Here is a 115,343-nt window from a genome sequence, read left to right as displayed (position 1 = left end):
GCATGCACCCCGGCGACCTGGTCGTCGCCGAGGAGACCCGGGACCCGCGCTCCACCGTCCCCTGCGTCGCGACCGACCGGCTCGTCAAGGAACTCGCGCGAGCCGTCCCCGGGCGCACCGTCCACACCGGGCCGCTGACCGGCTCGGACCACGTCGTCCGCGGCCCCGAGCGCGCCGACCTGCTCGCGACCGGCGCGATCGCCGTGGACATGGAGTCCGCGGCCACGCTCCTGAGCGCCGTCCGCACGGGCCCGCGCCCGGTTGCGGCCGTCCGGGTGGTCGTGGACGCTCCAGAACACGAACTCGTCCGGATCGGCACCGTGCGCGGTGGAATATCGGCTTTCCGCGTGCTCCGATCCGTTCTTCCCGCGTTTTTCGAATGGCACCGTTCTTTGTTGCTTCCCCGGAGGTGAGCCCAGATGGCCATGCCGCTGCGCCAGTCCATCAAGGTCGCTACATACCTGGCCGAACAGAAGATTCGCCGACGGGACAAGTTCCCGCTCATCGTGGAGCTGGAACCGCTCTTCGCCTGCAACCTGGCGTGCGAGGGATGCGGCAAGATCCAGCACCCCGCCGGTGTGCTCAAGCAGCGCATGCCGGTCGCGCAGGCCGTCGGGGCGGTGCTGGAATCGGGCGCGCCGATGGTCTCCATCGCCGGCGGCGAGCCCCTGATGCACCCGCAGATCGACGAGATCGTGCGGCAGTTGGTGGCCAAGCGGAAGTACGTCTTCCTCTGCACCAACGCCATGCTCATGCGCAAGAAGATGGACAAGTTCAAGCCCTCGCCGTACTTCGCCTTCGCGGTGCACATCGACGGGCTGCGCGAGCGGCACGACGAGTCCGTCGCGAAGGAGGGCGTGTTCGACGAGGCCGTGGAGGCCATCAAGGAGGCCAAGCGGCGCGGCTTCCGGGTGACCACCAACTCGACCTTCTTCAACACCGACACCCCGCAGACCATCGTCGAGGTGCTCAACTACCTCAACGACGACCTCAAGGTCGACGAGATGATGATCTCGCCCGCCTACGCCTACGAGAAGGCGCCCGACCAGGAGCACTTCCTGGGCGTGGAGCAGACCCGCGAGCTGTTCAAGAAGGCCTTCGCGGGCGGCAACCGGGCCCGCTGGCGGCTCAACCACTCCCCGCTGTTCCTCGACTTCCTCGAGGGCAAGGTCGACTTCCCGTGCACCGCCTGGGCGATCCCGAACTACTCCCTCTTCGGCTGGCAGCGCCCCTGCTACCTGATGAGCGACGGCTACGTCCCGACGTACCGGGAGCTGATCGAGGACACCGACTGGGACAAGTACGGCCGCGGCAAGGACCCGCGCTGCGACAACTGCATGGCGCACTGCGGCTACGAGCCCACCGCCGTCCTGGCCACCATGGGCTCGCTCAAGGAGTCCCTGCGCGCCATGCGCGAGACCGTCTCCTCGAACCGGGAGTGAGGTCATGACCGCCATCCCCTTGGGACTCCCCGAGGTACCGGTCCGGCCGATCGCCGAGCGGCGCGTGTCGCGGCGCATCCAGGTCGGGCCGGTGGCGGTCGGGGGCGGGGCCCCGGTGTCGGTGCAGTCGATGACGACCACCCGTACGTCCGACATCGGGGCGACGCTCCAGCAGATCGCCGAGCTGACGGCGTCGGGCTGTCAGATCGTCCGGGTGGCCTGCCCCACCCAGGACGACGCCGACGCGCTGCCCGTCATCGCCAGGAAGTCGCAGATCCCGGTGATCGCGGACATCCACTTCCAGCCCAAGTACGTCTTCGCCGCGATCGAGGCCGGCTGCGCGGCGGTACGCGTGAACCCGGGCAACATCAAGAAGTTCGACGACCAGGTCAGGGAGATCGCGAAGGCGGCCCGCGACCACGGCACCCCGATCCGCATCGGGGTCAACGCGGGTTCCCTGGACCGGCGGCTGCTCCAGAAGTACGGCAGGGCGACGCCCGAGGCCCTCGCCGAGTCCGCCCTGTGGGAGGCGTCGCTCTTCGAGGAGCACGACTTCCGCGACATCAAGATCTCGGTCAAGCACAACGACCCGGTCGTCATGGTCGAGGCCTACCGTCAGCTCGCCGCCCAGTGCGACTACCCGCTGCACCTGGGCGTGACGGAGGCCGGCCCGGCGTTCCAGGGCACGATCAAGTCGGCCGTCGCCTTCGGCGCGCTGCTCTCGCAGGGCATCGGCGACACCATCCGGGTGTCGCTCAGCGCGCCACCGGTCGAGGAGATCAAGGTCGGCATCCAGATCCTCCAGTCGCTGGGGCTGAGGGAACGCCGGCTGGAGATCGTCTCCTGCCCGTCGTGCGGCCGTGCCCAGGTCGACGTGTACAAGCTGGCGGAGGAGGTCACCGCCGGTCTGGAGGGCATGGAGGTGCCGCTGCGCGTCGCCGTCATGGGCTGCGTCGTCAACGGTCCCGGCGAGGCCCGCGAGGCGGACCTCGGTGTCGCCTCCGGCAACGGCAAGGGGCAGATCTTCGTCAAGGGCGAGGTCGTCAAGACCGTCCCCGAGTCGAAGATCGTGGAGACCCTCATCGAGGAGGCGATGAGGATCGCGGAGCAGATGGAGAAGGACGGCGCCTCGGGGGCGCCGGCCGTCACCGTGAGCTGAAACGCGGACCGAAGGGGGCCCGAGCGTGACGATTCTGGAGGACATCCGGGGACCACGCGACCTGAAGGCGCTGACCGGGGCGGAACTCGGTGAACTGTCCGACGAGATACGTGACTTCCTGGTGCACGCGGTCGCCCGCACCGGCGGTCACCTCGGACCCAACCTCGGCGTGGTGGAACTCACCGTCGCCCTGCACCGGGTCTTCGAGTCACCGGACGACCGAATCCTGTGGGACACCGGCCACCAGAGCTATGTGCACAAACTCCTGACCGGACGTCAGGACTTCTCCAAGCTGCGGAGCAAGGGCGGCCTGTCCGGCTATCCCTCGCGCGAGGAGTCCGAGCACGACGTCATCGAGAACAGCCACGCCTCCACCGTCCTCGGCTGGGCCGACGGCCTCGCCAAGGCCCGCCAGGTGCGGGGGGAGCGCGGCCACGTCGTCGCCGTCATCGGTGACGGCGCGCTCACCGGCGGCATGGCCTGGGAGGCGCTGAACAACATCGCGGCGGCCAGGGACCGGCCGCTGATCATCGTCGTCAACGACAACGAACGCTCGTACGCCCCGACCATCGGCGGCCTCGCCAACCACCTCGCGACCCTGCGCACCACCGACGGCTACGAGCGTGCCCTGGCCTGGGGCAAGGACGTGCTCCAGCGCACGCCCGTGGTGGGGCACACCGTCTACGAGGCCCTGCACGGCGCCAAGAAGGGCTTCAAGGACGCCTTCGCCCCGCAGGGCCTCTTCGAGGACCTCGGGCTGAAGTACCTCGGCCCGATCGACGGGCACGACATCCGCGCAGTCGAGTCGGCGCTGCGCCGCGCCAAACGCTTCCACGGCCCGGTGCTCGTGCACTGCCTCACCGAGAAGGGCCGCGGCTACGAACCCGCCCTGCGCGACGAGGAGGACCACTTCCACACCGTCGGCGTGATGGACCCCCTCACCTGCGAGCCGCTGAGCCCGGCGGGCGGCCCGTCCTGGACCTCGGTGTTCGGTCAGGAGATCGTCCGGATCGGCGAGGAACGCGAGGACGTGGTGGCGGTCACCGCGGCCATGCTCCACCCGGTCGGCCTCGCCCCCTTCGCCGAACGGTTCCCGGACCGCGTCTGGGACGTCGGCATCGCCGAGCAGCACGCCGTCGTGTCCGCCGCGGGCCTCGCCACCGGCGGACTGCACCCGGTCGTCGCCGTCTACGCCACCTTCCTCAACCGCGCCTTCGACCAGCTCCTGATGGACGTGGCCCTGCACCGCTGTGGGGTCACCTTCGTCCTGGACCGGGCCGGCGTCACCGGCGTCGACGGGGCCTCGCACAACGGCATGTGGGACATGTCCGTCCTCCAGGTCGTCCCCGGGCTGCGCATCGCCGCCCCGCGCGACGCCGACCAGCTGCGCGCCCAGCTGCGCGAGGCGGTCGCCGTGGACGACGCGCCGACGCTGCTGCGCTTCCCGAAGGAGTCCGTCGGCCCCGCCGTACCCGCCGTCGACCGGATCGGCGGCCTGGACGTCCTGCACGCCGCGGACCGGCCCGAGGTGCTGCTCGTGGCGGTGGGCGTGATGGCACCCGTCTGCCTCGGGGCAGCCGAACTCCTCGAGGCCCGCGGCATCGGCTGCACCGTCGTCGACCCGCGCTGGGTCAAGCCCGTCGACCCGGCGCTCGCACCCCTCGCGGCGGGGCACCGGCTGGTGGCCGTCGTCGAGGACAACAGCCGCGCCGCCGGGGTCGGCTCCGCGGTGGCCCTGGCGCTCGGCGACGCCGAGGTCGACGTCCCCGTACGCCGCTTCGGCATCCCCGAGCAGTTCCTCGCCCACGCCAAGCGCGCCGAGGTGCTCGCGGACATCGGCCTCACCCCGGTCGACGTCGCCGGGCGGATCGCCGCGAGCCTGGCCCTCGCCGGACAGGTGGAGGAGGGGGCCGGGGGATCCGCAGTGGAACAGTCCGGCGACGGACGGATCGTCATGCCAGCGCAAGGAGAGAACTGAATGACCAAGGAGTTCGACCTCACCGCGCTCTTGGCCGAGCGCGGGGCCGAGCGGTACGAGCTGCACGCCAAGCACCTCAACCACCAGCAGCCGCGCATGCTGCGCACCATCGGCTTCGACAAGGTCTACGAGCGGGCCGAGGGCGCGCACTTCTGGGACGCGGACGGCAACGACTACCTGGACATGCTCGCCGGGTTCGCGGTGATGGGCCTGGGCCGCCACCACCCGGTCGTCCGCAAGGCGCTGCACGACGTCCTCGACGCCTCGCTCGCCGACCTGACCCGCTTCGACTGCCCGCCGCTGCCCGGCCTGCTGGCGGAGAAGCTGCTCTCCTACAGTCCCCACCTGGACCGTGTCTTCTTCGGCAACAGCGGCACCGAGGCCGTCGAGACCGCCCTGAAGTTCGCCCGCTACGCCACCGGAAGACGGCGGATCCTGTACTGCTCACACGCCTTCCACGGGCTGACCACCGGCTCCCTCTCCGTCAACGGCGAGGACTCGTTCCGCAAGGGCTTCGCGCCGCTGCTGCCCGACACCGCCGTCCCGCTCGGCGACCTCGACGCCCTGGCCCGCGAGCTGAACAAGGGCGACGTGGCCGCGCTGATCGTGGAGCCGGTCCAGGGCAAGGGCGTGCACGAGGCCCCGCCCGGCTACCTGCGCGCCGCACAGGAGCTGCTGCACCGGCACAAGGCGCTGCTGATCGCCGACGAGGTGCAGACGGGCCTCGGCCGTACCGGCAAGTTCTACGCCTACCAGCACGACGACGGCGTCGAACCCGACCTGGTCTGCGTCGCCAAGGCGCTGTCCGGCGGGTACGTGCCGGTGGGGGCCACCCTGGGCAAGGACTGGATCTTCCAGAAGGTGTACTCCTCGATGGACCGCGTGCAGGTCCACTCGGCGAGCTTCGGGTCCAACGCGCAGGCCATGGCGGCGGGGCTCGCCGTGCTGTCGGTGATGGAGAACGAGGAGATCGTCGCGAACGCCGCCGCGGTGGGGGAGCGGCTGAAGTCCCGGCTGGCCGAGCTGGTGGACCGCTACGAGCTGCTCGCCGACGTCCGGGGCCGCGGACTGATGATCGGCATCGAGTTCGGCCGGCCCGGTTCCCTGAAGCTGCGCAGCCGCTGGACGATGCTTCAGGCGGCGCGGAAGGGGCTGTTCGCGCAGATGGTGGTCGTGCCGCTGTTGCAGCGCCACCGCATCCTGACCCAGGTGTCCGGCGACCACCTGGAGGTGATCAAGCTGATCCCGCCGCTGATCATCGACACCGACGACGCCGACCGGTTCGTCGACGCCTTCACGGAGGTGATGGAGGACGCGCACCATGGGGGCGGCCTCATGTGGGACTTCGGGAAGACCCTGGTCAAGCAGGCGGTGGCCAACCGCTGAGCGAGCCCGTGGGGGCCTTCGCCGCTGAGGCCCGTGAGCGTGTTTGCCTCTGAGGTCCCGAGGGCGTTTGCCTCTGAGGCAAGGAATTTGCCTGGCGGGCAAGTTTCGGGCTGAATGGAGCCATGAGCTCCTCCGAGACCGGCCCCGCCGAGGGGACGGTCGCCGCCGTCGCGCCCCAGCTGCGCGAGCTGCGGCGGCGGGCCGCCCTCACCCTCGAGGCCGCGTCCCGCGCCGCGGGGCTGTCGCCCGCCCACCTCTCCCGTCTGGAGACCGGGCAGCGCCAGCCCTCACTGCCGATGCTGCTCGCGCTCGCCCGTGTCTACGGTACGACCGTCGCCGAGCTGCTGGGCGAGACGGCCGCCGACCGGGACGCCGTCGTGCGCGGCGCCGACATGGAACCCACCGCCGCGGGCGGCTGGACGTACTGGCAGGCGGGCGCGCCGGGCCGCGGCATGCAGGCCCTGCGCGTCCAGGTGCCGTACGGCTCCCAGGGCGACGTGGTGCGGGTGCACCCCGGCGAGGAGTGGCTGCACGTCCTCAGGGGCCGGTTGCGACTGCGTCTCGGGGACACCGAGCACCGGCTCACCGCGGGGGACAGTGCCCACTTCGACTCGATGACCCCGCACCGGATCGCGGCCCAGGACCCCGACGGGGTCGAGCTGCTCTTCGTCCACACCCTGCTGCAGAGCCCGACGGCCGCGCTGTGCCTCGGCCCGACCCCTGGAGAGACGCCATGAGTGCCATCGAGGACAAGTTCCCGCGCGCCCTGTGGGTGCGGCTGGTCATCTACATCGCCCTGGGGCACGTCTTCGGCGGCTTCCTCTACCTGCTGTTCGAGGTGGGCGCCAAGTAGCGCCGTCCGGCCGTCCGCGAGCGGGTGGCTCAGTCCAGCATCCGCTCGCGCAGCCGCTCCCGGGTCTGCGGAGTGAGCCGGAGACCCTTCTCCAGGTAGGCGTCGACGCCGCCCCACGTCTCCTCGACGGTCTCGAAGGCCGCCGCCAGGTACTCGGCGCGCGCGTCGAACAGGGGGCTGAGCAGCTCCATGACCTCGGGTGAGTACGCCGAGGCCGCGGAGCCGCTGCGGTGCACCTTGTAGCGGCGGTGCGCGGCGTTCGACTTCAGGTAGTCCTCGACGAGGGCCTCGCGCTCGACGCCCAGGGCGAGCAGGGTGACGGCGATCGACAGGCCCGCGCGGTCCTTCCCGGCCGCGCAGTGCATCAGCGCGGGGACGCTGTCCTCGGCGAGCGCGTGCAGGATCCGGGAGTGCTCCGCCGTGCGCTCCGTCATGATGAGGCGGTAGGAGTTGATCATCCGGTCGGCGCCCTTGCCGTCCGCCAGGATGCCCCGCAGCTGGTCGAGGTCTCCGTCACGGACCATCTTCCAGAACTCGGCGCCGTCGGCCGGGTCGCTCAGCGGCAGGTTCACATTGCGCACGCCCGGCAGCTCGACGTCCGGGCCGTCGAGCTTCTGGTCGGCCGCGTTGCGGAAGTCGAAGATCGTGTGCAGGCCCAGCGAGGTCAGGAACGCGGCGTCCTCGCCGGTGGCGTGCGCGAGGTGGCCGCTGCGGAACAGCACCCCCTGCCGCACCCGCCGGCCGTCCACGGTCGGCAGTCCGCCCACGTCCCGGAAGTTGCGCACACCGGTCAGCTCGGGTTCGGTCGACGGGACCTGCTGCGTCACGGGGGCTCCTCCCACTCCGCCCCGCCGTCGCTGCTCGCCGGCGGGCACCACTCGACGATACGGCATGACCGGCCGGCGAAAGCCGCTTCAAGAGGGCCATTGTGGGCCGGTAAAGGCATTCTGTCCGAATTGGCGCTTTGGTAATAACTGGCCCTGAAATGGCGGAGGGTGGATAAGGGGCGCGTGAGCAGCGTCATATCCGTGACCGAGCGTTGTCCGTCATGTTCACGTAATGCGGCTGGTTCTCAAGGGTATTCAGGGAAAGCAGTGGGTCGGAAATCGACGCAGGGTCACCGGTTTTTTCATAAAGGATCAATCGAAACGCCTGTCGCCGGAACCTCGCGCTTGTCCCTGTGCGTCCTGGTCCCTTACGTTCACCACCGATCCGGACGGACGCCTAATCCTGCCGCCGACCGGAGCCCGCACTCATCCACCACCCGTACACGGCAGGAGCGGGGGACCCACAGGTAAAACTGCCTGTTCCGGTTCCCGGAACGGCTTGGGGTAAAGCCGCGTTTCGGCGCGGCCGGGCATCTCCAGCCCGCACCCGACAGCTCACCTCGCAGGCGCCGGAGAGGAATTCGCCATGCCCGCGAAGGGTAAGCACCGCCGTACCAGGGCCATGCGCCTGACCCGCACCATCGCCGTCGCCGGAACCGGTGGCGCCGCGCTCGCGCTCCCGCTGCTGGGTGCCGCCTCCGCCAACGCCGCCCCCGCGCACTCCGTTTCCGAGCAGGCCGTGCAGTCCATTCCGACGTCGGCCAAGAAGTCCGCCGCGAGCAGCTCCGACAAGAACGCGGACTCCCGGACGTACACCGTGAAGAGCGGTGACTACCTTTCGAAGATCGCCGACGAGCAGCACGTCGACGGCGGCTGGAAGAAGCTCTACGCGGACAACCGCGAGGCCGTCGGTTCCGACCCGTCGCTGATCCACCCCGGTCTCGAGCTCGCGATCGGCGGCCAGGCCGCCAAGTCGTCGGCGCCGTCCGCCGCGCAGTCGCAGAAGCCGGCCGAGAAGCCCGCCGCCGACAAGTCGACGGACGCCGAGAAGGCCTCCTCGGACGACTCCGGCTCCTCGGAGTCCTCGGAGGCCACGGACACCGGCGCCCAGTCCGCGGGCACCACCAGCGGTTACACCTCCCCCGTCGCGGGCGGCACCGTCGGTACCCCGTACCACCAGTCGGGCAGCATGTGGTCCAGCGGCTACCACACCGGCACCGACTTCGTCGTCCCGACCGGCACCTCGCTGAAGGCCGTCGGCGCGGGCACCGTCGTCTCGGCGGGCTGGGGCGGCGCGTACGGCAACCAGGTCGTCATCCAGCTCGCCGACGGCCACTACGCCCAGTACGCCCACCTCTCCTCGCTCTCCGTCTCCGCCGGTCAGTCGGTGACGGCGGGTCAGCAGGTCGGCCTCTCGGGTGCCACCGGCAACGTGACCGGCCCGCACCTGCACTTCGAGATCCGCACCACGCCGGACTACGGCTCGGACATCGACCCGATCGCGTTCCTGCGCTCGCACGGCGTCTCCGTCTGACGTCCGGCTCCGCGCAGCCACCGTGCCCCGAAGGCCGGACCCCGATCCCCGGGTCCGGCCTTCGGCGTACCCGGGCCTCGGTGTACCCGGTCTTCGGTGTACGACGCCTTCGGAGTACCGCGCCGTATTCCGGAATTGACGAACACTTTAGGCGTGGCCTTTCTCACCGACCGTCAACCCCTTCCTACGGTCGCGTAGGTCACATTCCAAGGTGAATCATGGGCCGACGTGGCAGACGATTCGAAGAGTGACAGCAGAGCAGTGATCGGGTCGTACGTGGCGGTGGGGGACAGCTTCACCGAGGGCGTCGGCGACCGCGGCCCGGACGGGGATTTCGTCGGCTGGGCCGACCGACTGGCCGTACTGCTCGCGGACCGGCGCCCCGAGGGCGACTTCACGTACACGAACCTCGCCGTGCGCGGCAGGCTCCTCGACCAGATCGTGGCGGAACAGGTCCCGCGGGCCGTCGCCCTCGCACCGGACCTGGTCTCGTTCGCGGCGGGCGGCAACGACATCATCCGGCCCGGCACCGACCCCGACGAGGTCGCCGAGCGGTTCGAGCTGGCGGTGGCCGCGCTGACCGCCGCGGCCGGCACCGTCCTGGTGACCACCGGCTTCGACACCCGTGGGGTGCCCGTCCTCAAGCATCTGCGCGGCAAGATCGCCACGTACAACGGGCACGTCCGGGCCGTCGCCGACCGGTACGGCTGCCCGGTGCTCGATCTGTGGTCGCTGCGGAGCGTCCAGGACCGCAGGGCGTGGGACGCCGACCGGCTGCACCTGTCGCCGGAGGGCCACACGCGTGTGGCCCTCCGCGCCGGACAGGCCCTGCGCCTGCCGGTCCCGGCAGACCCGGACCAGCCCTGGCCGCCCCTTCCGGCCCGCGGCACGCTGGACGTGCGGCGCGACGACGTGCACTGGGCGCGCGAGTACCTGGTCCCGTGGATCGGACGCCGACTGCGCGGCGAGTCGTCGGGCGACCACGTCACGGCCAAGGGAACGCTGTCGCCGGACGACATCAAGACGCGGATCGCCGCGGTGGCCTGAGGGCCGGAGGAGGGGAGCGGGCGGCCGGTGCCCGCGCGGCGTCCCCTAGGGCGTGTATCAGAAGTGGATCTTGTGCCACCGCGTAGTCGGTGCCCCCTCCTCGTCATATGACGCTGCTCAGGCATCGGCCTCGGTCTCTCGACGGTCCCGGTCGCGGCCGCGACGGCCGTGCGGTCGGAGGCAAGGACCGGTTATGTACTGCCGTTATCCAGCGGACGCGGCGGACGTCGGCGCTTCAGTTCTCAGTTCTCCTGAGGCGAGTCCGCTTCGTCGTGTTCGGAGAAGACCTCGCGTGCGACGGCGTAGCTTTCGAACGCGCGAGCCACACCCGCGTAGACGGCCATCTGGATGAAGGCTTCGACGATCTCCTCTTTGGTCACGCCGTTGTGCAGAGCGATACGCAACTGACCCCGGAGCGGCTCGAGGATGCCCAGGCTCGCTGTGATGGTGACCGAGATGAGGGCGCGGGTGCGGAGGTCGAGGTGCTCGCTGCGAGTCCATGCGTCATTGAAGGCGTGTTCGGTCGCGATCCGTGTGAAGTCGTAGGCGTTGGCGGGTTCCGCCGGCCTTGGATCGACATACGGCGCCAGGCTGAAACCAAGGATCTTCTCGGCGTTGTTCAGAGCGCGCGTGTAGTCAGCGTTGTGTTCCGTCATGCCGCCATTCTGCGCGCGGCAGACCCAAGGCTGTTGGACCGTCACGACGCTCGAATGTCCAGCCTGCGCTAAGCATGTATCGAATGTGCTGGTCACAGCCACTCATTGATGGCCGCGACGAGGACGATCGCCTCGTAGCGGACGGCGAGTTTCTCGTACCTGGTGGCGACCGCGCGGTGACGCTTGAGGCGATTGATCCCGCACTCGACCGCATGCCGCTCCCGATAGTCGATCTTGTCGGACTTCGGAGGCCGGCCACCGTGGGAGCCGCGCTTCTTGCGGTTGCGGAGCTGGTCGGCCCTGTCCGGGATCGTGCAGCGGATCCCGCGTCGCCGCAGGTAGGCGAGGTTCTTGCGAGAGGCATACGCCTTGTCCGCCCGCACGCGATCGGGCCGGGTGCGGGGCCGGCCCGGCCCAATGCGGGGCACGCAGATGGCCTTCAGGACGGGCTCGAACCGCGGGGAGTCTCCGCGCTGCCCGGCCGTGATCACGATCGACATGGGCTTCTGGCCCTGCTCGACAGCCAAGTGCAGCTTGGTGGTCAGGCCGCCGCGCGAGCGTCCGAGTCCGTGGTCGTCCGGCTCGACGGCGATGCCGCCGGGCGGCTCCTTCTGCAGGTCCCCCTTTTCCTTGCCCCGGCTGCGTGCTGGTGGGCCCGGCAGACGGTGGAGTCGACGTTGATGTCCCAGGTGATCAGGTTCTTCGCGTCGGCCTGGGCCAGCAGTTCGGTGAAGACGCGCTTCCAGGTGCCGTCCCTCTGCCAGCGGCGGAACAGGTCGTACACCCGGCCCCAAGGACCGTATCGCTCCGGGACATCCCGCCACGGCGTCCCGGTCCGGGTTCGCCACCGTATGCCGTCGATCAGTTGCCGCCGAGTCCATATCGGCGGCCGACCCGGCTTCGTGCCCTTGGGCAGCAGCGGCTCCAGCCGGGCCCACTGTGCTTCCGTCAGATCAGATCTCCACGTGCCACGAAGCAAGATCATTTCACGTCCAAGATCCACTTTCGACACACGCCCTAGCGTCGCGTGGCCGTCAAGGCCGCTCGCTCCAGGCCCAGTTCCCGGGCCAGCGCCTCGTCCACCCACTGCTGCGCCCGGGCCCGCGACACCGTGCCCGCGTACGACGTGAGCTGCACCGCCAGGCCGTCCAGGAGCGCCGTCAGGCGCAGCGCGGCGGCGTCCGGCTCGGGGCAGCAGAACTCACCGGCGGCCGCACCCTCTTCGATGACCTCGGCGATCGCCGTCTTCCACTGGCGGTCCAGCTCGCGCGTGACCTCCCGCAGCGCGGGTTCCCGCGGGGCCGCCGCCCAGCCCTCGATCCACAGCCGCCAGCCCTTGGCCTGACCGGTCGGCGCGTACCAGCGCACGGCCGCCCGCAGCCGGCGCAGCGCCGACGTACGACGGGCGAGCAGCCCGCGCAGATGGGCGAGATCGGCCTCGGCGGCGTGGGTGAACGCGGCGGCGACGAGCCGCTCCTTCGTGGAGAAGTGGTAGAGCACCAGGGCGTTGCTGACACCGAGCGCGGCGGCCACGTCGGCGATCCGCACCGCCGCCACGCCCCGCGCCGATATCTGCTCCACCGCCGCGCGCAACAGCTCCTCGCGCCGCTCGGCCACGCTCAACCGGACTCTCCCCACACACGTCACCCTATACAGGCCCCCGGACGCGCTGTGAGGCGCTCCCGGTCCGGCGCGGACCCGGGAACACGGATGTGACGTCCGTCGTTCGAGGTGACGTAGCACGTGACGACGACAATGAGAGCCTGATCCACTCCACCTGGAGGTACCGTGGCCGCTTTCCGTTTCCCGAGTCCCGGGTTCAGCGTGCCGCGGCCCGCGGCCTTCGGCGCGGACCCGGGCGGCGAGCGCATGGCGCGCATCCGCAGATCGCCCCACTTCCGCGACGGGGTCTTCCAGAACCCCGGTGGCACCGCCCGGACCCGTCCCTCGGGCTCGGCCACCGAATTCGCCAAGATCTACTTCAACAAGGAGGCGCGGGCCCGGCGGGCCCCCGAGGGCACGGTGCCGGTGCACGCCACCACCCTCGCCGACCTCGCCCGGCCGCCCGCCACCGGGCTCCGGCTGACCTGGATGGGCCACTCCAGCGTGCTCGCCGAGATCGACGGGCAGCGCGTGCTCTTCGACCCCGTGTGGGGCGAGCGCTGTTCCCCGTTCCCCTTCGCCGGCCCCAAGCGCCTGCACCCGGCCCCCCTGCCGCTGGCCGCCCTCGGCCGCGTCGACGTCGTCGTCATCTCCCACGACCACTACGACCACCTGGACATGCCGACCATCAAGGCGCTGGCCGGCACGGACACCGTGTTCGCCGTGCCGCTGGGCGTCGGCGCCCACCTCGAGCACTGGGGCGTCCCCGCCGGCCGGCTGCGCGAGCTGGACTGGCACGAGTCGACCCGCGTCGGCGACCTCACCCTCACCGCCACCCCGGCCCGGCACTTCTGCGGGCGGGGGCTGCGCAACACCCAGCACACCCTCTGGGCGTCCTGGGTCGTCGCCGGGGAGGAACACCGCGTCTACCACAGCGGGGACACCGGCTACTTCGACGGCTTCCGGGAGATCGGCGCCGCGCACGGCCCGTTCGACGCCACGATGATCCAGCTCGGGGCGTACGCCGAGTTCTGGCCGGACATCCACATGACCCCCGAGGAGGGCGTCCGTGCCCACCTCGACCTCCAGGGCGGTGCGCCGCACGGCGCCCTGCTGCCCATCCACTGGGGGACCTTCAACCTGGCGCCGCACGCATGGGCGGAGCCGGGGGAGTGGACCGAGGACGCGGCCGGGGAGGCCGGGCAGGCGGTGGCGTTCCCGCGGCCGGGCGAGCCGTTCGAGCCGGCCGGGAAGCTGCCGGTGGAGCCGTGGTGGCGGGCGGTGTCGGCACCGATCGCGCACCCGTGGCGGCGTCCCCGGGTCGTCGAGGGCGTGGCCGGGACGAGCAAGGGGGACCTCGATCTCGCGGGTGGCTGATCCCAGGTCACGTCGGTGTCGGGGACGGGGGGAGGCCGGGGAGGAGGTCAGGGGCTGTCGGGCAGCAGCGCGGGGTCGGTGGTCACGGCGCGCAGGCGGGACAGGATGGCCCTGCCCGCCTTGTCGTAGCTGGTGAACTCGTTGTGCAGCACCGACTCGGCGTTCGCCATCTCCAGGAGGGCGACGAGTTCGAACGCGAGTTGGGAGACGTCCGTCCCCTCCGTGATCTCACCGGCCTGCCGGGCCTCGAGAGCCGTCTGCTCCACGTACGCGAGCCAGTTGGTCCGGGCGCTCGCCAGCATGTCGTGGACCTTGCCCTCGCGGGCGTCGTACTCGGCGGTGGCCGAGTAGAAGAAGCAGCCGCCGGGGAAGACGCGGTCGCGCGAGTAGGCGAGCCAGCCGGTGCACAGGCGCCACAGGCGGCCGGCGCCGGGCGGCAGGTCGCGGGCCGGCTGGACCACGGCGCCCAGGTAGACGTCGATCGCCGCCCGGACGGTGGCGAGTTGGAGGTCCTCCTTCGAGCCGAACAGGGCGAAGACACCGCTCTTGCTCAGCTTGAGTTCGCTCGCCAGTCGCCCCAGGGACAGCCCCTCCAGGCCCTCGACCGAAGCGGTCTCCACGGCGCGCCCGAGGACCAGCCGGCGGGTCTGGTTGCCCCGCGCGATTCGGCCGTCAATGCGTTCAGTCGTGCCCATGCCTTACCTGCTCTCCCGGGCTTGACCCCTCGGCGGCGAAGAGGTTACTCGAGTGTAGCGAATGGGCGGACGTCCGTGCGGTTAGTGCCGTGGCGGGTGGGACGGGCCGGGCCCGTGCTCGACGAAGTCCACCGAGGCCCGGACGACTTCGGGGTCGCCGAGGATGCGCCGGTGTCCGAGCCCACCGGTGACCACCAGGCGGGCCCGCTCGCCGAAGGCGCCGGCCAGCCGCCGTCCCTGCCCGACCCCGATCCGGGTGTCGTCCGCGTCGTGGATCACCAGGAGCGGCGCGTCCACCTCCTCGGCGGTGTGCGCCGCGGAGAAGGGTGACCGGTCCGCCGGGAGGCCGGGGAAGAGGTCGCGCGCGATCCGCCGGTGCAGCTCCGCCTTGAGCCGGGGGCGCAGCCCGAGCGCGGTGGCGAACTCGTCGACCAGGTGGTCGAAGTCGCAGACTCCGCTGATGGTGACGATCCGCTCCGCCTTCACCCCGTGCCGCAGCGCGAAGAACGCCGCCAGTGCGCCCAGGGAGTGGGCCACCAGGCCGTCGAACGCGCCGTACCGCTCGTTGAGCGTGGTCAGGACGGTGCGGTAGTCGAGGATGGTCGCGCTGCGGCCGGAGGCGGCACCGTGCCCGGGCGCGTCGAAGGCGACGACGCGGTATCCCCGGTCCAGGAACGCCGTGACCAGGTCGGACAGTCGCGAGCCCCGCGACTGCCACCCGTGCACGAGCAGGGCGGTGCGCGTGCCGTCGCCCCACTCGTAGGTGACGGCGTGCTTGCCCTCGAAGTCCACCCGGCCGACGCGCGCCCGTTCGATCAGCTCCCGTTCGGCCGGCCGGGCCGCGCTGCGTGCGAGGGGCATGTGGAACAGGGCGAACGTGGCCGCGCCCGCCGGCCGCGCGGCAACGCGGGAGAGGGCGTTCAGGGCGACACCCGGCACTGTCTCGCTGAGCTTCATGTCCGCTGCTCCTCCATCGACGCAAGGGAGGCGTCACATTAGCACGAACGGTCGTGCGTATTTTTATGGGACGCCGGCCGCGCGGGCCCGCCAGCGCCCTCGGCGCTCCTGCTTGCCGGTCACTGACGGTGACTGCTTTTGATCGAGTCGGACCGGTTCTTTGCCATGACCGAACGGTTGCGTATCCGGCTTATCGGTCTGTCGTACGAGGCCTCATACCAGAGCGGGACGTTGTCCGGGGGACTTTGGCAACTGCCCACCGCACATGAGGGCCAGGCGACTACTGTCAGTGTCCGTCGGGCGACGTAGGGCCGACCAACCAGTACACGGACCAGTACGAGGAAACCGATGTCTCACCTCCGCGCACCGGCCGCGCGCGCAGACCGCCGCGAGGGCGGGCGGCACGGCCGGCCGGCCCCGCGTACCACCGCCGCGCTGCCCGAGACCCACATACGGCCCCAACTCCTGCGGCTCGCCGTACTGCCGCCGGTCGCGGTCGCCCTCAGCGGCTGCGCGGTCGTCCTGTTCACCGTCCGGTCCACCGGCGCCCGGCCCGGTCCGGTCCTGTGGGGCGTGCTCGCCGGGGCGGTCTCGGTGACCGTCGCGGCCGTCGTCATCGCCGCCGTCGCCGCCGGCCGCGCGGCGCGGTCGGTGCACGACCGCGTCGGTGCCCTGCGCCGCGGCACCGCGCGCCACGAGGGTGATCTGCGCGCCGTCGTCGAGGCGTTGCGCCGGGGCGAGACACCGTCCCCGCGCACACCGCGCGGCGGGCCGCCGGACGACGCCGACGACTTCGAGCTGCTCGCCGCCGACCTCTCCCGCGCCCACGACGGGGCCGTGACCGCCGTCGTCCGGGCCGCTCAGCTCTCCAGCCAGGCGGGCAGCGAACAGAAGCTGGAGGTCTTCGTCAACCTCGCCCGGCGCCTCCAGTCCCTGGTGCACCGGGAGATCTCCATCCTGGACGAGCTGGAGAACGAGATCGAGGACCCCGACCTCCTCAAGGGCCTCTTCCACGTCGACCACCTCGCCACCCGCATCCGCCGCCACGCCGAGAACCTCGCCGTGCTCGGCGGCGCCGTCTCGCGCCGCCAGTGGAGCAACCCGGTGGACATGACCGAGGTGCTGCGCTCGGCCATCGCCGAGGTCGAGCAGTACTCCCGGGTCCGGCTGGTCCCGCCGATCGACGGCACCCTGCGCGGCCACGCCGTCGCCGACGTCATCCACCTGCTGGCCGAACTGGTCGAGAACGCCACCCTGTTCTCCGCCCCGCAGACCCAGGTGCTGATGCGCGCCAACCTCGTCACCTCGGGCCTCGCCGTCGAGGTCGAGGACCGCGGACTCGGCATGCCCGTCGGCGAGCAGGACCGGATGAACGCCCTGCTCGCCGACCCCGACCAGGTCAACGTCGCCCGCCTGCTCGCGGACGGGCGCATCGGCCTCTTCGTCGTCTCCCAGCTCGCCAAGCGGCACGGGATCACCGTCCGGCTCCAGTCCAACATCTACGGCGGAGTCCAGGCCGTACTCGTGGTGCCGCAGGCGCTGTTGGGCACCGAGCCGGGCGCGCTCCCCGGGGACGCCCTCCGCCCCGCCCAGGCCACCGGCGCCGGGACGGTGCCCGTGGCGCCGGCCCGGCAGCAGTTGCGGGCCGTGTCTCCCGCGGCGCCGCAGACGCCGGACACGTCCGCCACCCCCGCGCACGTACCCGTCCTGGGCACCACGGCCTTCGACGCCACGGCTTTCGACACCTCGGCCTTCGACACCTCGGCCTTGGACGCCTCGGCCTTGGACGCCACGGCCTTGGACCCGCAGACCTTCGATGCACCGGCCTTCGATGCACCGGCCTTCGACGCCCCCGCGCTCGACGCCCCCGCCTTCGACGTACGCGCTCCGGCCGCACCGGCGCCGGTGCCCCCCGCTCCCGCCGTGCCGCTGCCCTCGCCCGCTCCCGTCCCCGCCCCCGAGGAGCCCGGTCCGGTCGCGTCCCGCAGGGCCACCGGCGAACCCGCGCCCCTGCCCGTGCGCGGCACGCACCGGAACAGGCCCACCCCGGCCGACGCGGTACCCGGTGTGCGGCCCGAGGACCGGGGAGTCCTCGCCGAACACGAGGCCGCCCCGCCCGTCCCGAGGCACAGCGCGGTGCGCGGCACCATGGGGAAGCCCCAACTGCCGCGCCGCCGTGCCCAGGAGCACATCGCACCCCAGTTGCGCGGCGGCCCCGCTCCCCGCCAGGAACCCGAGCAGTACGCCGGGCACGACCCGGGCCTGATGGCGGCCTTCCAGCGGGGCATCGGCCTCGCCGAGGGCCGGCCGCCCATCGAACCGGCGCCCCTGACAGCGACCCACGGCGACCCGGGTGCGCCGTCCGAATGACCACCCCCACCCACACGACCAGCGCTCCCGCAGACCTTCGTACCCCAAGGAGTCGATCCACCATGGCGAGCGATGCGCCGACCGGCCACGTGTCCGACCTCGACTGGCTGATGAGCGGCCTCGTCCAGCGCGTGCCGCACACCAGCAGCGCGGTACTGCTGTCCGCCGACGGACTGGTGAAGTCCGTCCACGGCCTCGATGCCGACAGCGCCGACCACATGGCGGCCCTGGCCTCCGGCCTGTACTCCCTCGGCCGCAGCGCCGGTGTCCGCTTCGGCGACGGAGGTGACGTGCGGCAGGTCGTCGTCGAACTCGACTCGACCCTGCTCTTCGTCACCACCGCCGGCTCCGGGACCTGCCTCGCCGTGCTGGCCGGCCGCGAGGCCGACGCGGCCGTGCTCGGCTACGAGATGGCGATGCTGGTCAAGAGCGTCCGCCCCTACCTGGTCACCGCGCCCCGGCAGCACACCGTCGAACCCCCGGCGATGAGGCCTTGACGGTGGCCGCGGCCGGCGACGGGCCCTGGCTCGACGACGCGGCCGGACGGCTGGTGCGCCCCTTCACCGTGAGCAACGGCCGTACCCGGCCCACCGTCGCGCTCGACCTGATGTCCCAGGTCATGGCCACCGGGGCGACCCCCCTCGGCTACCTCGGACCCGAGCACACGCAGGCACTCGACCTGTGCCGGGCGCCCCTCGCGGTCGCCGAACTCGCCGCCCGTCTGCGGCTGCCGGTGGCGGTCACCAAGGTGCTGCTCTCCGACCTCGTCGACTGCGGCGCGCTGACCACCAAACCCCCCGCCGCGTTCCACCACGATCCCACGGACCGGGCCCTTCTGGAGGCAGTGCTCGATGGACTACGACGACAGCTCTGACCACGTACACGGCGAAGGCGCCGACCCGTTTCCCACCGCCCTGAAGATCCTCGTGGCGGGCGGATTCGGCGTCGGCAAGACGACCTTCGTCGGTGCGGTCAGCGAGATCGCGCCGCTGAGCACGGAGGAACTGCTCACCACGGTCAGCGCCGCGACCGACAACCTCGACGGAATCGAGAACAAACTCGAAACGACCGTGGCCATGGACTTCGGCCGCCTCACCCTCGACTCCGAACACGTCCTGTACCTCTTCGGGACGCCCGGCCAGGAACGCTTCTGGTTCATGTGGGACGAACTGTGCGAAGGAGCGCTCGGGGCGGTGATCCTCGCCGACACCCGCCGCCTGGAGGAGTCCTTCGCCGCCGTCGACTTCTTCGAGGAGCGCGGCCTCGGCTTCGTCGTCGCGATCAACCAGTTCGACGGCGCCCACCGCTACGACCCCGAGGAGGTGCGCGCGGCCATGGACCTCCACCCCGAGATCCCGATCGTGCGCTGCGACGCGCGGATCTCCAGTTCCGGCGTCCAGACGCTGCTCACCCTCGTACGCCACCTCATCGCCCACACGCCGGCCCCCGCCCCGGGGTTCGGCGCCGGAGTCCGCCCATGAGCTACGACCCGCCCCGCCCGGCCGGACGTCTGCTGCTCACCCCCGAGGACCGGGAGGCCCCCGAGCGGGTACGACGGCTGCGCCGGCTCGGGCTCGCGGAACGCGCCGATCCGGCTCTCGATGCCTTCGCCACGCACCTCGCCGGCCTCGCCGAGGCGCCGTACGCGATGGTCAACTTCCTGGTCGAGGGCGGGCAGTTCTTCGCGGGCCTGCGGGTGCCGGACGTTCCTCCGGTGACGCGCGCGGACGGGACCGGTCCCGAGTTCGGCCGGGTCCAGCCCCGCGACCACGGCTTCTGCCCCCACGTGGTGGTCCGGCGCAAGGCGCTGGTTCTGGAGGACGTGCGCGACTACCCGCGCTTCGCGGGCAACCCCGTCGTCGACGCGTTCGGCATCCGCTCCTACCTCGGCGCCCCGCTCATAGACAGCACGGGGACGGTCCTCGGCACCGTGTCCGCCGCCGACGTACGGCCCCGGACCTGGGGGACCGAGGGCCTGGCGACGATCAAGTCGACGGCCGCCGACCTCGTACGGCGCATCGAGCGCAGCGCGGAGGACGGGTTTCCCCTGTGAGCGGCGGGCGCGTGCAGGCCCTCGCAGGACGGGGTGCGTGAAGGAAAGCTGCGGCCGGGCTTAAGAAAGGCTCGATGGACCGGGGACGGTTCCGTACGGCAGATTGCTGTGCGATCACCCTCCCCTTCCCGGACGCGGGCCGCTTCGGCATGCCCACCGCCGGGACCTCACCCCCGTCAGGAGCCGTAGCGTTGAAGGCGCTGGTCAAGGAGAAGGCGGAGCCCGGGCTGTGGCTCGCCGACGTCCCGGAGCCCACCATCGGGCCCGGTGACGTCCTCATCAAGGTGCTGCGCACCGGCATCTGCGGCACCGACCTGCACATCCGGGCCTGGGACGGCTGGGCGCAGCAGGCCATCCGCACCCCGCTCGTGGTCGGCCACGAGTTCGTCGGCGAGGTCGTCGACACCGGGCGCGACGTCACCGACATCAAGGCCGGCGACCGGGTCAGCGGCGAGGGCCACCTGGTCTGCGGCAAGTGCCGCAACTGCCTGGCCGGCCGGCGCCACCTGTGCCGCGCCACCGTCGGTCTCGGCGTCGGACGGGACGGGGCGTTCGCCGAGTACGTCGCCCTGCCCGCGTCCAACGTCTGGGTGCACCGCGTCCCCGTCGACCTCGACGTCGCCGCGATCTTCGACCCGTTCGGCAACGCCGTGCACACCGCCCTGTCCTTCCCGCTGGTCGGCGAGGACGTCCTCATCACCGGTGCCGGACCGATCGGCCTGATGGCCGCCGCCGTGGCCCGGCACGCGGGCGCCCGCAACGTCGTCATCACCGACGTGAGCGAGGAGCGGCTGGAGCTGGCCCGCAAGGTCGGCGTCAGCCTCGCCCTGAACGTCTCGGCCGCGACCATCGCCGACGGACAGCGCGAGCTGGGCCTGCGCGAGGGCTTCGACATCGGCCTGGAGATGTCCGGCCGCCCCGAGGCCATGCGCGACATGATCGCCAACATGACGCACGGTGGCCGGATCGCCATGCTCGGCCTGCCCGCCGAGGAGTTCCCGGTCGACTGGGCCCGCGTCGTCACCTCCATGATCACCGTCAAGGGCATCTACGGCCGTGAGATGTTCGAGACCTGGTACGCCATGTCCGTGCTGCTCGAAGGCGGCCTCGACCTCGCCCCGGTGATCACCGGCCGCTACTCCCACCGCGACTTCGAGGCCGCGTTCGCCGACGCGGCCAGCGGCAGGGGCGGCAAGGTCATCCTGGACTGGACCGCGTGAAGACGCACGTACGTACCCTTAGGAGCTTCTGAGATGTTCGACTCCGTGCGCGACGACCTGCGCGCCACCCTCGACGAGATCCGCGCCGCCGGCCTGCACAAGCCCGAGCGCGTCATCGGCACCCCGCAGTCCGCGACCGTCAACGTCACGGCGGGCGGCCGCCCCGGCGAGGTCCTCAACTTCTGCGCCAACAACTACCTCGGTCTCGCCGACCACCCCGAGGTCGTAGCCGCCGCCCACGAGGCGCTGGACCGCTGGGGCTACGGCATGGCGTCCGTGCGCTTCATCTGCGGCACCCAGGAGGTGCACAAGGAACTGGAGGCCCGGCTCTCCGCGTTCCTCGGCCAGGAGGACACGATCCTCTACTCCTCCTGCTTCGACGCCAACGGCGGCGTCTTCGAGACCCTGCTGGGCCCCGAGGACGCGGTGATCTCCGACGCCCTCAACCACGCCTCGATCATCGACGGCATCCGGCTGTCCAAGGCCAAGCGGTTCCGTTACGCCAACCGCGACATGGCCGACCTGGAGGCGCAGCTCAAGGCCGCGGGCGAGGCCCGCCGCAAGCTGATCGTCACCGACGGCGTCTTCTCCATGGACGGCTATGTCGCCCCCCTCGACGAGATCTGCGACCTCGCCGACCGCTACGGCGCCATGGTCATGGTCGACGACTCGCACGCCGTCGGCTTCGTCGGCCCCGGCGGCCGCGGCACCCCCGAGCTGCACGGCGTCATGGACCGCGTCGACATCATCACCGGCACCCTCGGCAAGGCGCTCGGCGGCGCCTCCGGCGGCTACGTCGCGGCCCGCGCCGAGATCGTCGCCCTGCTGCGCCAGCGCTCCCGCCCGTACCTCTTCTCCAACACCCTCGCCCCGGTGATCGCCGCCGCCTCCCTCAAGGTGCTCGACCTGCTGGAGTCGGCCGACGACCTGCGCGTGCGGCTCGCCGGGAACACCGCGCTGTTCCGCCGCCGGATGACCGAGGAGGGGTTCGACATCCTCCCCGGCGACCACGCCATCGCGCCCGTCATGATCGGCGACGCGTCGAAGGCGGGCCGCATGGCCGAGCTGCTCCTGGAGCGCGGCGTGTACGTGATCGGCTTCTCCTACCCGGTCGTCCCGCAGGACAAGGCCCGCATTCGCGTCCAGCTGTCCGCCGCCCACTCCACGGACGACGTGAACCGCGCGGTGGACGCCTTCGTCGCGGCCAGGACGCAGCTCGCGGCCCAGGCCCCGTCGTCCTAGAAGCCCTCGGTGACCTGAGAGAATCGATCCCATGATCGAGGCGCGGCGGCTGCACATCCTGCGAGCGGTGGCGGACCACCGCACCGTGACGGCGGCGGCCGCCGCGCTGTACCTCACCCCGTCGGCGGTCTCCCAGCAGCTCGCCGCGCTGGAGCAGGAGACCGGGCACCGCCTGGTCGAGCGCGGTGCCAAGGGCGTACGGCTGACCCCGGCCGGAGAAATCCTGCTCAGCCACACCAACGCCGTCCTCGCCCAGCTGGAGCGGGCCGAGGCCGAGCTGGCCGCGTACGGCTCGGGCGAGGCGGGCACGGTCACGGTCGCCTCCTTCGCGACCGGCATCGCCCTCGTCGTCGCGCCCGCCCTGGCCCGCCTCGCCGCGTCGGCGCCCGGCATCCGCATCCGCGTCCAGGACGCCGAGGGCGACGCCAGCCTGCCGATGGTCCTCGACCGGCAGGTCGACGTGGCCGTCGCCGTCGAGTACCGCGGGGCACCGCCCGCCGACGACCCGCGCCTGACCCACGTCTTCCTGTACGCCGAGCCCTTCGACGCGGTCGTGCCGGTCGCCCACCGCCTCGCCGGCGCCGAGGAGGTGCCGCTCGCCGAGCTGGCCAAGGACACCTGGATCGGCCCCTACCCGGGCAACCCGTGCCACGACGTGGTCGTGCTGGCCTGCGAGAGCGCCGGGTTCCAGCCCCGCCTCGAACACTCCTCCGACGACTTCCGCGCCGTGGTGTCCCTCGCCGCCGCCGATGCCGGCGTCGCCCTCGTCCCGCGCTCGGCGCTGCACGGCACCGACCTCACCGGCGTGGTCGTCCGCCCCGTCGACGGGGTCGCGCCCACCCGCCGCGTCTTCGCGGCCGTACGCCGGGGAGCCGAGGAGCATCCGCTGATCCGGCCCGTCCTCGACGCGCTCGGCGAGGCGGCCCGGACCTGAAGGGCCGGTGACACGGCGGTTGTCAGTGCGGGCGGATACCGTCCCTGACATGCCGGACGCAGAAGACGTACGCCGTATCGCCCTGTCCCTGCCGGACACGACGGAGAAGATCGCCTGGAGCATGCCCACCTTCCGGGTCGCGGGAAAGATGTTCGCGACGCTGCCCGAGGAGGAGACCTCCCTCGCGGTGCGCTGCCCGAAGGAGGAGCGCGACGAACTGGTGCTGGCGGAGCCGGGGAAGTTCTGGATCGCCGGACACGAGGCCCAGTTCGCCTGGGTACGGGCCAGGCTGGCCGCCCTGGAGGGCGAGGACGAACTGCGCGACATCCTCGCCGACTCCTGGCGGCAGGCGGCTCCGACCCGGCTGCTGGAGGCCCACCCCCGGCTGGGCCTGCCCGCCGGGGGCTGAAAACCCCTCGGGCGTTGTCAGTGCCCCGTGGCATGATCCGAAGACGTGCGCGACAGCCGGGACCGGAGGGGGGTTCCGGCTGTCGGACGTACGGTGCGAGCGGGATCGACGGGGTGCACGGGCGGTTCGCCGGTGGGGGGCCGGCGGGGGAGGGGAGAGCGCGGGATGGCCGGTACATCGTCACAGACCGGGCACGAGGGCGCGCCCGCGGGCGGGAGTCCGGCCGCGGCGCGAGCCGTCTGGTCGCGGGACTTCGCGCTGTTCTTCACCGCCCGGGCCGTGGCCCGGCTGGGCGACACCATGCTGCCCGTCGCCCTCGCCGCCGGCCTGCTGCAACACGGGTACGGGGCAGGCGCGGTGGGCCTCGCCATGGCCGCCACGGCCGCGGCCTTCGCCGGTCTGGTCGTGTTCGGGGGCGTCCTCGCCGACCGCTTCAGCACCCGCAAACTGATGATCGGCGCCGACCTGGTGCGGCTCGGCACCCAGGCCTTGGCCGCCGCGTTGTTCTTCTCCGGCCACGTCGTGCTCTGGCAGATCTGCGCCATCGGATTCGCCAACGGCGTCGCGGGCGCCGTCTTCCAGCCCGGTGTCGCCAGCACCGTCCCCCGGCTCGCCTCCGACGTCCAGGGCGCCAACGGCGCGATACGCGTCGCCGAGTCCGCCGCCCAGCTCGCCGGCCCCGCCGTGGCGGGCCTCCTGGTCGGCTTCGCCTCACCCGGCGGGGTCTTCGCCGCCCACGCCACCACGTACGGGCTCAGCGCCCTGTGCCTGCTGCTGCTCCGGCTGCCCCCGCTCCCACCGGGCGGCCGGGCGGTGTCCGGCCGCGGGAGCAGGGCCTTCCGCGCCGACCTGGTCCAGGGGTGGCGGGAGTTCCTCGCGAGGCGGTGGCTGTGGAGCGTCATAGCCGTGTGGTGCGTCTACATGATCGCCGTCTGGGGTCCGACCGTTCCCCTGGTCGCCACCGAGGTGGTACAGGAGCACGGCCCGCGCGCCTACGGACTGGTCAACTCCGCCCTGGGTGCGGGGACCGTCGTGGGCGGTCTGCTGGCCCTGCGGCTCAGGCCGCTGCGCATGCTCCGGGCCGGCGCGATCGCCCTCGTCGGCTTCGCCGCCTTCCCCGCGAGCGTCGGTGCAGGGCTCGGCGTACCCGCCATGGCGGCCGGGGCCGCCGTCGCCGGGGCCGGCATGTCCTTCTGGGGCGTGATGTGGGCGACCAGCGTGCAGACCCAGGTCCCGCCGGACGTCCTCAACCGCATCCACGCCTACGACGTGGCGGGCTCGCTGGCGATGATGCCGGTCGGCCAGGCCCTCGCGGGACCGGCCGCCTCCGCCCTCGGGGCCGACCACGTCCTGCTCGTCGCGGCCGCGACCAGCTTCGCCGTGTGCGCGGCCCTCCTGCTGATACCGGCGGTGCGCGGACTGGTCCGGGTGGAGGCGACCGCGGCGGGCTCCAGCGCCACCCCGGCCGCGCCCGAGCCGTCCCGCGCACAGAAGTGCTGACCCCGCGGGACCGCGCGCCGGAAAAGCGATGCGCGACCACGGGCCCGAGTGCGGTATGGTTTTCCTGCGCGTTCGGCCAGGGGAAACACCAGGTCAGGCGGGCAACGGGACGTGGCGCAGCTTGGTAGCGCACTTGACTGGGGGTCAAGGGGTCGCAGGTTCAAATCCTGTCGTCCCGACTGGAGACAGTCGTTGATCGAGGGGCGGTTCCGGAGAGATCCGGAACCGCCCCTCGATTGTTCGCCCTGCGGCGTGCCTGGACGCTGAGGCGAGATGCCCGATATATCACTGTCGGGTGTCCGTGCTCATCCTCTGCCACTTCGCGCTCGCGCTGTTCGCCGCGCCGCTGGTGAGACGGTGCGGAACGCGTGCCTTCCTGGTACTGGCCCTGCCGCCCGCCGCGGCGACCGTCTGGGCCGCCACCCGGTGGAGCACGACGGCAGCGGGCGGTGCCGACACCACCGTCCGGCGCTGGCTGCCCGCCTACCACGTGGACTGGGCCCTGAGACTGGACGCCCTCGCCGAACTCATGGTGCTGCTCGCCGCGGGCGTGGGCACCCTCGTCCTCGTCTACTGCGCCTCCTACTTCGACGACCGCTCGCGGCAGCTCGGCAGGTTCGCCGGGAACCTCCTCGCCTTCGCCGGAGCGATGCTCGGCCTCGTCCTCGCCGACGACCTCGTCCTGCTCTACATCTTCTGGGAACTGACGACCGTCTTCTCCTATCTGCTGATCGGCCAGACCAGCGACCACAAGCGCAACCGGCGCAGCGCCCTCCAGGCCCTCACGGTCACCGCGCTCGGCGGGCTGACCATGCTCGTCGGTCTCCTGCTCCTCGGTCACGAGGCCGGCACCTACCGCGTCTCGGCGATCCTGGCCGACCCGCCCCCACCGTCGACGGCTCTGTCCACGGCGATCGTGCTGATCCTCGTCGGCGCCCTGTCCAAGTCCGCGATCTGGCCGTTCAGCCTCTGGCTGCCCAACGCCATGGCCGCCCCCACCCCGGTCAGCGCCTACCTGCACGCCGCCGCCATGGTGAAGGCGGGCGTCTACCTCGTCGCCCGGCTCGCCCCCGCCTTCGCCGACGTCCCACCCTGGCGCCCGCTCCTGCTCGTCCTCGGCTCGGCGACGATGCTGCTCGGCGGCTGGCGGGCGCTCAGAATGCACGACCTGAAACTCGTCCTCGCCTACGGCACCGTCAGCCAGCTCGGCTTCCTCACCGTCCTCACCGGTGCGGGCGGCCACGACACCGGCCTCGCCGCCACCGCCATGATCCTCGGGCACGCCCTGTTCAAGGCGCCGCTCTTCCTGGTCACCGGCATCGTCGACCACGCCACCGGCACCCGCGACCTGCGGCGGCTCTCCGGCCTCGGACGCCGGCTGCCCGCCGTGTGCGCCGTCGCCGTGACCGCCGGAGCGTCCATGGCCGCCGTACCGCCCCTGCTCGGCTTCACCGCCAAGGAGGCCGCCTTCCAGGCGCTCCTGGACGGGAGCACCGGCGACCGCTGGGCGCTCGCCGCGACGGTCCTCGGCTCGGCCCTGACCACCGCCTACACCCTGCGCTACCTGTGGGGCGCCTTCGCCCGCAAGCCCGGTCTCCCCGACTCCGACGCGCACCGCGTGCCGGCGGCCTTCCTCGCGCCGCCCGCCGTACTCGCCCTGGCCTGCCTCGTCCTGGGGCCCGGAGTGCCCTGGCTCCAGGGCCTGCTGGGCTCGTATGCCGGGCAGTTCCCCGCGCCCGCACACCCCTACCACCTGGCGCTGTGGCACGGAGCGGGCCCCGCCCTCGGCCTGTCCGGCGCGGCCTGGGCGGGCGGGGTCCTGCTGTTCCTCGCCGCGAGCCCCGTCGCGCGGGTCGGCCAGAAGCTCGCCTGGCGTTCCGCGGACCTCGTCTTCGGGCGGGTGCTGCTCGCCCTGGAGCGCACCGCCCTCCAGTGCACCGGCCTCGTCCAGCGCGGCTCGCTGTCGGTGTATCTCGTCACGACCATGAGCGTGGTCCTCGCGGGACAGGTCGCCGTGCTCGCCGCGGACGAACCCTGGACCGGAGTACCCGCCCCGAGGCTCTGGGACCATCCCGCCCAGGCCGCCGTCGCCCTGCTGACCTGCGCCGCGGCCCTGCTGTGCCTGCGTGTGCGGCGCCGGATGAAGGCCGTCGTGTTCGCCGGCCTGACCGGATACGGCACCGCGCTGCTCTTCGTCGCCCAGGGCGCGCCCGACCTCGCGCTCACCCAGTTCTGCGTCGAGACCGTCTCCATGATCGTCTTCGTGCTGGTGCTGCGCCGCATGCCGGTGCGCTTCGAGGAGAACTTCAGCCGGTGGCGGCGTCTGCTGCGGATGCCGGTGGCCCTCGCGGGCGGCGCCGCCGTCGCCGTGGTCGTCTGGATCATGGCGGGGCACCGCCGGGCCGACAGCGCGGGCGCCGCGATGGTCGAGGAGACCGCGCACCACGGACTGAAGGACGTCGTCGCCACCATCCTGGTCGACCTGCGCGCCTGGGACACGATGGGGGAGTCCGCGGTGCTCGCCGCCGCCGCCATCGGGGTCACCAGCCTCATCTACCTGCACCGCCGCGCCGACGGCGCCGAGCAGCCCGTACTGCCGCTGCCCGGCGACCACCCGCACGCCGGACTGCGCACCGCCTGGCGGGCGAGCGGGTACGAATCGGCGGGCCTGCCCAGCGGCGACGAAGCGGCGCCGGAGCGGACCTGGCTCGCCGCCAGCGCCACCCTCGCCCCCGAACGCCGCTCCCTCGTCCTCGAGGTGGTCGCCCGCCTCATCTTCCACCCCGTCCTCGTCCTCTCCGTCTATCTGCTGCTGTGCGCGGAGAACCTCCCGGGCGGCGGATTCGTCGGGGGCCTGACCGCCGGCGTCGCCTTCATCGCCCGCTACCTCGCCGGCGGGCGGCACGAACTCGCCGACGCCGTGCGCTTCAAGCCGGGCCTGTTCACCGGCCTCGGCCTGTTCCTGTCCACCGGCGTCGCGCTGGGCGGCCTCGGCGAGGGCACCGTGCTGCACGGCTGGACCTGGCACGGCCACCTGCCCGTGTGGGGCGACGCCCACCTGTCCACCGCCGTCCTCTTCGACTGCGGGGTCTACCTGCTCGTGCTCGGCGTGGTCCTGGACATCGTGCGGGCCCTCGGCGCCCGGATCGACCGCCAGATCGAACGGGCCGCCCCGCGCCCGGAGGCGGGCCCCGCATGACCGTCAGCCTCTCCCTCCTGGTGGCCGCCGCCGTCCTCAACGCCGTCGGCGCCACCCTGCTGCTGACCCGGTCCCTGACCCGGATCCTGCTCGGCGCCGTCGTCCTCGGCAACGGCGTCAACCTGCTGGTCCTCGCCTCCACCGGCAGCGCGGGCGACGCACCGCTGCTCTACCCGCACATCATCCGCAACCGCGTCACCGACCCGCTGCCCCAGGCCATCGCCCTGACCGCGATCGTCATCACCCTCGCCACCACCGCGTTCCTGCTCGCCATGGCCTACCGCAGCCACCAGGTCACCGGCTCCGACGAGATCAGCGACGACACCGAGGACCGGCTGGTCGCCCTGCGCGCCGAGTTCCTCGACCGGCGCGGGGAGTTGCGCGACCGCTACCGCGAGGCCCGCGCCGGGGACGGCGGCGCCGACGCCGAGCAGCGCGCCCGCTACCGCGCCGCCCGCAAGCGGCTGCGCCGGCGGGTCCGCGCGGAACGCGCCTACCAGGCCCGCGCCAACGAGGTCTCCGGCAACCTCTGGAACGACATCCTCGGCGCCGACCCCGAGGACTACCGGGAGGGCCGCGAGCTGGGCTCCACCGACGCCGCCGGCCGGCCCGGACCGGCCCCGGCCCGCATCGCCGGGCCCTCCAACGACCCCGAGGAGACCGGCCGCGAACCCGACTCCCGCCCCGGCGAGGACTCCGGCCACCCGCCGCCCGACCAGCCCGACGACCCCGAGGGCGCCGGCACGGAAGGAACCAGTTGAACGCGCTCGTGCCGCTCCCCGTCCTGCTGCCCCTGTGCGTCACGGGCCTGAAGCTGGCCATCGGACCCCGGCTGCACCGGCTCCAGCGCTTCATCAGCATCGCCGTGCTCGGGGCGGTCCTGGTGCTCTCCGTGCTGCTCATGGTGGCCGCCGACCGGCACGGCCCGCTCAGCGTGCACCTCGGCGACTTCGCACCGCCGGTCGGCATCACCCTCGTCGCCGACCGGCTGGCGGGACTGATGCTGACCGTCTCCAGCGCCGTCACCCTGCTCGTCCTCGTGTACTCGCTGGGCCAGGGCATGGCCGACCGCGACGACCAGGCACCGGTCGGCGTCTTCCACCCCGCCTACCTCATCCTCGTGGCCGGCGTCTCCTGCACCTTCCTCGCCGGAGACCTCGTCAACCTCTACGTCGGCTTCGAGATCATGCTCGTCGCCAGCTTCGTGCTGCTCACCATCGGCGGCACCGCGACCCGGATCCGCGCCGGATCGACGTACGTGATCATCTCGCTGTTCTCCTCCGTGCTCTTCCTGATCGCCATCGCCATGACCTACGCGGTCGCGGGGACCGTGAACCTCGCCCAGCTCGCCCAGCGGCTGCAAGAGGTGCCGCTCGGGGTGCGCACCCTGCTGGAGGCGATGCTGCTGACGGTCTTCGCCATCAAGGCGGCGGTCTTCCCGCTGGCGGCCTGGCTGCCCGACTCCTACCCGACCGCGCCCGCCCCGGTCACCGCGGTCTTCGCCGGACTGCTGACCAAGGTCGGCGTGTACTCGATGCTGCGCACCCAGACCCTGCTCTTCCCCGGTCACCGCCTGGGCGACCTGCTGATGCTCGCCGCGCTGGCCTCCATGGTCGTCGGCATCCTGGGCGCCGTCGCCCAGACCGACCTGAAGCGGGTCCTCTCCTTCACCCTCATCAGCCACATCGGCTACATGGTCTTCGGCATCGCGCTCGCCGGGCACGGCTCGATCAGCGGCGCGATCGTGTACGTGGCCCACCACATCACCGTGCAGACCACCCTGTTCCTCGTCGCCGGGCTCATCGAGCGGCGCGACGGCACCACGGAACTCACCCGCCTCGGTGGCCTGGCCAGGGCGGCGCCCCTGCTCGCCGTGCTGTTCTTCGTGCCCGCCATGAACCTCGCCGGCATCCCGCCGTTGTCCGGGTTCATCGGCAAACTCGGCCTGATGCGGGCCGGCATCGACGCCGGCGGCGCCTGGGCCTGGGCGCTGGTCGCCGGGTCCGCCGCCACCAGCCTGCTCACCCTGTACGTCATGGCGAAGGTCTGGAACCTCGCGTTCTGGCGCGACGCGCCACCCGGGGCCGAGGAGGAGGGCGTGGTGCTGGAGTCCGCCGAGGACGACGAGCCGGGCGACGACGAGGAAGGCAACGACGAGGAGGGGGGCGGAGCGACCGGTTCCTCCGAGCCGACCGGTTCCGGAAGGGCAGCCGGTTCCGGCAAGGCGGCCGGTTCCGGGACGCCGACCGGTTCCGGGAGCGACCTGCCGGTCCCTGCGGGCGCCGTGGTCGCCGCGGGCTTCCTGGGCCAGTCCATCACCACCACCAAACGGCTGCCCTGGCCGATGCTCGCGGCCACCGGCGCCGCCGTCGCCCTCGGCCTGTCGTACACGGTGCTCGGCGGCCCCCTCACCACCTTCACCCAGGCCGCCGCCACCGAACTGCTCGCCCGCACCCCCTACATCGAGGCGGTGCTCGGCCGGTGAGCAACCTCTTCCGCGACCGCTCGCCCTACAGCTGGTCCTTCCGCGTGGGCCGCGGCCGGCGCGTGCTGGACCTGCCGCTCATCGGCTGGCTCACCGTCATCTGGATCCTGCTGTGGGGCACCCCCTCCTGGGCCAACCTCGTCAACGGCGTCCTCGTCGCGGTCTGCCTGTGCCTGGCCTTCCCGCTGCCCGCCGTGGACATCGGCCTGCGGCTGCACCCCCTGGGCGTCCTGCGCCTGGCCGCCTACCTGCTGTACGACATGTTCTCCTCCAGCGTCGAGGTCACCCGGCAGATCTTCGCCAAGGGCCCCTACCACGCCGCGGTCGTGGCCGTCCCGCTGCGGGTGCGCAGCGACCTCATGCTGACGGCCACCGCCGTCGCCGTCTCCAACGTCCCCGGCGGCTCCGTGATCGAGCTGCGCAGGGAGACGGCCACGCTGTTCCTGCACGTCCTCGACGCGGCCAACCCCGGCGAGATCGAGGGCGCCCAGCGGCAGGTGTGGCGCGTGGAGGGACTCGTCGCCCGCGCCTTCGGCACCGCCGAGGACATCGCCGACGCCGCCCGTCCCGTACCGGAAGGTGACCCCGCCTCGTGACCACCCTGCACACCGTCGAAGACGCCATGCTCGTCGCCTCGCTCGTGATGGTCCTCGCCGCCGGCGCCCTGCTGCTGTACCGGATCTGGTACGGCCCCTCGATGCTGGACCGCGCCGTCGCCCTCGACGTGCTCGCGGCGCTCATCATCGCCGGCATCGGAGTCAAGGCCGCCCACGACCGCGACTCCTTCTACTTCCCCGTGATGCTGGTGCTCGCCTTCCTCGGCTTCAGCGGCTCGGTGGGCATCGCCCGCTTCATCGCCGTACGCGACCGGCCCTCCGTACTGCCCGACGGCAGGCAGGACCACCGGTGAACGCCTGGGCCGAGGCCGCCGACCTGGTGGGGACCCTGCTGCTGCTCCTCGGCTGCCTTCAGTGCCTGCTAGGTGTGATCGGGATGCTCCGCTTCCCCGACGTGCTCTCCCGCAGCCACGCGGCGACCAAGCCGCAGACGCTGGGGATGCTCCTCGTCCTCGCCGGGGTGGGACTGCGCCTGCGGCACGGCACCGACGTGGGCACCCTCGCGCTCATCGTCTTCTTCCAGTTCCTCACCAGCCCGGTCGCCTCCCACCTGGTGGCCCGCTCCGCCTACCGCACCGGCCAGACGGGGTCCCGGAGCCTGCTCCGGGACGACCTGGACCCGCAGCTGAGCGACGGGGACCGGCCGGAGGAGTAGCCCCGGGGAGCGGTCAGCCCACGCAGCCCACGTGCGCCAGCGCCTGCTTCAGCAGCACCCCGTGCCCGCCCGGCATCTCGCTGCGCACCGCCTCGGACAGGGCCTCGCGCGGATCGAACCACACCAGGTCGAGAGCGTCCTGGCGCGGCCGGCAGTCACCGGCCACGGGCACGACGTAGGCGAGCGAGACCGCGTGCTGCCGGGGGTCGTGGTACGGCGTGACACCGTGCGTGGGGAAGTACTCGGCCACCGTGAACGGCTGGAGCGAGGTCGGCACCCGGGGCAGCGCCACCGGGCCGAGGTCCTTCTCCAGATGCCGCAGCAGGGCGTCGCGCACCCGCTCGTGGTGCAGCACCCGGCCGGAGACCAGCGTCCGGCTGACCGTCCCGTCGGGCCCGATGCGCAGGAGCAGGCCGACGCTGGTGACTTCGCCGCTGTCGTCCACGCGTACGGGCACGGCCTCGACGTACAGGATCGGCATGCGGGCGCGTGCCATCTCCAGCTCGTCCGTCGTCAGCCAGCCCGGCGTGGTCTCGGTCATGTCAGACATCGCTTGATCATACTTTCAGCCGTTCGTGAGTCCCGGGCGGCGCTCCGGGACTGTGACCCGTCCCACCCCGCTCAGCCGTCGTCCGCGGGACCACCGGGGAGCCCGTAGACCCGGCGGGCGTTGTCCCGCCCGGCCCACCGGGCGAGGCGCAGCGCGTCCGGCAGGGACAGTTCGTCGGCGTCCAGCCGCTCCTGCAACAGCCCGGCCAGCCCCTGGCGGAAGGCGAGCGCCCCCAGGTGGTGGAACTCGGCCACCCCGTAGGCGTCGGAGCTGTACAGCAGCTTGCGGAACGGGGTGATCTCCAGCGCCTCCGCGAGGATCGCACCCGCCCGGGCGGGACCGACGTGGTGCAGGGTGAGCCCCACGTCCAGGTACACCCGCTCGAAGACCGCCGACAGATAGGCGGCCTGGCGCTGGTAGGGCCAGCAGTGCAGCAGCAGGACCGGGATCGTGCCGGCGGTCAGGTGCAGCCAGTCGGTCAGCAGGGTGGGGTCCACGCGGTGCATGCGGATGTCGGAGTCGCCGAACCCCGTGTGCAGTTGCAGCGGCCGCCCGAGGTCCACGGCGGTCCACAGCAGGTGCCGCACGAGCACCGGGTCGTCGAGGTGCCCGCCGCCGCGCGCGAGCCAGCGCCCGGCGGCCTGCGCGACCTCGGCGGGCGAGGGGCGGGCCGGGTCCAGGGCGAAACCGGTGCGGTAGGCCGCGACCGACTTGACGCCCACCACGCCCGGCCGCCGCACCGCCTCCCACGCGGCCGTGCGGAACGCCTCCGCGTACGCGTCCGGCTCGACACCGCCCGCCGCCACGGCCTCCGCGACGCCCTCCAGCCGGACCACCTCGTACACCGTCGCGTCCGCCGCCTCGGCCAGCTCGGCCGGACCCGTCACCGGGTGCGGGGCGTACCCCGTGTCCACGCAGAACACGCCGGTGCCCGCGGCCCGCAGGAACCGCCGGTTGACCTCGGCGGCGCCCAGCTCCGCCCGCCGGGCCACGTACGTGTCGGCGGGGGCGTGGCGCGGCAGGTCCAGCAGGGGCGCGCAGTGCCGGCGCACGGCGAGACCGACGGGGCTGTCGAACGGGGAGACGCCGGGCCACGCCTCGCCCTCGGTGAGCAGGGACTCGAAGCCCGCGCGGTCCAGGTCGCCGGTGACCGCGCCGTGGCAGTGGTGGTCCACCAGCTCCAGCGCGGCGAGCCGCTCGTGCACGGGCCCGGCGGCCATCTCAGTACTTCCAGCGGTAGGCCGCCGCCACGCCCTCGTCGTCCAGCCCCTCGACCGTCCCGGCCTCGCCGAGGCGTACGGCGACCACCGCGTCGGCCAGCACCGGGCCCAGCGCGGTTCTGAGCACCTCGTCCGCGCGGAACGCCGCCACCGACTCCGCGAGCGTGACCGGCAGCCGCCGCACGCCCCGGGCCGCCGCGTCGGCGGGGTCGAGCCGGGCCGGGTCGCCGGTGATCTCCTCGGGCAGCGGCGCCGACGAGGCGAGCCCGTCCAGGCCGGCGGCGATCACCGATGCGAGGGCGAGGTAGGGGTTGGCGGCGAGGTCGACCGGCTTGACCTCCAGGTTCGCCGCGCGGTCGCGGATCCCCGCGGTTCCGGTGACGATCCGCAGCGCCGCCTCGCGGGTCTCCCTGCCCCAGGCGGTGAACACCCCCGCCCACTGCGAGGGGCGCAGTCGCAGCCGGCTGGCCGGGCTCGGGGCGGTCATCGCCGTGAGCGCCGGGAGGCGGCCGAGGACTCCGGCCACGAAGGACTCGGCCTCAGAGGTCATGCCGTACCGGCCCGTACCGCCCGCGTGCAGGTTCGTCCCGCCGCGCCAGGCGGAGAGGTGGAGGTGCCCGCCGTTGCCGACGCCCTGGCCGAGAACCGCCGGGGCGAAGGAGACGCGCAGCCCGTGCCGCCGGGACACGGCCCGGATCGTCTGCCGCACCAGCACGCTGTGGTCGGCCGCCGCCACCGGGTCGAGCGCGCCCACCGAGATCTCGAACTGCCCCGCCGCGTACTCGGGATGGAACTGCTCCACGTCCACGCCCTGCGCCGCGAGCGCCGCCAGCAGGTCGGCGGCGCAGTCGCTCAGCTCGATCTGCCGGGCGGCTCCGTACGCCGGTCCGGACACGGCCGGGACGAAGGCGTCGCCGTCCGCGTCGCCCCGGCCCACGACCCACTCGACCTCGACGGCGGCCCGGAAGGTGACGCCGTGCCGCTCGGCGGCCCCGGCCACGGTCCGGCGCAGGACGGTGCGTCCGCACGCCGGATGCGGTGCGCCCTCCTGTGTGATCCGGTCGACCGGGGCCCACGCCCAGCCGGGCTGTGCCGCCAGCACGGTCAGCCGGTCGAGGACGGGGTAGAGGCGCAGGTCGCCGTCGGGGGAGCCGAGGACGTCCGTGGTGACGATCGAGTCGTCGGCGAGGAAGGTGTCGAACACCGGCGACATGCCGACGCCCCAGGCCGCGGCGGAGGCGAGCTTCGCGGTGGGCACGGTCTTCACCCGCGTGATCCCGGCCGTGTCGACGTACGCCAGCACGACGCCGTGCACGCCCTGCCCGGTCAGCTCGCCGCTCAGCGCGGTGGCCCGCTCGACCTCACCCGGGCGCCCGCCGGGTACGGGGTCGCTCTCGCTCACGTCTCGGCTCCTTCGCGCGTGCGCCGTCCGTCGCGGACCATTGTGCCGTCCGGTGATCACCCTGTCCGGGTTTCGTCGGATGTGCGCACGACGCGGTGAAAGCCGCCCGGGATGCCGCGGTGGACGTCAGTCCAGGTTGGTGGGCTGCGGCGAGGGGGTCCCGCCGTCCAGGACGGTCTGGAGGCGCTCGGTGCCCTGGCGTACGCCGCGCTCGACGGAGGAGGCCTGCCCGCCGTCCAGGCCGCCACTGGTGACGGTGAGGGCGGAGGTGCCGACGCGTACGGCGGCGATGTCCAGGGTGAGCGTGACCGGGGTGGCGTCGGCGTTTCCCTGCACGGTCACGTGCACGCCCTCGCGGGCGTCGCCGACGTCGGGCACCGAGGCCTCGGTCACCTGGACCGTGCGCTTGTTGCCGTCGGAGTCGGTCACGGTGAACTCGTCGCACGTCTGCGGCAGCGAGTCCAGCCACTTCAGGCGGTCGTCGAGGCCGGCGCGGTCGTAGCCGGCGACCTGCTCCAGGAGGCGGGAGTCACCCTGCTCGAAGCCGGTGAGCGCGGACGGTCCCGACGGCTCGCCCAGCAGGTTGTCGCGGTAGAGCCCGTCGATCAGCTGCCGGCACTCCGCCGCCTCGGCCTTCGCGGAGAGGAAGGCGGCCACGTCGACCTCGCCGACGAGCAGCCGGTCGCGCCACTTGTCCGCGTCCTCGACCTGGTTCCAGCCGCCCTCCAGATCGGCCTCGGTGAGCAGGGCGGCCTTGGCACCGGACTCGGTGAGGGTGCCCGGGGAGGCGCTGGGTGAGCCGGTCGGGGACGTCGTGGGGGAACCGCTCGGGGTCTGCGTCGCCGCGTTCCGCTCGGCGATCCCGGCCTGTTCGGCGGCGGTGTCCGAGGCGCCGTCCGAACCCCCGCCGTCCGAGCAGGCGGCGGTGGTCAGCAGCGCGCCCGCCGCCAGGGCGGAGGCCAGGAGACGGACGGGGTGGGACGGACGACGACTCATCGCGGGATGCCTCCTGGGACGGGAAACGGTGTCCTCAGCGCATCACCGGGGCCGGGGGCGCACCAGCGCAGGGGGCTGTCCGGGTGAGGAGCGCCCGCCTGCGCCGGTGCGCCCCCGGGGCGGCCCGTTCGGTCAGGCCGCGTGGGCGAGGGTCTGCTCGGCGACGTCCTTGTCCACCGCCGCGCGCACCAGGGCGGCCGCGAGAACGGCCGGTTCCGCCTTCCCGGCCAGGGCGAGGAGCCGGTCCGGGTCGCCGGGCAGACCGAGGCGCTCGGCGCCCTGGAGGGCCTTGCGGTCCAGGTAGGGAGCCGCCTCGGGCCAGACCAGCTGGGCCTCCCGCAGGAAGATGTCCGCGCCGGTCGGACCCACTCCGGGGAACTCCTGGAGCAGCCGCCGCAGGTCTTGCACGTCACCGTCCGCCTCGTCGCGCAGCCTGCGCAGGTCGCCGCCCCACCGCTCGGTCAGCAGTTCCGCGCCCTCGCCGAGCTGGGTGGCGGTGCGCTCGTCGTAGCGCCGGTAGCCGCCCCGCCCGAGCGCGTCCACCCGTTCCTGCCAGTCGACGCCGGCCATACGGCGCGGGTCGCGCAGCCCCGCCTCGCTCAGCGCACGGGCGGTGGCGACGGCGATGGAGGCGCTGATGCGGGCGCTGAGCAGGTGCGCGAGGACCAGCAGCCGGTACAGCGGCTGCGGGGTGTCCTTCAGCCGGATGCCCGCCTCGTCGGCGTACGTCTGCCCGTGCGCGCCGACGAGTTCGCGCACGGTCCGCCGTTGGTCGCGGCCCACGGCTACGGCTTCAGCGGGTCGTGACCGACCGTCATGAGCCGGTGCCGCAGGCGGGTGTCCTCGGACTCGGGTTCGTTCTCGGGGTCGGTCTGCGAGGTCACGGTGTCCACGACCTTGCGCATCGCCCGCAGGTCGTCCTCCGTCAGGTCGGTGCGCCGCTTCTGAAGGATGGCGAGGACGTGCTGTCCCAGCGGCGGCCCGGCGTCGTCCGGCAGCGGCTCGGTCAGCTCGCCGGAGTCGCGCACCCGGAGCCAGTCGGCGAGTTCCGCGGAGGTCATGTTCACCGCGCGGTGGAAGTCCTCCCACAGCGCGTCGAGTTCGAGGGCGTCGGCCATGAGGTGTCCCTCATTTCGTCGTGCGTACGTGCGTACTGCGTGGTCAGCCGGAGCAGTGCGACGCGCTCCGCCTCGTCGGTGCCGCCCCACACGCCCGACGTCTGCCCCGACTCCAGGGCGAAAGCCAGGCAGTCGGGGGTCACCGGGCATCCGGCGCAGACCCGCTTGGCGGCCGCCGTGTCCCGCAGGGCGGGCCCGGCGGTGCCCACCGGGAAGAACAGATCGGGGTCCTCATCCACGCAGGCGGCGCGGCGCAACCACTCCATGCGGGCGCGGGTGCCCAAGGGGAGCGGGGGACAAACGCCCGCTGGACCCCGGCACCCGGGGCCCCGCCGCCTCAGCCGGCGAGCACGCCGTCCAGGAAGCGTGTGACGTCCGCGAAGACCTCCGCCCGGTTGGTCTCGTTGAAGAGCTCGTGCCGGGCGCCCGGGTAGATCCGCTCGGTCAGGTTCCCGCCGCTCAGCGGCTCGACGCCGACGCGGCTGCCGGGCAGCGGCACCAGCCGGTCGTCGTCGCCGTGCACCCACAGCAGGGGCAGCCGGCCGACGTCACCGCCCTTGGCCACGGTCTCCAGCGTCCGCACGAACGCCTCCAGGGTCGGCCGCTTCATCGGCCCGTGCCAGACCAGCGGGTCCGCCGCGTACGCCGCGCCCACCGCCGGGTCGCGGGAGAGCGAGGCCGGGCTGATCGGGGTGTCGGGGATCTCCTCCAGGGCGAGCAGCCGGCGCGGCAGCTCCCAGTCGCCGATGACGGGCCCCGACAGCACCAGGGCCGTCAGCTCGCCGGGGTGGCGCTGGGCGTAGCGGGAGGCGATGAGACCGCCCATGGAGTGGCCGACCATGACGACCGGCAGTCCGGGATGCGCGGCCCGGGCCAGCCCGGCCACGGCGTGCACGTCGGTGACCACGTCCTCGAAGTCCTCGACCACCACCCGCTCGCCCTCCGAGCGCCCGTGCCCGGTGTGGTCCGGGGCGTAGACGGCCGCGCCGTGGCCGGTGAGGACGCCGGCCACCTCGTCGTAGCGGCCGGAGTGCTCGCCGTAGCCGTGGACCAGCAGCGCGATGTAGCGGGGGCTCGCGGCGGGCCACTCGCGGACGGCGATCCGTCCCCGCGTTCCGGTCAGGGTGTGCTCGCGGGTCTCGGCCATGTCTCCTCCGGCTGCGTCGGTGACGGTCGTCCGTTGTCCGTTGTCCGTTGTCCGTTGTCAGGGGGATCTTCCCAGGACGCCGTCCGGCGGTCTATAGTCCAAAACTAGCAGTGCTAATTAAGGGTAGTGCTCATCAAGGTTCGCGGTGGTCGACGCGACGGCGGTGCGCCGTCCGGTGACCGCGCGACGACGGTCAGGAGTCCCCACGTGCGTCCCGTCCACTTCGCGGCCGCCCGCCGCACCCCGATCGGCAAGCTGCGCGGTTCCCTGTCGGCCGTACGGCCCGACGACCTCGCCGCCGCGGTGATCCGGGGCCTGGTCGCCGACGTCCCCGCGCTCGACCCGGCCCGGGTGGACGACGTGTACTGGGGCGCCGCCAACCAGGCCGGTGAGGACAACCGCAACGTCGCCCGGATGGCCGCCCTGCTCGCCGGGCTGCCCGAGACCGTGCCGGGCGCCACCGTGAACCGGCTCTGCGCCTCCGGTCTCGAGGCCGTCACCACCGCCGCCCGCACCATCGCCGCGGGTGAGGCCGATGTCGTGCTCGCGGGCGGCTCCGAGTCGATGAGCCGCGCCCCCTTCGTCCTGCCCCGCCCCGACGAGGCGCTGCCGCACCGCATCGAGACCGCCGACACCCGGCTCGGCTGGCGCCTGGTCAACCCCGCGATGAAGGACCTGCACGGCCTGCTCGCCATGGGCGAGACCGCCGAGGAGGTCGCCGAGCGCTACGGCGTCCCGCGCGAACGCCAGGACGAGTTCGCCCTGCGCAGCCACCGCCTGGCCGCCGAGGCCCGGAAGAACGGCCACTTCGACGACGAGATCCTCCCCGTCGAGCGCCCCGACGGCGTGGTCGTCGACACCGACGAGTGCGTCCGCGAGGACACCTCGCTGGAGAAGCTGGGCCGCCTCAAGCCCGTCTTCCGCCCCGGCGGCACGGTCACCGCGGGCAACGCCTCCCCGATGAACGACGGCGCCGCCGGCCTCCTGCTGGTCAGCGAGGAGGCCCTGAACGACCTCGGCCTGGAGTCGCTGGGCCGCTACGTCGCGGGCGGCTCGGCCGGAGTCCACCCGGACGTCATGGGCATCGGCCCGGTCCCCGCCACCCGCAAGGTCCTGGCCCGGGCCGGCTGGAGCGTCGGCGACCTCGCGGAGGCCGAGTTCAACGAGGCGTTCGCCGCCCAGGCCCTCGCCTGCGTCGACCAACTCGGCATCGACCCCGACCTGGTCAACCCCACCGGCGGCGCCATCGCGCTGGGCCACCCGCTCGGCTGCTCCGGCGCCCGCATCCTCACCACCCTGCTCCACCGCATGCGCCGCACGGGGGCCGGCCGCGGACTGGCCACGATGTGCGTGGGCGTGGGGCAGGGCAGCGCGGTCCTCGTCGAACGTCACTAGCCCGCCCGCCTCGGCCCCAGAGCCGCCACCCCTCTGCACAGCTGCAGCAAGGAAGCCGCAGCACGGAAGCCGCAGCAAGGAAACGGAGCAACACCCCATGGCAACCCTCTCCGTCGCCGCCGTCCTCGCCGAGAACGCCCGGCGCCGTCCCGACAAGGAGGCGCTGGTCGAGGGCGACCTGCGGCTGACCTTCGCCGAGGTGTGGCGGCGGGCCCGCGCCCAGGCCGGTGCCCTCGTCGGCCTGGACGTGCGGCCGGGGGACCGGGTGGCGCTGATGGCACCGAACACCGCCGACTTCCCCGTCGCGTACTACGCCGTCGCCGCGGCCGGCGCCGTCGTCGTGCCGGTGCATCTGCTGCTGTCGGCGGCCGAGGTCGAGCACGTCCTGCGCGACAGCGGCGCCACCCTGCTGCTGTGTCACCCGGCGCAGGCGGAGACCGGGGCCGCCGCCGCCCGGGCGACCGGCGTGCGCATGCTCACGCTCGGCGACGAGTCCGAGTTCGGCCAACTCGCCGCCGCCGCCGAGCCGCTGCCCTTGAATGTCACCCGGAACGCCGACGACCCGGCCGTCGTCTTCTACACCAGCGGCACGACCGGCGTCCCCAAGGGCGCCGTGCTCAGCCACTTCAACCTGGTGATGAACGCGACCGTCAACGCCTTCGACGCCAACGACATCCGGCCCGACGACGTGGCGCTCGGCGCGCTGCCCCTGTTCCACGCCTTCGGCCAGACCGTCTCCCTCAACTCCACCTGGCGGGCGGGCGCGACCCTCGTCCTGCTGCCGCGCTTCGACGCGGCGCGTGCGATCGAGCTGATGGTGAAGGAGGGCGTCAACACCTTCCACGGGGTACCGACCATGTTCGTCGCCCTCGCCGCCGCGGCGCCCGGGGCCGAGGCCCTGCCGGAGCTGCGGGTGTGCGTCTCGGGCGGCGCCTCCCTGCCGGTGGCCGTCCTCGAACGGTTCGAGGAGGCCTTCGGGGCGAAGATCTACGAGGGCTACGGTCTGTCGGAGACCTCTCCGGCCGCGGCCGTGAACCAGCCGGTGTTCGGCGCCAGGCCCGGCACCATCGGCCACCCGCTGTGGGGCGTCGACGTGGAGATCGCCCGCGCCGAGGTCGAGGGCGCCGTGGAACTGCTGCCGCCCGGTGAACTGGGCGAGGTCGTCGTACGCGGCCACAACGTCTTCTCCGGCTACCTCGGCCGCCCCGAGGCCACCGCCGAGGCACTCGTCGACGGCTGGTTCCGCACCGGGGACCTGGGCACCAAGGACGAGGACGGGTTCCTCAGGATCGTCGACCGCAAGAAGGACGTCATCATCCGCGGCGGCTACAACGTCTATCCGCGGGAGGTCGAGGAGGTGCTGATGCGCCACCCCGGCATCGCCCAGGTCGCCGTCATCGGGCTCCCGGACGCACTGCACGGCGAGGAGGTCTGCGCCGTGGTCGTACGCGCCCCCGGCACGACGCCCGACGCGGTGCCGGACGCCGCCGGGGTCACCGAGTGGTCCAAGCAGCACCTCGGGCGGCACAAGTACCCGCGCCGGGTGGAGTTCGCCGACGAACTGCCGCTCGGGCCGAGCATGAAGGTGCTGAAGCGGGAGCTGCGGGCGACCTACACCGAACGCTAAGGATCAATGGGCGAGACGGTGCTTACGGCGCCGGACGGGTGCGCATAGCATCGGTCCTCGCAATGGACACCATCACGCTGTGGCACCTCACCGGCTGGGAATTCGCCGCCCTCGCCTTCGCGGCCCTGCTCGTCGGCTTCTCCAAGACCGCGGTGAGCGGGGCCAACACGGTCAGCCTCGCGATCTTCGCGGCGTTCCTGCCCGCCCGCGCCTCCACCGGCGTCCTGCTGCCGATCCTGATCGCCGGTGACGTCCTCGCCGTCCTCACCTACCGGCGCCACGCGCACTGGCCCACCCTGTGGCGGCTGTTCCCGGCGGTCGGCGTGGGCGTGGTCGTCGGCACCCTCTTCCTGGTGTGGGCCGACGACGCCGTCGTGCGCACGTCGATCGGCGTGATCCTGCTGTTCATGGCCGGGGTGACGGTGTGGCGCCGGCGGCGGGCCGACGCGGGCGAACAGCCGGACGAGGAGATCGCCTCGCGCGCCGGCCGGGCGAAGGCCCGCTCGTACGGCGTCCTGGGCGGGTTCACCACGATGGTCGCCAACGCCGGCGGCCCGGTCATGTCGATGTACCTGCTGTCCGCGGGGTTCCGGAAACTCGGCTTCCTGGGCACGTCGGCGTTCTTCTTCCTGATCGTCAACGTCTCCAAGCTGCCCTTCAGCGCGGGTCTCGGCCTGATCGACGGCCACTCGCTGCTGCTCGACGCGGCGCTGGTCGTCTTCGTGGTGCCCGGCGCGTTCCTCGGCAAATGGGCCGTGAACCGGATCAACCAACGCCTGTTCGAACGTCTGGTGATCGCGGCGACGGTTGTGGGCGGTCTCCAGCTCCTGCTTGCCTGACCCGCTGCGGGAGACCGCTGCTGAGGTCCTCCACCAGCAGACGCTTGGCGATGGCGTCCACCGCGGCGCGCAGCTCCGTGTCCGTGGGGCGCCCGATGTCCCGCTCCACCCGCTCCTCCAGCCAGGCCGCCCACGCCCGGCCGATCACCAGGGCCTCGCGGGCGCCCGCTTCGGTGTGGGAGAGCAGGGAGCCGTGCCGGGTGAGGAACCCCTCCTCCACCATCCGCTCGAAGACCGGCAGCAGCACCTCCGGCGGCAGTCGGCGGCGGGCCGCGATCAGGCCGAGGCTGGCGTGCCCGACCAGCCGCGTGAACAGGTCCACCTGCATCACCGCCCAGGCGCCGGCGACATCCAGCCGCGTGTCGCTGTCCGCGACGATCCGGCGCGCGGTGTCCAGCTCCGTACCGCCGATGATCTTCCCGACGGAGGACTCCAAGGTCCGCCTGCTGCTCGCGTCGTGCGGCGAGGCGAAGCCCTCGCCCATGTCCGTGGAGCCCGCCCGGGCACTGTCGCGCAGCTGGACCTGCTTGAGGAACAGGGCGACGACGAAGCCCAGGACGGCCACCGGCACCGTCCACAGGAAGACCGTCTGGATGGTGTCCGCGTACGCGCCGACGATCGGCGCCGACGCCGGGGGCGGCAGCCGGTGCACGCCCTCGGGACTGGTCGCCGCCCGGCCGATCACCGACGGGTCCGCGGCGCCGGTGCGGGCCGCCGCCGCGACTCCGTCGCGCAGGTTGGGGCCCAGCGCGTTGGCGTAGATCGTGCCGAACACGGCGGTGCCGAAGGAACTGCCCAGCGTGCGGAAGAAGGTGACGCCGGAGGTCGCGGTGCCGAGATCGGAGTACTCGACCGTGTTCTGCACGGCGATGGTCAGCACCTGCATGGACAGCCCGATGCCCGTGCCCAGCACGAACATGTACAGCGACTCCAGCCCCGCGCCCGTGTCCGGACCCATCAGCGACATCAGATACAGGCCCACGCCCATCACCAGCGTGCCCACGATGGGGAACAGCCGGTAGCGCCCCGTCTTGCTGACCACGTTGCCGCTGAACACCGAGGCGATCAGCAGCCCCGCCACCATCGGCAGCGTCCGCACCCCGGAGACCGTGGCCGAGTCGCCGTCGACGTACTGCAAGTACGTCGGCAGGTACGTCAGCGCGCCCAGCATCGCGAAGCCGACGATGAAGCTGAGGACCGAGCAGACCGTGAACACCGGATTGGAGAACAGCCGCATCGGCAGCATCGGCTGGGCCGCGCGGGTCTCCACCCAGCAGAACAGGCCGAGCGCGAGCAGTCCGCCCGCGAACAGGCCGACGATCACCGCCGAGCCCCACGCGTACTCGTTGCCGCCCCAGCTCGTCGCCAGGATCAGCGCGCTCGCCCCGACCGCGACCAGAGCGATGCCCAGGTAGTCGATGACGGGACGGGCGGCCGACTTCACCACCGGGATGGTGCGCGCGGCGGCGAAGACGACGACGACCGCGATGGGCACGTTGACGTAGAACGCCCAGCGCCAGGACAGGTGGTCGGTGAACAGCCCGCCGAGCAGGGGCCCGATGACCGTCGCGACGCCGAACACCGCGCCGATCGCGCCCTGGTACTTGCCGCGCTCCCGCAGCGGGATGACGTCCGCGATCAGCGCCATCGCCGTCACCATCAGGCCGCCCGCGCCGACGCCCTGCACCGCCCGCCAGAGGATCAGCAGCGGCATGTTCGTCGCCAGCCCGCACAGGAAGGAGCCCGTGATGAACACGACCGCGGACACCTGGAAGACCACCTTGCGGCCGAACAGGTCACCGAACTTGCCGACCAGGACCGTCGCCACGGTCTCCGCGAGCAGGTACGAGGTCACCACCCACGACATGTGTTCGGCGCCGCCCAGGTCCGACACGATGGTGGGCAGCGCGGTGCCCACGATCGTCTGGTCCAGGGCCGCGAGCAGCATGCCGAGCATGATCGTGACGAAGACGACGTTGCGGCGTCGCCGGTCCAGCACGGGCGGCTGGGCGGCGGCGGTCCGTGGCGCTTCCTCGGCGACTGTCACGCGGCCACGATCACACCGGTGCACCGGCCACGCATGCGGGGACGGTCCGCCCGGGTGCGTCCGACGAGCCCGGTCAGCGGTCCCGGTCGGCGGTCCCGGTCAGCGGTCTCCGGGGTTGCGCCGCAGCAGATACGTGTCCATGATCCACCCCTTGCGCTCCCGCGCCTCGGCACGCAGCCGCTCGATGCGGGGCGCGGCCTCGGCGAGGGGACCGGAGGCGAGGATCTCGTCCGGGGTGCCCAGGTAGGCGCCCCAGTAGATGTCGATGTCCTGGTCCGCGTACCGCCGGAAGGCCTGGTGGGCGTCCAGCATCACGACGACGTCGTCCGCGTCCTCGGGGAAGCCCTCGGCCAGCCGCCGCCCCGTGGTGATCTGCACCGGGCGCGCCACCCGGTTCAGCCCGGTCCGGTGCCGGGCGACCAGCGAGGAGACGCTGCTGATGCCGGGCACGACGTCGTACGCGAACGCCACCGAGCCGCGCTCCAGGATCTCCTCCAGGATGCCCAGCGTGCTGTCGTACAGCGCGGGGTCGCCCCACACCAGGAACGCGCCGCTCTCGTCCTCGCCCAGTTCCTCGGCGATCAGCCGCTCGTAGATGCCGGCGCGGGCACTGCGCCAGTCCCCGACGGCGGGGGAGTACGCCGCGCCGCCCGCGCTCCGGTCCCGCTCGGGGTCGCGCGCTTCGACGATCCGGTACGTGCCCTCCGGTACGTGCGTCTCCAGCATCTCCCGGCGCAGCCGCACCAGGTCGGCCTTCGCCTCGCCCTTGTCCAGGACGAAGAACACGTCCGTGCTCCGCAGCGCCCCGACCGCCTGGAGGGTGAGCTGCTCGGGGTCGCCCGCGCCGATACCGATCACATGAATAGTCCGCACGCCCCGAGTCTGCCGTACGCCACCGGCAACCCCCCGGCCGGGCTGCCCCGGCGGGCTGTGGACCGGTCAGCCGCGCAGCCGGGGCGCCCGCACCGCCGCGTCCACGGACATCCCGCCCTCCACATCGCCCGCGAGCCGCCGGGCCCACCCGGCGACCGAGCCGAGGTCCATCCCGTACGGCCGCTCCCGCCCGGCCCCCGACGCCGCCCACCCGGTCACGGCGCCCGCCCCGCGCCGCAGCAGCCTGGCTCCGCCGGTGACGTTGCCGCGCGCCGCGTGCGTGAGCCCGACGGCGAGCTGCGCCATCCCCCGCCACAGCTCCCGCTCCTCCTCCGGCCCCGACTTCCAGGCGTCCTCGAACACCTCGTGCGCGTGGAACGGCTTCCCGTCGTCCAGCAGCCGCTGCGCTTCGACGACCGTCTCGTCCGGGGCCCGTACGACCCCCTCGGGCTGGCGCGGCACGCCGTCGGCGCCGTACGGCAACGGCCGCCCGAGGCCGTCCCGCGGCCGTGCGTTGCGGGCCCGGCCCTCGTCGTCGCGGTCCCGTCCCTCCACCGGGCGGTCCTGGGCGGTGCTGTCCATGGGGCTGTCGGCAGGGCTGTCCATGCACCGATTGTCCCTCGCCCGAGCCCGCTTAGGCGCGGCCCGGTGTGTGGGGTAAAGTGCTGTCGCGTGATCACGCGGTGCACCGCGTGTGAGCACACCGGGACGTGGCGCAGCTTGGTAGCGCACTTGACTGGGGGTCAAGGGGTCGCAGGTTCAAATCCTGTCGTCCCGACTCGTAAGAGTCGCAGGTCAGGGGCCGTTTCAGAGAGATCTGAAACGGCCCCTGACCATTTTCGACACGATCCGGGCTGCGGTGCCCGAGGGTGGAGTGAACGCGGGCTTCGGCGCTCAGCGGGATGATCCGGTGCCCGAAACGCTGCCCGAAGAGCCCTTCCCCGGCCGGCGTCGGAACAAGTAGGTCAGTAGGACGGCTGTGATTTCCGGAAGGGCTCTTCTCCATGCGCACGCGACATCCAGGCAGGACACCCGACGAGGATCGGGACTCGGCACGCCCTGGCGTGCCCCTCCCCACCCAGGACGCGCGCCTGGTGGGGGAGACGTCCGCGGCGTCACTCTCCCCCGTCGCGCTCCACAACCTGCAGCGCGACGCGGGCAATCACGCCGTGGCACGGATGGTGGGCGAAGAGCGGCACCGGCACGGTGCCGCGATGCCGGTGCAGCGGATGGCGGCGGGTCACACGGTCCAGCGCTGGCGCAACGGACAGGTCGAGGACGTGAGTGCGAACGAGAGTGCCCGATACAACAGACGCGGCAGACAGGGCAATTGGACTCAGGTCGACAGGCAGACAAACCGCAGGATCAAGCACTACCTCATCGCCTGGAAGGACGAGCACACAGCAGTCGTCGGCGTGAAGGCGCAGCTCAGCCCGTACGACGGGACACCGGCATACGGCGGAGGATTCCCGGCGCCCGCCGGCGGGACGAGCGAGATGTCCGAGGGCGACATGGACAGGGCGTGGCAGGGAAACGGAAATCAAACCCCTCCTGACAACCTGATGAGGAACCACACCCTGCACCACGAGGTCGACCAGGAACTGCGGCGTTCCTACGAGCTGACAGGCGTCGGCCAGGAGTTGGCGACCGGGTCGGACGGGCGGAACGACTACAAGATGTGGCACGGCACCGTCGCCTCCGTCGACAACCCCCCGGGCATTCCGCCGGGCGACCGCTCCTACCAGGAGAACGAACGCACAGTCGAGATCCGCGTCGACGATCTGCGACGCGGGGGGATCACTGGCCAGTCGTCCACGGAGCAGGTGCTTCGCGCGGTCGCGGAACTCGCCGGTACACCGGTGCCGGCCCAGGTGGCGCAGGGCAGCCAGGCAGAGGTCTACCTCGCCCTGGACAACTTCCCGGTCCAGGAGTTGGCCAAGCAGCTGAGGGCCAAGATCGCGTGGATCGAGGGAGAGGTCGAAGCGGCCACGTCCCGTTCACGTGCCCTGGCCGGCGGCGGCCGATAGGGCATCGCCGCGACCACAGCCCGTCAACAACGGTGCTGGACGGCGCACGGTTCCCGCCGGCGGCCGGTCCCGGGGCCGCCCGCCGCGACGAGCAGGTCCACCGTCTCCTGGTGCGAGCCGTGCGAGGCCCACTCCAGCGGCGTCCAGCCGGTGCCGTGGTCCTCGCGCAGGTTGGGGTCGGCTCCGTGTTCGAGGAGTACGCGGACCGCCTCGACGTGCCCCCAGCAGGCGGCCCCGCACAGCGGTGTGCCCTCCGAGCGGATCCCGCTCTCCGTGTCGGGCCGGGCGCCGGCCGCGAGCAGCACGCGGACGATGTCGGCGTCCCCGTTCACGGACGCGAGGTACAGCGGGGTGCTGCCCGCCGGGTCCGCCGTCTCGGCCGGCGCCCCGGCCCGCAGCGCGGCCCGCAGCGCGGCCCGCACCCGCGACAGGTCGCCGACGAGCGCGGCGTCGGCGAGCCGCCGGGACAGCTTCTTGTGCTTTCGCCTGTTCACCCGCGCCGGCCTGTGCCGCGTGATCGCGGCTCGGGCCGTCCGGTCAGCTCCTGACCAGTAGTTGGAAGTCGAACGCGTACCGGGAGGCGCGGTAGACGTGTGTGCCGTACTCGACCGCCCGGCCGGTGTCGTCGTACGCGGTGCGCCGCATCGTGAGCAGTGCGGCGCCCTCCGTCTCGCCGAGGCGTTCGGCCTCTCCGGGGGAGGCGATGCGGGCGCCGACGGTCTGGCGGGCGCTGTGCAGGGTGATGCCGGACGCGCGCATCATCCGGTACAGGCCGGTCGACTCCAGCCGGGCGTCGTCGAGTTCCAGCAGGCCCGCCGGAAGGTAGTTGCACAGCATCGCCACCGGCTGGCCGTGGGTGAGGCGCAGCCGCTCGAGGACGGTGACTTCGGCGCCCTCCGCGACGCCGAGGGCCGCCGCTACCTCGGCGGCGGCCGGGACGCCCTCGTTGCGCACCACCCGGGTGCCCGGGCTCTGCCCGGCCGCCTCCAGGTCGTCGTAGAGGCTGCTCAGTTCCAGTGGGCGCTTGACCTGGCTGTGCACCACCTGGGTGCCGACCCCGCGCCGCCGCACCAGGAGCCCCTTGTCGACCAGGGACTGGATCGCCTGCCGGACCGTGGGCCGGGACAGGCCGAGGCGGACGGAGAGGTCGACCTCGTTGCCCAGCAGGTTCCCCGGTGCGAGGACGCCGTGCTCGATCGCCGCCTCCAGCTGCTGGGCCAGCTGGTAGTAGAGCGGCACCGGACTGCCCCGGTCCAGGGCGAAGTCCAGGGCGCCGGTCGCGGGGGCGGTCACGGCACGTGCGGGGTCGCCGGTCTTCGCCATGGACGTACCTCCCTTGGGGTGGGTGATGTGTGTCGGGGCGCCGGGCGGAGCGGTCAGAGGTGGTGGCGGCGGTCGGCGACCGCGCGCTCGTAAACCTTCCGCGCGCCGGTGGCGGCCTCGCGCGCCGACACCTCGGCCACCGGCACGTCCCACCAGGCCTCCGCCGGGAGGGCGGCCGACGGGGGCGCCGTCTCGACGTACACGCACGTCGGGCGGGTCGCCGCCCGCGCCGTCGACAGCGCCTCGCGCAGCTCCCGCACCGTCTTGGCGCGCAGGACGTCCATGCCGAGGCTGGCCGCGTTGGCGGCGAGGTCCACGGGGAGCGGCGCGCCGGTGAAGGAGCCGTCGGCGACGCGGTGGCGGTAGTCGGTGCCGAAGCGCTCGGCGCCCACCGACTCGGACAGGCCGCCGATGGACGCGTAGCCGTGGTTCTGGACGAGGACCAGCTTCACCGGCAGGTTCTCCTGGACGGCCGTGACGATCTCCGTCGGGTTCATCAGGTAGGTGCCGTCGCCCACCAGGGCCCACACGGGGGTGCCGGGCGCGGCCTGCTGGACGCCGAGCGCGGCCGGGATCTCGTAGCCCATGCAGGAGTAGCCGTACTCCAGGTGGTACTGGCGCGGGGAGCGGGCCCGCCACAGCTTGTGCAGGTCGCCGGGGAGCGAACCGGCCGCGTTGATCACCACGTCCTCGTCGCCGACCACCGCGTCCAGCGCGCCCAGCACCTGCGTCTGGGTCGGCACCGCGCCGTCGTCGTCGGCCCGGATGACGGCGTCGACCGTCTCCTCCCAACGGGCCTTCCCGGCGCGGTACTCGGTCTCGTACGCCGCGTCCACGCGGTGGCAGGGCAGGGCCTCCGCCAGCGCCGTGAGCCCGGCCCGCGCGTCGCACACCAGGGTGCCGGCGGCGAGCTTGTGGGCGTCGAAGGCGGTGATGTTGAGGTTCAGGAAGCGGACGTCCGGGTGCTGGAAGAGGGTGCCCGAGGCGGTGGTGAAGTCCGAGTATCGGGTGCCGACGCCGATCACCAGGTCGGCGGTGCGGGCGAGTTCGTCGCTCACCGCGGTGCCGGTGTGGCCGATGCCGCCGAGGTCGGCCGGGTGGTCGTGGCGCAGGGCGCCCTTGCCGGCCTGGGTGGAGGCGACGGGGATGCCGGTGGCGTCCACCAGCGTTTTCAGGGCCCCCTCGGCCTCGCTGTGGTGGACGCCGCCGCCCGCGACGATCAGCGGGCGGGCGGCGGAGCGGATCAGCTGGACGGCGTCCGCCAGTTCCGCCGGGTCGGGCGCGGGGCGGCGTACCCGCCAGATCCGGTCGGCGAAGAACTCCTCCGGCCAGTCGTACGCCTCGGCCTGCACGTCCTGCGGCAGCGCGAGGGTGACCGCGCCGGTCTCCGCCGGGTCGGTCAGCACGCGCATCGCCTTCAGCGCGGAGGCGAGCAGCGCCTCGGGGCGGTTGATCCGGTCGAAGTACCGGGACACGGGCCGCAGGGCGTCGTTGACGGACACGTCGGCCTCGACGGGGTGCTCCAACTGCTGGAGCAGCGGGTCGGCGGCGTGCGAGGCGAAGTAGTCGCCGGGGAGGAGAAGGACCGGCAGGCGGTTGATCGTGGCGAGGGCGGCACCGGTGACCAGATTGGTCGCGCCGGGGCCGATGGAGGTCGTCACGGCCTGCGCGGACAGGCGGTCGAGTTGGCGGGCGTGGCCGACGGCCGCGTGCACCATGGCCTGCTCGTTGCGGCCCTGGTGGTACGGCATCGCCTCGCGGTACTCGACGAGTGCCTGGCCGAGGCCGGCCACGTTGCCGTGTCCGAAGATGCCCCAGGTGCCGGCGATCAGCCGGTGCCGCACGCCGTCGCGTTCGGTGTACTGCGCGGTCAGGAAGCGCACCAGGGCCTGGGCGGTGGTCAGTCGGCGGGTGGCGGCGACGCTCATGCGGACCTCTCCGGTGCGGTGTAGAGGGGGAGCCGGGGGTCGACCGGCTGGTCGGGCCAGGTGTCGCGGATCCAGGCGTGGTCGGGGTGGTCGCAGATCAGCCAGACACGCTCGGGCTCCGGACCGGCCATGACGTTCAGGTAGTACATGTGGTGGCCGGGGACCGCCATCGACGGTCCGTGCCAGCCGTCGGGGATCAGCACGACGTCCCCGTCGCGTACTTCGGCGAGGACGTCGGTCCCCTGCCCCTGCCCGGACGGTGAGACGCGCTGGTAGCCGAGGCCGGGGGTGCCGTCGTGGGCCGCGAACTCGAAGTAGTAGATCTCCTCCAGCACCGACTCCTCGCCGGGGCGGTGCTCGTCGTGCTTGTGGGGCGGGAAGGAGGACCAGTTGCCGCCCGGGGTGAGCACCTCGACCGCGATCAGCTTGTCGCACTCGAACACCCCGGCCGCGCCGAAGTTGTTGACCTGCCGCGAACAGTTCCCCGTGCCGCGCAGCTCCACCGGGACCGAGGACGCCGGGACGTACCGGGCGGGCAGGCGGCGGGTGCAGCGGGCGCCGGTCAGGGCGAACCGGCCGCCGTCGGCGGAGGTCAGGGTCGTGCGGGCGTCGCGCGGCACGTACGCGAAGTCGGTCACGCCGTCGAACACGCTGGCCCGACCGGTGAGTTCGAAGGTGGCGTCGCCGGAGTCGTCGGCGACCCCGACCGTGCAGCCGCCGCTCAGCGGCAGGACGATCCACTCGCTGCCGCCGCTGTCGAAGGTGTGGCCGCCGCCGGGCGGCAGATTCACCACCCGCAGACTGCTGTAGCCCCAGCCCGCGCTCTCGGGCGTCACTTCCACGGCGTACGGGCCGTCCGCCGCGGCCCTGCCCGCGGGAAGGTGATGCGTCATCCCCTGCTCCTCCGCCTCTCCTCGCTCACAGCAGTCCCACGGCCGTGTCCACCGCCTCTTCCACGCTGCCCCCGGCCGGGTAGAGCAGCGAGCGGCCGACCACCATGCCCTGCACGGTGGGCAGCCTCAGGGCCTTGCGCCAGCGTTCGTAGGCCGCGCTCTGGTCCGCGGGGGAGCCGCCTATGTCGCCGCCGAGCAGGACGGCGGGCAGCGTGGAGGTCTCCAGGACCCCGGCCATGTCGTCCGGGTCGTGGGTGACGGGCAGTTTCAGCCAGGTGTAGGCGGAGGTGCCGCCGAGGCCCGAGGCGATGGCGATGGACCGGGTGACGGCCTCGGCGGACAGGTCGTTGCGGACCCGTCCGTCGACCCGGCGGGAGATGAACGGCTCCACGAACAGGGGCAGTCCACGGGCCGCCATGGCGTCGACCGCCCGGGCGCTCGCCTCCATCGTGGCCAGCGAGCCGGGGTCGTCGTAGTCGATGCGCAGCAGCAGCTTGCCCGCGTCGAAGCGCAGCCGGTCGATGTCCTCGGCGCGGTGGCCGGTGAAGCGGTCGTCCATCTCGAACGCGGCGCCCGCGAGGCCGCCCCGGTTCATGGACCCCATGACGACCTTGTTCTCCAGCACCCCGAGCAGGAGCAGGTCCTCGAGGACGTCGGCGGTGGCCAGCACCCCGTCGACGCCGGGGCGGGACAGCGCGGTGCACAGGCGTTCCAGCAGGTCGGCCCGGTTGGCCATGGCGAGCCCGCGGTCGCCGACGCCGAGTGCGCCGCGCGCCGGGTGGTCGGCGGCCACGATCATCAGGCGGCCGGAGTCGCCGATCAGCGGGCGGCGCACCCGGCGGGCCGCGGCCTCGGCGATCGCCTCCGGGTGCCGGGCCCTGACCGCGGTGAGGTCCGGGATGCTGGAGATGCTGGGGGACAAGACGTGGCTCCGTTCAGGGAGTGGCTCGCGCGAGGAGGTCGTCGACCTCCGCCTCGGTGGGCATCGCGGAGGAACAGGCGAGGCGGGAGGCGACGAGGGCGCCGGCCGCGTTGGCGTACCGCATGATCCGCTCCAGCTCCCAGCCGGAGAGCAGACCGTGGCACAGGGACCCGCCGAACGCGTCGCCCGCACCGAGGCCGTTGACCACCTCGACCGGGACCGGCGGCACCTCGGCGGACCGGCCGTCGCGGTGGACGGCGAGGACACCCTTGGGGCCCTGCTTGACCACGGCCAGCTCCACACCGGCCGCAAGGAGCGCCTCGGCACAGGCCCGGGGTTCGCGCACGCCCGTGGCGATCTCGCACTCGTCCAGGTTGCCGACCGCGACGGTCGCGTGCCCGAGCGCCTCGGCGTAGTACGGGCGGGCCTCGTCGGGATCGGTCCAGAACATGGGGCGCCAGTCCAGGTCGAAGACCGTGGTGCCGGACTTCGCGCGGTGGGCGAGCGCGGCCAGCGTCGCCGTACGGCTCGGCTCCTCGCTCAGCCCGGTGCCGGTCATCCAGAAGATCGCGGCCGCGCGGACCGCGTCCAGGTCCAGGTCCTCCGGGTGGATCTCCAGGTCCGGGGCCTTGGGACGGCGGTAGAAGTACAGCGGGAAGTCGTCCGGCGGGAAGATCTCGCAGAACGTCACCGGGGTCGGGTACGCGGCGACCGGGGTGACCCAGCGGTCGTCGACGCCGAACTCCTTCAGCGCGCCGTGCAGATAGGCCCCGAAGGGGTCGTCGCCCGTGCGGGTGATGACGGCCGCGGTGCGGCCGAGCCGGGCGGCGGCGACCGCCACGTTGGAGGCCGAACCGCCGAGGAACTTGCCGAAGGTCTCAACCTCCGCCAGGGGCACGCCCGTCTGGAGAGGGTAGAGGTCGACCCCGATGCGACCCATCGTGATCAGATCGAAACGCGGGACTGACTCGGCCATGTGCGACGCTCCTTTGGCTGGGCGGGGGCCTGCCGCCTCCCAGGTGTATGACTCCCGGACGACACTGTCAAGACTTTGTACTTACATTCGGACCTGTGAGTGAAATGATGTCTTGACAAAGTATTGACAGTGGGCGTCACAAGGACTTGTATCCGGTCCCAGCGCAGCAACAGCCATTCTTCTCGGGTCCGGCACCCGGGTCTGGTACACGGCTCTCCCGTCGCACAGTCGCACAGTGAGGTGCAGGAAAAGATGGACCGCTCTTCGCACGCCCGCTCCCGCAGATTCGCCCCCGCCGTGGCCCTCGCCGCCGCCGCGGCCCTGACCCTCGCCGGCTGCTCCAGCAGCTCGGGCGGCAAGAAGGCCGACGAGGAGGGCGACTCGGGGGCATCCGCGGGCAAGGCGAACACCCCCCGCATGACCGTCGCCCTGGTCACCCACCAGGCACCCGGCGACACCTTCTGGGACATCGTCCGCAAGGGCGCCCAGGCCGCCGCCGACAAGGACAACGTCAAGCTCGTCTACTCCGCCGACCCGAACGCGGGCAACCAGGCCAACCTGGTGCAGAACGCGATCGACCAGAAGGTCGACGGCATCGCCGTCACCCTCGCCAAGCCGGACGCCCTCAAGAGCGTCCTCGCCAAGGCGGAGAAGGCCGGCATACCCGTGGTCGGGCTCAACTCCGGTCTGGCGGACTGGCAGAAGCTCGGCCTGATGGAGTTCTTCGGCCAGGACGAGAGCGTGGCGGGCGAGGCGCTCGGCAAGCGGCTCAACGAGGACGGTGCCAAGAAGGCCGTCTGCGTCATCCACGAGCAGGGCAACGTCGGCCTGACCCAGCGCTGCGACGGCGTGAAGAAGACCTTCGAGGGGTCCATCGAGAACCTCTACGTCAACGGCACCGACATGCCCTCGGTGAAGTCGACCATCACCGCCAAGCTCAAGCAGAGCAGCGACATCGACCACCTCGTCACGCTGGGCGCCCCCTTCGCCATGACCGCCGTGCAGTCGGTGGACGAGTCCGGCAGCAAGGCCAAGGTCGCCACCTTCGACCTCAACAAGGAACTGACCGGCGCCATCGAGAAGGGCGACATCGAGTTCGCCGTCGACCAGCAGCCCTACCTCCAGGGCTACCTCGCCGTCGACGGACTGTGGCTCTACAAGAACAACGGCAACTACAGCGGCGGCGGTGAGCAGCCGGTGCTGACCGGCCCGGCCTTCGTCGACAAGTCCAACGTGAAGGCCGTCGCCGAGTTCGCCTCGAAGGGCACCCGGTGATGAGCATGGCCCCACAGGCTGAGCCGGCGGTGGTCGCACCGCCGGCCCCCGGCCCCAAGGAGACCGACGGACGCACCCGTGAACGCCCCCTGGCGCTGCGGCTGCTCGCCCGGCCCGAGGTCGGGGTCTTCCTCGGCGCGGTCGCCGTGTTCGTCTTCTTCCTGATCGCCGCCCCCACGCTCCGCGACGGCGGTTCCATGGCGACGGTGCTGTACCAGTCGTCCACCATCGGCATCATGGCGCTGCCCGTCGCCCTGCTGATGATCGGCGGCGAGTTCGACCTGTCGGCCGGTGTCGCCGTGGTCACCTCGGCGCTCACCGCCGCCATGCTCAGCTACCAGCTGACCATGAACGTCTGGATGGGCGTGATCGTCGCCCTCGTGGTCTCGCTCGCCGTCGGCGCCTTCAACGGCTGGGTGCTGGTGAAGACCGGACTGCCGAGCTTCCTGGTCACGCTGGCCACCTTCCTGATCCTCCAGGGCGTCAACCTCGCCGTCACCAAGCTCGTCACCGGCAACGTCGCCACCGACAACATCAGCGACATGGACGGCTTCGACCAGGCCAAGGCCCTGTTCGCCTCCTCCTTCGACGTGGGCGGCGTCGAGGTGAAGATCACGGTCGTGTGGTGGCTGGTCTTCGCCGCCCTCGCCACCTGGGTACTGCTGCGCACCAAGTACGGCAACTGGATCTTCGCCGTCGGCGGCAGCCAGGAGTCCGCCCGCGCGGTCGGCGTGCCGGTCACCTTCACCAAGATCACGCTGTTCATGCTGGTCGGCTTCGGCGCCTGGTTCGTCGGCATGCACCAGCTGTTCTCCTTCAACACCGTGCAGTCGGGTGAGGGCGTCGGACAGGAGCTGATCTTCATCGCCGCGGCGGTCATCGGCGGCTGTCTGCTCACCGGCGGCTACGGCTCCGCCATCGGCCCCGTCTTCGGCGCCTTCATGTTCGGCATCGTGAACCAGGGCATCGTCTTCGCGGGCTGGAACCCCGACTGGTTCAAGGCCTTCCTCGGCGTGATGCTCCTCGGCGCCGTCCTCATCAACCTGTACGTCCGCCGCGCCGCGACCCGGAGGTGATCGGAAATGACCAGCAAGACCCCCGGGACCCCTCGCACCGACGGAACCCCCGGCACCCACGGCACCGTCCTGGCCGACCCCGCGCCCGAGCGGGGCCGTCCGCTCGTGGAACTGCGCGACGCCGGCAAGGCCTACGGCAACATCCGCGCCCTGCACGGCGTCGACCTCGCCGTCCACCCCGGCAGGGTGACCTGCGTGCTCGGTGACAACGGTGCCGGCAAGTCCACCCTCATCAAGATCATCTCCGGGCTGCACCAGCACACCGAGGGCGAGTTCCTCGTCGACGGCGAGGCCGTGCGCTTCGCCAGCCCGCGCGACGCCCTCGACCGGGGCATCGCCACGGTCTACCAGGACCTCGCCACCGTCCCGCTGATGCCGGTGTGGCGGAACTTCTTCCTCGGCTCCGAGATGACCAAGGGCCCCTGGCCCGTGCGCCGCCTCGACATCGCCCGCATGAAGCGGACCGCCGACGAGGAACTGCGCAACATGGGCATCGTCCTGGACGACCTCGAACAGCCCATCGGTACGCTCTCCGGCGGCCAGCGCCAGTCCGTCGCCATCGCCCGCGCCGTCTACTTCGGCGCCCGCGTCCTCATCCTCGACGAGCCCACCGCCGCCCTCGGCGTCAAGCAGTCCGGCGTGGTGCTCAAGTACATCGCCGCCGCCCGCGAACGCGGCCTCGGCGTCGTCTTCATCACCCACAACCCCCACCACGCCTACATGGTCGGCGACCACTTCAGCGTGCTGCGCCTGGGCACCCTCGAGCTCAGCGCCGCGCGCGCCGACATCACCCTCGAAGCGCTCACCAACCACATGGCGGGCGGCGCCGAACTGGCCGCCCTCAAGCACGAGCTGGCGCAGGTCGGCGGCGTCGACGTGGAGGCGCTCCCCGAGGACACGGGCGCTGCGGCGAAGGCCGCCGCACCCGATACTGCCGACAGGACCGACGCCGCCGCATCCGACGCGGCGGAGTCCGACGCCACCGCGTCCGACGCGGCCGGGTCCGACGCCGCCGCGTCCGACAGCACCGCATCCGGCACCGCCGAAGGGAAGGCCTGAGCATGCCCTCTGCCCTCGACCGCATCCGCGTCGGCTCGGCCCCCGACTCCTGGGGCGTCTGGTTCCCCGACGATCCCCGGCAGGTCCCCTGGGAACGGTTCCTGGACGAGGTCACCGAGGCCGGCTACGACTGGATCGAGCTGGGCCCCTACGGCTACCTCCCCACCGACCCGGCCCGGCTCACCGATGAGGTGACCCGGCGCGGCTTGAAGGTCTCCGCGGGCACCATCTTCTGCGGGCTGCACCGCGGTCCCTCCGAATGGGAGGCCACCTGGGAACAGGTCAGCCGCGTCGCCGCCCTGACACAGGCCATGGACGCGAAGCACCTCGTCGTCATCCCGTCCTTCTGGCGCGACGACAAGACCGCCGAGATCCTGGAGCCGCCGGAGCTGACCGGCGAGCAGTGGACCCACCTCACCCGGGGCATGGAACGCCTCGGCCGCGAGGTGCGGGAGACCTACGGCCTGGACATCGTCGTCCACCCGCACGCCGACACCCACATCGACACCGAGGAGCACGTCGAGCGCTTCCTCGACGCCACCGACTCCGACCTCGTCAGCCTGTGCCTGGACACCGGTCACTACGCCTACTGCGGCGGCGACAGCGTCAAGCTGATCGAGACCTACGGCGAGCGCATCGGCTACCTCCACCTCAAGCAGGTCGACCCGGACATCCTCGCCGGGGTGCGGGAGGGCGGGGTGCCGTTCGGCCCGGCCGTGCAGCGCGGCGTGATGTGCGAGCCGCCCGGCGGCGTGCCGGAGCTGGGCCCGGTGCTCACGGCCGCCCAGGAACTCGGCGTGGACCTGTTCGCCATCGTCGAGCAGGACATGTACCCCTGCGAGCCGGACAAGCCGCTGCCCATCGCGGTGCGCACCCGGAAGTTCCTGCGATCCTGCGGCGCCTGAGCCGGCGATACCGGCGGGCGGTCGCCGGCGGGCGGGCGTCCCGCCGGCGCGCCGCTCGGCGGGCCGTTGTCAGTGCCGCGCGCTAGCGTGCGCAGTACTGACACCCACACCTCGGCCCGTTCCGGGAGGCACCCATGTCCTCGCGTCTCAACCCCTACCTCAGCTTCGACGGCGACGCCCGGCCGGCAATGGAGTTCTACGAGCAGGTGTTCGGGGGCACCCTGGCGCTGAACACCTTCGGCTCGGCCGGCATGCCGGACCCCGCGTACACCGACAAGATCATGCACGGCATGCTGGAGACGCCGAGCGGCTTCACCCTGATGGGCGCCGACACCCCGCCGGGAATGGAGTACACGCCGGGGAACACCTTCGCGGTGAGTCTCAGCGGCGACGACGCGACCGAGCTGCGCGGCTACTGGGAGAAGCTGTCCGCCGGCGGTTCCGTCGCCGTGCCCCTGGAGAAACAGATGTGGGGCGACGTCTTCGGCATGTGCACGGACCGGTTCGGCGTGCCCTGGATGGTGAACATCAGCGAGCCGGCGGGCTGACCCCGCCGGCCCGACAGGACCCCGTGCGCCCCGCTCAGGCGCGCCGCACCTCGGCGATCGTCACCGGCCGGTGCTCGTGCAGCGACAGCGTGCACGCCTCGGCGATCCAGCCCGCCTCCAGCGCGTCCTCGACCGTGCAGGGGGAGGTGCGGGTACCGGCGACGACCTCGATGAACGCGGTCAGCTCGGCGCGGTAGGCGGCCGCGAAGCGGTCCATGAAGAAGTCGTGCGGAGTACCGGCCGGGAAGGTCGCGCCGGGCTCCACCGAGCGCAGCGGCAGCTTGTCCTCCAGGCCGACGGCGATCGAGTCGTCGAAGCCGTGGATCTCCATGCGGACGTCGTAACCGCGGGCGTTGTGACGGCTGTTGGAGACGACGGCGATGGTGCCGTCGTCCAGGGTGAGGATCGCGCCGGTGGTGTCCGCGTCGCCCGCCTCCCGGATGAAGCCGGCGCCGCGGTTGCCGCCGACGGCGTACACCTCGCTCACCTCCCGGCCGGTCACCCAGCGGATGACGTCGAAGTCGTGCACCGAGCAGTCCCGGAAGATGCCCCCGGAGGCGGCGACGTAGGCGGCCGGCGGCGGCGCCGGGTCCAGCGTGGTCGACCGTACGGTGTGCAGCGTGCCCAGCTCACCGCCGAGTACCGCGGCCCGCGCGGCGGCGAACCCGGCGTCGAAGCGGCGGTTGTAGCCGATCTGGACCGGCACGTCGTGGCCCGCGAGCGCCTTGAGCACCTCGACGCCCTCCGTCATCGTGCGGGCGACGGGCTTCTCGCAGAAGACGGGCACGCCCGCCTCGACGGCGGCGAGGATCAGAGCCGGGTGGGCGTCCGTCGCAGCCGCGACCACCACACCGTCCACGCCTGCCGCCAGCACCGCCTCGGGGGAGTCGGCCACCTCGGCGCCGAACCGCTCGGCGGCCGCCCGCGCGGCGTCCGCGAACGGGTCCGCGACGACCAGCGAGCCGACGGCTTCGAGTCCGGCGAGGGTCTCGGCGTGGAAGGCGCCGATGCGGCCGAGGCCGAGGATTCCGATACGCATGCGCTTCGCTGCTCCTTGTGTGGGGTGGTGTGAGGTGTCCGTGCCGGGGTCCGCGCCCCGCCGGGCCCCGGTCACCGGCTCTCGCGTCGTTCGTGGCCCGCCCGCAGCTCCGCGCGGAGCGCGTCCGGTGCCCACTCCTCGCACAGCGCCCGCCGTACGAGGTCCGCCTGGGAGGGCGGGGCGAGACCGTCGACCGGCGGGTCCCGGTCGAGGTTCGTGGGGAAGGGGTACCCCTCCGCGCTCGCGGCGATCACCCGCTCCAGCCATCCCTCGCCCACGCCCTCCGCCTTCCGTCTCAGCAGCACCGGGTACACGGAGTTCACCACCGCCTCCCGGTCCACGGTCTCCATGGCGCGGCCGAACGGCGAGGAGATCTGCAGCAGGTTGGCCATGCGGCGGACGTCCGTCGAGCGGTTGGCGCCCGCCGCGTGGAACACCGCGGGGTTGAAGAACACCGCGTCGCCCTTGGCCAGCGGCAACTGCACGCGGTGCGCCTCGAAGTAGGCCCGGAACTCGGGCAGCCGCCAGGCCAGGTAACCCGGCTCGTACTTCTGGGAGTGCGGCAGGTACATGGTGGGTCCCGACTCCACGGGCATGTCGCAGTGCGCGACCGCGCCCTGGAGCGTGAGCACGGGGGAGAGGCGGTGCACGTGCGCCGGGTAGGCCGCCGCGGCCTCGGTGGACAGGAAGCCGAGGTGGTAGTCGCGGTGCACCGTCTGGGCCGCGCCGCCCGGATTGACCACGTTGATCTGGGAGGTGACCTGGTGGCCGGGGCCCAGCCAGGCGCGGGCGACCAGGGACAGGGGCTCGTTGGCGTAGTAGTCGGCGAACGCCTCGGGGTCGTGCAGGGCCGCCTTCTCCAGGGCGTTCCACACCCGGTCGTTGGCCCCCGGCGCGGCGAAGTGGTCACCGGAGGCCGCCCCCGAGGCGCGCTGCCCGGCGATCAGCGCGTCGAACACCGCGGTGGCCCGGTCGACCACCACCGGATCCGGGAAGGCCCCCGCGAGGACGACGATGCCGGGGCCGTCGGCGAGGGCGTGGACGAGTTCGGCCGCCGTCCGCGCGTCGTCGCGCAGCTCCCCGGCGGCGTACACGGGGACGTTCTGCCGCACGGCGGCCGCCCGGGGGTACGCGGCCGGGTCGGTCGGCCGCTCGACGAGTGCGCGGAAGGCGCCGAGATCGCAGTCCTGTGCGGACAGCCGGAGGCGCTGGGCGGGGACGGGAGCTGGGGACATCGTCGTCCTTTCGCTGACAGGGGCGACGCGGTGCTGTCATTCTTGTCCTGACAAACGCGTCGAACAACCAGCAGGCGGCCATCAAAAACCCCTCAGCCTGCGCCGCGCCGACGAAGCCGAGGAGCCGGTCGTGGGACACCCCTTCCCGATCCGGGAGATCGCACGTCAGGCGGGCCTGAGCGAGGCCACCGTCGACCGGGTGCTCAACGGCCGGGGCGGGGTCCGCGAGAGCACCGCGTACGAGGTGCGGCGGGCCATCGCCGACCTGGACCGCCAGCGCACCCAGGTCCGGCTGGTCGGCCGCACGTTCATGTGCGACATCGTGATGCAGGCCCCGGAACGCTTCTCCACCGCCGTGCGGACCGCGCTGGAGGCCGAACTGCCCGCCCTGCACCCCGCGGCGGTGCGCTGCCGCTTCCACTTCCGCGAGACGGGCCCGGTGGGCGAACTGACCGGCATCCTGGACCGGATCGCCCGCCGCGGCTCGCAGGGGGTCATCCTCAAGGCCCCGGACGTCCCCGAGGTGGCCGCCGCCGTGAGCCGGCTGACCACCGCCGGCGTCCCCGTCGTCACCCTCGCCACGGACCTGCCCACCAGCCCCCGGGTGGCCTACGTCGGCATCGACGACCGCGCGGCCGGCGCCACCGCCGCCTATCTCATGGGCGAGTGGCTCGGCGACCGCCCGGGCAACGTCCTCACCAGCCTCAGCAGCGGCTTCTTCCGCAACGAGGAGGAGCGCGAGATGGGCTTCCGCGGTGTCATGCGGGCCCGCCACCCCGGACGGGCCCTGGTCGAGACCGCCGAGGGCCAGGGACTGGACGCCACCCAGTACGACCTGGTCCGGGCCGCCCTGGAACGCGACCCCGGCATCCGCGCGGTCTACTCGATGGGCGGCGGCAACATCGCCACCCTGCGCGCCTTCGCGGACCTCGGCCGCCCCTGCGACGTGTTCGTCGCCCACGACCTCGACCAGGACAACACCCGGCTGCTGCGCGAGCGGCGCCTGTCCGTCGTCCTCCACCACGATCTGCGCCAGGACCTGCGCGAGGCCTGCCGCCATGTGATGCGGGCCCACGGCGCCCTGCCGCCCGCCGGTCCGGCGCGGCCGTCGGCGATCCAGGTCGTCACACCGCACAACATGCCGCCCGACACAGCGACCGGGTGACCCGTGTCGCGGCCCGGGCGGATGCCGGCGGCCCCGGGCGCGGCGCCGTCAGCCGGGCAGTTCGGGAGCGACCCAGGCGCCGAGCTCCGCCGACCGCGTCATCGCGTCCAGCACGGCCGCGCTGTGCACGGCGTCCGTCAGCGTCGCGCCGTACGGGGTGCCCTCCGCGATCGAGCGCAGGAAGCGGTGCGCCTCCACCACCTTCAGGTCGTCGTACCCCATGGCGTTGGCGGCGCCCGGCTGGAAGGCCGCGAACTCGCCGTGCCCGGGGCCGACGTGGACCGTGCTGACCGGCTGGTCCTGGTAGGCCGTGCCGCGGCTGACGCCCAGTTCGTTCATGCGGCGGAAGTCCCAGTACACCGCGCCCGTGGTGCCGTGCACCTCGAAGCCGTAGTTGTTCTGCTCGCCGACGGAGACCCGGCAGGCCTCGAGGACTCCCCGGGCACCGGAGGCGAAGCGCAGCAGGCAGCTGACGTAGTCCTCGTTCTCGACCGGCCCCGGCTCGCCGCCCGCGGCCCGGGAGTGACCGGCGGTGGCCGTGGTCGGCCGGGCCCGCTCGGGCAGGAAGACGGCCGTGTCGGCGGTCAGGGACGCGATCTCGCCGAGCAGGAAGCGGGCCAGGTCGGCGCCGTGCGAGGCCAGGTCGCCGAGCACCCCGCTGCCCCCGCGCTCCCGCTCGAACCGCCAGGTGAGGGCCCCCTCGGGATGGGCCGCGTAGTCGCTGAAGAGGCGGATGCGGACATGGGTGACGGCGCCGATCTCCCCGGCCGCGATCAGATCGCGGGCCGCCTCGACGGCGGGCGCGTTGCGGTAGTTGAAGCCGACCGAGCCCTGCACACCCGCCCCCGCCACTGCGTCCGCCACCGCGCGGGCGTCCCGGGCGGTCAGCCCGACCGGCTTCTCGATCCAGATGTGCTTGCCCGCCCCGGCCATCGCCACGGCGATCTCGCGGTGCAGGAAGTTCGGGGCCGTGATGCTGACCGCGTGGACCCGCGGATCGGCGGCCACCTCGCGCCAGTCGCGGGTGGCCGAGGCGAAGCCGAACCGCTCGGCGGCCTCCTCGGCCCGACCCGGCACCTCCTCGGCGACCGCCACCAGCTCGGGGCGCAGCGGAAGGTGCGGGTAGTGGTGCCGGACACGGGCGTACGCCTGGGTGTGCACCCGGCCCATCCAGCCGAAACCGACGACGGCGACACCGAGCGCGTCCACCATGAGAGCCCCTCTGCGAACCGGTCCCTGCTCTGACCCGCCCACCCTCTGCGGCACGTCGGCATCATGTCAACCTTTTGACAGGACAAAGCCCCGGCGCGGGGTCAGGCGTCGCGCCGCCGCAGCACCGCGGACCCCGCGCCGTAGCAGACGAGCGACCACACCACGAGGACCGTCAGCGCGGCGCCGCCGCCGTAGGGGTCGTGGTCCTGCGTGAGCAGCACGGTGCCCGCGACGCTCGGCATGTAGTCGGAGGCGGTCTCCAGCCATCGCGCCCCCACGACGCCCATCAGCTGGGGCAGCGCGAGCAGCACCATGATGAGGGTCGTGATCGTCCCCGCCGCGCTGCGCAGCAGGCTGCCGATGCCCACCGACATCACCGCGAGGGCGGCCAGGTACACGCCGGCACCGAGCGCCGTGCCGAGGAGCTCGCCGCCGGTGTAGTCCCCGTGACCGCTCATCAGCGGCGCCGCGACCAGGGTGCCCAGCACACTGAACACGCAGCCCGCCACCGCCACGACGGCCGTGACGACGATCGTCTTGGACCGCAGCATCCGGCCGCGCGCCGGCACGGCCTGCAAGGTGGTGCGGACGGAGCCGCTGGAGTACTCGCCGGTCAGCGCCAGGGTGGCCAGGACCACCACGGTGAGCTGGGAGATGAGGAACGCCTGCGACGCGTGGTGCGGGGCGGGCATGGTGACGTCGATGCCCTTCTTCGCGCTGGCGTCGGCCGACGCGCCGACCATCGCCGCGAAGCCCACGGTGAGCAGGAGACCGACGGCGAGGTTCCACCAGGTGGCCCGCACGCTCCACAGCTTCGTCCACTCGAACGCGAGCGCGCCCCTGAACCCGCCGCCCCTGCCGGGGCCCGTGGGCCGGGGGCGCGTCGTCTGCGTCGTCGGTGTCGTCCGCGCAGTCCGTGCTGTCTTCGTCATACCGGATCAGACCTTCGGGGTGGTGGGGGTGTCGAGGAGCGGGGACAGGGCGGGCGAGCCGAACTCCACGCTGTCCGCGGTGAGTTCCATGTACGCCTGTTCCAGACTGGCCCGGCGCATGCTCAGCTCGTGGACGGGGAGCCGGTGGGTGAACGCCAGGTCGCCGATCTCCCGCAGGGTGGCGCCGACGACGACGAGTTCGCCGGGTTCCAGGCCCTCGTCCCGGTCGACCCGTAGGCCCCGCCGGAGCAGTTCCCGCTCCAGGGCCTCGGGCTCGGGCGTCCGCACGCGGGCGGCGGTCAGCGAACTGCCCGCGATCACCTCGTCCATGGGGGCGTCCGCGAGGATCCGTCCCCGGCCGATGACCAGGAGGTGGTCGGCGGTCTCCTGCATCTCGCTCATCAGGTGGCTGGAGACCAGCACCGTCCGCCCCTCCCCGGCCAGCGAGCGCATCAGCTCCCGCACCCACCGCACGCCGTCCGGGTCGAGGCCGTTGACCGGCTCGTCGAAGAGCAGCACCTCCGGGTCGCCGAGCAGGGCCACCGCGATCCCCAGCCGCTGGCCCATCCCGAGGGAGTACGAGCCGACCCGCTTTCCGGCGACCTCCGTGAGCCCGACGGTCTCCAGGACCTCGCCGACCCGGGAGGCCGGGATGCCGTTGCTGCGGGCCAGACCGAGCAGATGACGGTGCGCCGAGCGGCCGGGGTGGCAGGCCCGCGCGTCCAGGAGCGCGCCGACGCTGCGCAGCGGGTGGCGCAGTTCCCCGTACCTCTTGCCTCCCACCAGCACCCGGCCCGAGGTCGGTGTGTCGAGGCCGACGGCCATCCGCATGGTGGTCGACTTGCCCGCGCCGTTCGGCCCGAGGAAGCCCGTGACCTTCCCCGGGGCGACGGTGAACGAGAGGTCCGAGACGGCCGCCTTGTCGCCGTACCGTTTGGTCAGCCGTTCCGACGTGATCATGGTGCGATCGCTCCTTCCAGTGGCATGCCCGGAACGCTAGGGAGACAGGAGCGGCGGTGACATCCGGCGAAAGGCAGCGAACCCATCGACTTTCGGCAGGTCCCGGGGCGGGAGGCGGTCTTGTAGCGTTCCGGCATGCGCAGATGGCAGGACATACGCCGGCTCACCGGGCAACTCCTGCGTGACGTGGCCGCCGACCGCCCCTTCACCCGGCCCGGCGACCACGGGCTGCTCCTCGTCCTGCTGGCCCCGTCCGCCCTGGACACGAGGGTGCCCGCCGCCGCCCCGGCCGTCTGGCTCACCGCCTGTCTGGTCGTCACGGCCGGGGTGGCCCTGCGGCGTGCGGCTCCGGCGGTGTCCCTGCTGGCGGCGGCGCTGCTCGCCCTCTTCCTGCCGTGGTTCGGCGCCGGTGCCTGGCCCGCGGTGGCGGCCGCGGTGCTGAGCTGGAGCGCGGGCCGCCGCGTGGCCCGGATCCGGCCCGCCCAACTGGTCTTCGCCGGCGCCACGGTGGCCGGGATCCTGCTGGTCGGCGCGGTGGCCGAGGCCAAGGACACGCTGAGCCTGCTGATGCTCCAGTTCGCCTCCTGCGTACTGCCGTGGTGGGCCGGCAACTGGCGCAGGCAGCGCGCCGCGCTGGCCCACGCGGGCTGGGAGCACGCCGAACGACTGGAGTGGCGCCAGCGCTTCGTCGCCGAGCAGGCGCGGCACCGGGAACGGGCCCGTATCGCCCAGGACATCCACGATTCCCTGGGCCACGAGCTGAGCGCCATGGCCCTGCTCGCCGGCGGACTCGAACTGTCCAGGGAGCTGCCCGGCGAACACCGGGCCGTCGTCGTCCAGTTGCGGGAGCGCTGCACCCTCGCCACCGAGCGGCTGCACGAGGCCATCGGGTTGCTGCGGGAGGACGGCGGCTCCGCCGGCCCCTCCCTGGTGCCCGCCCACGAGTCGATCGCCGGGCTCGTGCGCAGGTTCGAGCGGGCGGCCACGCCGGTGGACTTCCGGGAGGAGGGCGCGGCCCCCGCGGCCCCCGAACCCGGTGTGCCCACCCTGGCCGGCCTCGCGGCCTACCGGGTGGTCCAGGAGGCCCTGACCAACGCGGCCAAGCACGCGCCCGGCGCACCGGTCTCCGTACGGGTGCTCCACCGGCCGGACGAGACCGTGGTCTCGGTCGTCAACGAGACGCCGCGCCGCGCCGGGAGCCGCGCCGCCACCGGCAGCGGTGCCGGACTGATCGGCCTGGACGAACGCGTGCGCCTGGCGGGCGGCACGCTGCGGGCGGGCCCGCGCGGGAACCGCTTCGAGGTGCGCGCACGGCTCCCGCACACCCCGTCGGCGCCACCACCGACGACCACCGCTCCGTACGGTGCCGACGCGACTAGCCGGCCGCCGGAGGCACCCCGGGCCGTGCTCGCGGACGACGAAGGGGACGCGTACGCGGCACCGTCCGGGGACCCCGCCCGCGCCGTCGGCGCCCGGCCGGGGCGGAGCACCGCGCGGACGGCGCTGCTGCGCACCAGGGCCCGGCTGCGCGGCGACGCCCGGCGGGCCGCGTTGCTGCCCGTGCTGCTCGGCGTCGCGATCGCGGCCCTCCTCACCGGCCTCTACGTCGCCACCTCGGCGACCACGTCACTCGCGCCCGGGGACTACGGGCGCGTCCGGCTCGGCGAGACGCGCGCGGAACTCGAGGCGGTGCTTCCGGCACGGCGGATCGGCGAGCCGCCGCCCACCCTGACCGAACCTGCCGCCCCGCCCGGCGCCGCATGCGAGTACTACCGGGCGAGCGAGGGCCTGTTCGACCTCACCGGCACGATGTACCGCCTGTGCTTCACGGACGACGTCCTGATCACCAAGGACAGACTCTGAACACCCACCACCGGAAGGACCGGATGATCCGCGTACTGGTCGCCGACGACGAGAGCATCGTGCGGGCCGGCGTCCGCGCCATCCTCACCACCGAGCCCGGCATCGAGGTGGTCGCCGAGGCCGCCGACGGACGCGAGGCCGTCGAACTGGCCCGCAGACACCGCCCCGACGTGGCACTGCTGGACATCCGGATGCCGGAGCTGGACGGCCTCGCGGCCGCCGGCGAGTTGCGGACCACCAACCCGGACACCGCGGTGATCGTCCTCACCACGTTCGGTGAGGACCGCTACATCGAGCGGGCCCTGGACCAGCAGGTGGCCGGGTTCCTGCTCAAGGCCTCCGACCCCCGGGACCTGATCTCCGGGGTGCGCGCGGTGGCGGCCGGGGGCGCCTGCCTCTCCCCGTTGGTCGCCCGCCGGCTGATGACCGAACTGCGCCGGGCGCCCTCGCCCCGCTCGTCGGCCTCGGGCGAGCGGGTCGCCGTACTGTCCGAACGGGAGCGCGAGGTCCTGGCCATGCTCGGGTCCGGCCTGTCGAACGCCGAGATCGCCCGGCGCATGTACCTGGTCGAGGGCACGATCAAGGCGTACGTCAGCGCCATCCTCCAGCAGCTGGGGGTGCGCAACCGCGTGCAGGCGGCCATCGTCGCCTACGAGGCCGGGCTGGTCGAGGACGCCTGACCGAGGTTGATCGCGTACGCCTTGCGCAGCGTCTCGTGCACCGTCCACGTCGTACGGTCGCCCTCGCGCAGCACGGCCAGGTCTCCCGGTCCGACACTGAGGGTCGGACCGTCCGCCACCTCGATGGTGGCCGAGCCGCTCAGCACGACGAACATCTCGTCCGCCTCGGTGTCGGTGACGACGCCCGGCGTGATCTGCCAGACGCCCCGCACCTGACGTCCGTCCGGTGACTCCCAGATCACCCTCCCGGTCACCTCGGGCGTGCCGGACACGATCTGGCCGGGGGCGAGCGGCTCGGGTTCGAGCTCGGCGTCGGGGACGTGGACAACGAAGCTGTGGGTCATGCCGCGACGCTAACCGGACCGTGCGGGGCGCCGGGGGAGACAGGGTGTGCGGGATCCGGCCCGGTGCGCGGACACTTCGTCGCGGCCGGCAGGTCACGGCCCCCCCGCTCAGCCGACCGCAGCTCCCGTCACCGCCCCCGGCGCGACAACCACGCCGCGACCACCGCACCGGAGACGTTGTGCCAGACGGAGAACACCGCGGCCGGCAACGCCGCCAGGGGGCTGAAATGGGCGGTGGCCAGCGACGCGGCGAGGCCCGAGTTCTGCATGCCGACCTCGAAGGCCATGGCACGGCTGCCGGGCTCGCCCAGCCGGCCGAGGCGCCCCGCGCCGTAACCGAGGGCGAGTCCGAGCCCGTTGTGCAGCACGACGGCGACGAGGACCAGCCCCGCGGCCGACTTGATGGCGTCCGCGCTGCCCGCCACCACGACCGCCACGATCACGGCGATCGTCAGCGCGGACAGCCAGGGCAGTGCCGGCAGCGCCCGCCGGACGTACCGTCCCGCGAGGAGCCGTACGACGACGCCCGCGAGGACCGGCAGCAGCACCGTCTTGAGGATGTCGGTGACCATGGACCCGGCGTCCACCGGCAGGTACGCGCCGGCCAGCAGCAGCGTCAGCGGCGGGGTGACCAGCGGAGCGACCAGCGTGGAGACGGTCGCGACGGAGACCGACAGGGCGACGTCGCCGCGGGCCAGGTAGGTCACCACGTTGGACGCCGTACCGCTGGGTGCGCAGCCCACCAGGATCACGCCCGCGGCGAGCTGGGGCGGGAGGTCGAGCAGGTGGGCGACCGCCCAGCCGAGCCCCGGCATGATGACGTAGTTGCGACCAGACCCAGTGCCACCGCCCAGGGACGCTTCACGACTCCGCGGAAGTCCTCCGGGGTCATGGTGATGCCCATGCAGAACATCACGACACCGAGCAGGTACGGCACCGCCTCGCTCCACCCGGTGAAACTCCCGGGGAGCAGCAGGCCGAGGGCGCCGGCCAGGAGGACGAGGACCGGGAAGACGGTGACGGCACGCCGCGCGGAGCGGTCACCGCTCGCCTCGCCGCCGAGGTGCCCGGTTCCGTCGGTTCGGTCTGTTCGGTCTGTTCGTTCGGTTCTTTCGCTACGCACCGTGCGAGGTAACGCCCGGTGGGCGGGGCGGCGCAAAGCCGTCTCGTCATGTGATCGCCCGAGCGGGTGGCCGGCTGCTTCGTCCCCTTACCGAATGCGGTAGGCTTGACCAGCGCGATCACGGACAACGCCGATTATGGACAACACGGATCGCGTACCGGGACGTGGCGCAGCTTGGTAGCGCACTTGACTGGGGGTCAAGGGGTCGCAGGTTCAAATCCTGTCGTCCCGACGGTTTGCGAAGGGTCTTCGCGGGCGGAAGCTCGCGGAGACCCTTTTCACTTGGGTACGGGCCCCGCCCCGCCCGGTCTCCTCGGACGAATGGCCGTGTCCGCCGCCCCCCAGCGGCGGACACGGCGTGGGCCGCGGAACGTCCGCCCTCCCCCGAAGGAGACGTTCCGCGGCCGGCCCCCGGCGCCGGTCCGTGACCACGGCGCCCGGGCGTCTGCGAGCCGTGCGGTCACCAGTACATGACCGCCGTCTCGCCCGCACCCCACGAGGAGTACAGGCGCACCCGGACGACATAGCGGCGGCCCTTGACGAAACGGGCCCTGATCGTGGCGTTGCGGGGGTCTCCCCCGTCGTCCTGTCCGGTGAAGTAGCGGGGCACGCCGTCCCGCTCCTCGAAGACGACGACGACGGCGTCGCTGTCGCCGAAGGTGCCCACGGTGTACTCGCGGGTCTCCGGCGGATCCACCCGGAAGTCGGCCTGCTCGCCGGGTCCGAGACCCAGTGGCACCGAGCGGAAGGGCACCAGCGGACCGGGCCGGCCGGCGGGCGGGTACCAGCGCAGGGCGAACTCCTTGTCGGCGGCGGAGAGGACACCGGGCGGTCGCAGACCCGAGCGGTAGTGCTCGGGCTCCAGTATCAGACCCGACGGGAACGGGTACTCCATGATCGACTGCGGGTCCCAGACGGGGCCGTTGGCCTCGTCGTCGTCGAGCTTGCGCAGGATGTTGTGGAAGGTCCGCTCCCGGCTCCAGTGGTTGGGCGGGCCCGCCAGCTCGGCGTAGACGGCCTCGTCGTCCCAGAGGATGCCGGCGAACGGACTCTGGTGCTCGTGCAGCATGCCGAGCGCGTGCCCGATCTGGTGCAGGGCCGTCGCGCGTTCACCCGGTGCGGTCAGGTCCCAGCCGAAGTTCATCGTACGGTCGTTCAGACCGACCCGGAGCGCGTCCTTGCCCACCGCCGACCAGGACCCGTCGCCGGGCTGGAAGCCGATGCGCAGCTCCGCCTCCGACCGGTCGCGGACCTCGGTGAGACCGAGCCCGATGCCGAGGTCCCGCCACTCCCGGAAGCAGTCGCGCACGACGTCCCGCTGCTCCTCGGTCCCCACCCACGAACCCCGCCGGGGCCGGCCGGTGCCCGGCATCGGGACCACCGAGGCGTCGATGTCGCCGCCGAGGAAGCAGTAGTGCAGCACGGTTCCGTTGACCCACATCCGCTGCCCGCCGACGAGCGCGGCGGCCCGCTCGGCGGCCAGCCCCGGCGCGAGCACGGGGGCGGGCTGCCGCGCGAGCGAGCAGTAGCGTGCGGTCATGGTCGCCAGCGTGCCGTCCGGGCCGCCCCCGGCGCCTGAGTCGAGGGGTACTCAAGTCACCCTGTATCAAGGATGAGTAGGCCGACTCATGTTCCCGTGACGACTGTGACGACTTCTCCGCGGGACACGAAGGCGCTGGACGCCCCCTGGCCGTTCACCGGGCGGGCGGACGAACTCGGGCTGGTGCGGCGGTCCGTGGCGGCCGGACGGAGCGGCCTCGTGGTGACGGGCCCGGCCGGTGCGGGCAAGACCAGGCTCGTCACGGAGGCCGTACGCGGCGCGGACTGCGCCAGGGCCGCCGGGACACCCGAGACCCGGGACATCCCCTTCGCCGCCTTCGCCCACCTGCTGCCCGAGACCGTCACCCTGCACCGGGCGGTCCACCTCCTGTCCGGCGTACGGCTGCTGCTGGTCGACGACGCCCATCTGCTCGACGACTCCTCCGCCGCCCTGCTGCACCAGCTCGCCGTGCACGGCCGCACCCGTCTCCTGGTCGTCGCCACCGACGGCGTCCCCGCACCGGACGCCGTGTCGCGGCTGTGGTCCGGGGAACTGCTGCCGCGCCTCGCCCTGGCACCGCTGCCCCGCGAGGACACCGCGGAACTCCTCGCGGCGGGCGCGGACACCGCCCTGGAGCCGCTCACCGTCGACCGGCTGCACCGCCTGAGCCGGGGCGACCTGCGGCTGCTGCGTGAACTGCTGACCGCCGTACGCCAGGAGGGGCTGCTCGTGCCGGTGCCGGGCACGGACCAGCGCGCGTGGCGCGGGCCGGTGCCGGTCACCCGGGCGGTACGGGAGCGCACCGCCCGGGTCCTCGACCGGGTCCGCACCGAGGAGCGGGAGACCCTCGACCGCCTCGCCTTCGCCGAGCCGCTGCCCCTGGACCCGGACCTCGACGCCCTCGACCTGCGGACCCTGGAGGACCTCGAGGCCGAGGGCCTGGTCACCGTTGACGGCGACGGTGCCACCCGTCTCGCGCACCCGCTGCACGGCCCGGTGCTGCGTGCCGCCGCGGGCCGGCTGCGGGCCCGGCGCCTGGCCCGCACCCCCGACCGCACCGGGCCCGCCCTGGAAGCGGAGCGGGCCCTCCTCGCCCTGCGCGTCGAGCAGGCGGACGTACGGCCGGTCGAGACCCCGGTGGGGGACTGGCTGGCCGCCGAGGGAGCGCCACTGCCGGCCGCCTACCCGGCGCTGCGGGCCCGCTACGCACGGCTGGGCGGCCGGCTGCGCGACGCCGCGGCCTGGGCCCGCGCGGGCCTGCGGGACGGTCACGACGACGCGGCCTGCCGCGACGAACTCGCCCTGGCCGTCGCACAGTCGGGCGACGACCCGGCAGGGAGCGGCGGTACGGCGGGAGCCGGCGCCTCCTGGGCCGCCGCCGCGCGCGGTGACCTCGCCGAGGCGGTCCGGACGGCCGTCGCGGGCGACCCGTACGACGCCGTCCGGTTCGGCGCGCCCGAGCGGGTGACCGGCCGGCTGACCGGGGCCTTCGCCGCGCACGCCGACGCCCTCGCGCGCCGGGACGGACCCGCGCTCGACCGGGTCGCGGAGGAACTGGAACGGCGTGGCTTCCTCCTGTTCGCGGCCGAGGCGAGCGCCCAGGCGGTGCCCGCCCACCGCGACCCCCGGGCCGCCCGCACCGCCCGTACCCGGGCCGCGGCCCTCGCCCGGCGCTGCCAGGGCGCCCGCACCCCCGCGCTGTCCGGCCTGGTGCTCGGCGAACTCACCGCCCGTCAGCGGCAGATCGTCACGCTCGCCGCCGCGGGCCTGAGCAACCGGCAGATCGCGGAGCGGCTCACCCTCTCCGTCCGCACCGTCGGCAACCACCTCTACGGCGCCTACACCCGCCTCGGCGCGGGCGACCGAGGCGCCCTGCCCTGGCTGACGGACCTGCCGGAACTTCCCGAGCCGCTGCCCGCCTGACCGGACGGCCGGGGCACCCAATACCTCGGGCCAGTACGTCGGGCCAGTACCTCGGGCCGAACCCTCGGGCCAGTACCTCGGGCCGGTGTCTCAGGCCGCCCCGAACGCCGTGAACGCCCACCCCGTCGCCTGGTGCACCGCGTCGCCCGGCAGCGAGGCCCGCGCGTCGCGCAGCGCCTCCGCCAGGGACAGGCCCGCGTCCAGCCCCTTGTGCAGCGCGAGCATCAGCGGCACCGCGGCGGCGTCGTTGACCGGCGCGGTGCACGCCACCACCCCGGCCGTGCCCAGCGGCAGCAGCGCCGTGACGAGGCCGAGCAGCTCGTCGGCGCCGACCGACGCGAAGCGCGCCGTGTCGCAGCAGGGCAGGATGATCCGGTACGGGCTGCGGTCGAGCCGCTCGAAGTCGTGCACGATGAGGGGCCCGTCCGCCATCCGCAGCGAAGAGAACAAGGGGCTGTCGGCCCGGAAGGTCCCGTGCGCCGCGATGTGGGCCAACGCGGCCCCGTCCAGCTCCCGCAACACCCTGGGCACCCGCGCCGCGTCCTCCTCCAACACGGTGGGCCCACTGCGCGGGACCGGGGCGTCGGGGACCTGTGCCGTGCCCGCGCGCGGTGAACGGCCGTCCGCGGCGCGCTCGTTGGCGCACGGCTCGGAACCCGGCGCGCCCTCGCCTCTTGCCGCGGAGGCGCTCCCCGAGCCGGCCGTCACGGACGCCTCCCCCTCACCCACCGTCGAGGCAGGAACCCCACCGTCGGTCGTCCCGGGCCGGGGTCCGTCGTCGGTCGCCCGGTTCCGGGGCGCGGTGCCGGCCGACCCGCCGGGGGTCCCGTACCCGTCGCCCCCGGTCGGCGGGCGCCGGGCCTCCCCGGCCGCCGGCGTCCGCGCCGCCCCGTACCGCTGCACGAGTTCCGTGATCTCGGCGCCGCCGGTCGCCAGGCCCGGGCCGCGGACCAGGACCTGACGGCCGCCGGGCGGGGGAGAGGTGTCCCGCGCGCGCAGCCAGCTGCTCGCCGACGGCGACACGCTCAGGACCCGTTCGCGCAGGGCGGGCAGCAGGGCCCACGGCACCCGGTGCAGGCGGCCGGGCGGGACCACGACGACCGGCCCGGAGCCGAGGTGCGCCGCGGCGGGGCCCAGCAGCAGGTGCTGGAGCCGCGCGCCCGCGGCCTCCATCAGCGGCAGCCGCGCCTCGGCGCCCGGATGCGCCAGCCGCCGCAGACCGGCCTGTACGTGCTCCGCCTCCGCCTCCGCGTCGGCCAGCAGTCCGGCCTCGAACCGCCGCACCCGCCCCTGCCCGCACAGCAGCACCTGCACCCGTCCGTCGAGCACCGCCAGCTCCACCAGCCGCACGTCGTCGCCCAGCCGTCGCAGCAGCCGGCGAACGTCGAACCGGTCGCCGTCGTCCGGTGCCTCGCCCCGCATGTGCAGGGTGCGGGAGCGGATCTCCCGTTCCAGGCGCCGCTGTTCGCGCTCCAGCGCGGGCGCGGGCCGGCCGCCGTCCGACCGGGCCTCCTCCGCGCGGGCCGCGAGCTCCCGGAACGCCGTCATGGCGGTCAGCAGCACCGGATCGGCCGGCGGCCGGGTCGGCGGCGCCGACAGCACCGTAGCCCGCCAGCGCTCGCTCCAGCCCAGCAGCCGCCGCGGCCCGCCCGAGACCAGCGACGCCCGCTGCGCCAGCGCCGCCAGCTCCGCGCCCTGCGCGGTGGCCCGGGCCCGCAGCTCCGAGGCGCCCAGCGTCATCCGGTGGTCGTCGAGGACGTCCAGACCGCGCCGGCAGGCCTCCAGCACACCTCGAGCCGACCCGGCCGCCCGCGCCCGCAGCGCCTGCGCCGCCCAGCCCGTCATCCGCGCCAGCGGCGGCCCGCCGTGCCGGCTGCGCGCGGCCACCGCCAGATGCCGTTCCGCGTCGGCCCGCCAGCCGAGGTCCAGCGCGATCCGGCCCGCCAGCAGCGAGGCCTCCGGCGCGGCGGGCGCCCCGAAGGCCGCCAGCCGCTCCGCCACCGCCGCCGCGTCCGCGACCAGCCGGCCCGACCCGCGCCCCGTGGCGACCCGGGCCTCGAGCAGCACCAGCCGGGCGTGCGTCTCGTACCAGGTGCGCCGCTGCCCGGCGAACAGCCGCACGGCGACGGCGGCGCGCGCGAGCGAGGTCTGCGGCTCTCCCGCCAGCCGGGCGGCCCGCGCGGCCACCAGGAGCAACTCCGCCTTGCGGGTGGACTGCCCGCCGATCCCGTCCAGCGCCGCGACCGCCGCGTCCGCCTCCGCCAGCGCCTCGGTGGCGAGCCCCGCCGCCATCAGCACCTCGCAGCGCCGGATGGTCAGCATGAACGTCGGCGTGCCCAGCTTCGCGTACCGCTCCGCCGCCTCGTCGAGCAGCCGCAGCGCCGCCGGCACGTCACCCGACCGGAACGCCGCGAGCCCCCGGCTCTCCACCGCGTCGGCCTTGTCGTGCTCCTGGCCCGTGGTGTCCCACAGCGCCTCCGCCGCCGTGAAGTCGGCGTCCGCCCGCTCCACCGCGCCCTGGGCCAGGTGCACGGTCGCCCGCAGGGTCAGCGCCCGCGCCGTCCAGATCACGTCGTCCACCTGACGCAGCACCGGGATCGCCCGCCGTACGTCCTCCAGAGCCTCGCCGTGCCGGCCGAGCACCCACCACACGTACGCCCGCCGGTACAGCACCCGCGCCCGCGTGTGACCGCTCCCGCGCGCCACGCCCCGCTCGAACGCCTCCAGCCCCGCCCGCGTACGCCCGGCGTGCACCAGCGCGACCCCGAGCGTGGCCAGCACGTCCGCCTCCCGCTCGGCCGACTCCGCGCGGGCGGCGAGGTCGCGGGCGCGCCGCAGATGGGCCAGGGCCCGCCGGGTGTCGCCGAAGTCCCGCTGCCAGATGCCGATCACCTGATGGGCGACCGAGGCGTGCAGCGGCGAGGGATCGGCGCCGAGCACCTCCTCCGCCCGCGTCAGCGCTTCGCCCGGGGCGGCGAACACCATCGGCAGCAGTTCGAGAACCGAGTCGTTTCGCGCTGTCACCCCACGGATGGTAGTGCTCCGGAACCACGCCACACAGGTTCGAGTCTGTATCAATCGGCCGCCCCGGGACTCTGATTGACGACCGCAGCCACCACCCTGGTCACGACCGCGGGCCCACACCGTCGTCACCGCCGCCGGCTCAGTGGAGGACAAGCATGGCACCACACCGATTCCGCGAGCAGTTCGACCAGATCCAGCGCTCGATGCCGGACGTCCCGTTGGCGATGGGCCCGGACGACTCCGCCGAGTTCCTGTACGAGAAGGGCGTCGTCCTCGCCCGCGACGGCGAGGAGGCCCGCCTCGTCGAGGACACCGTGCGCGACCACTTCACCACCATGTCCGACCTGACACCGGACCACGTGCGCCGGGCGAGCCCCGAGACCAACCGCACCGGCATCACCCGCATCCAGGTCGCCGACCCGGCCGAGGGCGACGGCGGCGGCGATCCCACCGTCGCCCACGCCCTGCGCTCCCTGAGGACCATGGAGGGCCGCGCGGGCCGCCGGCTGATCAGCCGCAACCACGTCGTCTCCATCGCGGTCAACGCCTGCCCCGGCGACGAACCCGTGCCCGTCCCGCTGAGCGAGCCGCCCAACCCGGCCCCCGACGGCGCGCCGTACGACGCCGAAACCGCCGTCGGCGTCCTCGTCGTCGACACCGGCCTCATGCACGACTACCGGTCCTACCCGCTGCTGGCCCACACCGAGGGCGACGCCCAGATCAGGGAGTGCGACGACGACGGCGTCCTGTGCCAGTACGTCGGACACGGCACCTTCATCGCCGGACTGGTCGCGGCCGTCGCGCCCAACACCGACGTGACCGTCCGCAACACCCTCAACGACGCGGGCGCCATCCTCGAGTCCGAGCTGGGCGAGAAGCTCTTCGAGGCCGTCGACCGCGGCGGCTGGCCCGAGATCCTCAGCCTCTCCGCCGGCACCTCCAACGGCCGCACCGACGGACTGCTCGGCGTCCACGCCTTCATGGAGGAACTCCGCGACCAGGGAACCCTGTTGGTGGCGGCCGCGGGCAACAACGCCAGCGCCACCCCCTTCTGGCCCGCCGCCTACGCCACCCTGCCCGGCTGGGAGAACTCCGTGCTGTCGATCGGCGCACTGCGCTCCGACGGCGAGTTCGGCGCCTGCTTCAGCAACCACGGCGGCTGGGTGCGGGCCTACGCCCCCGGCGAGCGCCTCACCAGCGCCCTCACCGGCTTCGGGACGCCCGTGCCGTACGTCTACCAGCACTCCACCTACGACGCCTGCCGGTACGGCTTCGCCTACGCCTGCACCTGCCAGTACCCCCGCCACAGCGGAGTGCTGAGCGAATCGGGGGAGGCGCCGGCCAAGCCGGACCAGGTGATGTTCGAGGGGCACGCGCAGTGGAGCGGCACCTCCTTCGCCACCCCGGTGGTCGCGGGTCTGGTCGCCTCGCACATGACGGCGCACAAGGAGACCGACCCGCGCGCGGCCGGCCGGCAACTGCTCGCGGCCAACACCGAGTACGCCGAGGTGCGCGGTGCGCACGTGCCCGCGCTGTTGCCGCCCACCTGGCACCCGCTCTCCGTGGACCCGTCGGCCGGTGGGTCGTGAACGGCCTGATGGCGGTCGGAACCACCCGCTCCACGGCGTACGATGGCACGTCGTACACGAGGGGTGGGACCGTGGACCGTGCAGATGTCGGGGCGCTCGTCCAGTCGGCGGCCGACGGGGACGCGGCGGCCTGGAAGTCACTGGTGGACGGGCTCGGCCCGCTCGTGTGGTCCGTGGCCAGGTCGCACGGGCTGTCCGACGCCGACGCGCACGAGGTGTACCAGACCGCCTGGTTCCGCTTCGCCCAGAACCTGGGCCGGATCCGGGAACCGGAGAAGACCGGCTCCTGGCTGGCGAGCACGGCGCGGCACGAGTGCCTGAAGCTGCTCAAGGCCTCCAGGCGGTGGACGCCGACCGACGATCCACAGCTGCTCGACCGGCCGAGCGACGACCGTACGCCGGAGGAGTCGGTGCTCGACTCCGAGGAGGCCGCCGCGCAGACCGAGCGCGTACGGCTGCTGTGGCAGGAGTTCGAGGAACTGGGCGAGCGGTGCCGCCAGTTGCTGCGGGTGCTGATCTCCTCGCCACCGCCCAGTTATCAGGAGGTGTCCGCCGCGCTGGGTATCGCGGTGGGCAGCATCGGGCCGATGCGCCAGCGCTGTCTGCGCCGGCTGCGGGCCCGGCTGGAGGCACGGGGGACGAAATGAGCGACCTGAACGACGAGTACGACGAGCAGGACGAGCGCGCCGCGTACGGTGAGCGCGACGGCGAGCTGCACGACGGTCTCCTGGAGGAGGAACTGCGGCAGGCCGCCGCGATCCTGGACCCGGTCCCGGCCGAGCTGCGGCGCGTCGCGGTCGACGCGTTCGCCCTGCACGACCTGGAGGCCCGCGTCGCCGAGCTGACCTTCGACTCGCTGGTGGACGCCATCCCCGTCAGGGGCGAGTCGGACCCGCCGCGGATGCTGACCTTCAGCACGGACGGGGTGACCGTCGACGTCGAGGTGACCGCGGACGGCATGATCGGCCAGCTGCTGCCGCCGGGCCCCGCCGGTATCGAGGTGCTGAGCGGTCCGCGGGCACACGCGCGGCTGACGGCCGACGCCATGGGCCGGTTCACCGGCGAGGCCCCGCCGGCCGGACCGTTCGCACTGCGGCTGCGGACCGGCCGGGAGGTGGTCGTCACTCAGTGGCTGCGGGCCTGAGCGCACCGCCGCCCCCCTTACCCGGGTCTACCAGGTGCAGGGCAGCGTGCGCGGGCCCCTGATCATGGTCTTGCGGCGCCAGGCCACCTGGTCGGCGGGGACCGCCAGCCGCAGCCCCGGCAGCCGTCCCAGGAGCGTGTCGACGAGCAGTTCGGTCTGCATCCGGGCGAGCACGGCACCCGTGCAGAAGTGGTGCCCGTTGCCGTACGCCACGTGCGGGTTGGGCTCGCGGTCCAGGTCGATGCGGTCCGGGTCCGGGAAGACCTCCGGGTCGCGGTTGGCGGCCAGGTAGGAGACGTACACGGGTTCGCCCGCGGCGATGCGCGTGCCGTGCACCTCGACGTCCTCCAGGGCGATGCGGGCCAGGCCCACCGAGGTGCGGTGCGAGATCCAGCGCAGCAGCTCGTCCAGGGCCGTGCCGCGCGCCTCGGGCCGCTCCCGCATCCGCGCCATCAGCTCCGGGCGGGTGAGCAGCAGGTACAGCATCTGGCCGACGTTGTGGGTGACGGCCTCGCCGCCGATCTGAAGCGGCCCCGCGAGCCCGACGGCCTCCGTCTCGCCGACCTCGCCGCGGCCCACGGCGGCGCGCAGCATGGAGTACACGTCGTCGCCGTCGCTGTCCGCCCGGGCGCGGACGGTCTCGGTGATCCACCCGTACAGGCCCTGTTTGGCCCGCTCGGCGGCCTCGGCGCCGCCGGAGGTGGAGATGATCTGCCGGGTCCAGGAGTGCACGCGCTCCCGGTCGGCGGCCGGCACGCCCATCACCTCGCTGACGACGGCGATGGGGAAGGGTTCGAGCACCCGTTCGACCAGGTCCGCGGTCGGCCCCTCGGTGAGCATCCCGTCGACCAGACCGTCGAGGATCTCCTGCGCCCGGGGCCGCAGCCGCTTCGTGGCGCCCACGGTGAACGCCCCCGCGACCGCCCGCCGCAGCCGGTTGTGGTCGGGCTGGTCGGCGAAGGCGAGCGAGCCGGGGCGGGGCTTGAAGTGCGGGGCGAGACGCGTGATCCGACGCTGTGTCACCTCGGCCCGTCCGAAGCGCGGGTCGTTGGTGATCGCCTTCACGTCGTCGTACCGCGTCGCCAGCCAGGCCCAGCCCTCACCGTGCGGGAGCCGGACGCGGTTCAGCGGCCCCTCGCGCATGAGATCGGCGAGGACCGGGTCGAACTCCGGGCCGTCCAGGTCGAGGGCGGGCCAGTCCCGTACCGGGGGCGGCGACTGGCCGGTGAGCGTCGTGGTCTCCTGCGTCATCCCCCCACCCTCGCCGCGCACCCACCCGGCTGTCGCGCGGAAGTGCTCCAGCCGGTGGGCGGTGGCCGGCGGGGCGGAGGCCCGGCGGGTCAGGCGGTCACGGAGTCCACGAGGGCCGCGAGCGACTCGGCGAGCCGGGACAGCCCCGGCCCGGCCGGACCACCCGGCTCGGTCATGTAGGTGTCCCGGCGGATCTCCACCATCAGCGCGCCGACCTCGGCCCGCCGCCCGTAGAAGTCCAGCGGCACGTAGGTCCCGCCGAACGGGCTGTCCAGACCGGTCTCCCCGCACGGGGCGAAGGCCTTCCGGGCCGCGGCGAGGAGCCCGGGCGGCGTGTGGAACGCGTCGGTGCCCAGGCAGACGGGCGGGCGCGGCCCCTCGCCGTGCAGCTCGTAGGGGAGCGGCTCGGTCGGGTAGGAGTGCACGTCGATGATCACGGCCCGTCCGGTGGCCGCGAGCCGGTCGGCGACCGCCTCGGTCATGGCCCGCGCGTACGGCCGGAAGTACCGCTCGAGCAGCGGCTCGGGGTCCGTGCCGTCCGGGCGCAGCACCTCGCGGTGCGAGGTCCGGGTGTACACGGCGCCCATCCCGACGGCCGTCATCTCCTCCCGCTCGTCCGGGAACCGTTCCGGGTCGACCACCAGCCGCGACGCCCGGTTCACGAACCGCCACGGCGTGAGGCCGGCCAGTTCGGCGGCCCGCCCCGCGATCTCGGCGGTGTGCGAGTCGGTCATGTGGTCCAGCTCCCGCTCCAGCTCCGTGTCGGACAGGACGATGCCGGGCCGGACGTCGGCGGGGACCGTGCGGGAGGAGTGCGGCACGTGCAGGAGCACGGGAGAGTGCGGGGCACCCGGCAGCAGTTCGAAGGCGGGCGGGGCGTCGGTCACGGGGCGGCTCCGAGGGCGTTGTCAGTGGGGTGCGGCAGGATCACGGGGACGGTACCGGGCAGCGAGGACAGGGGGCTTCATGCCGATCACCAACCAGCGGGTGGCCGCACACCGGTTTCTGGCGGGACTGTACGAGGACGACTACTTCCCGGACGGGGTGGTGGACCGGGGCCGCGACATCCTGCTCCGGCTGTGCGCCCGCGTGGAGGCGGACCGGCCGGGCGACCTGACGGCGCTCTACACGCTGACCCATGCGGCCACCGAGGAGTTCAACGAGCTGGAGGCGGCCTTCGAGGAGGCGGGCAGCGAGATCGAGACCACGGCCCGGGAGGAGATCGGCGAGGACTTCTGGTTCGTCGCCCAGGCCTACGGTTTCGCGGACGCCGACCCGGAGGAGTTGATCGCCCCACGGGAGTGGTGAAGAGGCGGCACCCCGCCTCCGAGGGGACGGAGACGGGGTGCGGGGGTCCGTGCGGGCCCGGGGAGGATCAGGCGAAGGACGCCAGCGCCTCGTTCCAGGTGGCCGACGGGCGCATGACCTCGGCGGCCTTGGCCGGGTCGGGCTGGTAGTAGCCGCCGATCTCGGCCGGCTTGCCCTGTACGGCGTTCAGCTCGCCGACGATCTTCTGCTCGTCGGCGGTCAGCTTCTCGGCGAGCGGGGCGAAGGCCTTGGCCAGGTCCGCGTCGTCGGTCTGCTTCGCCAGCTCCTGCGCCCAGTACAGGGACAGGAAGAAGTGGCTGCCGCGGTTGTCGATGCCGCCGACGCGACGGGTCGGGGACTTGTCCTCGTTGAGGAAGGTCGCCGTGGCGCGGTCGAGGGTGTCGGCGAGGACCTTGGCCTTGCCGTTGCCGGTGGCCTCGGCGTACTGCTCCAGCGACGGCACCAGAGCGAAGAACTCGCCCAGGGAGTCCCAGCGCAGGTAGTCCTCCTTGACCAGCTGCTGCACGTGCTTCGGGGCCGAGCCGCCGGCACCGGTCTCGAAGAGGCCGCCGCCGGCCATCAGCGGGACGACCGACAGCATCTTGGCGCTGGTGCCCAGCTCCAGGATCGGGAACAGGTCGGTCAGGTAGTCGCGCAGCACGTTGCCGGTCACCGAGATGGTGTCCTCGCCGCGGCGGATGCGCTCCACCGACAGCTCGGTCGCCTCGACCGGGTTCAGGATCCGGATGTCCAGGCCCTCGGTGTCGTGCTCCGACAGGTAGGTCTTCACCTTGGCGATCAGGTTGGCGTCGTGGGCGCGGCCCTCGTCCAGCCAGAACACGGCCGGGTCGCCGGTGGCGCGGGCGCGGGTGACGGCCAGCTTCACCCAGTCGCGGATCGGCGCGTCCTTGGTCTGGCAGGCGCGGAAGATGTCACCGGCGGAGACGGTCTGCTCCAGCACCGCGTTGCCCGCGGCGTCCACCAGGCGGACCGTGCCCGTGGTGGGGATCTCGAAGGTCTTGTCGTGGCTGCCGTACTCCTCGGCCTTCTGCGCCATGAGGCCGACGTTCGGGACCGAGCCCATGGTGGAGGGGTCGTAGGCGCCGTTGGCGCGGCAGTCCTCGATGACGGCCTGGTACACACCGGCGTAGGAGGAGTCCGGGATCACGGCGAGGGCGTCGTGCTCGCCGCCGTCCGCGCCCCACATGTGACCGGAGGTGCGGATCATGGCCGGCATGGAGGCGTCGATGATGACGTCCGAGGGCACGTGCAGGTTGGTGATGCCCTTGTCGGAGTCGACCATGGCCAGCTCCGGGCCCTCGGCCAGCTCCGCGTCGAAGGACGCCTTGATCTCGGCGCCCTCGGGCAGGGACTCCAGGCCCTTGTAGATGCCGCCCAGGCCGTCGTTCGGGGTGAGACCGGCCTTGGCGAGCACGTCGCCGTACTGGGCGAAGGTCTTCGGGAAGAAGGCGCGCACCACGTGGCCGAAGATGATCGGGTCGGAGACCTTCATCATCGTGGCCTTCAGGTGCACCGAGTAGAGGATGCCCTCGGCCTTGGCGCGGGCGACCTGCGCGGTGAGGAACTCGCGCAGCGCGGCGACGCGCAGCACGGAGGCGTCGACGACCTCGTCCTTCTTCACCGGCACCGACTCGCGCAGCACCGTGGTGGTGCCGTCGTCGCCGACCAGCTCGATCCGCAGGGTGCCGTCCTCGGCGATCACCGCGGACTTCTCGGTGGAACGGAAGTCGTTCTCACCCATGGTCGCCACGTTGGTCTTCGAGTCGCCGGTCCAGGCGCCCATGCGGTGCGGGTGGGTCTTGGCGTAGTTCTTCACCGACGCCGGGGCACGGCGGTCGGAGTTGCCCTCGCGCAGCACCGGGTTGACCGCGGAGCCCTTGACCTTGTCGTAGCGGGCGCGGACGTCGCGCTCCTCGTCGGTCTTCGGGTCGTCCGGGTAGGCCGGCAGCGCGTAGCCCTGGCCCTGCAGCTCGGCGATCGCGGCCTTGAGCTGCGGGATGGACGCCGAGATGTTCGGCAGCTTGATGATGTTGGCTGCGGGCGTCTTGGCCAGCTCGCCGAGCTCCGCGAGGGCGTCCGGGATGCGCTGGTCCTCGGTGAGGTACTCCGGGAACAGGGCGATGATGCGGCCGGCCAGCGAGATGTCGCGGGTCTCGACCGCGACACCCGCCTGCGAGGCGTACGCCCGGACCACCGGCAGGAACGAATACGTCGCCAGGGCCGGGGCCTCGTCAGTGTGTGTATAGATGATGGTCGAGTCAGTCACCGGGTGCTCCGCTCCACGTCTGCAACATTGCTCGACATCAAGATATCTCGTGATCGACCGCGACTCGACAGGGGTGGCCGGGAGATTCCGGCCACCCCTGGGTCCGCCGCCGGGTCCGCCCCGGTCAGAGGAGCGGCGCGACGTCCTCGCCCGCCCGCTGCTGCGGAAGCACCACGGACCCCTGCTGGAGCGCGACCGTCCGGGCGGGCGACGGGATCCGGATGCCCTCGGCCCGGTAGCGCCTGTGCAGGCGCTTGATGAACTCGTGCTTGATCCGGTACTGATCGCTGAACTCGCCCACGCCCAGGATCACCGTGAAACCGATCCGCGAGTCGCCGAAGGTGTGGAACCGGATGGCCGGCTCGTGCTCGGGCACCGCGCCGCCGACCTCCGTCATCACCTCGGCGATCACCTCGGTCGTCACCCGCTCCACGTGCTCCAGGTCACTGTCGTAGGAGACCCCGACCTGGACCAGGACCGTCAGCCGCTGCTCGGGGCGCATGAAGTTGGTCATGTTCGACTTCGCGAGCTGCCCGTTCGGGATCACGACCAGGTTGTTGGAGAGCTCGCGGACGGTGGTCTGGCGCCAGTTGATGTCCTCCACATAGCCCTCCTCGCCGCTGCTGAGCTGGATGTAGTCACCCGGCTGCACGGTCTTCGAGGCGAGGATGTGGATGCCCGCGAAGAGGTTGGCCAGCGTGTCCTGGAGGGCCAGCGCGACCGCCAGACCGCCCACGCCCAGGGCGGTGAGCATCGGCGCGATGGAGACGCCCAGCGTCTGCAGCATCACCAGGAAGCCGATGGCCAGCACCAGGATCCGGGTGATGTTGACGAAGATCGTGGCCGACCCGGCGACCCCGGACCGCGACACCGTCACCGTCCGCACCAGACCGGCCACCACCCGTGCCGCCGTCACCGTCGCCACGAAGATCAGCAGCACCTGGAGCACCTGGTTGACGCTGTGCTGCACCGTCCGCGTCAGCGGCAGCGCGGCCGCCGCGCCGGCCACCCCGCCCGCGACCGCCGCCCACGGCGCCATGGTGCGCAGCGCGGCCACGATCACGTCGTCGCCGCCCCAGCGGGTGCGCCCGGCGTGACCCGCCAGCCAGCGCAGCAGCAGCCGCAGCAGGAACGCGCCCAGCAGACCCGCCCCCAGCGCGATGCCGGCGGGCAGTAGGTGGTCCATCGTCGGGTCCTCGGTCACCGGCCGCCTCCAACGGAATGTCTACGGAATGTCCACGGGATGTCGGGGATGCGCGATCCGGCGGAACCGCAAGGCAGTTCGACCGGTGCGCGGGCTCATCCTGCCGCATCCCGGGCGGTGTTCCGTACCGCCCCGAGGAGCGGAACGGGGCGTTTCAGACGATGCCCTCGGCCAGTTCCGCCTGCTCACGGTCGTCGCCGTAGGCCGCGGTCGTCGGGGTGCCGTACGAACGGCGGGCGACGAACCACCACACCGTGGCCAATACCAGTACGACGACCAGGGCCACGACGGCGTAGTTCATCGTGTCGACCGTCACCGGGGACGACTGGGGGAGGCAGAACAGCACGGTGACCAACGCCACCCACACCACCGCGACCCACCCGACCGGCCTGCTCCACCGGCCCAGGTTCCACGGCCCCGGCGTGAACCGGTCGCCGGCCCGCAGCCGCAGCAGCACCGGGATCGCGTACGCCGGGGTGATGCCGATGACGTTGATGGCGGTCACCGCGCCGTACGCGGTCGCCGAGTACAGGGACGGCAGGGCGAGCAGACAGGCCACCGCCACCGACAGCCACACCGCGGCCACCGGGGTCTGGGTGCGGGCGGAGACCTTGCGCCACAGCGACGAGCCGGGCAGGGCGCCGTCCCGGCTGAACGCGAACACCATCCGGCTCGCGGCCGCCACCTCGGCGTTGCCGCAGAACAACTGCGCCACGATCACCACGAGGAGCAGCGCGCTCGCACCGTCCGTGCCCAGGGCGTCCAGGAGGATCTGCGCGGGCGGCACCCCGGTCGCGGTGTCGCGGGTCGCGTCGTAGTCCTGGATCGCGAAGGTCAGCCCGGCCAGCAGCACGAAACCCGCCAGCCACGACACCCAGATGGCCCGCACGATGCCGCGCGCCGCCGACACCGAGGCGTTCGAGGTCTCCTCGGAGAGATGCGCGGAGGCGTCGTAGCCGGAGAAGGTGTACTGCGCGAGCAGCAGGCCGATCGCGGCCACGTACAGCGGGTTCTCCCAGCCGGTGTCGTTGACGAACTCGGTGAAGACGAAGGACGGCGACTGGTGGTGGTCGGGGACGATCACCAGGGCGCCGACGATCAGCGCGACACCGGCCAGGTGCCACCACACGCTGACCGAGTTGAGCACGCTGACCAGCCGCACGCCGAAGAGGTTGAGGGTGGCGTGCAGCAGCAGGATCACGACGAAGATCAGCATCGTCTTCTCCGGCGTCGGCTCGAAGCCCCACTGGAGGTTCAGGAACGCGCCCGTGAACAGCGCGGCCCCGTAGTCGATCCCGGCGATCGCGCCGAGCAGTCCCAGCAGGTTCAGCCAGCCGGTGTACCAGCCCCAGCGGCGGCCCCCGAGCCGGTCGGCCATGTAGTACAGGGCGCCGGACGTCGGATACGCGCTGGTGACCTCGGCCAGCGCCATCCCGACGCACAGGACGAACAGGCCGACGCCCGCCCAGCCCCACAGCATCACGGCGGGCCCGCCGGTGCCCATGCCGAAGCCGTACAGGGTCATGCAGCCGGACAGGATCGAGATCACCGAGAAGCTGATCGCGAAGTTGCCGAAGCCGCCCATGCGGCGGGCCAGCACGGGCCGGTAACCGAGTTCGCGCAGGCGCTGTTCCTCGTCGGTGGCGGACGGTTCAGAGGGTCGGGACATGGCAGACCTCCGGGGACGGAAGGGTGTGGGGGTGCGGGGGTCGGTGGGCTGACGGGGACCGGTGGGGCGACGGGGGAGACGGGGCCCGGAGTGGGGCGTCAGGGGCGCCCTCGGGACCGGCCCCGGCCGCCGGCGGCCGCGCGGCTGCGCGTGCGGGCCTGGAGGAACACCTCGACCGCCCGCCGCGCCGAACCGTCGCCCGGGGTCCGGCAGGCCCACGGCAGTGGAGTCCAGTAGGGGCCGAGTGCGTCGAACACCTGGTTCGCCTCCCGGAACCGGAGGGCGCCCCACAGCGCGTGGGCCAGGTGGTTCAGGTCCGGCAGGGAACGCTCGTCCCGAGGGCAGAGCGTGAACCAGGAGTCGAACGCCTGCCCCGCCTCACGGGTGGCGTCCTCCGCCACCCAGTGCAGCTCCAGTGCCGCCTCCCGCGCGCCCGAGCGGCGGTAGCGCTCCACCCGCACGTACAGCGGCAGCAGGTGCAGCGCCGAGCCCGGCGGCGCCGAACCCGCCGCCCAGTGCGCGAACCCCGCCGCCCGGGCGAGGCGTTCGGAGCCGCCGCGCGGATACAGGAACTGCAGCATGCGGTGGTGTGCCTCGCGGTTGTACGGGTCCCGCTTGCCGGCCTCGGCGAGCAGGCCCCACGGCCCGGAGGGCAGCATCGGCTCGGGCGGCGCCATCCGGTGCTCCTCCCAGCGCTGCTCCTCGTCCAGCCGGGCCAGCGCCAGCAGGCACACCCACGGCACCGGGTCGTACGGCGCCGAGCGCGTCGCCGCGTCGCAGGCGTGCCAGGCCTGCAACCACAGCTCGCGGGTGCGGGGATGGTCCTCGCGGTGCGCCCGCAGCGCGCGCTCCACGACCACCCGGGCGTGCATCACCGCGGCGGCCACGCTGTGCGGCTCCTCCGCGAGCCAGGCCCGCACCACGTCCGTACCGGCCGCCGAGGCCGCCAGCACCTGGGTGCGCCGCGTCCACTGCGACCACGAACCGGTCTGCTCCAGCAGGATGCGCATCGACATCCAGCGCCCGGCCCGCACCTCCTGGAGGGCGGAGCGCAGCGCCGTGTCGTGGCCGGCGGGATCGTAGGCGGGCTGTGCTCCGTCTCTGGCCATCACGCGCCCGCTGTCGGGAGCGGAACGGGCCGGATGGCAGCATGGAGTAACAACAGCCCTCCCCGGGGGCGGTGGTGCGTTGGTCGAGCGGTCGGCGCACACTATAGAGGCGGAGGTTCCGCCTCTGTTCGGTTTTGGCGCAGCGCGGCACGTCCGTTGCCACCAGCGGGAACTGACTGGCAGTCAGCCACCCTTGACGCGGTGTGTCCACGGAGGCAGGCTGGCGTGCAGTGATCGCCGAGACCGTCGGCGCCGGAGCCGGGAGGTGCGCGATGCCGGACGCGGTGCTCGCCGTCGACCAGGGCACCTCCGGCACCAAGGCGCTGGTGATCTGCCCCGAACGCGGCGTCATCGGCACCGGATTCGCCGAGGTCCGCCCCCGCTACCTGCCCGGCGGCCTGGTGGAGGCGGACCCGGAGGAGCTGTACGGCTCGGTCGTCGACGCCGGGCGCAGGGCACTCGCCGACGCGGCCGAACCGGTCACCGCGCTGGGCCTGGCCAACCAGGGCGAGACGGTGCTCGCCTGGGACCCGGACACCGGCCGCCCGCTCACCGACGCACTGGTCTGGCAGGACCGCCGCGCGGAACCCCTCTGCACCGAACTCGGCCATCACTCGGACGAGTTACGGCAGTTGACCGGCCTGCCCCTGGATCCGTACTTCGCCGCGCCGAAAATGGCCTGGATACGACGGCACCTCACCCGCGCCGGCCATGTCACCACCTCCGACAGCTGGCTGGTCCACCGCCTCACCGGCGCCCACGTCACGGACGCGGCGACCGCCTCCCGCACCCAGCTCCTCGACCTCGACCGCGCCGAGTGGTCGCCCCGCGCCCTGGAGCTGTACGGCCTCGGCGGCGAACGGCTCCCGGACATCGTGGACAACGCCGCCCACGTCGGCACGACCAAGGCCTTCGGTCCCGAACTGCCGCTCACCGGCCTCGCCGTCGACCAGCAGGCCGCACTGCTCGCCCAACGCGTCACCGAACCGGGCACCGCCAAGTGCACCTACGGCACCGGCGCGTTCCTCCTCGCGCACACCGGCGGCACACCGAGGCGGGGCGCCTCGGGGCTCGCCGCCTGCGTCGCCTGGCGGCTCGGCGGACGCACCGACCACTGCCTGGACGGCCAGGTGTACACGGCCGCCTCCGCAGTGCGCTGGCTCACCGACCTCGGCGTCATCACCGGCGCCGCCGACCTCGACCCCGTGGGCGCCGGGGTCCCCGACGCCGGCGGCGTCACCTTCGTCCCGGCGCTGGCCGGGCTCGCCGCCCCCTGGTGGCGCGGCGACCTGCGCGGCTCGCTCACCGGTCTCGGCCTGGACACCACCCCCGGGCACCTGGTGCGCGCCCTGTGCGAAGGCCTCGCCGCCCAGGTCGCCGAACTCGCCGACGCGGCGGCCGCCGACCTCGGCGCCCCCGTGACCGTCCTGCGCGTCGACGGCGGCCTCACCCGCTCCGCGCTCCTCATGCAGACCCAGGCCGACCTGCTGCAACGCCCCGTCGAGGTGTCCGCCCTGCCGGACGCCACCGCGCTCGGCGTCGGCGCCCTCGCCCGGCTCGGCGCCGACCCGTCCCGCACCCTCGCCGAGGCACTGCCCGCCACCGGCCCCACCACCGTCTACGAGCCCCGCATCACCGCCGACGAGGCCACGGAGCGCCGCACCCGGTTCCGCACGGCGGTCGTCGCGCTGCTCGCCGGGGAAAAGGCATGAGGAGCTGCCCCCGGTCGGGCACGACCGGGCTCGTGGCTGCCCCACCGGGTTCGGGCGTGCCGGACACCGGGCGGTGCGGCCACCGGTCCGGCGCGCGTCGCCCGGGCGGGACCCGGGCCGCGTCCGCCCCGCCCGGGCCGGACACGCTGGACGCCGAGCGTTTCCCGGGCCGGGGGCAGCGGCAGTCCGGGCCGGCCTCGCGGCAGCCTCCGGGGACGCGTCGTGTCCCGGGCGGTGCGTGGGTCGGAGGGAGCCCCGCATGACCGTCACCGCGTCGGGCACCCTGCCCGTCGAGCCGTACGACGTGGTGGTCGTCGGCGCCGGGGTCGTCGGGTGCGCGATCGCCCGCCGGCTCGCGCACCACCCGGGACTGCGGGTCGCCCTCGTCGAGGCGCAGGACGACGTCGGGCAGGGCACCTCCAAGGCCAACACCGCCATCCTGCACACCGGGTTCGACGCCGTGCCCGGCTCGCTGGAGGCCCGGCTCGTGCGGGAGGGCTCCCGCGAACTCGCCGCGTACGCCGCCGAGTCGGGCATCCCCGTCGAGCCCGTCGGCGCCCTGCTCGTCGCCTGGGACGAGGAGCAGCTCGCGGCGCTGCCCCGCCTCGCCGAGAAGGCCCGGCGCAACGACTGCCACGACACCCGCGTCCTCGGCCCCGCCGACCTCTACGCCCGCGAACCCGACCTCGGCCCCGGCGCCCTCGGCGCCCTGCACGTGCCCGGCGAGAGCATCGTCTGCCCGTGGACGACGACCCTGGCGTACGCCGTCCAGGCGGTCCGCGGCGGAGTCGACCTGCACCTCAACTCGCCCGTCGCGCACGCCGGTCACCCGGACGGCGTCCACCGGCTCGACACCCCGCGCGGCACGCTGCACGCACGGCGGCTCGTCAACGCCGCCGGACTGCACGCCGACACCCTCGACCGGAGCCTCGGGCACGACGACTTCACCGTCACCCCGCGCCGGGGCCAGCTCGTCGTCCACGACAAGTTCGCCCGCGCCCTCGTCCACCACATCCTCCTCCCCGTCCCCACCGCCCTCGGCAAGGGCGTCCTGGTCGCCCCCACCGTCTACGGCAACGTCCTGCTCGGCCCCACCGCCGAGGACCTGGACGACAAACGCGACACCGGGTCCACCGCCGAGGGCCTGGCCCGCCTGCGCGAACAGTGCCGCCGCATCCTGCCCGCACTGCTCGATGAGGAGGTCACCGCCGTCTACGCGGGCCTGCGCGCCGCCACCGAGCACGACGACTACCGCATCGCCGCCCACCCCGGGCACGGTTACGTCACCGTCGGCGGCATCCGCTCCACCGGCCTCACCGCCTCCCTCGCCATCGCCGAGCACGTCACCGGCCTGCTCGCCGGCACCGGCCTCGACCTCGGCCCCCGGCGCCCGCTCGAACCGGTCCGCATGCCCAACCTCGGCGAGGCCTTCCCGCGTCCGCACCAGCGGCCCGAACTGGTCGCCGCCGACCCGGAGTACGGCACCCTGGTCTGCCACTGCGAACGCGTCTCCCGCGGTGAGATCCGCGACGCCCTCGCCGGGCCGGTCCCGCCCCGCTCCCTGGACGGACTGCGCCGCCGCACCCGCGCCCGGGCGGGGCGCTGCCAGGGCTTCTACTGCGGGGCGGCGGTACGGGCGCTGTTCGAGGAGGGGCGGGGATGACAAGTCGACAGGTCGACGTGCTGGTGGTGGGAGCCGGACCCGCCGGGCTCGCGACCGCCGCCCGGCTCGCACGGACCGGCGTCCGCGTCGAGGTGCTGGAGCGCGAGCAGTCGCCCGGGGGAGTGCCGAGGCACTGCGCGCACCGGGGTTTCGGGACCTGGCCGCACGCGCTGACCGGCCCGGCCCACGCCCGCCTCCTCGCCGCATCGGCCGAGCGAGCCGGAGCCGACGTACGCACCGGTGTCACCGCACTCGACTGGGCGGGCCCCCGCACCCTCACCACCGTCGGCCCCCAGGGCGCCGAGACCCTCACCGCCCGCGCCGTCGTCCTGGCCACCGGCGCCCGCGAACGCCCCCGCGCCGCCCGCCTCGTCCCCGGAACCCGTCCCGCCGGCGTCTACACCACCGGCGAACTGCAGCAGGCGGTCCACCTGTACGGGCAGCACATCGGCACCCGCGCGGTGATCGTCGGTGCGGAGAGCGTCTCCCACGCCGCCGCCGACACCGTACGGGCCGCCGGAGCCGAGGTCGTCGCCCTGGTCACGGAGCTGCCCCGGGCCCCCGCGGCCCCCGCGCGGACCCTGACGGCACGCCTGCGGCACCGCACCCCCGTCCTCACCGGCACCACCGTCACCGAACTCCTCGGCCGCGGCCGCCTGTCGGGCGTGCGCGTACGCCACCGCGACGGGCGTACGACCACGCTGCGCTGCGACACCGTCGTGTTCACCGGCGACTTCGTCCCCGACCACGAGTTCGCCCGGCGCGGCGAGCTGACCCTGGACCCCGGCACCCGCGGGCCCGCCGTGGACGGTGCCCTGCGCACCTCGCGGCCCGGCGTCTTCGCGGTGGGCAGCGTGCTGCACGCCGTCGAGAGCGCGGCCACGGCGGCCCGCGAGGGTGCCTACGTCGCGACCGCCGTACGCGACTGGCTCACGGACGGCAGCACGGAACCGGACAGGACGGACCCGAGGGCCTCGGCAGATCCGAGGGACGCGGCAGACCCGACGGACCGGTACTGGCCCACCGGCGTCCCCCTGGTCGTGGGCCCGCCCCTGCTGCGCATCGCCCCGAACCGCGTCGCCCCGGCCGACCGCCTCCCGTACCTCCTGCGCACGGCGGTCCCGCTGACCCGCCCCGTCCTGCGCGTCACCCAGGACGGCCGTCCCCTGCACCGCGAGCGGTTCCCGCTCACCACGGCCGTCCCGCACCGCCCGCTGACGCTGACGGCGTGCTGGACGCACCGGGTCGATCCCGGCGGCGGGGCGGTGCACGTCACCGTCACCTGACCCTCCGCCCCTACAGTCCTGCGCCCCTCCGGTCCCGCGCCCCTCAGATCACCCGCAAGCGCACCAGCGCCGCCAACGTCAGCGCCCCCGGCAGCAGGGGTAGCCACACCGTCAGCAGCCGGAACGCCAGTACCACCGCCGTGGCGACGGCCGCCGGCCCGCCCGCCGCCACCAGCGCCACGACCAGCGCCGCCTCGACCGAGCCGATGCCGCCCGGCGTGGGCACCAGCGCGACCGCCACCGTCGCCGCGAGGTACGCCACCGCCAGGTGCCCGGCCGGTACCTCAAGTCCCAGCGACCGTCCCACCAGGACCAGCGCCGACGCCTGCAACGCGGGGAAGGCCAGCGCGCCGCCCCACAGCGCCAGCGCCCGTGCCGGACGGGTGTGCACCGACCGGGCCTCGCCCAGCGCCGTGCGCAGGAAGGAGGCCAGCGCCCCGCGCAGCCGAGGCAGCAGCGCCAGCGCCACCGCCGCCACCACCGGGACCGCGCCCGCGACGGCCAGCAGCGGGCCCACGGCCGCGTCGGGCAGCAGCGCGCCGAGCCGCAGCGCGCCGGGGAACGCGATCAGCAGGGCCCCCAGCAGGGCGAGGCGGCCGACGCTCTCCGCCAGCAGATACAGCGCGAGCGCGGCCGAGGAACGGGCGAGCGGCAGCCCGCACACCGTCATGAACCGCAGGTTCACCGCGCTCGCGCCCAGCCCGGTCGGCAGCAGGTGGTTGGCCGCGCCCGCCGCGAACTGCGTGGCCAGCAGCCGCCGCCGGGGCAGCCGCTCCACCACCGCGCCCTGCCGGGTGCAGGCGGCGGCCACCCAGGTCAGACAGGTCGCGCCGGCGGCGGCCAGCAGCCAGGGCCAGCGGGCCGTGGCGAGATGCCCGAACCCGTCGGCCAGCACCGATCGGTGCCGCACCGCGACCACGCCCACCAGGAGCAGCGGAAGCACACACAGCACCCGGCGGACCGGGACCCGGTGCAGGAGTGGCTTCTCGGAGACTCGAACCGCTGTCGTCACACCACAAGACATTCCCCCAGGAGCGCCAACTACGGATGGCCGACGCGCGGACACCGGCTTACGGACCGGGGGACGCGCCGCCGCGGCCTTGACCTCAAGGAAGGTCGAGGTTCTACGGTCGTCCGCATGAGTATGGAGACCACGGCGTGGACGCAGCTCTACAGCGTCATGCACGCCAAAGACGAGCGCCGCCCCTTCGCCCGCGCCACGCTGCGCCGCATCGGCGCTTTCGCCCGCCCGCACCGCCGCCGCATCGTCCGCTTCGTGCTGCTCGGGGTGGCGACCGCGCTGCTCGCCGTCGCCACCCCCGTCCTGGCCGGAAAGGTCGTCGACGCGATCGTGTCGGACGGCGACGAGGGCACGGTCGTGCGCCTCGCCCTGCTCATCGCCCTCATCGCGCTCGCCGAGGCGGTGCTCGGCATCTTCTCCCGCCGGCTCTCGGCGACGCTCGGGGAGGGACTCATCCTCGATCTGCGCACGGCCGTGTTCGATCATGTGCAGCGCATGCCGGTCGCGTTCTTCACACGCACTCGTACGGGAGCGCTCGTCTCCCGTCTCAACAACGACGTCATCGGCGCCCAGCGCGCCTTCAGCAACACCCTGTCCGGCGTGGTCAGCAACGTGGTCACCCTGCTGCTCACCCTCGCCGTCATGCTGACCCTGTCCTGGCAGATCACCCTGCTCGCCCTGGTGCTGCTCCCGGTGTTCGTGCTCCCGGCCCGGCGCATGGGCCGCCGCATGGCCCGCATGCAGCGCGAGGCCGCCGCGCTCAACGCCGACATGGGCACCCGCATGACCGAGCGCTTCTCGGCGCCCGGCGCCACCCTGATCAAGCTGTTCGGCCGCCCGGAGGAGGAGTCCGCCGAGTTCGCCGACCGCGCCCGCCGCGTCGCCGACATCGGCGTGCGCACCGCCACCGCCCAGGCCGCCTTCATCACCGCGCTCACCCTGGTCTCCGCGCTCGCCCTCGCCCTCGTCTACGGCCTCGGCGGCTGGTTCGCCCTGCGCGGCACCCTCGACCCGGGCGCCGTCGTGGCGCTGGCCCTGCTGCTGACCCGCCTGTACGCGCCGCTCACCGCGCTCGCCGGGGCCAGGGTCGAGGTCATGAGTGCCCTCGTCAGCTTCGAGCGGGTCTTCGAGGTCCTGGACCTGACCCCGCTCATCGACGAGAAGCCCGACGCCCGCCCGGTCCCCGACGGCCCCGTCGCCGTCGAGTTCGACGACGTCCGCTTCGGCTACCCGTCCGCCGACAAGGTCTCCCTCGCCTCGCTCGAAGAGGTCGCCACCCTGGACACCCGCGGCGGCGAAGAGGTCCTGCACGGCCTCTCCTTCCGCGCCGAACCGGGCCAGACGATCGCCCTCGTCGGCTCGTCGGGCGCCGGCAAGTCCACCATCGCCCAGCTCCTGCCGCGCCTGTACGACACCGACGGCGGCACCGTCCGCATCGGCGGCGTCGACGTGCGCGAGCTGAGCGCGTGGTCCCTGCGCGACACCGTCGGCATGGTCACCCAGGACGGCCACCTCTTCCACGACACCGTCCGGGCCAACCTGCTGCTCGCCCGGCCCGGCGCCGGCGAGGAGGAGCTGTGGGAGGCGCTGCGCCGCGCCCGCCTGGCCGACCTCGTACGCTCCCTGCCGGACGGGCTCGACACGGTGGTCGGCGAGCGCGGCTACCGGCTCTCCGGCGGCGAACGCCAGCGCATGACCATCGCCCGGCTGCTCCTGGCCCGCCAGCGGGTCGTCATCCTCGACGAGGCCACCGCCCACCTCGACAACACCTCGGAGGCGGCCGTCCAGGAGGCCCTCGCCGAGGCACTGCACGGCAGGACGGCCGTCGTCATCGCCCACCGGCTGTCCACGGTCCGCGCGGCCGACCGGATCCTGGTGGTCGAGGCCGGCCGCATCGCGGAGAGCGGCACCCACGAGGAACTCCTCGCGGCCGACGGCCGCTACGCCCAGTTGCACCGCACCCAGTTCGACCGGCCCGAACCCGTCAAGGCCGCGTAGACGGACCGCGAGGGCGGACCGTGAGGACCCACCGCGAGGAGGCTATTGCGGGCCGGCCGCGCCGGCCCGCAAGGGCAGGTCCTGCTCCGCCCAGACGACCTTCCCGCCGGGCGTGCGGCACGAGCCCCAGCGCCGGCACATCATGTTGATCAGCTGAAGACCGCGCCCGCTCTCGTCGCTCACGTCCGCGTGCTGGATCTGCGGCAGGTCGGGACCGGAGTCGGAGACCTCCACGGACAGCCGCTCGTGCCGCAGCAGCCGCAGCTCCCCGGGGGCGTTCCCGTACCGCAGGGCGTTGCCGACCAGCTCGCTCACCACCAGCTCCGTGGTGTCGACCAGTTCGTCCAGGCCCCACCGCTCCAACTGCTCGCGCACCGCCGTACGGGCCTGCCCGGCGGCCTTGCCGTCCGGCGGCAGCGCCCGTACGTACACGTCGCAGTCCGGGCCGAGCGGCCGGGCGAACGCGGCCAGCACGATCGCGTCGTCCGACCGGTCGCCGCCCACCCGCTCGGCCACCGCCCGGCACTCCGTGCCGTCCTCGGGCACCCCGCCGCCGACCGCCTCGCGCAGCCGCTCCAGCTGGGTGCCCAGGTCGGCCGTGCGCGACCTGATCAGCCCGTCCGTGTACAGCGTCAGCCGGCTCCGCTCGGGCACCGGCCGCTCGACCGGGTCGTACGGGATCACCCCCGTCCCCAGCGGCGCCCCCGCGGGCACGTCCAGGAACGAGACGGCACCGTCGGGCGCGGTCAGCAGGGGCGGCGGGTGCCCGGCGCTGGCGATGCGGAAGGTGCTGCCGTACGGGTCGTAGACCGCGCACAGACACGTGGCGACCTGGTCCTCCTCCAGATCGCGGGCGGCCAGGTCGAGCCGGGCCAGCAGCCGCTCGGGCGCGATGTCCAGCGCCATCAGGGTCCGGGCCACCGTACGCAGCCGGCCCATGGTCGCGGCGGCGGCCAGACCCCGCCCCATCACGTCGCCCACCATCAGCGCGGTACGGCCGCTGGGCAGCGCGACCACGTCGAACCAGTCGCCGCCCACGGCGGCCGGATCGGCGGCCGGGTCGTAGCACGAGGAGACGTCCAGACCCGGGGTGCTCGGGCTGGAGCGGGGGAGCAGCGCCCGCTGGAGGGTGACCACATGGTCGCGCTCACGCCCGTAGAGCCGGGCGTTGTCGATGTACACGGCGGCCTTGGACGCCAGCTCCATGGCCAGCGCCACGTCGGTCCGGTTGAACGGCGCCCGGTGGCCGGCCCGGACGAAGTCGGCGAGCCCCAACAGCACCCCGCGGGCGATCAGCGGCACCGCCAGGTAGGAGTGGACGCCCGCCCGGCGCATGATGTCCGACGACTCGCGCGAGGGGGCGATCACGGCGAAGTCCGCACGCGTCATCCGGGACACCAGCACCGGACGGCGGGTGGTGAGACACCGCTGCCCCAGCCGGTCGGCGGTGTGCACCGACAGCTCGCCCACGGGATCGGGAGCCAGGTTCAGACCCTCCACCTCGGACACCGCCATGGCCCTGAGGCGGGGTGGGTCCCCTCCGGTGGCCCGGTCTCCCTCCTGGAACCGCAGCACCGAGTCGAGAAGGTCCACCGCGGCGCCGTCGGCCAGCTCCGGCACGGTGAAGTCGGCCAGCTCCTCCGCCGTCCGCCGGACGTCGAGCGTGGTGCCGATGCTCAGGTCAGCCGCGTTCAGCCAGGCCAGCCGCCGTCGCGCGCCCAGCGCCTCCGACATCGACCGCAGCGCGCCCCGCGCCGCCCGGTGCCCGCTGACGAGGGGATTCCGGGGGTGGCGCAGCCCGCCCAGCCACGGTCGTTCCCGCACGCGTCGCCTCCTCCCACGGCCTCCTGTCCTGATTCTGCCCTGCCACGGGACGAGCGGCGACGGCGGCACCCCCCGTCGGAGCCCGCTCCGCGCGGAAGGTGCCGTTCCGGTGTGGCTCAGGCGTCCAGCCACACCGCCGTGTCGGACGGCAGCCGGCCGGCCTCGTCCAGGGGCCCGCTGACGAGTAGGACGGCGCCGTGTGCGGGCAGCTCCACCGGCGCGGGGGACAGGTTGACGACGCACACCGGGCCGCCCGCGCGCCGGAACGCGAGGACGCCGTCCGGCGCGGGCAGCCAGTCCAGCGGGCCGTCGCCGAACTCCGCCGTGGAGCGCCGCAGACGCAGGGCCTCGCGGTACAGCGAGAGCATCGACTCCGGGTCCGCGGCCTGCCGGTCCGCCGCGTACGCCGCCCAGCCCTCCGGCTGGGGCAGCCAGGGATCGGTCTCCGACCCGAACCCGCAGTACGGCGCGTCGCCGTCCCAGGGAAGCGGGACGCGGCAGCCGTCCCGCCCCGGGTCGACGCCTCCGGAACGGAAGTGCATCGGGTCCTGGATGCGCTCGCGCGGGATGTCCGCCTCGGGCAGTCCGAGTTCCTCCCCCTGGTACAGGTAGACGGACCCGGGCAGGGCCAGGGTCAGCAGCGCGGCGGCCCGCGCCCGCCGGGTGCCCAGGGCCAGGTCGGTCGGGGTGCCGAAGGTCTTCTTCGCGAAGTCGAAGCCGGTGTCCGCACGGCCGTACCGGGTCACCGTGCGGGTCACGTCGTGGTTGCACAGCACCCAGGTGGCCGGGGCGCCGACGGGGGCGTGCTCGGCCAGGGTGTCGTCGATGCTGCGCCGCAGCAGCTCCGCGTCCCAGGGGCAGGACAGGAAGTTGAAGTTGAAGGCGGTGTGCAGTTCGTCGGGGCGCAGATAGCGGGCGAAGCGCTCGGCGTCGGGCAGCCACACCTCGCCGACGAAGACGCCCCCGTACGCGTCGGCGACCCTGCGCCACGAGCGGTAGATGTCGTGCAGCTCGTCCTGGTCGATGTACGGGTGCGGGTCGACGCCCTCCACGAAGTCCGCGAGCGCGGGATCCTTCGCGAGCAGCGCCGCGGAGTCGATGCGTACGCCCGCCACGCCGCGCTCGAACCAGAAGCGCAGCACGTCCTCGTGCTCCCGGCGCACCTCGGGGTGGGCCCAGTTCAGATCGGGCTGCTCCGGGGTGAACAGGTGCAGGTACCACTCGCCGTCCTCGACCCTGGTCCAGGTGCGGCCGGAGAACTGCGAGGGCCAGTCGTTCGGCGGCAGTTCGCCGTGCGCACCGCGGCCTGGGCGGAAGTGGAACCGCTCCCGCTCCGCGCTGCCCGGACCGGCCGCCAGCGCCGCCCGGAACCAGGCGTGCTGGTCGGAGACGTGGTTGGGGACGATGTCGACGATGGTGCGGATGCCCAGCTCCCGCGCTTCGGCGATGAGCTTCTCGGCCTCGCCCAGGGTGCCGAACGCCGGGTCGATGGTGCGGTAGTCGGCGACGTCGTACCCGCCGTCGACGAGCGGTGAGACGTACCAGGGGGTGAACCAGACGGCGTCCACGCCCAGTTCGGCGAGGTGGGGCAGTCTCGCCCGCACGCCCGCGAGGTCACCGGTGCCGTCGCCGTCGCCGTCGGCGAAACTGCGGGGATACACCTGGTAGATGACGGCGTCGCGCCACCAGTCTTCGGTGCGGTGCGAGTTGGGGGCTGCCACGTGACGGTCCTTTCGGGCAGGGTGGATCTTCGCCGCCGGCCCGGACAGAGCGGGGCGTCGGACGGGCCGGCGGCGAAGGTTGACGGGACGAGCCGGGAGGGAGGGGAGGAAGGGCGGGCGGCAGGCGCCCCCGCCCCGGAGCCCTCAGCCCTTGAGTCCTCCGGCGGTGAGTCCGCTCATGATGTTGCGCTGGAAGATCAGGAAGATGATGAGCGTCGGCAACGAGGCCATGGTGAGCGCGGCGATCAGCACGTTCACGGGCACCCCGGTGGACAGGGAGTAGATCCCCACGTTCAGGGTCTGCTTCGCCGGGTCGGGCAGAGTCAGCATGGGCCAGAGGAAGTCCTTCCAGACGCCCACGATCGCGAAGATGGACACCACGCCGAGGATCGGCCGCGAGATCGGCAGCACGATCGACCGGAGTGTGCGCATCGGAGAGGCACCGTCCATGGCGGCGGCGTCGAGCAGCTCCCGGGGGATCGAGTCGAAGAACCGCTTCAGCAGGAAGATGTTGAAGGCGTTGGTGACCGAGGGCAGCCAGATCGCCCACGGCGTGTTCAGCAGGTTGCGCTCGAAGATCGGCACGTCGAGCACCGTCAGGTACTGCGGCACGACCAGCACGGTCGCCGGGATCATCAGCGTCGCCAGCATCAGACCGAGGATCGCCTTGCCGAGGACCGGCCGGAGCTTGGACAGCGAGTAGGCCGCCGCCACGTCGAACACCAACTGGAAGGCGAGCGCGCCGAACGCGTAGAACAGGGTGTTCCCCAGCAGACCCGCCAGGTCCATCACGTTCCAGGCCTGGGAGTAGTTGTCGGGCTCGAACGACTCGGGGACCAGCGTCGGCGGGGTCTGCACGGCCTCCTGGGTGTTCTTGAAGCCGCTGGAGACCATCCAGTACATCGGGCCGAGGAAGACCACGGTGAACAGGGCGACGACGAGGCCGAAGACCACCCAGTACAGCCGCTTCCCGCGGGGCCGGGCGAGCTGGGCCGGTGAGATGAGCGTGCGTGTGGACATCTGTGGTTTCCCCCGGCTCTACTCGTCCTCGGCGCGGCTGAGCTTCACGTACGCCGCCGAGACACCGGCCAGCAGTACGAGGAGCAGCAGGCCGAGGGCCGCCGCGGCACCGTAGTTGTTGAAGTTGAAGGCGTACTGGTAGATGAGGTAGACGACGGTGGTCGTCGAGCCCTCGGGGCCGGCGCCGCCGGTGAGCAGGAAGGGCTCCACGAAGACCTGCATCGTGGCGATGATCTGCATCAGCAGCATGAGCGAGAGGATGAGCCGCGTCTGCGGGATCGTGACGTGCCAGATCTTGCGCAGCAGCCCGGCACCGTCCAGCTCCGCCGCCTCGTACAGCTCGCCGGGGATGCCCTGGAGCGCGGCGAGGTAGATGAGCGCCGCGCCGCCCATGTTCATCCAGGTCGACGCGATCACCACGGAGAGCATGGAGAGGTCGGGATCCTGAAGCCACTGCTGCTCGGGCAGTCCGAAGAAGCCGAACACCTCGTTGAGCAGGCCGTAACCGGGGTCGTACAGGTACTTGAACAGCAGCACGGAGGCGACCGGCGGCAGCATCACCGGCAGGTAGACGAGCAGGCGCAGGTATCCCTTGCCGTGCCTCAGCTCGTTGATGACGATGGCGACCACGAACGGCACGGCGAAGCCGAACACCAGGGCCAGCACGGTGAACAGCGCGGTGTTGCGCCAGGCCTGCCAGAAGGCCGGGTCGTTGTAGACCGTCTGCAGGTTCTCCAGGCCGACCCAGGAGACCTCGCCCTGGTCCGTCTTCTGGAAGGCGAGGAAGAACTCCCGGACCATCGGGTACCAGGAGAAGAAGGCGAAGCAGAGAACCGCTCCGATCAGGAAGCCGTGCGCGGTGAGGTTGCGCTTCAGGCTCCTGGCGAACGCCCCGCCGCGCTGGGGCGGGCCGTCCACCGGCGGCTGGGCGTGGCGTGCGCTCGCCGCCTTGCTCGGGGTCAGGCTGGGGGCCGACATCGTCGCTCCTTGGGGCTGATCTCATGGGCCCCGGGGGGCGGTGCGGCCCGCCCCCCGAGGGAGCCGGTCACTGCGTGGCCAGAACCTGGTTGACCTGCTGCTCCGCGGTGGAGAGCAGCTTGTCGACGTCGGCGTCCTCGTTGGTGAGGAGGCCGGACATCACGTTGTCCAGGACCTTGTAGACCTCCTGGGCCTTCGGCGGCTCGGCCAGGCCCGGGACCGGGTTGTCCATGAACGCCTTGAAGTTCTCGACCGGCATGGTGGCGTGCTCGAGGCGGGCCGCGTCGTCCTTCTTCTTCGACTCGTTCAGCCAGAAGTTGGGCTGCGGGAGGCCCACCGGCAGGTCGTCCTGCTTCTTGCGGGCCCAGTCGAACTGCCCCTTGCCGACGGTGAGGTTCTCGAAGTTCAGCCAGGCGACGGCCGCCTTGATCTTGTCGGAGGAGATGCCCTTCTTGATCATGTAGCTGTTGCCGCCGGCGAGGGTGTTCTTGCCGCCCGGTATCGGACCCATGCCGAAGTTCTCGTAGTCGGCGCCGAGTTGCTGGACCATGTACGTGACGTCGTCCGGCGCGGCGAGGAACATGCCGAGCTTGTCGGTGGCGACCTGCTTCTGAAGGTCGCCCCACTTGAGCAGCTGGGTCTTGCCCATGCTGTCGTCCTCCCAGCGCATGGCGTGGAGGTTCTCGGCGACCTCCTTGCCCACCTCGCTGTTGAAGGTGGCCTTCTTGCCGCTCTCGTCCACGACGTCGGCGCCGCGGCTGTACATCTGGGCGGTGAAGTGCCAGCCGCCGGTGTTGCCCGCGCTGTACTCGCCGAAGCCGGCGATGCCGTCGCCCAGGCCGGCGATCTTCTCGGCGGCGGTGCGGACCTCGTCCCAGGTGCGCGGCGGGGCGTCCGGGTCGAGCCCGGCCTTCTCGAAGAGCTTGCGGTTGATCAGCAGGCCCATCGTGTAGTTGCTGGTGGGCAGGCCGTAGAGCTTGTTCTCGTGCTTGAGCGAGCCGAGGACGTTCGGGTCGATGTCCTTCAGGGCGGGGACCGTCTTGTCGTTGACGTACGCGGTGATGTCCTCGGCGCCGTCGTTGTCCAGCACCTGGGGCAGGTCGGTGAAGTACGTGTAGAAGACGTCGGGCTGCGACTTGGCCTTGAGCATCGCCGTGAAGCGCGGCGGCTCCAGACACTGGCCCGGGGTGGAGCGGCCCTCGATGGTGACGTTCGGGTAGATCTTGTTGAACTCCTTGACGTCCTCCTGCCACTCCTTCAGCTCGGCCGCCTTCGCCTTCGGCGGCATGCAGTCGATGGTGATCGTCACCTTGGTCTTCGGGTCCAGCGGGGCAGCCGGGTCGGAGGACCCGCTGCCGCCTTCGGAACCGCCGCCGTCGTCACTGCTGCTCGTGCCGCAGGCGGCCAGAGCGGTCAGGGTGAGAGCGGAGACGAGCGTGATGGCGCCGGCACGGCGAGTACGGCGGAACCGAGCACTTCTCATGGGTGGTCCCCTTCGGGCATGAACGTGGAAGGCGCCCCACCGCCGATGCGTTGTGGGGCGCCGCTCACTCAACCACCGTGAACAAGTGAGCGCAATATCTCGCGCTGGTTTCGTAATTGTTTGACAGTCCGTTGTAGAAGTCGAGGTTCCGCTACCGGGTGGAAACCTGTGCGGTGGAGCCTCGGACGACGAGTTCCGGTTCGAAGAGCAGCTCGCGGTGCGGGACTTCGGTGCCTTGGATTTGTGCGCAGAGGAGGTCGACGGCGGCGCGTCCCATGGCTTCGATGGGTTGGCGGACGGTGGTGAGGGGTGGTTCGGTGCAGGTCATGAAGGCGGAGTCGTCGTAGCCGACGACGGAGACGTCGTGGGGTACGCGGTGTCCGCGGCGGCGGGCGGCGCGGACGGCGCCGAGGGCGAGGGGGTCGCTGGCGCAGATGATGCCGGTGACGCCGCGTTCGAGGAGGCGGGTGGCGGCTGCCTGGCCGCCCTCGAGGGAGAACATGGCCCGCTCCACGTGGGCGTCGGGCAGGGTGCCGTCCGAGGCCTGCGCGGCCTCGCGGGCGGCCGCCAGTTTCCGCCGCGACGGGATGTGGTCGGAGGGGCCGAGGACGAGACCGATCCGCTCGTGCCCCAGCGACGTCAGGTGCCGCCAGGACTGCCCCACGGCCACCGCGTCGTCGCAGGCGATGCAGGGGAAGCCGAGGTCGGGTATGGAGGCGTTGACCAGGACCACGGGGATGTTGCGCTCGGCGAGCAGCCGGTAGTGGTCGTGCGGGGCGTCCGCCTGCGCGAACAGCCCGCCGCCGGCGAAGACGACCCCCGACACCTGCTGCTGGAGGAGCAGCTCGACGTAGTCGGCCTCGGAGACGCCGCCCTTGGTCTGGGTGCACAGCACCGGGGTCAGCCCCTGTTGGGCGAGCGCGCCGCCGATGACCTCGGCGAACGCGGGGAAGATGGGGTTCTGGAGCTCGGGCAGGACCAGGCCGACCAGGCGGGCGCGCTCGCCCCGCAGCTGGGTGGGCCGCTCGTAGCCCAGGACGTCCAGCGCGCTGAGCACGGACTGCCGGGTCGCCGCCGAGACCCCCGGTTTGCCGTTGAGCACCCGGCTGACCGTGGCCTCGCTGACCCCAACCTTCTTCGCCACCTGAGCAAGTCGTCGCGTCACGAACGCAAGACTAGCGCAAGTCTCCGCAAGAGACTTGCGCCAGTCAGCTCCTTACGAGACTACGGATTGCGAATGATCTTGAAGGTGGACGTCGTGTTGCGGATGTCCACGGCGTTGTCGCCGAGCTTCAGTCCGTTGAAGGTGACCTCACCGACCGCCGGTCCCTGCCCCGCCTCGGGCATCTCGTTGGCCCACAGGCCGAAACCCGACTTGGCGTCGAACGCGTCACCGCTCTTGTGCGCGCCCGTGACCGAGACGTCGGTGAAGACCGTGTCCTTGATCGGGAACTGCGGCTGACCTCCCACGTAGTTCGTCTGGAACATGATGCCGCTGTAGGTCGGGTCCACGATGTCGACGTTGTTGACCCTGATCCCCTGGAACACCTTGGACGCCGAGAACACCCAGATACCGGGGAAGGTCTGCCCGCCCCAGAAGTGCCCGCCGGCCCGGACGATCGAGACGTTCTCGAAGGTCGTCGGATCGGTCCCGAAGCCGTTCATCGGGTAGCCGAAGTCCAGCGAGCTGATGGTGATGCCCGAGTAGACCAGGGTGTCCGCGATGTGGATGTTCCGGAAGGTGTTGTGGTACCCGCCGTAGACGGCCAGGCCCGCGGCACGCCAGGTCAGCGTCGTCGTCAGGTTCTCGTACAGGTTGTTCTTCATGTCCGCGCCGCCCGCGTCGATCGCCGAGAAGAGCGCGAAGCTGTCGTCGCCGGTCGCCCGGGCGTCGTTGTTGGACACCAGGTTGTCCGTCGAGCCGTTGGTCATGTTGATGCCGTCGGCGAACATGTTGCGGATCCGGGAGTTCTTGATCGTCATCCGGTCCGTGTTGGCACCCCAGTACAGGCACACCATGTGTTCGTTCCAGATGTTGTCGATCACGATGTCCGAGGTGTTGGAGAAGTCGAACACCTTGCCCGGCCCGTCGATGCGGGTCGTGTAGTTGCCGAAGTAGGCGAAGTTCGCGAACGTCGAGCCCTTCGAACTCGCCTCGGCACGGAACCCGATGTCGGTGTTGTCCTGCGTCGTCGGCGCGTGGAACTGGGTGAACCAGGGACCGGCGCCGACCACCTTCACCGCCTTGCCGTACACCTGGAACTTGCTCGACGTCTGGTAGTCGCCGGGCGGCAGGTACACACCGACCAGCTTGCCCGAGGTGTCCATGCGGACCTTGTCGAGCGCGTTCTGCACGTCCTGGTGCGTGAACCCGGCCGGCACCGCGTACGCCGCCGGGTCGGGGTTCGGCAGCGCCGAGACCTGCTCCAGGTTGACGAAGTCGATCGCGTAGTCGGAGGTGTTCGCCGCGTCCTTCTGCAGCCGGATCGTGCTGCCCGCCGGGGCGGTCTCGCCCAGCGCGATGTGCGCCTCGTCGTAGATGTGCCGCGGGGCGCCCGCACCGGGGGAGTTGCCCGGCGACGCCTCGGCGCCGTACAGCCAGGCGTACTTCGACGTCAGCGGCAGCGCCTTCTTCATGACGCCGTCGACGTACACGTTCAGCGTCGCGTCGATGCCGCCGCCGCCCGGCGCGTCCGGGATGGAGAAGCGGGTCACCAGGGTGTTGGTGTCCGCCTTCGTGGTGAACTCGACGTACTCGCCGGTCCTGTCGAGGTGGACGGCCCTGCGCCCGGACGCCTCGCCCGCGAGGTCGCCGATGGTCCGGTTCGGCCCGACCACCGTGGCACCGCCACCGACCGTCCCGTCCTCCGCCTCGTACATGTCGTACGGCATGTTCGCACCGCGCCCCACGAACAGCGGCTGCGTGGAGGTGTTGTTCTCCCGCTTGACCGGCAGTTCGTTGGCGTCGTCGCCGACCGTGACCTTCAGCGTGTACGAGCCGTTGACCGCCTTCCAGGTGCCGAGACTCAGGGCCGGGGCGGTCTCGCCCGCGACGACGACACCGGAGTGCGCGCCGGTCAGGGTCTTGACCGTGCCGCCCTTGGAATCGACCAGGGCGACCGTCACCGGGTGGCTGCCGCCCGCGGAGTCCTGGGTGCCCTGGTTCTTCAGCGCGACCTTGAAGGTCACGTCGTCACCGGCGGCCGGACTGGACGGCGAGGTGGTGACGGCGGCGGCGACCAGGTCGGAGCTCTGCACCGGCTTGACGACCAGCGGGTCGGGCCGCGTGTAGGTGTTGTTGGTCTCGTTCTGCTCGATGATCTCGTTCGCCTCGTCGGCGACCGCGCTCAGCTCGTACGAACCGGCGTCGCGGGCCCCGACGGACGCGCCGACCGTGCGCTGCGCACCCGCCGCCAGGGCGGGGACGTCGGCGGTGGCGACCTTGGTGTCGCCCAGCCTGATGGCGACCTTGCCGGCCGGTGCGTCCGCCGCACCGCTGTTGCGGACGGTCGCGGACACGGTGATCTCGTCCGACTCGACGGGGGAGTCGGGCGACGTGGTCAGCTTCGTCACCTCGAGGTCGGGGTTGGGCGCCGGGGTGCCGACGACCTGGAACTCGGCGACCTGACCGGCCGTCGCCCCGCTGTTGGCGGTGAACTTCAGCTGGACGTCCGCGGCTCGCTCACCGACGGGTATCGACACGCTGCTGCCGCCGCTCGCCGGGTCGAAGACGTAGCCCTTCGCGTCCACCAGCGAGGTGAAGCCGGACGCGTCCTGGTCGCGGCCGAGCACCTGGATCTTCTGGGTGCGCTTGGACCAGCTGTTGTCCGGGTTGAGCTTGAGGACGACACGGTCGACGTCGGCATTCGAGCCCAGCTTCAGGGTCAGCGTGTTCGGATAGCTGCCCGACGCCCCTTCCCAGTAGGTCGACGTGCTGTTGTCGTTGGCGTTCTCGGCGACGTAGGTGTGGATGTGGGACGAGGCGCTGATCGGCTTGCCGACGGCCAGGTTCGAGCCGTCCTTGGTGCCGTTGCGGATCACCGAGTTGCTGTCGCCCGACTCGTTGCCCGCCGCGTCCTTGGCCCGCACGAAGTAGGTCACGTTCGCCGACGCCGGCTGGGTGTCCGTGCAGGTGGTGACGTCTCCCGCGACACTCTTGCGGAGCTGGTTGTTGGCGTAGACGTCGTACCCGGTGACACCCGTGTTGTCGGTGGAGGCGTCCCAGGTCAGCTTGATCCGACCCGCGTCCGGTTCGGTGAGGGCCAGGTTCGCGGGCGCGGTGGGCGCCTGGGTGTCGCCGGTGCCGGCCCGGCGGGTGACCGAGTCGCTGTTGCCCGACTGGTTGCCGGCCGCGTCCTTGGCGCGCACGTAGTAGGTGACCGTCGTACCGGCCGGCCTGGTGTCGGTGTACGTGGTGACGTCACCGGCGACGGAGGTCAGCAGGTCGCCGTTGGCGTAGATGTCGTACCCGGTGACGGCCGTGTCGTCCGAGGACTCGTTCCAGGTCAGCCTGATCTGCCCGGTGGCCGGTTCGGTGAACGCGAGGTTCGCGGGCGCGGTAGGCGCCTGGGTGTCACCCGTCTCGGGGCCGTAGACCTCCAGCTCGGACACCTGGGCCGCGGGCTGACCGGTGTTGGCGCTCACCAGGACCCGCACGTAGCGCGCGGTGGCCGCGTCGAAGGTGATCGCGGCCGACTGACCGCCCGCCGTGTCGAAGGTGTACGCCTTGGCCGCCGTCAGGTCGGTGAAGTCCGAACCGTTCTCACTGGCCTGGATCTTCAGGGTCTGGCTGCGGTTCGGCCACCCGTCCGGCAGCCGCAGGACGACGCGGTTGACCCGGCGCGAGGAGCCGAGGTCGGCCTGGAGCCACTGCGGCAGGGCGTTGTTGGCGCTCTCCCAGTAGGTGGCCCTGTTGCCGTCGTTGCCGTTGCCCGGGGTGTACGCGCCCGTGGAACTGCTCGCCGTCAGCCGCCGGCCGGCGGCCAGGTTCGTGGACGACTCCCCGGCCGCGTGCACCTCCAGCTCGGAGAGCTGGGCCGCCTGCCAGCCGGTGTTCGCCGTGATGTTCACCCGCACGAACCGGGTCTGCGTGGCGGGGAAGGACACGGTGACCGTGTTGCCCGAGCCAGGGTCGAAGGCGTAGGTGGCGGACGTCTTCAGCGTGCTGAAACTCGTGCCGTCGGCGCTGCCCTGGACGGCGAGCGTCTGGTCGCGGCTCTCCCAGCCGGCGGGCAGTCTCAGCACGACCTCGTCGATGCGCTCGGTGGCACCGAGGTCGGTCTGGACCCACTGGGGCAGGCTGCTGCCGGCGCTCTGCCAGTACGAACTCTGGTTGCCGTCGGTGATGTTGGCGGCGCCGTACTCACCGAGCGAGCTGCTCGCCGCCGTGGCGTCCCCCACGGCGATGTTGGGACCACCGGCTGCCGTGGCCGACAGCAGCGGTCCTCCCAGCGCCAGGAGACTGGTCGCGACCACCGTGCACAGGGCACGTGATCTCCAGTTCCGGTTTCTCATCTGTCCCCACATCAGGTAGACACGTGAATGTTCTCTGTCATTTACGTTGAGCGCTCGCAGAGTTGCAGAGAAATGTTGATTCGTCTACAGCCCGGACAGCGGGAAGTGGGCGCACGGCAGGGCTGAGTGGGGTCGCTGAGGACCGGGCGGGCGCATGGGCATGCCGCGGATCAGCAGCTTTCACGGGCTGTGTCGCGTAGCCGCAAGCCGCTGTCAATTCCCGCAAGGGACTTGCGGTCAAAGGGTGGCGATGAGAGCTGTGCTAGTCGGCGGCCGGCTGTGCGGTGGAGCCTCGGACGACGAGTTCCGGTTCGAAGAGCAGCTCGCCGTGGGGGACTTCGGTGCCTTGGATTTGTGCGCAGAGGAGGTCGACGGCGGCGCGTCCCATGGCTTCGATGGGCTGGCGGACGGTGGTGAGGGGTGGTTCGGTGCAGGTCATGAAGGCGGAGTCGTCGTAGCCGACGACGGAGACGTCGTGGGGTACGCGGTGTCCGCGGCGGCGGGCGGCGCGGACGGCGCCGAGGGCGAGGGGGTCGCTGGCGCAGATGATGCCGGTGACGCCGCGTTCGAGGAGGCGGGTGGCGGCTGCCTGGCCGCCCTCGAGGGAGAACATGGCCCGCTCGACGAACTCGTCGGGCAGCTCCGCGTCCGCGGCCCGGGCCGCTTCATGGGCGGCGGCCAGCTTGCGGCGGGACGGGATGTGGTCGGAGGGGCCGAGGACGAGACCGATGCGCTCGTGACCGAGGGACGCCAGGTGCCGCCAGGACTGCTCGACGGCCACGGCGTCGTCGCAGGCGATGCACGGGAAGTCGAGGTTCTCGATCGACGCGTTGATCAGGACGACCGGGATGTTGCGCTCGGCGAGCAGCCGGTAGTGGTCGTGCGGGGCGTCCGCCTGCGCGAACAGCCCGCCCGCGAAGACCACGCCGGACACCTGCTGCTGCAACAGCAGCTCTACGTAGTCGGCCTCGGAGACGCCGCCCTTGGTCTGGGTGCACAGCACCGGGGTCAGCCCTTGCTGGGCGAGCGCGCCGCCGATGACCTCGGCGAACGCGGGGAAGATGGGGTTCTGCAGCTCGGGCAGGACCAGGCCGACCAGGCGGGCGCGCTCGCCCCGCAGCTGGGTGGGCCGCTCGTAGCCCAGGACGTCGAGCGCGCTGAGCACGGACTGCCGGGTCGCCGCCGAGACCCCCGGCTTGCCGTTGAGCACCCGGCTGACCGTGGCCTCGCTGACCCCAACCTTCTTCGCCACCTGAGCAAGTCGTCGCGTCACAGGCGAAAGGCTAACGCAAACACCGCAAGCGGCTTGCTTCAGTCCCAGTCGATCCGGGCGGCGACCGGAAGGTGATCGCTGCCGGTGGCGGGCAGGGTGCGGATGACGCCGACGGCCCCGGCGCGGGCCATCACCTGGTCGATCCGGGCCAGCGGGAAGCCGGCCGGGAAACTGAGGGCGAGGCCCCGCTCGGCGACGTTCAGCCGGGTGGTCAGGGGAGCCAGCGCCCGGTCGTCGACCGTGCCGTTGAGATCGCCCAGCAGGACCGCCCGGCCCAGCTCCTCCGCGGCCAGGGCGTCGCCCAGCAACCTGGCGCTTTCGTCCCGCCAGGACGAGGCGAGACCGCTCGCCCCCCCCCGCACCGACGGCAGGTGCGCGACGAGGACGGCGACCTCACCCCGCGGCGTGTGCGCCACGGTCCGCAGCCCGCGCTCCCACTCCTCGTGGATGCCCCGCGGCTTGATGTCGAGAGGGCGGGAGCCGGTGAGCGGATACCTCGACCAGAGCCCGACGGTGCCCCGGACCGTCCGGTACGGATAGTCGGGGGCCAGTGTCTTCGCGTACACCTCCAGCGCCGGCGGCACCAGTTCCTCCAGCGCGATCAGGTCGGGCTCGGCACGGGCCAGGGCGCGGGCCGTGCCGGCGGGGTCGGTGTTCTCGTCGCTGACGTTGTGCTGCACCACGACCAGGTCACCGGCGCCGGGATCCGGTGCGGGCAGGAGCAGAGGGCCGAAGTGGTACGTCCACGCGGCCGCCGGCAACAGCACGGCCACCAGCGCGAACGCCGATCGGCGCACCAGCGCCAGCACGAGCAGCACCACGACGACCGCGCCGAGCCACGGGAGGAAGGACTCCAGGAGACTCCCCAGGCCTGCCGTGCGGTTGGGGACCGAACGGTGGAACGACAGCAGGAGAGCCGTGCACACCGCCAACGCGGCAAGCACTCGTCCACGCCCGCGCGTCCAGGCCGTCCAGTCCGTCATCGCACCTGTTCCCTCGTCCTCACCGACCGTTTCACCAGTCAGGACGAGGGAACAGCGGTGCGAGTTCCGCCCGCCTACCTCAGGTACGGACCGTCCGTCCCGATCTTCCCGGCGCCGTTCAGGACGTACACCCGCAGGTTGCCCTTGCCCGGCGCGGCGACGGTGAGCCGGCCGTCGGTGACGGTCCTGGTGTCTCCGGTGACCGCGTCCCGGTACGTGCCGTTGGGGATGCCGCTGTAGGTGGCACCGCCCGAGACGGTGACGAGGGCGAAGCTGTCCGTGCCGCCGTCGGTGTAGCGCCGTTTGAAGGCCATGTCCCCGGTGATGCCGTCCGTGGAGTACTGGCCCGTCTGGAGGGCGGGGACGGCCCGGCGGATCTGGTTCAGCCGCTGTACGTGCTTGGCCAGTGGCTGGGCCAGCGTCGTGGCGACGGCGCCGGAGGCCGACTCCACCCGGGAGAAGTCGGACACCTCGACGTCACCCGCGAGATGGTCGCCGTAGTAGGCGCGGCCCGTCGTCGCGAGGGGGCAGGAGGGACCGCAGTCGATCTTCTTGCCCTTCTGGAACTCGATCTCCGAGCCGTAGTAGAGGGTGGGGATGCCGCGGAAGGTCCACATCAGGGACATGTTCTCGGCCCAGGCGTCGGTGCCGCCCGTGTAGCGCTCGCTGCTCTTGTTCGGGCCGTAGTCGTGGCTGTCGACGTAGACGACGTTGTACGTGGCGTCGTTGTAGCTGTCGTCGGAGTCCTTGCCGTTGTGGAAGGCGTTGCTCGCGTCACCGAAGTTCATGTGCATGCGCATGTCGATAACGTTCATGCCGGAGAAGCGGCTGTGGTCGGGGGAGTGGTAGCTGTTGCCCTCCAGGAAGGCGTTGGTGGACGTGGGCTGGTTGCCCGTGCCCTGCTGCTGCTCGTACTCGTACATCTCCAGGGCCGCCTTCGCGTCGTCGGCGCTGTACTCCTTGCGCTCCTTCCACGTGTAGAACTGCGCCGAGTGGTTGACCGAGCCGCGGTTCCACTTGTCGTTGACGAAGGCGGCGACCTCACCGAAGACGAAGAAGTTCTTCGCGGCCTCGGCGCCGTGCTGCTGGGCGACGCGCTCCTGGATAGCCGGCAGGAAGCGGCGGTTCCAGGTGGTGCGCGGGATGTGGACGGCCGTGTCGACGCGGAAGCCGTCGACGCCCATGTCGATGTACTTGTCGTAGGCGCCGATGAGGTAGTTCTGCACCTGGGCGTTCTCGGTGTTGAAGTCGGCGAGGTCCTCGTGCAGCCAGCAGGAACGGGAGTCCTCGCCCTCCCAGTTGCCGATCCAGCAGTTGTGGTAGAGGGCCTTGGGGAACATGCCGGACGTCGGGCTGGGCCACTGGCAGTTGTAGAGGGTGTAGCCCTCGGGGCTCTTGGCGCCGGTCGGCCTGCCCCAGTTCACGCAGGTGTTGCCGCTCGGCTCGGCGGTGGACCACAGGTCGCCGTTGTAGTAGGACTTGCCGCTCTTGGGTTCGACGGTCAGGCCGTCGTACTCGAAGCCGGGCTGCCTCTCGTCGTAGTACCAGCTCCACTGGGAGTCGCGCACCCCGTAGACGGTCGGGGTGAACAGGCCCTTGGCGCCCCAGCGGGAGGAGTGGTTGTAGACGACGTCCTGGTAGATCTTCATGCCCTTGGCGTGAGCCGCGTTGATGAGGTCCTGGTAGGAGGCGCCGGCGGACTCCAGGCGCGGGTCGACCCGGTAGAAGTCGTAGCCGTGGTAGCCGTGGTAGTCGTAGTCCGAGCGGTTGAGGACCACGGGGGTGATCCACACGGCGGAGAAGCCGAGGCCCTTGATGTAGTCGAGCTTGTTCACCAGGCCCTTGAAGTCGCCCCGGAACATGGGGTCGTCGTTCGCCGCGTTGCCCGACTTCTCGTGCTGGCTGCCGCCGCGGTTGTTGGAGCCGTCGCCGTCGTTGAAGCGGGCGGTGAGGACGAAGTAGATCGGGTCCTTGCGAGGGTCGGTGGCCAGTGGCTTGCCCGCGGCGGGCGCCGGCGGTTTCGTGCCGGTGGTGGCGATCGCGGCGGCCGAGGCCGCGGAGACGTTGCCCGCCGCGTCCACCGCCCTGACGGTGTACGTGTAGGTGGTCCCCTCCTCGAGGCCGGTGTCGGAGAAGACGGTGGAGCCGACGTCGCTCACGACCTCGCCCCCGGTGCCGCCGCCGCGGGTCACCTGGTACCGGGTGACGCCCGTGTCGTCGGTGGACGGCTCCCACGTCAGCACGACGGACACACCGTCGGCCTGTGCCTCCACCCCGGCGGGCACGGTCGGCGCCTGCGTGTCGGGCGCTTCCCCGGCGCACGGGTCGTCGGCGTCGGCGGTGACCGTGTTGTCGGCCACGGTGGTGACGCCGATGGGCAGGGTGTAGTCGGCGCCCTTGTTGTTGTCCCACACCCCGTTGCCGTTGTTGAACGCGGCCTTCATCGAGGTGGCCGTGCCCAGGTCGACGTCCCTCTTCCACCAGCCGGCGCACGCGGCCTGCATGCCGACGCCCGGCACGGCGGTCCAGGAGCCGCCCGAGGGCTGATAGTGCAGGTTGGCGGTGGCCCAGCCGAGGGTGCGGGTGGAGTAGTAGACGGTGGCCAGGTTGCCGTCGCCCGGCGCGGGACCGGGGTCCGTGTCACCTCCGCAGGGGTCGGAGTGCGCGATCACGCCGTCCTTGACCGTGACGGCACCGGTGCCGAGGGCGTAGTTCCTGCCCGCGTTGTTGTCCCAGGTGCCCGAACCGTTGTTGAAGGTGGCCTGAAGCCCCTCGGCGCTGCCCAGGGACACCGTCTTCTTCACCCAGTCGGTGCACGCGGTCTCCATCGCCACGCCGGGGACCTCGGTCCAGGAGCCGCCGTCGGGGGAGTAGTGCAGGTGGTACCGGTCCCAGTTCTTCGTCTTCGTGTAGTAGAAGACGGTCGCCGTGTGCTCGGCAGCCGCAGCGGCAGGGACGGGGGTGGGGGAGGGCGCGGGTGGTGCGGGGGGCACCACCGCGAGGACGGCACCGGCGGCGAGGGCCGCGGCCGACGGCCGTCCGGGCAACCGCATGCGGCTGCGTCTCGTGCGTCTCATGCGTGTCTCCAGACAGGCGGGGCGGCGGGGTGACGGGCGGTCGAACGCCCGGGAGTTGAAAGGGAGAACGGAAAGTTGCAGAAAGCTCTTACGGCAGCCGGAAGTTACCCCTGCCCGGTGGCTTCGTAAAGAGGTCGCGCTTCAACTTCTCGGCGTGCGCGAAGGGTTGACCTTTGTTGAACGGCGCACTTACGGTCACGACCGCAACCCCTTGCAGACTTCTGCTGCAAAACATTGCAAGGCGGGCGTCTACTCCCCGGACCCCGCCGGCACCCTGCCCCCGAGACACCCGCCCCCTCACACGGGAGACTCCATGCACGGGAACACCAGCACAACTCGAAGAGTCACCGCCACCGCGCTCGCCCTCGCCGCCGGCGTGGCCGGCAGTCTCCTGGGCACCGCGGCGCCGGCCCAGGCGTCACCGCCCGGGGACAAGGACGTCACCGCGGTGATGTTCGAGTGGAAGTTCACCTCCGTCGCCCAGGCCTGCACCGACGTCCTCGGACCGGCCGGCTACGGCTTCGTCCAGGTCTCGCCGCCCCAGGAGCACATCCAGGGCGGTCAGTGGTGGACCTCGTACCAGCCGGTGAGCTACAGGATCGCGGGACGCCTCGGTGACCGCGCCCAGTTCAAGAGCATGGTCGACACCTGTCACGCGGCCGGTGTGAAGGTCGTCGCCGACTCGGTCATCAACCACATGTCGGCCGGCAACGGCACGGGCACCGGCGGCTCGTCGTACACCAAGTACGACTACCCCGGTCTCTACTCGCCGAGCGACCTCGACAACTGCACCTCGCAGATCAACAACTACGGCGACCGCTTCAACGTCCAGGAGTGCGAACTGGTCGGTCTCGCGGACCTGGACACCGGCGAGGACTACGTACGCGGGAAGATCGCCGGCTACCTCAACGATTTGTTGTCCCTCGGCGTCGACGGCTTCCGCATCGACGCGGCCAAGCACATGGCCGCCGGCGACCTCGCCAACATCAAGTCCCGGCTCACCAATCCGAACGTGTACTGGAAGCACGAGGCGATCTACGGCGCCGGCGAGGCCGTCTCCCCGGCCGAGTACCTCGGCAGCGGCGACGTACAGGAGTTCCGCTACGCCCGCGACCTCAAGCGCGTCTTCAACAACGAGAACCTCGCCTACCTGAAGAACTTCGGCGAGTCCTGGGGCTACCTGCCCTCGGACCAGGCCGCCGTCTTCGTCACCAACCACGACACCGAGCGCAACGGTGAGACGCTCACCTACAAGGACGGCGCCAACTACACCCTGGCGCACGTGTTCATGCTGGCCTGGCCGTACGGCAGTCCCGACGTCCACTCCGGCTACGAGTTCACCGACCACGACGCCGGACCGCCGAACGGTGGCCAGGTGAACGCCTGTTACAGCGACGGCTGGAAGTGCCAGCACGCCTGGCGCGAGATCTCCTCCATGGTGGCGTTCCGCAACACCGCGCGCGGCCAGGCCGTGACCGACTGGTGGGACAACGGCGGCGACCGGATCGCCTTCGGACGCGGATCCAAGGCGTACGTCGCCATCAACCACGAGGGCAGCTCACTGACCCGTACATTTCAGACGTCGCTGCCCGCGGGGGACTACTGCGACGTCCAGTCGGGCAAGGGTGTCACGGTCGACGGGGCAGGCCGGTTCACCGCCACCCTGGGCGCCAACACGGCCGTGGCCCTGCACGTGGGCGCCCGCACCTGCGACGGCGGAGGCGATCCCGGCGACCCCGACCCGGTGGCCTCCGGCGTGTCCTTCGCGGTCGACGCCACCACCAGCTGGGGCCAGAACATCTACGTGACCGGAAACCGGCCCGAGCTCGGCAACTGGAACCCGGCCGGCGCCCTCGAACTCGACCCGGCCGCCTACCCGGTGTGGAAGCGGGACGTGGAACTCCCGGACGGTACCTCCTTCGAGTACAAGTACCTCCGCAAGGACGCGTCGGGCAACGTGACCTGGGAGAGCGGCGCCAACCGCACGGCCACCGTCGGCGACACCGGGACTGCCCTCAATGACACTTGGCGTGACTGACCGCTCCTGGTAGGGGAGTCGCGTGTGAGCAAACCGACACACGCGGGGAGACCGGGGTGGGCCGTTCGGGGGAAGGTAGCCTGTTCAAGGCTCGAACGGTCCACCGCGTGACCCGCGGTGACGACCGCGGCGGCAGCCGTCCGCCCGGGCCGCCCGCACGCGACCTCTGAGAGTGGAGTTCATGAACGTGTCGACCGGCGGCAGACGGATACGGAGCCGGGGCGCCACCGCAGCCCTCGTCTGCGCGATCATCCTGTTGCCCGGCCCCGGTTACGCGGCCCCGGGCGAACCCGACCCGCAGCCCGACAAGTCGATCGAGGAGATCCGCGACGAACTGGACGGTCTCTACCGCGAGGCGGAGGTCGCCACCGAGGCGTACAACGGCGCCAACGAGAAGGCGGCCAAGCAGGAGAAGCGGCTGACGGCACTCCGCAAGGACCTGACCCGTGCCGAGAAGCGGGTGAAGGACCTGCACGACCTCGCCGGCGCCGCCGCCCGCACCCAGTACCGCGGGGGCGATCTCGCCGCCACCGGCATCCAGTTGCTGCTCGGTGACCATCCGGAAGGGGCGCTGGACGAGGCGTCCCAGGCGCGCCAGGCCATGCGAGGCCTGGTCAACGTCTCCGAGACGCAGAAGACCGCCCGCGAGGAGCTGAGCGGGCAGACCGAGGCCGCCACGAAGGAACTGCGGGCGCTGGAGAGCAGCCGCGCCGACAAGGCCGCGGCGAAGCAGAAGATCGAGAAGAAGATCGCCACGGCCGAGCGGATCGAGGCGGGACTCGAAGAGGAACAGACCCGCAGGCTGGCC

At 72.5% G+C, this 115,343-nt stretch carries 97 protein-coding genes, 3 tRNA genes, 1 pseudogene and 1 riboswitch (2 of these 102 only partly in view); of the genes and pseudogenes, 52 read left to right on the top strand and 49 right to left on the bottom strand.

Annotated elements, in window-relative coordinates; genetic code table 11:
• From OHA99_RS03910 to OHA99_RS03880, 7 genes are all read left to right on the top strand, one after another.
• Positions 1–413, top strand: partial view of a 1-hydroxy-2-methyl-2-butenyl 4-diphosphate reductase gene (locus OHA99_RS03910; RefSeq protein WP_153176841.1) — the 3' portion only. 229 nt of this gene lie to the left of the window's left edge; the window shows 413 of its 642 coding nt (coding positions 230–642); its start codon lies beyond the left edge, outside the window; it ends in the stop codon at positions 411–413.
• 6 nt (positions 414–419) lie between these two features.
• Positions 420–1,442, top strand: coding sequence for an adenosyl-hopene transferase HpnH (gene hpnH / locus OHA99_RS03905; protein WP_153176840.1), 1,023 nt, complete (start codon positions 420–422; stop codon positions 1,440–1,442).
• Between the two features lie 4 nt (positions 1,443–1,446).
• The gene (gene ispG, locus OHA99_RS03900) at positions 1,447–2,601 is read left to right on the top strand and encodes a flavodoxin-dependent (E)-4-hydroxy-3-methylbut-2-enyl-diphosphate synthase (protein WP_108988645.1); all 1,155 of its coding nucleotides are present in this window, start codon (positions 1,447–1,449) and stop codon (positions 2,599–2,601) included.
• A 25-nt stretch (positions 2,602–2,626) separates the two neighbouring features.
• Positions 2,627–4,579: a 1-deoxy-D-xylulose-5-phosphate synthase gene (gene dxs, locus OHA99_RS03895; protein ID WP_405694063.1), complete on the top strand. Its 1,953-nt coding sequence runs from the start codon at positions 2,627–2,629 to the stop codon at positions 4,577–4,579.
• On the top strand, positions 4,580–5,965 hold the full coding sequence (locus OHA99_RS03890) for an aspartate aminotransferase family protein (protein WP_153176838.1): 1,386 nt from the start codon (positions 4,580–4,582) through the stop codon (positions 5,963–5,965).
• A gap of 122 nt (positions 5,966–6,087) precedes the next feature.
• On the top strand, positions 6,088–6,702 hold the full coding sequence (locus tag OHA99_RS03885) for a helix-turn-helix domain-containing protein (RefSeq protein WP_153176837.1): 615 nt from the start codon (positions 6,088–6,090) through the stop codon (positions 6,700–6,702).
• Complete coding sequence (locus tag OHA99_RS03880) at positions 6,699–6,818, top strand: DUF6126 family protein (RefSeq protein ID WP_007389118.1); 120 nt, start codon at positions 6,699–6,701, stop codon at positions 6,816–6,818. The genes OHA99_RS03885 and OHA99_RS03880 overlap by 4 nt, the downstream gene beginning before the upstream one ends.
• Positions 6,819–6,847: 29 nt before the next feature.
• On the opposite strand, the gene OHA99_RS03875 is transcribed toward OHA99_RS03880, so the two are convergent.
• A complete protein-coding gene (locus tag OHA99_RS03875) occupies positions 6,848–7,645 on the bottom strand; it encodes a tyrosine-protein phosphatase (protein ID WP_153176836.1) in 798 nt (265 codons plus the stop codon).
• A gap of 424 nt (positions 7,646–8,069) precedes the next feature.
• A riboswitch (cyclic di-AMP (ydaO/yuaA leader) is annotated at positions 8,070–8,227 on the top strand.
• 4 nt (positions 8,228–8,231) lie between these two features.
• Between OHA99_RS03875 and OHA99_RS03870 the strand changes: the two genes are divergently transcribed.
• Entirely contained in the window at positions 8,232–9,179 is a 948-nt protein-coding gene (locus OHA99_RS03870) for a LysM peptidoglycan-binding domain-containing M23 family metallopeptidase (protein WP_153176835.1), read from the top strand.
• 261 nt (positions 9,180–9,440) lie between these two features.
• On the top strand, positions 9,441–10,226 hold the full coding sequence (locus OHA99_RS03865) for an SGNH/GDSL hydrolase family protein (RefSeq protein WP_153181660.1): 786 nt from the start codon (positions 9,441–9,443) through the stop codon (positions 10,224–10,226).
• Between the two features lie 242 nt (positions 10,227–10,468).
• On the opposite strand, the gene OHA99_RS03860 is transcribed toward OHA99_RS03865, so the two are convergent.
• From OHA99_RS03860 to OHA99_RS03850, 3 genes are all read right to left on the bottom strand, one after another.
• Positions 10,469–10,882 carry a carboxymuconolactone decarboxylase family protein gene (locus OHA99_RS03860; protein ID WP_405694057.1) on the bottom strand — a complete coding sequence of 138 codons (414 nt, stop codon included), beginning with the start codon at positions 10,880–10,882 and terminating at the stop codon, positions 10,469–10,471.
• A gap of 92 nt (positions 10,883–10,974) precedes the next feature.
• Positions 10,975–11,867, bottom strand: a protein-coding gene (locus tag OHA99_RS03855) for an IS5 family transposase (protein WP_405694054.1) whose coding sequence is annotated in 2 segments (ribosomal slippage) — positions 10,975–11,492 and positions 11,492–11,867 — 894 coding nt in all. Because the reading frame shifts where the segments join, the coding sequence is not laid out codon by codon here.
• Positions 11,868–11,899: 32 nt separating this feature from the next.
• Complete coding sequence (locus tag OHA99_RS03850) at positions 11,900–12,520, bottom strand: TetR family transcriptional regulator C-terminal domain-containing protein (RefSeq protein WP_405694052.1); 621 nt, start codon at positions 12,518–12,520, stop codon at positions 11,900–11,902.
• Between the two features lie 150 nt (positions 12,521–12,670).
• Between OHA99_RS03850 and OHA99_RS03845 the strand changes: the two genes are divergently transcribed.
• A complete protein-coding gene (locus OHA99_RS03845; protein ID WP_164381534.1) occupies positions 12,671–13,861 on the top strand; it encodes an MBL fold metallo-hydrolase in 1,191 nt (396 codons plus the stop codon).
• Positions 13,862–13,908: 47 nt separating this feature from the next.
• Here the strand turns inward: OHA99_RS03845 and OHA99_RS03840 are convergent, their stop codons facing one another.
• Positions 13,909–14,556 (bottom strand): TetR/AcrR family transcriptional regulator, encoded by a 648-nt coding sequence (locus OHA99_RS03840; RefSeq protein ID WP_405694049.1) that lies wholly within the window; start codon positions 14,554–14,556, stop codon positions 13,909–13,911.
• Between the two features lie 81 nt (positions 14,557–14,637).
• Positions 14,638–15,513 carry an alpha/beta hydrolase gene (locus OHA99_RS03835; RefSeq protein ID WP_405694046.1) on the bottom strand — a complete coding sequence of 292 codons (876 nt, stop codon included), beginning with the start codon at positions 15,511–15,513 and terminating at the stop codon, positions 14,638–14,640.
• Between the two features lie 348 nt (positions 15,514–15,861).
• Here OHA99_RS03835 and OHA99_RS03830 point away from each other — a divergent pair, with 348 nt between their 5' ends.
• From OHA99_RS03830 to mnhG, 17 genes are all read left to right on the top strand, one after another.
• Positions 15,862–17,883, top strand: a complete 2,022-nt coding sequence (locus OHA99_RS03830) for an ATP-binding protein (protein ID WP_405694043.1) — start codon at positions 15,862–15,864, stop codon at positions 17,881–17,883.
• Between the two features lie 62 nt (positions 17,884–17,945).
• On the top strand, positions 17,946–18,380 hold the full coding sequence (locus OHA99_RS03825) for a roadblock/LC7 domain-containing protein (protein WP_153176829.1): 435 nt from the start codon (positions 17,946–17,948) through the stop codon (positions 18,378–18,380).
• Between the two features lie 2 nt (positions 18,381–18,382).
• On the top strand, positions 18,383–18,757 hold the full coding sequence (locus OHA99_RS03820) for a DUF742 domain-containing protein (RefSeq protein WP_153181657.1): 375 nt from the start codon (positions 18,383–18,385) through the stop codon (positions 18,755–18,757).
• Positions 18,735–19,364 (top strand): ATP/GTP-binding protein, encoded by a 630-nt coding sequence (locus tag OHA99_RS03815; RefSeq protein WP_164381527.1) that lies wholly within the window; start codon positions 18,735–18,737, stop codon positions 19,362–19,364. The genes OHA99_RS03820 and OHA99_RS03815 overlap by 23 nt, the downstream gene beginning before the upstream one ends.
• Positions 19,361–19,936: a GAF domain-containing protein gene (locus tag OHA99_RS03810; protein ID WP_153176828.1), complete on the top strand. Its 576-nt coding sequence runs from the start codon at positions 19,361–19,363 to the stop codon at positions 19,934–19,936. The genes OHA99_RS03815 and OHA99_RS03810 overlap by 4 nt, the downstream gene beginning before the upstream one ends.
• A gap of 191 nt (positions 19,937–20,127) precedes the next feature.
• Positions 20,128–21,156, top strand: a complete 1,029-nt coding sequence (tdh, locus tag OHA99_RS03805; protein WP_164381523.1) for an L-threonine 3-dehydrogenase — start codon at positions 20,128–20,130, stop codon at positions 21,154–21,156.
• A gap of 33 nt (positions 21,157–21,189) precedes the next feature.
• Positions 21,190–22,398, top strand: coding sequence for a glycine C-acetyltransferase (locus tag OHA99_RS03800; RefSeq protein ID WP_405694037.1), 1,209 nt, complete (start codon positions 21,190–21,192; stop codon positions 22,396–22,398).
• Between the two features lie 31 nt (positions 22,399–22,429).
• Positions 22,430–23,332: a LysR family transcriptional regulator gene (locus OHA99_RS03795; RefSeq protein WP_153176825.1), complete on the top strand. Its 903-nt coding sequence runs from the start codon at positions 22,430–22,432 to the stop codon at positions 23,330–23,332.
• Between the two features lie 49 nt (positions 23,333–23,381).
• Positions 23,382–23,741, top strand: coding sequence for an MmcQ/YjbR family DNA-binding protein (locus tag OHA99_RS03790; protein ID WP_405694033.1), 360 nt, complete (start codon positions 23,382–23,384; stop codon positions 23,739–23,741).
• A gap of 165 nt (positions 23,742–23,906) precedes the next feature.
• Positions 23,907–25,241: an MFS transporter gene (locus OHA99_RS03785; RefSeq protein ID WP_153176823.1), complete on the top strand. Its 1,335-nt coding sequence runs from the start codon at positions 23,907–23,909 to the stop codon at positions 25,239–25,241.
• 105 nt (positions 25,242–25,346) lie between these two features.
• Positions 25,347–25,420, top strand: a tRNA-Pro gene (locus tag OHA99_RS03780).
• Between the two features lie 116 nt (positions 25,421–25,536).
• Entirely contained in the window at positions 25,537–28,440 is a 2,904-nt protein-coding gene (locus OHA99_RS03775; RefSeq protein WP_405694030.1) for a Na+/H+ antiporter subunit A, read from the top strand.
• Positions 28,437–29,201: a Na(+)/H(+) antiporter subunit C gene (locus OHA99_RS03770; RefSeq protein ID WP_153176821.1), complete on the top strand. Its 765-nt coding sequence runs from the start codon at positions 28,437–28,439 to the stop codon at positions 29,199–29,201. The genes OHA99_RS03775 and OHA99_RS03770 overlap by 4 nt, the downstream gene beginning before the upstream one ends.
• Positions 29,198–30,925: a Na+/H+ antiporter subunit D gene (locus OHA99_RS03765; RefSeq protein ID WP_282880579.1), complete on the top strand. Its 1,728-nt coding sequence runs from the start codon at positions 29,198–29,200 to the stop codon at positions 30,923–30,925. Before OHA99_RS03770 ends, OHA99_RS03765 begins: the two co-directional genes overlap by 4 nt.
• Positions 30,922–31,521 carry a Na+/H+ antiporter subunit E gene (locus tag OHA99_RS03760; RefSeq protein WP_282880580.1) on the top strand — a complete coding sequence of 200 codons (600 nt, stop codon included), beginning with the start codon at positions 30,922–30,924 and terminating at the stop codon, positions 31,519–31,521. The genes OHA99_RS03765 and OHA99_RS03760 overlap by 4 nt, the downstream gene beginning before the upstream one ends.
• Before the next feature lie 26 nt (positions 31,522–31,547).
• Positions 31,548–31,835 (top strand): monovalent cation/H+ antiporter complex subunit F, encoded by a 288-nt coding sequence (locus OHA99_RS03755; protein ID WP_202483055.1) that lies wholly within the window; start codon positions 31,548–31,550, stop codon positions 31,833–31,835.
• Complete coding sequence (gene mnhG, locus OHA99_RS03750; RefSeq protein WP_405694025.1) at positions 31,832–32,197, top strand: monovalent cation/H(+) antiporter subunit G; 366 nt, start codon at positions 31,832–31,834, stop codon at positions 32,195–32,197. Before OHA99_RS03755 ends, mnhG begins: the two co-directional genes overlap by 4 nt.
• A 13-nt stretch (positions 32,198–32,210) precedes the next feature.
• On the opposite strand, the gene OHA99_RS03745 is transcribed toward mnhG, so the two are convergent.
• From OHA99_RS03745 to OHA99_RS03710, 8 genes are all read right to left on the bottom strand, one after another.
• Positions 32,211–32,738, bottom strand: coding sequence for an NUDIX hydrolase family protein (locus OHA99_RS03745; RefSeq protein ID WP_164386216.1), 528 nt, complete (start codon positions 32,736–32,738; stop codon positions 32,211–32,213).
• An 80-nt stretch (positions 32,739–32,818) separates the two neighbouring features.
• Complete coding sequence (locus tag OHA99_RS03740; RefSeq protein WP_153176815.1) at positions 32,819–33,967, bottom strand: amidohydrolase family protein; 1,149 nt, start codon at positions 33,965–33,967, stop codon at positions 32,819–32,821.
• A 1-nt stretch (position 33,968) separates the two neighbouring features.
• Entirely contained in the window at positions 33,969–35,369 is a 1,401-nt protein-coding gene (gene glnA3 / locus OHA99_RS03735; RefSeq protein WP_153176814.1) for a gamma-glutamylpolyamine synthetase GlnA3, read from the bottom strand.
• A 126-nt stretch (positions 35,370–35,495) separates the two neighbouring features.
• Positions 35,496–36,365, bottom strand: a complete 870-nt coding sequence (locus OHA99_RS03730; RefSeq protein WP_405694022.1) for a hypothetical protein — start codon at positions 36,363–36,365, stop codon at positions 35,496–35,498.
• A 132-nt stretch (positions 36,366–36,497) separates the two neighbouring features.
• On the bottom strand, positions 36,498–37,148 hold the full coding sequence (locus OHA99_RS03725; RefSeq protein WP_405694019.1) for an endonuclease: 651 nt from the start codon (positions 37,146–37,148) through the stop codon (positions 36,498–36,500).
• Between the two features lie 2 nt (positions 37,149–37,150).
• Positions 37,151–37,483 (bottom strand): DUF3140 domain-containing protein, encoded by a 333-nt coding sequence (locus OHA99_RS03720; RefSeq protein ID WP_153176811.1) that lies wholly within the window; start codon positions 37,481–37,483, stop codon positions 37,151–37,153.
• Positions 37,429–37,749, bottom strand: coding sequence for a WhiB family transcriptional regulator (locus OHA99_RS03715; protein WP_228126043.1), 321 nt, complete (start codon positions 37,747–37,749; stop codon positions 37,429–37,431). Before OHA99_RS03715 ends, OHA99_RS03720 begins: the two co-directional genes overlap by 55 nt.
• A 71-nt stretch (positions 37,750–37,820) precedes the next feature.
• Positions 37,821–38,630, bottom strand: a complete 810-nt coding sequence (locus tag OHA99_RS03710; RefSeq protein WP_153176810.1) for an alpha/beta hydrolase — start codon at positions 38,628–38,630, stop codon at positions 37,821–37,823.
• A 207-nt stretch (positions 38,631–38,837) separates the two neighbouring features.
• Here OHA99_RS03710 and OHA99_RS03705 point away from each other — a divergent pair, with 207 nt between their 5' ends.
• From OHA99_RS03705 to OHA99_RS03695, 3 genes are all read left to right on the top strand, one after another.
• Complete coding sequence (locus OHA99_RS03705; RefSeq protein ID WP_007389092.1) at positions 38,838–40,025, top strand: thiolase family protein; 1,188 nt, start codon at positions 38,838–38,840, stop codon at positions 40,023–40,025.
• Positions 40,026–40,122: 97 nt separating this feature from the next.
• Positions 40,123–41,652, top strand: a complete 1,530-nt coding sequence (locus OHA99_RS03700) for a long-chain-fatty-acid--CoA ligase (protein WP_405694014.1) — start codon at positions 40,123–40,125, stop codon at positions 41,650–41,652.
• Positions 41,653–41,714: 62 nt separating this feature from the next.
• Positions 41,715–42,491, top strand: a complete 777-nt coding sequence (locus tag OHA99_RS03695; protein ID WP_164381498.1) for a sulfite exporter TauE/SafE family protein — start codon at positions 41,715–41,717, stop codon at positions 42,489–42,491.
• Here the strand turns inward: OHA99_RS03695 and OHA99_RS03690 are convergent.
• From OHA99_RS03690 to OHA99_RS03680, 3 genes are all read right to left on the bottom strand, one after another.
• Positions 42,418–44,538, bottom strand: coding sequence for an MDR family MFS transporter (locus OHA99_RS03690; RefSeq protein WP_194279848.1), 2,121 nt, complete (start codon positions 44,536–44,538; stop codon positions 42,418–42,420). The genes OHA99_RS03695 and OHA99_RS03690 overlap by 74 nt on opposite strands.
• 99 nt (positions 44,539–44,637) lie before the next feature.
• On the bottom strand, positions 44,638–45,411 hold the full coding sequence (gene cobF / locus OHA99_RS03685; protein ID WP_405694011.1) for a precorrin-6A synthase (deacetylating): 774 nt from the start codon (positions 45,409–45,411) through the stop codon (positions 44,638–44,640).
• A gap of 66 nt (positions 45,412–45,477) precedes the next feature.
• Positions 45,478–46,017: a DUF309 domain-containing protein gene (locus tag OHA99_RS03680; RefSeq protein ID WP_381499304.1), complete on the bottom strand. Its 540-nt coding sequence runs from the start codon at positions 46,015–46,017 to the stop codon at positions 45,478–45,480.
• 98 nt (positions 46,018–46,115) lie between these two features.
• Here OHA99_RS03680 and OHA99_RS03675 point away from each other — a divergent pair.
• Together OHA99_RS03675 and OHA99_RS03670 are read left to right on the top strand one after the other, a co-directional pair.
• A tRNA-Pro gene (locus tag OHA99_RS03675) sits at positions 46,116–46,189 on the top strand.
• Positions 46,190–46,505: 316 nt separating this feature from the next.
• Positions 46,506–47,438, top strand: a complete 933-nt coding sequence (locus OHA99_RS03670; protein WP_405694008.1) for a hypothetical protein — start codon at positions 46,506–46,508, stop codon at positions 47,436–47,438.
• A 23-nt stretch (positions 47,439–47,461) separates the two neighbouring features.
• Here OHA99_RS03670 and OHA99_RS03665 read toward each other — a convergent pair whose 3' ends face one another.
• From OHA99_RS03665 to iolC, 6 genes are read right to left on the bottom strand one after another with little or no spacing between them, the layout of a single operon-like run.
• Complete coding sequence (locus OHA99_RS03665; protein WP_405694005.1) at positions 47,462–47,932, bottom strand: ankyrin repeat domain-containing protein; 471 nt, start codon at positions 47,930–47,932, stop codon at positions 47,462–47,464.
• Between the two features lie 43 nt (positions 47,933–47,975).
• Positions 47,976–48,761, bottom strand: coding sequence for a GntR family transcriptional regulator (locus OHA99_RS03660; protein WP_153176802.1), 786 nt, complete (start codon positions 48,759–48,761; stop codon positions 47,976–47,978).
• A 53-nt stretch (positions 48,762–48,814) separates the two neighbouring features.
• Complete coding sequence (gene iolD, locus OHA99_RS03655) at positions 48,815–50,689, bottom strand: 3D-(3,5/4)-trihydroxycyclohexane-1,2-dione acylhydrolase (decyclizing) (protein ID WP_405694002.1); 1,875 nt, start codon at positions 50,687–50,689, stop codon at positions 48,815–48,817.
• Entirely contained in the window at positions 50,686–51,582 is an 897-nt protein-coding gene (iolB, locus tag OHA99_RS03650) for a 5-deoxy-glucuronate isomerase (protein WP_405693999.1), read from the bottom strand. Before iolB ends, iolD begins: the two co-directional genes overlap by 4 nt.
• Before the next feature lie 25 nt (positions 51,583–51,607).
• Positions 51,608–52,504, bottom strand: a complete 897-nt coding sequence (locus tag OHA99_RS03645) for a deoxyribose-phosphate aldolase (protein ID WP_381499292.1) — start codon at positions 52,502–52,504, stop codon at positions 51,608–51,610.
• A 13-nt stretch (positions 52,505–52,517) separates the two neighbouring features.
• Positions 52,518–53,480 carry a 5-dehydro-2-deoxygluconokinase gene (iolC, locus tag OHA99_RS03640; RefSeq protein ID WP_405693995.1) on the bottom strand — a complete coding sequence of 321 codons (963 nt, stop codon included), beginning with the start codon at positions 53,478–53,480 and terminating at the stop codon, positions 52,518–52,520.
• A 252-nt stretch (positions 53,481–53,732) separates the two neighbouring features.
• Here iolC and OHA99_RS03635 point away from each other — a divergent pair, with 252 nt between their 5' ends.
• The 5 genes from OHA99_RS03635 to OHA99_RS03615 all read left to right on the top strand — a co-directional run bounded on the left by OHA99_RS03635 (position 53,733) and on the right by OHA99_RS03615 (position 58,343).
• Positions 53,733–54,755, top strand: coding sequence for a sugar ABC transporter substrate-binding protein (locus tag OHA99_RS03635; protein WP_007389141.1), 1,023 nt, complete (start codon positions 53,733–53,735; stop codon positions 54,753–54,755).
• Positions 54,755–55,831, top strand: coding sequence for an ABC transporter permease (locus tag OHA99_RS03630; protein WP_165683882.1), 1,077 nt, complete (start codon positions 54,755–54,757; stop codon positions 55,829–55,831). The genes OHA99_RS03635 and OHA99_RS03630 overlap by 1 nt, the downstream gene beginning before the upstream one ends.
• Before the next feature lie 6 nt (positions 55,832–55,837).
• Positions 55,838–56,890: an ATP-binding cassette domain-containing protein gene (locus OHA99_RS03625; protein WP_153176797.1), complete on the top strand. Its 1,053-nt coding sequence runs from the start codon at positions 55,838–55,840 to the stop codon at positions 56,888–56,890.
• 2 nt (positions 56,891–56,892) lie between these two features.
• Positions 56,893–57,795, top strand: a complete 903-nt coding sequence (locus OHA99_RS03620) for a sugar phosphate isomerase/epimerase (RefSeq protein ID WP_153176796.1) — start codon at positions 56,893–56,895, stop codon at positions 57,793–57,795.
• A 134-nt stretch (positions 57,796–57,929) separates the two neighbouring features.
• Complete coding sequence (locus OHA99_RS03615) at positions 57,930–58,343, top strand: VOC family protein (RefSeq protein ID WP_153176795.1); 414 nt, start codon at positions 57,930–57,932, stop codon at positions 58,341–58,343.
• A 34-nt stretch (positions 58,344–58,377) separates the two neighbouring features.
• Here the strand turns inward: OHA99_RS03615 and OHA99_RS03610 are convergent, their stop codons facing one another.
• Positions 58,378–59,382: a Gfo/Idh/MocA family oxidoreductase gene (locus OHA99_RS03610; RefSeq protein ID WP_194279847.1), complete on the bottom strand. Its 1,005-nt coding sequence runs from the start codon at positions 59,380–59,382 to the stop codon at positions 58,378–58,380.
• A 71-nt stretch (positions 59,383–59,453) separates the two neighbouring features.
• Entirely contained in the window at positions 59,454–60,617 is a 1,164-nt protein-coding gene (locus OHA99_RS03605; protein ID WP_405693988.1) for a phytanoyl-CoA dioxygenase family protein, read from the bottom strand.
• 130 nt (positions 60,618–60,747) lie between these two features.
• Here OHA99_RS03605 and OHA99_RS03600 point away from each other — a divergent pair, with 130 nt between their 5' ends.
• Positions 60,748–61,782, top strand: coding sequence for a LacI family DNA-binding transcriptional regulator (locus OHA99_RS03600; RefSeq protein WP_405693985.1), 1,035 nt, complete (start codon positions 60,748–60,750; stop codon positions 61,780–61,782).
• Positions 61,783–61,830: 48 nt separating this feature from the next.
• Here OHA99_RS03600 and OHA99_RS03595 read toward each other — a convergent pair whose 3' ends face one another.
• From OHA99_RS03595 to OHA99_RS03585, 3 genes are all read right to left on the bottom strand, one after another.
• Positions 61,831–62,994, bottom strand: a complete 1,164-nt coding sequence (locus tag OHA99_RS03595) for a Gfo/Idh/MocA family protein (protein WP_405693982.1) — start codon at positions 62,992–62,994, stop codon at positions 61,831–61,833.
• A 101-nt stretch (positions 62,995–63,095) separates the two neighbouring features.
• A complete protein-coding gene (locus OHA99_RS03590) occupies positions 63,096–63,926 on the bottom strand; it encodes an ABC transporter permease subunit (protein ID WP_153176790.1) in 831 nt (276 codons plus the stop codon).
• A 6-nt stretch (positions 63,927–63,932) separates the two neighbouring features.
• Positions 63,933–64,886, bottom strand: a complete 954-nt coding sequence (locus tag OHA99_RS03585) for an ATP-binding cassette domain-containing protein (RefSeq protein ID WP_165683876.1) — start codon at positions 64,884–64,886, stop codon at positions 63,933–63,935.
• 135 nt (positions 64,887–65,021) lie between these two features.
• On the opposite strand from OHA99_RS03585, the gene OHA99_RS03580 reads away from it, so the two are divergent.
• Positions 65,022–66,749: a sensor histidine kinase gene (locus tag OHA99_RS03580; protein ID WP_381499283.1), complete on the top strand. Its 1,728-nt coding sequence runs from the start codon at positions 65,022–65,024 to the stop codon at positions 66,747–66,749.
• Between the two features lie 23 nt (positions 66,750–66,772).
• Complete coding sequence (locus OHA99_RS03575) at positions 66,773–67,429, top strand: response regulator transcription factor (protein ID WP_007389157.1); 657 nt, start codon at positions 66,773–66,775, stop codon at positions 67,427–67,429.
• On the opposite strand, the gene OHA99_RS03570 is transcribed toward OHA99_RS03575, so the two are convergent.
• Positions 67,399–67,773 carry a cupin domain-containing protein gene (locus OHA99_RS03570; protein ID WP_405693977.1) on the bottom strand — a complete coding sequence of 125 codons (375 nt, stop codon included), beginning with the start codon at positions 67,771–67,773 and terminating at the stop codon, positions 67,399–67,401. The two genes, OHA99_RS03575 and OHA99_RS03570, sit on opposite strands and share 31 nt — an antisense overlap.
• A gap of 128 nt (positions 67,774–67,901) precedes the next feature.
• A pseudogene (locus OHA99_RS03565) lies at positions 67,902–68,896 on the bottom strand (bile acid:sodium symporter family protein).
• A gap of 158 nt (positions 68,897–69,054) precedes the next feature.
• On the opposite strand from OHA99_RS03565, the gene OHA99_RS03560 reads away from it, so the two are divergent.
• Positions 69,055–69,128, top strand: a tRNA-Pro gene (locus tag OHA99_RS03560).
• A 228-nt stretch (positions 69,129–69,356) separates the two neighbouring features.
• Here OHA99_RS03560 and OHA99_RS03555 read toward each other — a convergent pair.
• Positions 69,357–70,436, bottom strand: a complete 1,080-nt coding sequence (locus OHA99_RS03555; RefSeq protein WP_153176785.1) for a hypothetical protein — start codon at positions 70,434–70,436, stop codon at positions 69,357–69,359.
• A 72-nt stretch (positions 70,437–70,508) separates the two neighbouring features.
• On the opposite strand from OHA99_RS03555, the gene OHA99_RS03550 reads away from it, so the two are divergent.
• Positions 70,509–72,359 (top strand): LuxR family transcriptional regulator, encoded by a 1,851-nt coding sequence (locus OHA99_RS03550; protein WP_366471451.1) that lies wholly within the window; start codon positions 70,509–70,511, stop codon positions 72,357–72,359.
• Positions 72,360–72,449: 90 nt separating this feature from the next.
• Here the strand turns inward: OHA99_RS03550 and OHA99_RS03545 are convergent, their stop codons facing one another.
• Positions 72,450–75,344 (bottom strand): CHAT domain-containing protein, encoded by a 2,895-nt coding sequence (locus OHA99_RS03545; RefSeq protein ID WP_381499327.1) that lies wholly within the window; start codon positions 75,342–75,344, stop codon positions 72,450–72,452.
• 194 nt (positions 75,345–75,538) lie between these two features.
• On the opposite strand from OHA99_RS03545, the gene OHA99_RS03540 reads away from it, so the two are divergent.
• The 3 genes from OHA99_RS03540 to OHA99_RS03530 all read left to right on the top strand — a co-directional run bounded on the left by OHA99_RS03540 (position 75,539) and on the right by OHA99_RS03530 (position 78,116).
• Positions 75,539–76,972, top strand: coding sequence for a S8/S53 family peptidase (locus OHA99_RS03540; protein ID WP_405693973.1), 1,434 nt, complete (start codon positions 75,539–75,541; stop codon positions 76,970–76,972).
• Positions 76,973–77,043: 71 nt separating this feature from the next.
• Positions 77,044–77,619 (top strand): RNA polymerase sigma factor, encoded by a 576-nt coding sequence (locus OHA99_RS03535; RefSeq protein ID WP_042822734.1) that lies wholly within the window; start codon positions 77,044–77,046, stop codon positions 77,617–77,619.
• Positions 77,616–78,116: a hypothetical protein gene (locus OHA99_RS03530; protein ID WP_164381448.1), complete on the top strand. Its 501-nt coding sequence runs from the start codon at positions 77,616–77,618 to the stop codon at positions 78,114–78,116. Before OHA99_RS03535 ends, OHA99_RS03530 begins: the two co-directional genes overlap by 4 nt.
• A 27-nt stretch (positions 78,117–78,143) precedes the next feature.
• Here the strand turns inward: OHA99_RS03530 and OHA99_RS03525 are convergent, their stop codons facing one another.
• Together OHA99_RS03525 and OHA99_RS03520 are read right to left on the bottom strand one after the other, a co-directional pair.
• Positions 78,144–79,367, bottom strand: a complete 1,224-nt coding sequence (locus tag OHA99_RS03525) for a cytochrome P450 (protein ID WP_405693968.1) — start codon at positions 79,365–79,367, stop codon at positions 78,144–78,146.
• An 89-nt stretch (positions 79,368–79,456) separates the two neighbouring features.
• Entirely contained in the window at positions 79,457–80,254 is a 798-nt protein-coding gene (locus OHA99_RS03520; RefSeq protein WP_153176779.1) for an N-formylglutamate amidohydrolase, read from the bottom strand.
• A gap of 79 nt (positions 80,255–80,333) precedes the next feature.
• Between OHA99_RS03520 and OHA99_RS03515 the strand changes: the two genes are divergently transcribed.
• Positions 80,334–80,675, top strand: a complete 342-nt coding sequence (locus OHA99_RS03515; protein ID WP_153176778.1) for a DUF5713 family protein — start codon at positions 80,334–80,336, stop codon at positions 80,673–80,675.
• A gap of 67 nt (positions 80,676–80,742) precedes the next feature.
• On the opposite strand, the gene OHA99_RS03510 is transcribed toward OHA99_RS03515, so the two are convergent.
• The 4 genes from OHA99_RS03510 to OHA99_RS03495 form a co-directional block, all read right to left on the bottom strand.
• The gene (locus OHA99_RS03510) at positions 80,743–82,962 is read right to left on the bottom strand and encodes an NADP-dependent isocitrate dehydrogenase (protein ID WP_405693964.1); all 2,220 of its coding nucleotides are present in this window, start codon (positions 82,960–82,962) and stop codon (positions 80,743–80,745) included.
• 124 nt (positions 82,963–83,086) lie between these two features.
• Entirely contained in the window at positions 83,087–84,148 is a 1,062-nt protein-coding gene (locus tag OHA99_RS03505; RefSeq protein ID WP_405698888.1) for a mechanosensitive ion channel family protein, read from the bottom strand.
• A gap of 172 nt (positions 84,149–84,320) precedes the next feature.
• Positions 84,321–85,835 (bottom strand): amino acid permease, encoded by a 1,515-nt coding sequence (locus OHA99_RS03500; protein WP_153176776.1) that lies wholly within the window; start codon positions 85,833–85,835, stop codon positions 84,321–84,323.
• Between the two features lie 98 nt (positions 85,836–85,933).
• Positions 85,934–86,944, bottom strand: a complete 1,011-nt coding sequence (locus OHA99_RS03495) for a hypothetical protein (RefSeq protein ID WP_153176775.1) — start codon at positions 86,942–86,944, stop codon at positions 85,934–85,936.
• Between the two features lie 272 nt (positions 86,945–87,216).
• Between OHA99_RS03495 and OHA99_RS03490 the strand changes: the two genes are divergently transcribed.
• The 3 genes from OHA99_RS03490 (at position 87,217) to OHA99_RS03480 (ending at position 91,605) form a co-directional block, all read left to right on the top strand.
• A complete protein-coding gene (locus tag OHA99_RS03490; RefSeq protein ID WP_153181655.1) occupies positions 87,217–88,656 on the top strand; it encodes an FGGY family carbohydrate kinase in 1,440 nt (479 codons plus the stop codon).
• 259 nt (positions 88,657–88,915) lie between these two features.
• Entirely contained in the window at positions 88,916–90,319 is a 1,404-nt protein-coding gene (locus tag OHA99_RS03485; protein ID WP_405693960.1) for an NAD(P)/FAD-dependent oxidoreductase, read from the top strand.
• On the top strand, positions 90,316–91,605 hold the full coding sequence (locus tag OHA99_RS03480) for an NAD(P)/FAD-dependent oxidoreductase (protein WP_153176773.1): 1,290 nt from the start codon (positions 90,316–90,318) through the stop codon (positions 91,603–91,605). Before OHA99_RS03485 ends, OHA99_RS03480 begins: the two co-directional genes overlap by 4 nt.
• A 43-nt stretch (positions 91,606–91,648) precedes the next feature.
• On the opposite strand, the gene OHA99_RS03475 is transcribed toward OHA99_RS03480, so the two are convergent.
• Positions 91,649–92,548 carry a lysylphosphatidylglycerol synthase domain-containing protein gene (locus OHA99_RS03475; RefSeq protein ID WP_153176772.1) on the bottom strand — a complete coding sequence of 300 codons (900 nt, stop codon included), beginning with the start codon at positions 92,546–92,548 and terminating at the stop codon, positions 91,649–91,651.
• Positions 92,549–92,743: 195 nt separating this feature from the next.
• Between OHA99_RS03475 and OHA99_RS03470 the strand changes: the two genes are divergently transcribed.
• Positions 92,744–94,624, top strand: a complete 1,881-nt coding sequence (locus OHA99_RS03470; protein WP_381499262.1) for an ABC transporter ATP-binding protein — start codon at positions 92,744–92,746, stop codon at positions 94,622–94,624.
• 42 nt (positions 94,625–94,666) lie between these two features.
• On the opposite strand, the gene OHA99_RS03465 is transcribed toward OHA99_RS03470, so the two are convergent.
• The 10 genes from OHA99_RS03465 to OHA99_RS03420 form a co-directional block, all read right to left on the bottom strand.
• On the bottom strand, positions 94,667–96,448 hold the full coding sequence (locus tag OHA99_RS03465; RefSeq protein ID WP_164381431.1) for a SpoIIE family protein phosphatase: 1,782 nt from the start codon (positions 96,446–96,448) through the stop codon (positions 94,667–94,669).
• Positions 96,449–96,564: 116 nt separating this feature from the next.
• A complete protein-coding gene (locus OHA99_RS03460) occupies positions 96,565–98,169 on the bottom strand; it encodes a glycoside hydrolase family 13 protein (protein WP_153176770.1) in 1,605 nt (534 codons plus the stop codon).
• Positions 98,170–98,313: 144 nt separating this feature from the next.
• Entirely contained in the window at positions 98,314–99,189 is an 876-nt protein-coding gene (locus OHA99_RS03455; protein WP_153176769.1) for a carbohydrate ABC transporter permease, read from the bottom strand.
• 18 nt (positions 99,190–99,207) lie between these two features.
• Complete coding sequence (locus OHA99_RS03450; RefSeq protein WP_164381427.1) at positions 99,208–100,167, bottom strand: carbohydrate ABC transporter permease; 960 nt, start codon at positions 100,165–100,167, stop codon at positions 99,208–99,210.
• A gap of 67 nt (positions 100,168–100,234) precedes the next feature.
• Positions 100,235–101,650: an extracellular solute-binding protein gene (locus OHA99_RS03445; protein WP_153176767.1), complete on the bottom strand. Its 1,416-nt coding sequence runs from the start codon at positions 101,648–101,650 to the stop codon at positions 100,235–100,237.
• A gap of 151 nt (positions 101,651–101,801) precedes the next feature.
• A complete protein-coding gene (locus tag OHA99_RS03440; protein WP_153176766.1) occupies positions 101,802–102,815 on the bottom strand; it encodes a LacI family DNA-binding transcriptional regulator in 1,014 nt (337 codons plus the stop codon).
• Between the two features lie 59 nt (positions 102,816–102,874).
• A complete protein-coding gene (locus tag OHA99_RS03435) occupies positions 102,875–107,164 on the bottom strand; it encodes a discoidin domain-containing protein (protein ID WP_405693951.1) in 4,290 nt (1,429 codons plus the stop codon).
• A gap of 262 nt (positions 107,165–107,426) precedes the next feature.
• The gene (locus OHA99_RS03430) at positions 107,427–108,437 is read right to left on the bottom strand and encodes a LacI family DNA-binding transcriptional regulator (protein ID WP_164381421.1); all 1,011 of its coding nucleotides are present in this window, start codon (positions 108,435–108,437) and stop codon (positions 107,427–107,429) included.
• Between the two features lie 38 nt (positions 108,438–108,475).
• Positions 108,476–109,420: an endonuclease/exonuclease/phosphatase family protein gene (locus OHA99_RS03425; protein ID WP_405693947.1), complete on the bottom strand. Its 945-nt coding sequence runs from the start codon at positions 109,418–109,420 to the stop codon at positions 108,476–108,478.
• A 74-nt stretch (positions 109,421–109,494) separates the two neighbouring features.
• Positions 109,495–112,497, bottom strand: a complete 3,003-nt coding sequence (locus tag OHA99_RS03420; RefSeq protein ID WP_194279842.1) for a carbohydrate binding domain-containing protein — start codon at positions 112,495–112,497, stop codon at positions 109,495–109,497.
• Positions 112,498–112,810: 313 nt separating this feature from the next.
• Here OHA99_RS03420 and OHA99_RS03415 point away from each other — a divergent pair, with 313 nt between their 5' ends.
• Together OHA99_RS03415 and OHA99_RS03410 are read left to right on the top strand one after the other, a co-directional pair.
• Positions 112,811–114,535, top strand: a complete 1,725-nt coding sequence (locus OHA99_RS03415; protein ID WP_153176763.1) for a carbohydrate-binding module family 20 domain-containing protein — start codon at positions 112,811–112,813, stop codon at positions 114,533–114,535.
• A 181-nt stretch (positions 114,536–114,716) separates the two neighbouring features.
• Positions 114,717–115,343: the 5' portion of a C40 family peptidase gene (locus OHA99_RS03410; protein WP_153176762.1), read on the top strand. It continues 477 nt past the right edge of the window; only the first 627 of its 1,104 coding nucleotides appear in the window; its start codon is at positions 114,717–114,719; its stop codon lies beyond the right edge, outside the window.

Source organism: Streptomyces coelicoflavus, assembly GCF_045041415.1.
Taxonomy (GTDB): domain Bacteria; phylum Actinomycetota; class Actinomycetes; order Streptomycetales; family Streptomycetaceae; genus Streptomyces; species Streptomyces coelicoflavus.
Note: the sequence above shows the minus strand (reverse complement) of the source record. Positions and strands in the feature narration are given on the sequence as shown.

Excerpts from the sequence above, each read along its gene's own strand:
- hpnH (WP_153176840.1), top strand. The coding sequence starts at position 420 with ATGGCCATGCCGCTGCGCCAGTCCATCAAGGTCGCTACATACCTGGCC.
- ispG (WP_108988645.1), top strand. The coding sequence starts at position 1,447 with ATGACCGCCATCCCCTTGGGACTCCCCGAGGTACCGGTCCGGCCGATC.
- OHA99_RS03890 (WP_153176838.1), top strand. The coding sequence starts at position 4,580 with ATGACCAAGGAGTTCGACCTCACCGCGCTCTTGGCCGAGCGCGGGGCC.
- OHA99_RS03885 (WP_153176837.1), top strand. The coding sequence starts at position 6,088 with ATGAGCTCCTCCGAGACCGGCCCCGCCGAGGGGACGGTCGCCGCCGTC.
- OHA99_RS03880 (WP_007389118.1), top strand. The coding sequence starts at position 6,699 with ATGAGTGCCATCGAGGACAAGTTCCCGCGCGCCCTGTGGGTGCGGCTG.
- OHA99_RS03870 (WP_153176835.1), top strand. The coding sequence starts at position 8,232 with ATGCCCGCGAAGGGTAAGCACCGCCGTACCAGGGCCATGCGCCTGACC.
- OHA99_RS03860 (WP_405694057.1), bottom strand. The coding sequence starts at position 10,882 with ATGACGGAACACAACGCTGACTACACGCGCGCTCTGAACAACGCCGAG.
- OHA99_RS03840 (WP_405694049.1), bottom strand. The coding sequence starts at position 14,556 with ATGGGCACGACTGAACGCATTGACGGCCGAATCGCGCGGGGCAACCAG.
- OHA99_RS03835 (WP_405694046.1), bottom strand. The coding sequence starts at position 15,513 with ATGAAGCTCAGCGAGACAGTGCCGGGTGTCGCCCTGAACGCCCTCTCC.
- OHA99_RS03830 (WP_405694043.1), top strand. The coding sequence starts at position 15,862 with ATGTCTCACCTCCGCGCACCGGCCGCGCGCGCAGACCGCCGCGAGGGC.
- OHA99_RS03825 (WP_153176829.1), top strand. The coding sequence starts at position 17,946 with ATGGCGAGCGATGCGCCGACCGGCCACGTGTCCGACCTCGACTGGCTG.
- OHA99_RS03815 (WP_164381527.1), top strand. The coding sequence starts at position 18,735 with ATGGACTACGACGACAGCTCTGACCACGTACACGGCGAAGGCGCCGAC.
- OHA99_RS03810 (WP_153176828.1), top strand. The coding sequence starts at position 19,361 with ATGAGCTACGACCCGCCCCGCCCGGCCGGACGTCTGCTGCTCACCCCC.
- OHA99_RS03800 (WP_405694037.1), top strand. The coding sequence starts at position 21,190 with ATGTTCGACTCCGTGCGCGACGACCTGCGCGCCACCCTCGACGAGATC.
- OHA99_RS03795 (WP_153176825.1), top strand. The coding sequence starts at position 22,430 with ATGATCGAGGCGCGGCGGCTGCACATCCTGCGAGCGGTGGCGGACCAC.
- OHA99_RS03790 (WP_405694033.1), top strand. The coding sequence starts at position 23,382 with ATGCCGGACGCAGAAGACGTACGCCGTATCGCCCTGTCCCTGCCGGAC.
- OHA99_RS03785 (WP_153176823.1), top strand. The coding sequence starts at position 23,907 with ATGGCCGGTACATCGTCACAGACCGGGCACGAGGGCGCGCCCGCGGGC.
- OHA99_RS03770 (WP_153176821.1), top strand. The coding sequence starts at position 28,437 with ATGACCGTCAGCCTCTCCCTCCTGGTGGCCGCCGCCGTCCTCAACGCC.
- OHA99_RS03755 (WP_202483055.1), top strand. The coding sequence starts at position 31,548 with ATGCTCGTCGCCTCGCTCGTGATGGTCCTCGCCGCCGGCGCCCTGCTG.
- OHA99_RS03745 (WP_164386216.1), bottom strand. The coding sequence starts at position 32,738 with ATGACCGAGACCACGCCGGGCTGGCTGACGACGGACGAGCTGGAGATG.
- OHA99_RS03740 (WP_153176815.1), bottom strand. The coding sequence starts at position 33,967 with ATGGCCGCCGGGCCCGTGCACGAGCGGCTCGCCGCGCTGGAGCTGGTG.
- OHA99_RS03730 (WP_405694022.1), bottom strand. The coding sequence starts at position 36,365 with ATGAGTCGTCGTCCGTCCCACCCCGTCCGTCTCCTGGCCTCCGCCCTG.
- OHA99_RS03720 (WP_153176811.1), bottom strand. The coding sequence starts at position 37,483 with ATGGCCGACGCCCTCGAACTCGACGCGCTGTGGGAGGACTTCCACCGC.
- OHA99_RS03715 (WP_228126043.1), bottom strand. The coding sequence starts at position 37,749 with ATGGAGTGGTTGCGCCGCGCCGCCTGCGTGGATGAGGACCCCGATCTG.
- OHA99_RS03710 (WP_153176810.1), bottom strand. The coding sequence starts at position 38,630 with ATGGCCGAGACCCGCGAGCACACCCTGACCGGAACGCGGGGACGGATC.
- OHA99_RS03700 (WP_405694014.1), top strand. The coding sequence starts at position 40,123 with ATGGCAACCCTCTCCGTCGCCGCCGTCCTCGCCGAGAACGCCCGGCGC.
- OHA99_RS03695 (WP_164381498.1), top strand. The coding sequence starts at position 41,715 with ATGGACACCATCACGCTGTGGCACCTCACCGGCTGGGAATTCGCCGCC.
- OHA99_RS03680 (WP_381499304.1), bottom strand. The coding sequence starts at position 46,017 with ATGGACAGCCCTGCCGACAGCCCCATGGACAGCACCGCCCAGGACCGC.
- OHA99_RS03660 (WP_153176802.1), bottom strand. The coding sequence starts at position 48,761 with ATGGCGAAGACCGGCGACCCCGCACGTGCCGTGACCGCCCCCGCGACC.
- iolD (WP_405694002.1), bottom strand. The coding sequence starts at position 50,689 with ATGAGCGTCGCCGCCACCCGCCGACTGACCACCGCCCAGGCCCTGGTG.
- iolB (WP_405693999.1), bottom strand. The coding sequence starts at position 51,582 with ATGACGCATCACCTTCCCGCGGGCAGGGCCGCGGCGGACGGCCCGTAC.
- iolC (WP_405693995.1), bottom strand. The coding sequence starts at position 53,480 with ATGGCCGAGTCAGTCCCGCGTTTCGATCTGATCACGATGGGTCGCATC.
- OHA99_RS03635 (WP_007389141.1), top strand. The coding sequence starts at position 53,733 with ATGGACCGCTCTTCGCACGCCCGCTCCCGCAGATTCGCCCCCGCCGTG.
- OHA99_RS03630 (WP_165683882.1), top strand. The coding sequence starts at position 54,755 with ATGAGCATGGCCCCACAGGCTGAGCCGGCGGTGGTCGCACCGCCGGCC.
- OHA99_RS03625 (WP_153176797.1), top strand. The coding sequence starts at position 55,838 with ATGACCAGCAAGACCCCCGGGACCCCTCGCACCGACGGAACCCCCGGC.
- OHA99_RS03620 (WP_153176796.1), top strand. The coding sequence starts at position 56,893 with ATGCCCTCTGCCCTCGACCGCATCCGCGTCGGCTCGGCCCCCGACTCC.
- OHA99_RS03615 (WP_153176795.1), top strand. The coding sequence starts at position 57,930 with ATGTCCTCGCGTCTCAACCCCTACCTCAGCTTCGACGGCGACGCCCGG.
- OHA99_RS03610 (WP_194279847.1), bottom strand. The coding sequence starts at position 59,382 with ATGCGTATCGGAATCCTCGGCCTCGGCCGCATCGGCGCCTTCCACGCC.
- OHA99_RS03605 (WP_405693988.1), bottom strand. The coding sequence starts at position 60,617 with ATGTCCCCAGCTCCCGTCCCCGCCCAGCGCCTCCGGCTGTCCGCACAG.
- OHA99_RS03595 (WP_405693982.1), bottom strand. The coding sequence starts at position 62,994 with ATGGTGGACGCGCTCGGTGTCGCCGTCGTCGGTTTCGGCTGGATGGGC.
- OHA99_RS03590 (WP_153176790.1), bottom strand. The coding sequence starts at position 63,926 with ATGACGAAGACAGCACGGACTGCGCGGACGACACCGACGACGCAGACG.
- OHA99_RS03585 (WP_165683876.1), bottom strand. The coding sequence starts at position 64,886 with ATGATCACGTCGGAACGGCTGACCAAACGGTACGGCGACAAGGCGGCC.
- OHA99_RS03580 (WP_381499283.1), top strand. The coding sequence starts at position 65,022 with ATGCGCAGATGGCAGGACATACGCCGGCTCACCGGGCAACTCCTGCGT.
- OHA99_RS03575 (WP_007389157.1), top strand. The coding sequence starts at position 66,773 with ATGATCCGCGTACTGGTCGCCGACGACGAGAGCATCGTGCGGGCCGGC.
- OHA99_RS03570 (WP_405693977.1), bottom strand. The coding sequence starts at position 67,773 with ATGACCCACAGCTTCGTTGTCCACGTCCCCGACGCCGAGCTCGAACCC.
- OHA99_RS03555 (WP_153176785.1), bottom strand. The coding sequence starts at position 70,436 with ATGACCGCACGCTACTGCTCGCTCGCGCGGCAGCCCGCCCCCGTGCTC.
- OHA99_RS03550 (WP_366471451.1), top strand. The coding sequence starts at position 70,509 with ATGAGTAGGCCGACTCATGTTCCCGTGACGACTGTGACGACTTCTCCG.
- OHA99_RS03545 (WP_381499327.1), bottom strand. The coding sequence starts at position 75,344 with ATGGTGTTCGCCGCCCCGGGCGAAGCGCTGACGCGGGCGGAGGAGGTG.
- OHA99_RS03540 (WP_405693973.1), top strand. The coding sequence starts at position 75,539 with ATGGCACCACACCGATTCCGCGAGCAGTTCGACCAGATCCAGCGCTCG.
- OHA99_RS03530 (WP_164381448.1), top strand. The coding sequence starts at position 77,616 with ATGAGCGACCTGAACGACGAGTACGACGAGCAGGACGAGCGCGCCGCG.
- OHA99_RS03525 (WP_405693968.1), bottom strand. The coding sequence starts at position 79,367 with ATGACGCAGGAGACCACGACGCTCACCGGCCAGTCGCCGCCCCCGGTA.
- OHA99_RS03515 (WP_153176778.1), top strand. The coding sequence starts at position 80,334 with ATGCCGATCACCAACCAGCGGGTGGCCGCACACCGGTTTCTGGCGGGA.
- OHA99_RS03505 (WP_405698888.1), bottom strand. The coding sequence starts at position 84,148 with ATGGACCACCTACTGCCCGCCGGCATCGCGCTGGGGGCGGGTCTGCTG.
- OHA99_RS03500 (WP_153176776.1), bottom strand. The coding sequence starts at position 85,835 with ATGTCCCGACCCTCTGAACCGTCCGCCACCGACGAGGAACAGCGCCTG.
- OHA99_RS03495 (WP_153176775.1), bottom strand. The coding sequence starts at position 86,944 with ATGGCCAGAGACGGAGCACAGCCCGCCTACGATCCCGCCGGCCACGAC.
- OHA99_RS03490 (WP_153181655.1), top strand. The coding sequence starts at position 87,217 with ATGCCGGACGCGGTGCTCGCCGTCGACCAGGGCACCTCCGGCACCAAG.
- OHA99_RS03485 (WP_405693960.1), top strand. The coding sequence starts at position 88,916 with ATGACCGTCACCGCGTCGGGCACCCTGCCCGTCGAGCCGTACGACGTG.
- OHA99_RS03480 (WP_153176773.1), top strand. The coding sequence starts at position 90,316 with ATGACAAGTCGACAGGTCGACGTGCTGGTGGTGGGAGCCGGACCCGCC.
- OHA99_RS03470 (WP_381499262.1), top strand. The coding sequence starts at position 92,744 with ATGAGTATGGAGACCACGGCGTGGACGCAGCTCTACAGCGTCATGCAC.
- OHA99_RS03455 (WP_153176769.1), bottom strand. The coding sequence starts at position 99,189 with ATGTCCACACGCACGCTCATCTCACCGGCCCAGCTCGCCCGGCCCCGC.
- OHA99_RS03450 (WP_164381427.1), bottom strand. The coding sequence starts at position 100,167 with ATGTCGGCCCCCAGCCTGACCCCGAGCAAGGCGGCGAGCGCACGCCAC.
- OHA99_RS03445 (WP_153176767.1), bottom strand. The coding sequence starts at position 101,650 with ATGAGAAGTGCTCGGTTCCGCCGTACTCGCCGTGCCGGCGCCATCACG.
- OHA99_RS03435 (WP_405693951.1), bottom strand. The coding sequence starts at position 107,164 with ATGAGAAACCGGAACTGGAGATCACGTGCCCTGTGCACGGTGGTCGCG.
- OHA99_RS03425 (WP_405693947.1), bottom strand. The coding sequence starts at position 109,420 with ATGACGGACTGGACGGCCTGGACGCGCGGGCGTGGACGAGTGCTTGCC.
- OHA99_RS03420 (WP_194279842.1), bottom strand. The coding sequence starts at position 112,497 with ATGAGACGCACGAGACGCAGCCGCATGCGGTTGCCCGGACGGCCGTCG.
- OHA99_RS03415 (WP_153176763.1), top strand. The coding sequence starts at position 112,811 with ATGCACGGGAACACCAGCACAACTCGAAGAGTCACCGCCACCGCGCTC.